Genomic DNA, 114,538 nt, shown 5'->3' on the forward strand with positions numbered 1-114,538 from the left:
GGTGAGTCGTGAGTTGTTGGATCTGGTCACTGAGCAGGCCGACGATGAGATCGTGTTTCCGCCGGAACGCTGGGCGGCGACCTTCCGGTCGCACGCCCAGCTCATCCTTCACGAACTCGGTGAGTACCTCGGTTACTCGCCACCGCCGTTGTTGGAGCGGCTAATCGAAGATGCCCAGAAAATCCACCAACAACGACCGATCTTACAAGAGACGCTCGCTACCGCTACACAACCGAGGTGTGAGTCTTAGCTAAAGACGAATACTTCATGAAAACAGGTGTTGGACTCAGGTTGGAGGGTGCTGATCGTGATGCTGTCTCTTAGAACCGTACAGACTATTACAGTCAGTGGTTAATCACGAGAAAATGCCCTCTAGTCCGTGGAACAGAATCGGCAAGTCGGCCCGACGTGAGCCGTTCGTGCCACTCATTGCGATTGCTGCGCTCCTGCTGATGGCCTTTGGCACCTGGCGACTCCGGCCACATCTGACGTTTCCGGATGAAACCGGTGCTATAGAACTCGCTCTCAGGATGGGATACGAGCAGAACCCGTTCATAGACAACTTTCGGAAGGGTGGGAATCTCCACCTCTACCTTTTAGCGCTCTCTTTTGTCCCGGTGACGCTATACTGGCTCGCAACCGGTCAACTAGGCGACATCATGTCTGGCGCGGCTACCGTCGGGAGTTCACCAAGTTGGGGCGTGTCCCCGGACCTCCTTACGGCCTTTTACGATGTGCTGTTCGCCGGTCGCCTAGTATCCGTCGTGTTCGGTGTCGGAACTGTGGTAGTCCTTTATTATCTCGGCCAGGAGCTACTGGACCGGCGTGCCGGAATCCTCGCATCAACGTTTTTGACGTTCACTGTCGGATACGTTCACACCGCCCATTACGCGACTGAAGATGTCCCGATGACGTTTTTCCTCATGCTCGGGTTCCTGCTAACGGTTCGTGCGTTTCATTCAAGCGACACCAGAACACTGTTGATCGCTGCACTGGTGGCTGGGTTAGCAGCATCGACAAAGGCGACTGCCGGCCTCCTTGTTCTCCCTATCGCTGTTGTGATCATTGAACGCCACTGGGACGAATCTGGGAGCATTGCCGAATTCATCGTGGCAGCGTGGAAATACCCAACGCTAACGGTCCTTGGATATGTTACCACAACCCCCTCAATCTTCTTCCATCCAGTTTCGTGGGCCGACGAAATCTCCCGGTACGTCGTTCGTAGCACGAGCGAATCAGTATCGTATAACTGGTCGGATCCCGGATGGCTCATCCAGCTCGCGCACCTCGCCGAAGGGCAAGGGATTGTGCTGTTCCTGTTCTCAATACTGTCTGTGCTGCTCGTCGTCGCTTTCCTTCTGCGAGGCACTCTCGACGGTGCACTCTGGCTATTGCTCCTCTATGCTGCCCCGTACTTCGCAGTCATTATTCAGGGAAACATGACACAGTTCCCCCGGGTGATGCCACTGTTCCCGATCCTCGCAGTTCTCGCTGGCGTTGCCGGCTCCGAGCTAACCCAATCTACTCGTTCCGTCCGAGTTGTTGGAATTGTCCTTCTCACGCTCGCTGTTGTCTTTTCAGGTGTCCATACCGCTGCCGGTGTCGCTGATATCAGCCAGTCGCGGCAGGAAGCGACCGAATGGACGCACGCGAACTTAGATGGTTCCGATTCTGTTGACGTGTATTCTCAGCGGGTGTACCTCCCAGAGTTCCCGGAAGAGGCGACGGTAAATCGTTACGTCATTCATTCGACGTTCCCTCGCGAAGAGTGGCAGCCAGGGCTTGAACGACTGGACTGTAACGCGCCCGAATACGTCGTACTCTCCAGTTACCACTACTTCCGGTTTTTTAAAGATCCGTCCGTGTACCCGGATGTGACTGAACGCATGTCGGCGCTATTCGCCGAAGAGGACTACGAAATTGTTCGAACCTTCGGTCCACCAGTTGACACCGAGCTCAGCGCGGAGCGGAAATTCAGAGACAGTACCCGACTCTCGTCGTTCCCCGAGGATGGGAACCCGACTATCGTTGTGCTGAAACGGATAGACGATGAACCGACCTGCTGATAACAACTATATGGAAAACCACTCGCCACGCACTGCCTGCTCGGACTACACACCCAGTATGATAGCAAGCGAGTCGCCCGAGGTACCGAGCGAGGGTGACATCTGTGACTGACGAACCACTCCCGAGTGTCTGTGTCGTCACTCATCCCCTTGCTGCCGCTGGCGAAAACGCCACGCGAAGCCTGCTTGATATCCTGTCGGCTGTGACATCGGTCGCGCTCGTGACGGCTGACCTGCCGGCTGATTCTGAGATTCGTGACCGGCACGAACTAATCGAACTCACGCAAAAAGGCACGGGTGACTCCGCCGTCACCGCTGCAGTCCGGTTCCTGCTGAATCAACTCCGGATGTGCCGCGTCATAGCTGCCCGTGACGAAGACGTAGTCCTGTTTTTTGGGGCAACGTCGTACCTGTTACCCATCATTGTGGCTCGGTTGCTCGGCAAGACGGCTCTCGTTGAACCCCGAGGCGACGTACCGCTAACGCTCCGACTGAACTGGGAACAGCAGTTGCCCGACTGGGTGGCCGCCGGGCTCGCTTACACGGTGCGTACGCTGGAACGGGCTGGCTTCGCCGCGGCTCACGGCATCATAACGTATACACCGGAGATGGCTCGTCAACTGGATCTGCATCCGGAATCCCCGAACGTCTATCCGACGGGAGCGCGCTACGTCCGGACGGACGAATTTCGCGTCCAGCGAGCTTACACCGACCGTGGCCGCATCGTGGGATTCCTCGGGCGGCTCGACGAGGAAAAGAACATCCGTGAACTCGCTACTGTCGCCGCCAGACTACCCGACGACGTGACCTTCAGATTCATTGGCGACGGAGACCTCCGGTCATGGCTGTCATCTGAACTCGCGGCAGAAATCGAACGCGGAGCAGTCGAGCTCACCGGCTGGGTGGATCACGACGACGTGCCGGACCAACTAAATGACCTCTCTCTGCTCGTGTTACCGTCACAACCGACTGAAGGACTTCCGACAACGATTCTGGAAGCCTTAGCCTGTGGGACACCAGTACTGGCCTCGCCGGTTTCGGGCGTCCCGGATGTCGTCCGCGAGGGCGAAACCGGCTTCTTGCTCGATTCACGGGAGGCGGCTGTCCTTCACGAGACGATACTCAATATCCTCGAGCGGGATGGATTGGACAGGATCAGCGAGAACGGACGCGACCTGATCGAGTCCCAGTATAGTTTCGAAGCGGCCTGTGAGCGGTACAGATCGATACTCAACCGACTGTAGCTGTGGCATCTATCGACATTTTGCTAACCGGCCCGAACCCTGTAGCTTTACAAAGTCTGATTCTGCTCGTTACTTTGGCATGCGCCGATTCACTAACGCGATTACAGAGACATCAACAAACTCTAATAACGTCTTGTGTATCACCTGATGTATACAGATGCGAATCGGGCAAACATCGTTCATCTCTTTCGTTTCGAAGGGTCTCTCTTCTGCGGCTGGCTTTATTGCCACAATCTTGTTTGCACGGCTACTCGGTGCCGAAATTCTCGGAAAGTACTACCTCTTGCTCTCAATTGTTGCGTGGCTCTCACTTCTCGGTTCAATCGGAATCGGCAGTGCGATTACGAAACGAGTCAGCGAGGGAACGGATACCGGGGAGTACAAGCTTGCAGGAGGGCTTACGATTGCAGTTATCGGTGGGATAATCATTGTCGGTCTGTTGCTCTTTCAGGAAATTATCACCAGCAACTTCGAGGTTGACCGTATCGGGTTCGTGATCATCCTCCTCGCTGTCGGATTGCTCGGGTCGTACGTTGACGCGATGCTCAACGGGGCTCACATGGTCCACGTCGCGGCGGTACTCAAGGTTGCGCGAAGAATTGCCAGAACGGTCCTACAAGTCGGTGGTGTGCTTCTCAGCTTCGGATTGACTGCACTCGTAATGGGATATGCGCTGGGTGGCCTCGTCCTCGTGGTCGCCGGGCTCTACGTTCTCGGTGGTCCGTACCACCTGCCACAAAAAGAGCACTTCGAACGACTCGTTGATTACGCGAAGTACGCCTGGATGGGACGGCTCGAAGGAAAAACATTCCAGCAAGCCGACGTTATCATCCTCGGACTGTTCGTTCCGAGTTCGCTCGTCGGGGTCTACGGTATTACTTGGAACATTGCGAACTTCCTCATCATCTTCAGCACGTCTATCAGTGGCGCGCTGTTCCCAGAATTAAGTAAGCTGTCGGCAGACGACCGGGATCAACAGATCGCGTCTCTCATTGAGGACGCGCTATCCTACACCGGATTAGTAACCATACCCGGCCTTGTCGGGGGGCTACTGCTGTCCGACCGCATTCTTCGGATCTACGGTGATGAGTTCGTACAGGGAGCAGGGGTCCTTGGACTACTTATTCTCTCAGTGCTGTTCTACGGGTATCAAAAGCAGTTCACGAACGCACTTGGGGGGATTGATCAACCGAAGGCTGCGTTCAAAGTAAATGGGGTACTGATCGCCTCGAACATGGCGCTAAACGCGGTCTTGGTCTACTCCATTGGTATGACTGGGGCTGCGCTGGCGTCTGCGACATCCTCGTTACTGAGCCTGATCAGCGGTTACTACATCCTTTGCAGACATATCGATTTCAGCGTTCCCGTCGCCGAGATCTCACGGCAAATTGGTGCAACAGTGGCGATGGGTGCACTCGTCACCGTCCTCAGCGGTGCGCTGGCACAGGCGAACGAACCGCTTCCCAACGAGATCGCTACGACCGCACTTCTCATCCTTGGGGCGGCCACCTATTTCGCAGTGTTAGTGTCCATCTCGTCTCAGTTCCGGACTGTCGTTCTCGATAACGTCCCGCAAGTTGCCTTACTGCGATAACTGGAGGCCGATTACCGGAGGTATCCCAACTCTTCTAGCTGCTGCTCGACATCGTCGTCAAGTGCCTGTTCGCCGGCCTGACCCTTCCGAACGCCCTTGTCTTCGAAGCTATTGTAGACGGTCCCGAGAGACGATTCCTCGTCGTCTTGCGGATAGGACACCTGAGCGTCCTCTATCAGAATCGTTCGCGCGGTGGATCCGTGGTTGGCGTCTTTTCTCACGGCGTCCCCAGCCTGTCGATAGACTGCTCGCCACGGACCGGCGTACCTCGATCTGTCCTGACACGACGCCGGTAGCACTCGTTCCGGCTGTTCGAGACGATACGTCATAGCGATTGCATGGTCGTCTACAGCAAACGAACTGTGCTCGCCGATCACTTCATCCCTGACAACATCGGGGAACCGAGTAAGGCTCGCGATCCGATTTTCGACGACGCTATCAGACTCGCCTGGACGCCTGACGACCAGCGGCACATGCGTCTGTACCTCGCTGATTCCCCAGCTGTGATCTGCAACTTGTACACTGGGGTCGATTCGACTTCGTTCACCGAACCCTTCGCCGTGATCGCTTGTAATAACTAACAGCGTGTCATCTAGGTCGCCTCGCTTATTGAGTGCCGCGATGAGATACTCCATCGCAGCATCGAGTTGCCTGATACACCCGTCGTAGAGGCTCTCGACTGCTCGGAGCTTCCACCAGTCGTCATTTGTCACGATCTCTCGTGACGGCGGGGCTGACAGGGAATCGTGGAGGGCTTGTAGCTCGCTACCACCCCATTGGTCGTATTCCGGCATCGGTTCGTACGGGTAATGAGCGTCCATCAGGTTAAGACACGCCGCCCACGGACCGCTCCGCGACCCTGACCAGTTTAGAAATGAATCGATGTATTCTGTGGCCGATTCGTCTTCGGTATCGGTGCCGCCGTCGTAGTACTGGAAATACAGCCCGTTGATCACCGACCGCAGTGGCGCATCATTGTTGAAACACCGGATGAGGTACTCACGGTTCGTCTGATGACCTTCGATATCCGAGGGCGTGATTCCGGCTTCGAAGTAGCGGTGTCCGGGATCCTGCCGCGGCCCGTCGACAGTCTGGAATGGTTCGGTCAGATTCGAAGACACGCCGACCACCACGTTCGGTGTGAAGATTCCCGTTTCGTAATCATAGTCCTCCGCGAGTTCGTGCCATATCGTGCTTTCGGGGTCCAGTTCTGATTCGTGCTTTGTCACGCCATGCTCGGGGACGTGATAGCCAGTAAAGATGCTCGCGTGGCTTGCGACGCTGTGAATGCTCGGCGCGCGCGCCTGTTCGTACACCTCAGATTCGTCAGCAAACCGTTCGAGAAACGGCGTTGTCCGAGTACCATACCCATAGAGACTCAAATTTCTCGCCCGGACGCTATCGAGAATGACGAGGAGAACGTTCGGCGAATCCATTGTGTTGAGTGACTGGAGTCGCAATAATATGTCTTTCGTGAAGTACAGCCTCCAAGTCACTGAGTGAAATTAATGGCAAAACGCCAGACATAACGGTTAAATCCTCCACTGCTCCATCACCACTCATGCCGCGGGTTCTCGTCGGGCCGACAAAGGCGGATATGTCTAACGACGAATACGGGAAGAGCTACAATCTATTGAATAACCTCCACGACAAGGATTTCATCGTCGATACATACACACAGACGGTTTCCGACCGGCTCGACCCACAAAACGTCACTGTGTATCCGCTCGGTGGCTCCAACCGGATCGCGTACTACGCGAAATTATACTGGACACTCTTGAAGGAGCTACGTAACGGTCCCGTTGACATATATCATCACATGAACCTCAGCTATCGGTGGTTCAATCCTCTACTGGTTTCGGGCCTCCAGAGGGACATCCCGGTCGTCATCGGACCCTGTCAGGCTGGACACGCAATTATGGCCGAAGAGTTCAATCGAATGATCTCCTCTTGGGTCGGGTCCGAACTGCCGCGTCCGCTGACAGACCCGCTACACGGGGCTGTCGATGCAACGCGAGACGTGGTCTTGGACCCACCTCGGATGGACTTATTCAAACGGACACTCAAGGCCGCTGATCGGGTTGTTGTCGTCCATGAAGAGGCTCGAGAAGTGTACGCCGATTTTGTCGACGAGTCGAAACTCCGGACGATACCGCTCGGTGTTGACCCGGACTTTTTCAACTACAGTCAACCCGCGGACTCCAAGGAACTCGTGGCTATTGGTAGCCTTAGGGAACGGAAGGGCTACGACATCCTGTTCGAGGCACTTGACAGAATCAGACAGGAGTATCCGGATGTCCATCTGAACGTCTTCGGCGATGGGCCACTGGAAGACGACCTACACGAGCAGGTCAAGCGCCTCGATCTGGAGCGAAACGTCACGTTCCACGGGTACGTTGACCAGTCTATCGTCCGAGAGCACCTCTCGCGGGCACGTGTCTTCATCCACCCATCGAGATCAGAGAGTTTCTCTCTCGTCCGTTTAGAAGCGATGTCGACCGGCTGTCCGGTGGTCGTCACCGATATCTCCGGGGCGCGCGAGATGGTCCGTGACGGGGAGGAAGGCTTTGTCGTTCCGATAGAATCGCCAGGACCGATCGCCGATGCCGTCACGACCCTGCTTTCTGATTACGAACTCACAAGACAGGTATCCAGACAGGCGCGGGATCGTATCGAGGAGAAATACGATTGGCGGAAAATCGCGGCGGAGTATCTCGAGGTGTACCGTTCGCTGTCTGGTTAAGGCCGTACCGCCGTCTATCGTCTGCACCGAAAGGTCTTAATCCATCGACTGAGACGTTCGGAATAGATATGGTCCTCGTAGTGCTGGGTATCGATGCACTCGACCCGGAGCTAGTAGATTCGACGGCACATCCGAACTTGACGCTTGCCGACCACCACGCCATCGAGACGATCAGGAGTGTCGAAGGTGGCCCCAGCACCCACGAACTCTGGCCAACGATTATTACGGGACTTAGGCCTCCGGAACATGGTATCACGCTTGACGATGGTGTCGCTTGGGAGAACCCTATCCTCCGATTCGGTAGTGCAGCTGCTGACTACCTTCTCCCGTCGGAGCTACAGACGCGTCTCGGCGCCTGGCTACTGAACAATACCGAACAGGACGCGTTCCGGATCCCGGCAACCTACTACGAGGAGAACGATCTGACGACGGTGTTCGACGGACGGGAGGCGGCACCAATCGGCATCCCCAACTATGTGATCGACCCGGGCACAGAGGACCGCGAACACAGCCTCCGGCGGAACCTCGGCGATCTCTTCGAGCGTGATCTCGAAGCGAAAGGCGGTCACTCGTCGACGGATCCGGCGCTTTTTTACGAACAGTGCCTCGAAATGTCGATGGTTCGCCTTGTTCGCGCACGACGGGCGCTCAGAGGAGGACGACACGAACTGGTGTTTGCATACACGAGTGGACTTGACCTCATTGGCCACGTCGCGTACGAGCAGCCCTCACTGCAGAACCGTGCCTACGAGGAAATAGACGAGTTCGTCGGTGAGGTTCGTGACGACCTTGGAGACAACGACGAGCTGTTGCTCGTCAGCGATCACGGCCTGCAGGACGGCGTCCACACCGACAAGGCGATGATTGCGGGGACCGACCCAGCCATGGTCGACGCAATCAAGAGCGTCGTCGATGTCCGGGCGGCTATCGAAGCCGAACTTGATGAGACGGACCACACGTCGACGCCGCAGGTGACGGCGTCAGAAGACGCCGATCGGTCGGGCGCAGAAGTCAAAGAGCACCTCGAAGACCTCGGGTATATGTAACCATGTCGGACGATCCAAACGTCCTGCTCGTCATCCTCGACAGCGTACGGGCACAGAATCTCAGCGGCTATGGTCACGTCAACGAGACGACGCCGTTTTTGGACTCCTTCGCTACAGAGCGGGCGACGCTGTATGAACAGGCTCGAGCTCCTGGTTCGCGAAGCGTCACAAGCCACGCGAGCATTTTCTCCGGCCTACATGTCGAAGAACACGGTATTGTCTCGGCTGGGCGCCGACTGGACCCGTCGGCGTCGGTCTTCACGCAGCTGCGAGAAGACGGATACAGTACCGGCGTGTTTACCGAGAACGATTGGCTGACGACTGTCGATGTCGGACTCCGCGACGGCTTCGACGAGATCGTCGGAGCACGGAACGTCCCGTTTCCAGTGGCAGTCAACCCCCATGAATTCGTCTCGAACGAAGGCCGGGGACAGTATGTGGAGTTCCTCAAACTCGCGCTGGGCAGTGACGCACCGCTTCGGTCACTTGCAAACGGCGTGGCAACGAAAGTCCAGTCAGACTACAAGCAGTTCCTCCCGGATAGTGTCAGAGCATCAACGCCGGCAGATGTCTATGTGGACTCGCTGCTTGACTGGAGCGACCGACAGGACGGGCCGTGGGCAGCGTGTCTCAACCTGATGGATGCCCATATTCCGTACGAACCGATGCCGGAATACGACCGGTGGGGCGGCTCAGAGGCGTCGTCGTTGCAGGCCGCTTTCGAGGACCAGAAGTGGGATTTCAACGGCGGACATCGGCCGTGGTGGCAAAAGAAGGCGGTCGAATCGCTGTACGACGGCGCGATTCGCCAGATGGACGCGGAACTCGAACGGCTGGTTTCGGCACTTGAACGACGCGGTGAGCTCGACGACACCCTTCTCGTCATCACGAGCGATCACGGCGAGGGTTTCGGCGAAGAGAGCGACGTTCGCCCGGGCGTGCGGGTCGCCGAACACGGCGTCGCGATCCATGACTGTCTGCTCCATGTCCCGCTCATCGTGCGCTATCCGGGCCAGACCGAGTCTCGCCAGGTCGACCGCCCCGCGTCGCTGGTCGAATTTCCACGAGTCGTGGACCGGGTGCGGGACGGCAACCAACAGCCGGCCGGATTCTGTCCCGACGGACCGGTCCTCGCTACTGCCGTCGGCCTCGATGAACCGCTGCAAGAGCGCGCCGGTGCGTACGTTGACGACCTGTCGCCGTGGACCGCTACGTCGCGAGCAGTGTTCGAAGACGACGGTGAGGCGGTTGTCAAGTACTGTACCAACCAGGACCGCGCCGCCACAGTCGTCAGTCGCAACGCCCAGACGTCGTACAAAGTTTCCGATGACGGTACCGAGCACGTCGACCGCGCGTTCGAATCGATAGCGGAACTCGACGTCAAGACGGCGGGCGAGGACTTCGACAACCTCGACGACGGGACCTACCAACGTTTGGAAGACCTCGGCTACGTCTAACGCCCCGGCGGGAGGCTTCCATACTCCCAGATCAGGTCGAAGTAGCGCTGCATCCCAGCGACGAACGAGCCGTTGTCCGTGATTGCGGCCTGGCGCATGTGGTTGGGAACGTCTGGCTCCTCGACTAGTAGAATCGCCTCGCCGCTGTCGTAGTCCATGCTGGGGTCGACGAGCGTCCCGCGCCAGGGGAGCTTCTCAGTGCTGAACCGCAGGTCGACAGCAGAGTACTCCGAGGCCAGTCGGTCGACGATGTCGGCCTGAACAGCAGCCTTCTCCGCTGGTAGCTCGTCGGGATGCAAGAAGAGAACGCTGACCTCGACACCGCGGTCGAGTGTCTCCGCCAGTGCGCGCTCGACGCTATCGAGGTAGGCGAAGCTATTGGTGATGACGCGAAGCGTCTCTTCAGCGTCATCATACAGTCGGCGGGTCTCGCGTTCGCTCGGTTCGCCCACGTCGACGACGTGGAACAGTTCGGCCGTCGGCGAGATGTCTTCGCTTGCCCGTTCAAACCGCGGTTCGTACTCTGCGAGGAAGGCCTCGCGGTAGGAGTCGATGTCTGTGGCGAACGATTCGTATGATTGCCTGCGGTTCTCGACGGCCCGGTCGAGGATTTCGCCGGGCGATTTCGGCTGGTACTCCTTGGGACGGCCGGGTATCACCTTGATGAAGCCGCGGTCAGACAGCGACTCCAGCACGCCGTAGACGCGGGCCTTGGGGATGCTGCTCGCTTCCGCGAGATTCGGAGCCGTCGTTCGGCCGAGCGAGAGCAACTGTTCCAGCGCTGTCGCCTCGTATTCGGTCAGCCCGACCAGGTCGAACACGTCCGCGGGGTCGCTCATACACGCCCATGTGTGGCAGGGGATGTAAAACGCGTCGCCCGCCGCCCAAATCTATTAGTGGGTGGCGGCGAGTAGTTACTCGAAGAGTGAGTAACATGACTGCGACATCCCAGACCGAGGAAGACGATCACATGGAAGACATCGAAGACGGCTGTGGCTGTGCGGAGGTCTGGGAACACATGAGCGAGCAGCGCAACGACTGATACGGCTGTTATCAGCGATTTTTGATAGTCACCGCTTTTTCATCGACGACTGCGAGAACCTAACCGAAACCCCGCACGCGGGCAGACCCGCATTTATTTGTCTTCGCGTGGATGACGTTGAGTCAATGGCCGACCGAGACGACGTCTGTATACTGTTGCCGACATTCAACGAGGCAGAGACTATCGAGTCGGTCGTGTCCGGGTTTCGTGAGCAGGGGTTTACCAACGTTCTCGTCATTGACGGCGGCTCGACCGATGGGACACAGGAGGCTGCCGAATCAGCCGGCGCGCGAGTCGTCGAACAGTCCGGCTCGGGGAAGGGACAGGCTGTCAGGGAGGCAGTGACGCGTCACATCGAGCAGCCGTACGTGCTGATGGCCGACGGCGATGCGACCTATCGGCCCGACGAAGCGGACAGGCTACTCGAACCGCTGTTGTCGGGTCAGGCCGCCCACGTCATCGGAAATCGGTTCGCGGATATGCGACCCGGCGCGATGACGAAACTGAACCAGATCGGCAACCGCATCATCAACAGTGCCTTCGAAACGATTCACGGACGGGACCTCACTGATATCCTCTCTGGCTATCGAGCGTTTACGCGTCAGTCCTTCCAGCGGAGTTCGCTGACGGCTTCTGGCTTCGGTATCGAGACGGAGATGGCCGTCGAGTGTGTCAAACACAACATCTCGACGGCCGTGGTGCCGATCACCTACCAGCCCCGGCCCGACGAGTCCGACACGAATCTCCGTCCGTTCCGGGACGGCGCGACGATCATCCTGACGCTGTACCAGATGGCAAAGACCAACAATCCACTGTTTTACTTCGGGAGCGTTGGTCTCGGAAGCACTGTGGTCGGGTTCCTCCTCGGCGCGTACGTGGCCTACGACTGGGTCGTCAACAGTATCTCACACGAGGTGATCGCAGTTGTCGGCTCGTTCGCCATTCTGCTGGGGATTCAGCTCCTCATGTTCGGCGTCCTGTCCGATATGCTCGTGGCGGTAAACCGCGAACAGACACGCCGTCTAGAGGATCTTGCCGTCCAACTCACACACGAGACCCGCGGTCAGCCGGCGGACGTGTTCGACGACCAGCCGGTCGGTGACGCGGAGGGTACCGGAGAGAGTGACACAGAGACAACGCCGCCGGTATCTCCGCACCAGCCCGACGAGTAGTTTAGAACGGGACCAGCGCGCGGAGCTGGGAGAGAATACTGTTTCTGGTCGCTTCCCGTTTGCGTTCGAATATCGGATGGAGGTGGTTGAGTAGCTCCTGCTCGTTGTCGAATTCCGCGGCGTTCGTCTCGTCGAGCGCCTCGGCGACGGTCATCGAGTGGCCCGACGCGTCGAACGGGACTGCGATGTGGCCGGCGGCGTCCCGGACCTCTCTCGTCGTCGCGGGATACTCGATGTCCACGTCCGACAGGCGGGCGTCGAGTGCCGCGATACCGAACTCGATGACATCTGGCTCGTCGCTGTTATCGGCTGGTGGCCGTACTCCCATTGGTAAAGCGATGGGGCCGGGGGATAGAAAAGTCTACGTTGTCCAGTCAGTTCTTGCACCCGGCCAGCCACTCCTCAGCCCAGTCCTCGATTTCGTCGAACACCGGACAGAGGGATTCACCCTTTGGCGTGAGTCGATAGTACGTCGCGACTGGCGCGTCCTCTTCGAGCCGCCGGTCGACAAAGTCCATCTCCTGAAGATCATCGAGGACCCGCGAGAGGGTACGAGAGCTGGCGTCGGTGGCCCGTTTGAGTTCGTTGAATCGCTGTTCACCCTTCTGCAGTTCGTGGAGCACGATCAGTCGCCAGCGCGACCCAATCTGTTCCAGCGACTCGATAACGGCACACGGGCCGCTCTCTTCTTCCTCGTCTGTGACAGTGAATACTTCAGATGACATTGGTGCTACCTGGTATCCCTCTTGTCCGGGAACGTACAAATAGGTTCGGATACGAACCAAGTAACGTAATGAAACCACTAATCGCGGTTCGACAGTCTCGTAGCGAAACGACCCCGACCCCGGAGGTGAGCGCCTGATGGCGTTCGAGTCCGCCGGTGCGGGCGAACTGTTCTTGCTGGGCCGACTCCTGTTCGGTGGGGTGCTTGCCTTCATGGGACTGAACCACTTCCAGAACGCCGGACAGATGACCCCCTACGCGGCGGCGAAAGGGCTCCCGGCACCCGCGGCGTCGGTCTACGGAAGCGGTGGGTTACTCCTCGTCAGCGGCGTCCTCGTTATTATCGGTGCGTACCCCGCCATCGCGGCCGGTGGGCTGGCGACGTTCCTCGTCGGCTCCGCCGTCCTGATGCACAACTTCTGGGCGGTCCCGGACGACCAGGTACAGGACGAGATGACGCAGTTCCTCAAGAACATCGCCCTCGCCGGCGGCGCGCTGTCGCTGCTTGCGGTGGCTGGTACGTCGTGGCCGTACAGCGTCGCCCTGTCCCTGTTCTGAAGGCCCGCGTCTACCACAGTCGGCTGCCTTCGCCCGGCCCGCCTTCATCAGTCACTGTCGGCGACACCTGTCGCCATCCATAAGCCGTCGCGTACCTGAACTGTGTGTGAATGATGCAGTCGCTGCCGACGCCGGCCACGCCCGCGTGGCTCCCGTGGCAGGAAGCGGTCGTCCTCGTCGTGGTGCTTGTCATCCTGCTTGCCGTCCGCCGCCTGTCGACCGCGCGACTTGGCGACGGGATACGGGCACGACTCCTCCTCGGCGTTCCATGGGGGACGCTGCTGACGATGGCCGGCGTCCTGGCGGTGTACCTGTTCCTGCAGGGCGCGTGGTGGCACCCGCGGGACCCGCTTGTCACCCCGTTCCGGACGTGGTCGTACTTCTACCCGTTCGGGATGCTCACGGGGGCGTTTACCCACGGCAGTCAGGGCCACATTACGGGGAACCTCATGGGAACGCTGGTGTACGGGACGGTCGCGGAGTACGTCTGGGGTCACTACCCTCGCAAGCGGGGTGTCCAGACCTTCACGTCGCTTCGGACGAACCCGTTTGCCCGGTTGCTGGCCGTGCCCGTCGCCATGTTCGTCGTGGGTGTGTTCTCCGCTGTGTTCGCTATCGGGCCGATTGTTGGCTTTTCGGGCGTGGTGTTTGCCATTGCCGGGTTCGCGCTCGTGACGCGGCCGACGCTGTTTCTCGGTGCGTTTCTCGGGACCCGCGTGCTTGACCTCCTGTATTCGGCGCTCCGATATCCGGTGTCGACGGCCGCTGGTCAGACCCGGTTCGTGACGCCGTGGTGGTCCAACATCGCCATCCAGGGGCACGCTATCGGCATTCTGGCAGGCGTCGTCGTGGCGCTCGCGCTGCTGCGGAGTCGGGACGAACACCCGGACACGTTGCGGGTGTTCTTTGCGACGCTCGTGTTCGCCGTCGCACAGGGCCTCTGGGCGGTGTACATCCCGCTCGGCGGCGGTCGGTTTCGGCTGTTCCGCTGGGCTGGGACGGCACTGGTGTTTCTCCTCGCGCTCGTCGTCGCCGCGGCGACCGTCGGTTCTGACCGGCGGTTTCGCCCGTCGTTCGACCGCCACCCGGCGTCACTCGCGGTGATAGTGCTCCTCGTCGTCCTCGGTGCACTGAGTCTCGCTGCCGTCCCGACGAACGTCGTCGACCTGCAGGCGGACCAGCTCCCCGAAGACGGCATCGAGGTCAGAGACTACGTGGTGACCTACGATGAGAACGTCCCGAACGCGTACTTCGAGAGTATCTGGGTGCCGACGCAGCAAGCGGGGACAAGCGTCAACGCCAGCGGCGTCATCGTCGCTAGCGCAGAGCGGGAGGTCTGGATCGCCGCCGTCCAGCCGGGTCGGCTCGCAGTCAACGGCGAGGAGCGTGTCACGGTCGGCGGACCGACCTGGCGCGAATCGGTGTACGCGAACCGGACAGACTGGTCGGTACTCGGCAATGCCAGCGTCTACCGGGTTCAGCTCAGGCGCGAGGAGGGTCAGTCACGGACGGCGTATACCTCGGAGCCATCGACGGCGGACGTGATACTCGACGGGCGGAACGTGACGGTTGCGGCGCGCCAGCACGGATTCGATGTGGTCGTAACACGGGGGAACGAAACGGTTGGGCAGGCACCGCTCCCGGCGAACATGACGCGGACGCGGATCGGCGGGCTGACCTTCGAGCGGAACCGCTCGCGGCTGTACGCAGGGACAGATGGGACTCGTGTCAAGATCGCGGAGCGCCGCCAGCAAGCGGCGCGACGCTAGGTCCAGTCGATGCGGTACACTTCCGCGGTAATCGCCTGTCGGTCCGATTCGTGGAACTCGAACTGTCGCGGCAGGTCGAACTCCGTTTCGAAGGCGTGGGTCACTTCGCCGCCGTTGTCCCCGGCGAAGGATTCGACGAACGATTGGCTTCCGTCGTTGTGAATCGAGTACGACACGGCTGCGATGGACGCAGCAGTTTCGAGGAACCGTCGGTCGGCGTGTTCGTTGTCCGACTGCGCGCCGAAGGGCGGGTTCATCACGACGGTGGTGTCCCCGACAGGAGGACACAGCGGAGCGGTGGTGGCATCTGCCCGAACCCACGACACTGGGGTCGTCGACCCGACCTTGCGCTCGTTTTCGCGCGCCGTCGACAGCGGCGCGGGGTCGATGTCCAGCCCGACGACCCGGGCCGGCGAGCGCAGCGCCGCGCCCAGCGCTAGCATCCCGGTGCCACAGCCCAGATCGACGACCGTCCGCCCCTGAATGTCGCCCTGGAGGTCCGCGGTATGGACCAGATGGGCCGCCAGATCCGGCGGCGTCCGGTACTGTTCGAGACTGGCCCGCGGGTTGTCGAAACCGGCGACAACGGCGAGTTGCTGGGCGAGCGCACTCTTTGTCGGCATTATCTGAGATACACGCAGTTCATTCAAAAACGTTTTGAAATGCCCAGTAGTTATTCTACTGGCAGTGAGACGACGAATTCGCTGCCGCCGAGGTCGCTCTCTTCGACCCAGATGTCGCCGCCGTAGCTGTCGACCATCACTGATACGAAATAGAGGCCGAACCCGGTCCCCGTGGACTCGGTTCCATGCTCTCCTCGCTCGAAGATTGCCTCACGCTCTGCGGGGGGTATTCCGGGGCCGTCGTCAGCGATGCGAAGATGGACCATCGAGCCGACGCGTTCCGTCGTCACCTCGATTGTGGTGCCCGGACCGCCGTGCTCGACAGCGTTCGTCAAAATGTTCCCGACGACATCGTCAAGGAGGTCGTCAGCCACGACCACAGTCTCGTCGTGGATGTCTGTTCTGAGCGTGCAGTCCTCGTCCATCGAAACCGCTTTTTTTGTCGCCCCTTCGACAACCGAACCTAGTTCCATCGGCTCTGCCTCGGTTAGCCCCTCATCTGACATCGTACTCAGGACGCTTCGGACCTTCTGTGTGAGGTCGACGATGTCCTGACTCCAGTCCAGAATCGTTTCGGCGTAGGCCGCCTGTGTCCCGGTAAGTGCGTCTGCCAGCGTTTCTGCACGCGCCTCGATGACCGTCATCCCGTTGAGGATGTCATGCCTGAGAATACTGTTAAAAAACTCCATTTGCTCTTCGCGGCGCTTGAGATCCGTGATATCCGTCCCCTCGACGATTATTTTCTGCACGGTGCCGTCGACCATCACCGGCCGGGCCACGACGGCAGTCGAGATACGCTGGCCGTCTGTGCCGACATGCTCGGCCTCGAACCTGACCATCTCACCCTCACTCGCCCGCTCGACAGCGTTCTGACAACGGCACGCGACTCCTTCACTGTGGTTCCACCAGGGCGTTTCCCAGAACGGCTCCCCGAAGACGGCGTCGTCATCGACATCGATGAATCCGAGCGCCGTTTCGTTCGCCCTGATAAGATTTCCGTCAGCGTTGAGAATTCCGATGAACGTCTCCGGTGAATTGAACGTCGCTTCCAACAACCGCTGGCTCTGCTCGCGTGTATCGACAGCGAGTTCACGCTCGATCTCCGCTTCGACCCACTGTGTGAGATGTTCGAACAGCGTCTGCTGCCAGTCCGAGAACTCCGAAATCGACTCGGTGTCGTTGACGAAACACAGCGTTCCGTACTCCGCTCCGTCTGCTCGAAGCGTCGCGCCGACGTAGGCCTCTAGTCCGAACCGCTCGTAGGCAGGGTCAGTCGCCATTGCCTCACTCGCGTTGGTGACGACGTAAATCCCGGATTCGTTGAGGGCGTGTCTACAGTACGTCTCGGAAAGTGGCGTCTCGTCTCCCGCCGTAATCGTCGATTGCAGCCCGCTACTGGCGACTATTTTGTGTTCATCGCCGGAGACGACTGTAACGTGGCCGTTGGGAAACCCCAGATGTTCTCGACCGACCTCCAAGACTGGCTCGACGCGCTCCCGAAACGTGGTTCCGCTGGCCGCCATCGCCGCAGTGAGGTCTTGCATAGCCGCAAGATAGCGATCCTGTTCTTCCGGGTCGCTACCCTCGGCACCGTCCAGCGGATCATTCATAATCGGTGACTCGACCGCCCCGGAATTGAAGATTCGGACCCGTTTCTCAGAAGCTGAAATGCGGCTGACCGGTAACAGTGTGGCAATCGATTACCGTTACGGAGTCGCGTGTGGGAGTTCAATATAAAACGCTGCGCCGCCGAGGTCGCTGTCCTCGACCCAGACATCGCCACCGTAGCTCCGGACCATCGTGTCCACGAAGTAGAGCCCGAAGCCGGTGCCGCCGGACTCGGAGCCCTTTTCGCCGCGCTCGAAGATACGCCGGGCCTCGCTGCTCGGAATGCCGTCCCCGTCGTCGGCGAGACAGACTGTGACAACCCCATCCTCGACCGTCGTCGTCACATCGATGGTCACATCCGCACCACTGTGTTCGACTGCGTTGAGAAAGAGGTTCGCGAACACGTCGTCGAGCAGTTCGTCGGCGACGACGGTGACGGCCTCCGATTCGACGGTGACAGTACAGGCGTCACCGACCGACCGGGCGCGCTCCGCTGCGGCCGTGAGGACGGCCTGTAGCTCCCGGTGTTCGTGGCCTCGCCCGTCCTCGTCGGTGACCGTCTCCAGCACTGACCGGACCTTCTCCGTGAGGTCGATCAGGTCGTCGCTCCACCGGACGATGGTCGACGCGTACTCGCGTTCCTGGCTGTCGAGCGTGTCCTCGAGGAGTTCGCCCCGTGCCCGAATCACGTTCATCCCGTTGAGAATGTCGTGTTGCAGGATACTGTTGAAGAAGTCCATCTGGTCGGTCTGGCGCTGAATTGCACGCTGCTGGCGACTCCTGACGACTGCGTACCGGAGTGCCCTCACGAGTCGGTCACCGTCCAGATCCGCTTTCGGCAGGTAGTCCTGTGCGCCGCGGTTGATAGCCTCGATGGCCATCTCCTGGTCTTGCATCCCCGTGAGCACGATAATCGGCGCGGCATCGACCATCTCGGTCGCCCGGTCGAGCGTCGAAAGCCCCGTCGACTCCGGCAGGCCGAGGTCGAGCAACACCACGTCGTAGGTCGCCCCGGGGCGGTCGGCGACCGGGGCCAGCGACTCGACGTGGGAGATGGTCACGTCGTCGACGAAGTGCCCCACGGCCGGCGAGTTCAGGTGGTGCTCGACGAGGCGGGCGTCCCCCGGATTGTCTTCGACGAGGAGTACATTGAGGTGTATCGGCTCAGTCATCGTCATTTCGGTGGCCGCTTGACGACCGTGAGGAAGAACTCCTCGACACTGCTCACGATGTCGACGAAGCCGTCGAAGTCGACTGGCTTCGTCAGATAGGCGTTTGCGTGGAGGTCGTACGATTCGATGATGTCTTCCTCTGCCTCGGAACTGGTCAACACGACGACCGGAATCCGCCGAAGCGACTCGTCGTCTTTCATCTCTTTAAGGACTTCCTGTCCGCCCTTGCGGGGCATATTGAGGTCGAGCAACAGCAGGTCCGGGCGGCGTGCGTCCGCGTACTCGCCCTCCTGCCGAAGGAACTGCAGCGCCTCGACGCCGTCGTTGACCACGTGGAGGTTGTTCAGCACCTTCCCCTTCTCCAGGGCCTTCTCGGTCAGTTTGACGTCCCCGGGGTTGTCCTCGGCCAGCAGAATCTCGACCGGCCGTCCCTCGCTGGACTCAGTCATCGCCGCGCACCTCCGTCACCGCCGGCAACGTGAACTTGAAGGTCGCCCCGTCCTCGGACGGTTCGACCCAGATGCGCCCGTCGTGGCGCAGGACGATTCGCTGGCAGACGGCCAGCCCGATGCCGGTTCCTTCCGTGTCGTGGGCTCCAGTGCGGTGGAAGATGTCGAACACATCCTCGCGGTCCCCGTCCGGAATCCCCGGCCCGTTGTCCGAGACGGTGAACACGACCTCGTCGTCCTCTCTGTCTGCGCTGACCTCGATACGCGGCTCGATGCCGGCTTCCACGGCGTATTCGATAGCGTTTTCCAGCAGATTCTGAAATACCTGCCCGACCTGATTCGGATCGGCTTCGACGGGTGGCAGTGACTCAACTGTGATGCTGGCGTCTACCTCTTCTATTCGCATCTGTAAGGCGTCCAGCGTCCGGTCGATCACCGCCTCCGGGTCCGTCTCCTCGAACTCGCTTGAGGTCGTCTCGACCCGCGAGTACCGGAGCAGGGCATTGACCATCTCCTGCATTCGGCGAGCCCCGTCGATGGCAAAGGCCATGTACTCGGCGGCCTCGTCATCAAGGTCGTCGCCGTATTCACTGTCCAGCAGGTCGACGTAGCTCGATACCATCCGGAGCGGCTCTTGCAGGTCGTGTGAGGCGATGTAGGCGAACTGCTGGAGCGCCTCGTTCGACCGTTCGAGTTCCGTCTGCTTCGATTTGAGTCGCGTCTCCCGCTCGACCCGGTCAAGCGCTGCGGCCGCCGTGCCCGCGAGAATTTCCAGCAGGAACCGCTCGTCGGTGTCGAACGACGACACTGTGTCGGACCCGATACACAGTAGCCCCTGGTCGTCGAGCGGGAGACACAGGAGCGTCCGCATCGGCATGTCCGGTGCCGAGGGGTTCGACAGCGCCTGGTAGTCCTCGATGACGGTCGGCTCGCCCGCGTGGAAGATGTCGTTCTCGTCGCTCTCGGGCCCCATCTCCGGGAGGTCGGCGGGCCTTTCCACCCCGGCGAAGTCGGTCGCGGCCCCCGTCGCGCCGATGGGGGAGAGCGTGTCGTCGCCGTCGTCGTAGGACCACATCGCGGCGAGTGGCTGGTCGACGATGCGCTGTGCGATGTGGACGACCGTGTCCGCGGCCGCGGTCTCCGTACGGCTGTACAGTAGCTCGTTGGTCGCCTCGCTGAGCGCCTCGACGCGTTCCTCGTGGCGCTTGAGCGCGGTGATGTCGCGGGCGACGCTGACCACCTGCGTTAGTTCTCCGTCGTCGTCGAACACCGGCCGATACCACGTCTCGAAGACGAGGTCATCCACTTTCTGTGTCACGCGGACCTCGTCGCCGTCCAGCGCTTGCTCGACGGCGGCGACGATGTCCGGATACTGGCCATACGCCTCGAACACGGAGACGCCTTCGAGTTCCCCGGGTTCTAACCCGAGTTCGTCTAACCCTCTCCCGGCCGAGTAGGTAAAGACGCCGTCAGGGTCGAGCGTGAACACGACAACCGGGAGGTTCTCGACCAACGTCTGGAGTTGCTTGCTCCGCTCAGTGTGTTTGCGTTCCTGTCGCCGGATTTCGGTCACGTCGTGAATGAACGCCACAACGCGGGTTACGTCGTCGATGACGGCGCGCTCGAGCGACACTTCGACTCGCCGGCTCTTCCCATCCGGACCCTCTGTCGTCCATTCGACCTGTGCCGACCCCGATGTGGCTGCCTCTGCAATCAGGGCGTTTGCGTCCGCCGTCGAGAACCCCGACGGGCTGAACTCGCCGACGTGCATCCCGACGACATCCGCCGGGGGACACCCGAGCAACGCGCCCGCTGCCTCGTTAGCCCTGACAACAGTCCCAGTGTCGGCGTCGTGGATCATAATCGGGTCCGGATTCGCCTCGAAAACATCGCGGAAAAGAGCAGTGTCCTCCGTGGAAGCCATACACAGATTCGGCTGGCGGAATACAAGACTGTATTCCCGCCGTTCTCAGGTGTGAGAACGCTACCAGGTGCCGTGGAAGGTGTCGAACTCCAGCGAGTCGAGCGGCTTCTCGCCGATAGCGATTTCGTATTCGCCGGGGGTGAGCATCGGCTTCTTGAACTGCGGGCCGTCGTCGGTCGTGATACGCGGACAGCCGGTGTTGACGTAGGCGTCCATCCCGAAGTTCGTCAGCCGGTCCGGTGTCACCTCATCCATGGTGATGAGGTAGGCGTTCTCGTTGTTCTCGACGATCTCCTGGGCCTTGTCCCAGCGGCCCTGTCCGATCTTCGTACAGAAGATGACGCCCCAGGACTCGGCGTCCATCGCGCGGTGGACCGCGCCGTATCGCTGCTTCATGAACTTCTCCGTGTCCGCGACGGTAACGACGTTGTTGACCGGGTCCGCGATGACGACGTGTTTCTCGGGGTGTTCCATCGCCAGCCCGAGCGGGTGGAACTTCCCGCCACCGACGTACAGCATCTGGTCGGCGTCCACGTCGGCGCTGGCGTAGTTACAGCCCAGCACCTGCCCCTCGTGGGTCAGCCGCTCGTCGCCGCGGCGCGTGTGGACGGTGTAACCCCGGTCTTCGAGCCACTCGCGCATCTCGTCGAACTTGTTCATGTGCTGGGCCGTCGTCACAAGCCCCACGTCGGGGTCTTCTTCGGGGTCCGCGAGCTGTTCCTCGCGGGCCTGCTTCATGATGGGGAAGACGTCGACGTTGGAGAACAGCGGCACGTAGATAATCTTGTCAGACTCCTTCATCGGCGAGTGACCGAAGTGGACGAACACGTCAGTCCGGCGCATCATGTAGGTGTCCAGGTCACAGGCCCCGTAGCAGGGCTGGCCCGAGAGCAGTACCGTCACATCGTCGGGGAGATTCTCGCGGAGGTCGTCGGCCACGGCCGGACCGCGGCGCTTCAGTCCCTCAGGGAACTGCAGGCCAACCTTCTCTGCGTCGCGCTCCTCGACAGCTTCGATGATTCGGTCGAGCTCGTAATCCCACTCGCGGTCGTGTTTGAGCGACAGTCCGGTGTTCCGGAGGTCGCCGTCAGTCCGCTCTTGACTCATTGAAACCCTGTACCCGTTCGAGCGTGATAACCCCCGTGTTTCGATGAGCGGGCAGTTACTTCATAATCTCGGCGAGTCGGCGCTCGACGCGCTCGACGTTCTCCTCTAAGTCTCGGGCCATCTGGTGTTGGGTTTCGTTTTCGTCAGCCAGCTCGTCGATGGACTCAGACACTTCGGCGGCACGCTGTGCGATTTCGTCTATCATGCTGGCGATTTCCTCCGCGCTCGCGGCCTGGTCGTCCGTCGCCGCCGCAACCTCGCCGATGCCCTGTTCGGTCTCCGACGCGGCGTCGAGAATGGCCTCCTGATTGTCCAGCACCGTCTCAAGGTCAGTGAGCGCCTGCTGGATCGCGTCTGTCGTTTTCTCGACGTTTTCCGCGGTGTCGTCGGCCATTTCACGGACCTCCCCCACGATACGCTCGACCTCGTCGGCGTGCTGTTTGGACTCGTCGGCCAGTTCCTTGATTTCGTCGGCGACGACCGCGAACCCGTCGCTGTCGCTGTTGCTCCGCGCGGCTTCGATGTTGGCGTTTAGTGCCAGCATGTTCGTCTGGTCCGCGATGTCGTTGATGACCTCGACGAACTCGTCGATCTCCTCGATGTGGCCCCGAAGCTCCGCCGAGTCCGACGCGACCTGTTCGGCGGACTCGGTCGCATCCTCGACGCGTTCGATGGTTTCCTCGGCTGTTTCGACGGATTCTTCGGCGAGTTCCCTGGCCTCACCGCTCTGGCTGCTCACTTCCTCGGCGCTGGAGGCGATTTCCTCGACGGTGGCGCTGAACCCGGAGACCTCGGACTGGACCTCGTCGAGGTTGTAAGACTGCTCTCCGGCCATCTCTTTGATCTCGTCGGACTGCTCGGTAACGGCCGCGGCAGAATCGCTGATTTCGCCGACCGCCGTCTCGACGTCTGTCGCCATCTGTGACTGGAGGTTCTGGAGCGCCTCGCGCTGTTCGACGATGTCACTGAAATCGATCAGTAGCTCCAGCGCTCCGATAGCTTCCCCGCCGGGACCCATGAGCGGGACAGCCACCGCCCGCGCGTGGGCCATCGTCCCGTCAGGTCGCTCGGCTGAGCGGAACTCGTCCTCGCGGACCGGCTCCCCTGTCCTGATGACCTCCTGAGCGAGTGTCTCGTCTTGACCTTCTGTGCCAAACACATCGTAGGCGTTCATCCCGACCGCCTCGCTCGCCGGAAGCCCGAGCATGCCTGCGACCGTCTCGTTCCAGTGCGTAATGTCGCCGTCGGCGTCGACCACGAACGCTGCCTCCGGTAAATCCTCGATAAGCGACTCGAACGCCTGGAGCCAGAACTCCCCGCTGTTGTCCATAGACTCTGGTACTAGACCGTTTCCAGGTGCAGTTTCTGCCATTGTAAGACCTATCTCAGAAACTGATATACCGTTTTCGACCGATTATGCGAGTTGATAACTGGGTTGAGCCGGCTTTCCCGCGAGTGAAGCTACAGCCCGACCAGTAGAGCGATGGTCCGGACTTGAACAACCCGGTTTCGGCAGGCCTATACCGTCCGAGCCCATACAGTATGGCGATGAGCATCGAGACCGATACCGCCGCTGATATCGACGGTGACCACGTCGAGGCGCTCGCTACAGAGTTCGGCGAAGCAATCGCCGAGCTACCGGTGTACCAGCGATTCAAGGAGACGAAAGACGCCGTCGAGAACCACGACGAGGCACAGGCGGCTATCAAGGAATTCGAGCAGATCCGCGAGGAGTTCATGCTCGCCCGTCAGACCGGGAACGCTTCGCAGGAAGACCTCCGGAAGGTCCAGCAAAAGCAGGAGGAACTCCACGACATCCCGGTGATGAGCGACTATCTGGAGGCCCAGAACGAACTCGAACTGCGCCTGCAGGAGCTCAACGAAATCGTCTCCGAGGAACTGGCTGTGGACTTCGGGCAGAAAGCTGGCGGTTGCTGCGAGGACTGAACACCGGTATTTTTCGCGGTCCCGTTTTCGTTGACCCTGAGGCGGGCGGTCAGGAGCGGTGAGACCGCCGAAAACTGTGCCGGTCAGCGGTCCACCTGACTGAACGGTTACTCCTCGACTTCAGTTTTCACTACGACCGCCGGCCGTTCGCTCAGCCTGAGCACTTTGTCCGTGATGCTGCCGAGAAGGCTCCGGTACTCCGCCGGCCGCCGCTTCGTCCCGAGTACGAGCAGATCGACGTCCGCCTCGTCGGCAGTTTCGATGATGGTCTCGGCCGGCCGTCCGTGTTTCAGGGCCGTCGTTGCGTCGACGCCGGCCGACTCCGCATCGGCCTGTATTCGGGCCAGCGTCTCCTGCCCCGTTTCCTCGAGTCCGTGTTCCGGCCCCTCCGACTCGTCGACGTATTCGTCGCCACTGTAGGCCGTGTACACGTCTTCGTCGACGACATACAGCACGTGGAGGTCCGCATCGTGTTCCGCTGCGAGGGCAATCGCGTGGGATTCGGCATTGGTCGACGCTGCTGTCCCATCCGATGCGAGGAGGATGTGATCGTACATACAGGTCATATTTCTCTCAGGCGGGAAATAAACTGAGGGCTCCGTTCTCAGACAGCGGGAGACACCACGACCACCGTAGAACTGGGTCCGGATAGCCGGCCGAAGCATCCGTACAGCACCCAGCGACCCACGGCACGGCGTCTTCGAAACACCTTAGCGACCGGGCGTGGCATCTCCCGGCATGACAGTCGAATCTGATTGGGACGACTGGCTCCCGCGTGCGGTGGAGTCGGCGACGCCTGACGGGCTGGCAATCTGGTATCTTGGCTGTAACGGCTTCATCGTGAAATCCAGCGGGGGGACGACCATCTTCATCGACCCGTACCTCGGTACGGGCGACCCGCCGCGAACCGTCCGGATGGTTCCAGTGCCGTTCAACCCTGCGGACATCACCGAGTGTGACGCGATTTTGGGCACCCACGAACACACCGACCACGTTCACGGGCCGTCCCAGGCCCCGATTCTCGCCGGGACGGGCGCGGACTACTATACGACTGACAGCGGTCACGATGTCATCCGGGAGGAGGCATGGCTGGAGAACTACAGTGTTACCGACGACCAACTCCACGAGGTCACGGAGGGCGACACGCTCGATATCGGTGACGTGAGCGTCCACGTCGAACCGGCCAACGATCCCGACGCCGAGCATCCGGTTTCGTACGTGTTCGAACATGACGCCGGGACCTTCTTCCACGGCGGCGACGCCCGTCCCGGCGAGTTCGAAGCCGTCGGCGAGCGCTACGATATCGATGTCGGCGTCCTCGCGTTCGGAACGGTCGGGATGATCGACGACAAGGAGACCGGCGAACCCACCCGAACACAGTGGTACAACGACGAGAACATGATTATCGAAGCCGCGAACGAACTCCAGCTTGACACCCTTGTCCCGACCCACTGGGATATGTGGAAGGGGATGACCACGGAGCCGACCGTCTTGCACAACCACGCCAGCAGTTTCGACTATCCGTCGACGCTTTCAATCGTTGAAATCGGCGACCGGTACAATCTCGACTGAAAGCGGCCTGCCAGCAGTACACGGACAGCCTGCCTGGAGTTCCGGAATCACGCCCTCTTCGTGTTACTGAGAATACGTGTATAGATTATATTAACTAATGTCGTATAGAAAAAAGGCGTAAATGTTGGTCAGGTACGTACCTTTAATACTATTGCTGAGACCATACAGACCATGAGCAATTCGCAAGCCTACGATGAAGTCACTGTCGCCGCAGATGGCGTGACAGTGACCAAGCGGTTCGAGGCGGACGAGTTCCCCGTGCCCGCCATAGCATTTAATCTCACGTCGCGACGGTCTGTTCCGGTAACAGTCCGGCTGGTCGACACCGTTCCGGCGGATGTCGCCGTCGAGGATCTGGGCTTTCACCCCGAGTACGGCAGTGAGTACTGGGACATCAACGAAGACCGGATCGCCTTCGAAAAGGAACTCGAACCGGAAGCCGACTACACGACCGTCTACGGTATTCGTGCGACGGGAACCGACGACGTCGAGAAGTTCCTGACACAACCCGACATCGAGCGTGTGGACCCGCCTCTAGACGAGGACGAGGAAGACCTCGTCGGTGGCGGCGACGAGGCTGTTCGGGACGTCATCGCCGGTGACGCCGACAGCGTTCCCGGCCTCGAAGACGATGACGACGAAGACATCGAGACCCTCGACCTTTCGGACCCGAACAACCCGGATTCAGGCGTCGAAGCCCCCGAAGAGAGCAACGCCGCGCCGGCAGACTCCGAGGTCCAATCCGGCGCTGTTGTCGCGACAATGGCACAGGAAATCCGCGACCAGAACGTCTCCCCGGAAGACGTGAAGCTACTCAAACGTGCGCTTGACGCCGTCTCCGAAGCTGAAGATGACAGTGACACTGGCGGCGTCAACGACGCCCGGATCCAGCGCATCCAGAGCGATGTCGCGGACCTCCGTGCGTACACCGACGCGCTCGAAGAGTTCCTCGAAGAGAACGGGACCGGCGAGGACATGATTGAGGAGTTCGGCGAGCGCCTCGACTCCTTCGAAACGGCTCTGGAGGATTTCCAGGACGAGGTCCAGTCGGCGACGGAGACAGCCACATCTGCCTCCGATCAGGTCGACGAACTCTCCGAGGAAGTCGAGAGTGTCGAAGGGCAGCTCGACGACCTCGAAGACGACATCGAAGCCGTCCGCGAGGAAATCGATGACGGTGACCTCGCTGACCGGATCGACGAAACCGAATCGGAGATCGAGGAACTCAAACAGTGGCGCGAACAGCTGTCGTCGGTTATCGGCGGCGGCGATTAACCGAACTCGTTTTACCGGTCCCCCGTCTGTGCCTGCATAATGACGACGACGAGAGTGGCTGTGCCGCGCAAAGGCCGGCCCCTCGAAGCAGTGCTGGAGCGACTCGCCGGGCGCACAGGGACGACCGACCTGGTCGACGATATCATCTCGACGCTTCGCTACGAGAAGGCGGTCACCAAGGGCAACCAGGACGCGGTCGCCGACGTGTACCATCGCATCAGCGATTACTCCTCGCTCGATGAGCCATACAGGCCGGAATACACGCTGCTCCGTGACGACCGCGACGGGATGCCTCGGCGGATCGTCTTCGACAGCGTCACGATTCCGACAGCGTACGGTGATGTCCAACTGGTCGGCCGCGAGGAGCCGTTCCGGGCGCTCCGGACCCACGAGTTCGCGCTCGGGTTCGACAGCGCCGACCTCGTGCTCGAAGAAGTCGTCCAGCTTCGGGACGACCCGCTGACCGCCATCCACGAGATCAACGACCGTATCGACCCACTCGATACGGACGTACGGGTCGTGACCGGGCTGGGCGATACGGTGTACCACACGCTGCTGGCGACGCCGGAGGTCGTCGACGCACAGGACGGCCCCCTTGACCGGGCTTTCGTCACCAACTACGAGGGCGACCTCTGTATCTCACCGCGGTACGAACGGCTCGTCGAAGCCGTCCTCGGGACGAGCGCACTCGACGGTGTCTCTTTTACCTATCCCACGGAGGGCGGCGAGGAAGAAGAGGATATTGCGGCGACTGGTATCGGTGTCTATCTTACCGTCACGGGGTCGACTGCACGCGATCACGGCCTCGAACTCGGCGAGCGGCTGTTCCCGAGCGAGACCGTGCTTCTGGAAAACGCTCACGAGCGTACCGAGACGACGGAACAGGTCGCCAGTCTGTTCGAGGAGCCGGAAGAAACAGCACTGCAGTCGATGTAGGTTCAGAGACGCCGCCGCTCGATGAGTTTTGCAGCGATGCCGACTGGCACGACGACCCATACTAGGAGCCCCGCCGCGACCATCGGCGTAGTCAGCCCGGCCTGTGCCAGCACGCTGCCGAAGCCGCCGGCAACCACGTCTACCTGTGAGAGCGCGAGCACGCGGAAGCAGTCCACGGGATTGAGCAGTATCGCCGCGGCGATAGCGCCGGATCCGAGGTCGAACCCAGCGACGGCCCCCAGCGCGACCAGATCGTGCAACAGCGCGACCCACAGCCAGATGGCCAGTGCGGCACCGAGCGCGTGCGTTTTCGTCCGTGCGACCGTCGAGACCAGCACCGCCACACCGAGCATCGCACAGGCGGTCAGCACCGCAGCGAGGGCGACGGCCGCGTACTGGCCGACGCTGGTGAGACCGAGATAGCGAACGGTCAACAGTGCGCCGGGAACGAAGCCCAGCAACATCGCGCCGGACAGCACCGCCGCCCGGCCGATGGCAGTGCCGACGACGACGCGGCCTTTCGTTACCGGGAGCGCGAGCATGAGTTCGAGCGACCCGCGCTCGTCCGCCCCGACGATGGCGTCGTAGCCGACCGCCAGCGCGGCCAGGGGGACGAGATAGACGCCGAGTTCCGCGATAGTTGCAATGACCGCATCGAAGCGACCCGGGCCGACTGAACTCGCCCCGAACTGGACGACGGCGGTGGTAAAGAGGCCGAACAGTAGCGCCACGCCGAGCGCCCATCGGCTCCGGACGGCCAGCCGGTACTCCCGTCGCGCGATAGTGAACAGGCTGCTATCGGCAAGTCGGGCGAATACCGATTCGTCGGCCGTGTCGGCGGCCGTCTCCCTCTCGGTTCCGCCATCGTGCAACCGGGTACCCGGTGCGTCGGCCGCGACAACACCGCCGTCTGGGGTCGGATCCGTCGCGGAGTCGTCGCCCCTCATGCCGGCTCACCTCCCGGTTTTTCGGAGGCTGCTTCCGCTGGTGTGCTGTCGGAGCCGGAGTCGCCGGCAGCGTCCGTTCCGACGGCCTCGTGGAATGCGGCTTCGAGGCCCGGTTCGCGGACCTCGAAACGGTCGATGTCGTACGCTTCACCGACGGCCGTCAGGATGTCGTAGGCCTCGGTTGGCGTGGTCCGTGCCGTCACGTCCGCGCCGGAGCGGCTGACGCTTGACACTGCCCCGTGGTCACCGAGGTCTGTCGCCGCTCCGCTTGCAGCCGCGTCGGACGCAAGCGACAGCGACACTGTCACCTCGTCGGCAGCAGCGCGGCGAAGCTGCCCGACCGGCCCCGCAGTCGCTACCTGTCCGTCAGCGATGATGACCGCTTCCGAGCAGAGCCGCTGAATCTCCCCGAGTGCGTGCGAGGAGAAGACGATTGTCACGTCGGTCTCGGCTGCCAGCGACTCCACGACCTCGTGGAACGCCTGGATGCCGTCTGGGTCGAGTCCTGCGGTCGGTTCGTCGAGTATCAACACGGCCGGCTCGCCGACGAGCGCGGTGCCGAGGCCGAGGCGGCGGTTCATCCCGTTGGAGTAGCCGCCGACGCGGCGGTCCGCGGCGTCTGCGAGTCCCACGGTGTGCAGAATGCGCTCGACGTGGTGGCTCCGGTCTTCCCGGGGTACCGAGCGCATCCGGGCGTGGAAGCGGAGTATCTCGCGTCCGGTCAGGCTCGGCGGGAAGCCGGCGTGTTCCGGCAGGTACCGCACCCGTTCGCGAACGGTCGTCCCGTCAGTCGGGTCCGCACCGGCGACGGAAACGCTGCCACGGTCCGGTCGGTTCAGCCCGGCGAGCAGTTTGAACAGCGTCGTCTTCCCGGCGCCGTTCGTGCCGAACACGCCGAGGGTTGTCCCTCGTTCGACCGCGAGGCTCAGTCCGTCGAGCGCCTGCACGTCGCCGTAGGTTTTCGATACGTCGTCGACCTCAATCACGTTCATAGTATTTCCTCCAGTCCTCGTGGGGCGGTTCGGTGAGCGGGCGGGCATCGACCACGCCGGGCGACTGGACGACCGGTACGGACGACTCGGCCAGCCGAACGGCGTCGAAGGCCGGGCTGCTTGCGAACACCCGCGCGGCGGGCTTTTCCGCGGTCACCTGCTGGACGGTTCCGGCCGGCTGATAGCGGGTGTCGCCGACGCCATCGTCGTCGACGTCAGTCGGGTTCGCCCGGGACCAGTAGTTCCCGACGCTCTCGTTCCAGTGGACCTGGTCGCTCATGACCGCAAGCACCGGCCTGTCGTTGCGGATGAAACTGTTCTCGGTCACGGTGCCGTCGGTACTCCCCGCGGCGATGTGGACGCCGATGTCGTTACCGACGACGAGGTTATCGACGATTCGGTTGCTGACGGAGTTGTAGACAAACAGCCCGTTCTCGTTGTTGACGAGGTGGTTGCCGCGGATGTCTGTGTCGTCGATGCTCTTGACGAGGATCCCGTGGCCGGACTGCCCGCTGTTGTTCACCGCGACGTTGTCCTCGATGACGAGATGTTTCGACACCATCAGCGCGTACCCGACGTCGTTGTCGAAGGCGGTGTTGTTCCGCAGGTTCGAGTCGTCCGAGTACATGTAGTGGACCCCGTACCGGAGGTCCCACATCGTGTTCTCGCTGGCGTTGACGTTTTTCGCCCAGTTGAAGTAGAGTCCGTCCCGGACAGTGGTGATGTCGTTGTTCCGGATGACGCTGTCTTCGGTCTTCCATATCTGGATACCGTTGCCGCGTTTGGTCAACTGCGTTATCTCCTCGCGGCCGACGATGGTGTTGTTGCGGATGTCGGCGTCGTCGACGCCGTCGAGCCAGATGCCGAAGGTCATGTCGGTCACGCGGCTGTTGCGGACGGTGACCCCGCTGGCGTTGACGAATATCGCGGCGTCATTCGTCGCGGTGTTGTAGCCGCTGTTGCGGACCCAGAGGTCCGTCACGGTGACGCCCTGCGCTTCGACGGCGAGGACGTCGCCCTCGCCCTCGCCGTGCAGCAGCGTCGACCCGGAACCGCTCCCGGACAGCGTGACGTTCGGCGTGGTGACGACGACTGTCTCGTTGAAACGGCCATCGAGCGTCACGGTGTCACCGGGGTCCGCGGCATCGACTGCCGCCTGCGCGCTGACGTAGGTCTCGCCGTCAACCGTCGCGGTGCCGTCGGCCGACGGGGCGGTGAACGAGTCGATCTCAGGCACGTCGGGGTCGAAGTCGAGGTCGTCGTGGGCGCTGTCGGTTTCACCGGCGCTGGCCATCCCGACAGCGACGACCGACAGCACGAGCAGGGCTGCGGTCCCGATGGCGAACGCACGCTCGGAATCGTGGGACAGTGAGATCATGAGTGTGTGTCCGGGTGGTCTGGTTCAGCCACAGTGGTCGTCGGGCGGTGCGGGGCGTCTCCCTCGTCGTCGGTGTCGCCCTCACGACCCAGTCGGTTCTGAACGGCGTCGGGAAGTCCGGTGAGTCCGTCGCGGAGTCGGGCCGGGAGTTCGCTGAACGTCGCGGCCCGATTGCGGTAGTAGTACGACACCGCGAGCAGTCCGACAGCTGTGGCGGCCATGTACGCGCCGAGGCCGAACCGGGAGACGCTGGTGATATTGGCGACCTGGTACTGCCCCCACAGTGGCGGCGTGAAGCCGTCGACGCCCATCACCGGCGCTCCGGGGTCGAGCGTGTGGCCGGCCTGCCAGAGGCGGTACTGGATATCTGCCAGCATCACGGTGAACACCAACACGGTGCCGCCGAACTGATATTTCAGGCCGCGTTTGAGCTTCTCGGTAGTCGGTGCGACGGCGACGAACACCGACAGCAGCGACACGGCAATGAACGCCACCGGACCCAGCGCCCACTCGGGCACGTCGATGGCGTTCTCCTCAACGGGGAAGTTGGGCTCGACTAACACCGGGTCGGGGAAGTAGAACCCGACGTAGTGGTTCAGTCGCGCCATCTCGGTGAAATCCCCGGCCAGGTGGGGGTAGGCGTACAGAGAGACGCGGAGTGTCGTGCTCGGGTACTGCACCGCATCAACGCTAATGCGCCACATCGGGAACGCGAGCGCCGCGACGAACAGCAGCGCCGCTACCACTGGGAGGCCCCGCCGGATCTCGCGGAAGTCGTCGAGGGTGGGTCGTTGCATGGCTGGTCACCTCCGGAGTGGATCGTGACTTACCCCTCCGCCGGTTCGACGATCATCCGGCTACGCATCTCCAGGTGCAGGGCGCTACAGAAGTACGTGCAGTAGATCCAGTACACGCCGGGGTCGTCGGCCGTGAAGGTGACTTCCCGGGTGTCCTGTGGGGCCACGGCGTAGTTGATGTCGTGTTCGGGGATGGCGACGCCGTGGATGATATCCTGAACGCCCTCGATGTTGGTCGTGGACAGTTTCACTTCGTCGCCTTCTTGGACCGTGAAGTCCGGCAGGCCGAACTCCGAGCGCTTGGTCGTCATCTTGACGTGGACGCTGTTCTCACCCGTGCGCTCGACGCCGGAGTCTTCCTCGGTGATGTAGGTCTGCTCGTAGTCGCTCTTGTCGTAGACTTTCTTGGCGTCTATCTTGTCCTTGTGGGCGAACACACAGTCGTGAGGCTCAGGGTAGGCCGGGTGGTCCGCGACCAGTTCCATCTCCGACTCGCCCTGCCCGATGTGGATAAGCTGGTCGTTGTCGGGCATGATGGGACCGACCGGAAGGAACCGGTCTTTCGAGAGCTTGTTGAGGCTGACGAGCCACTCCCCATCGGGGTCGGTCGTCATCGCCTCAAGCGCCTGAATGTGCCCCGGGTTGTAGTGGACGTCCTGCTTCTCGATGATGGGGTCTTCTGACCCCTCATCGGCCTCGACGGCGGCCTGAATGTCCCACTTGACTGCCTGCGAGTCGATGAACAGCGACGTGTAGGCGTGCCCGTTCCCGTCGAAGGTGGTGTGCAGCGGCCCGAGTCCGACGCGTGGCCGCCCGGCGACGACATCCTCGGGGTCCGAAGAGTCGGCCAGCGCGTCCAGGTCGAGCATCGTCACCGTCGGGGAGAGCTTCCCGGCGATGAACGCGTAGTCGCCGTTCGGCCCGACCTCGACACAGTGGGGGCTTTTCGGCGTCGGGATGTACTTCACGATGGGGCGGTCGCCCTGATTGAGCGAACTGCCCTGCGTGCCATCGACGACAGGGATCCCGTTGACTTCCTCATAGTTGCCGTTCTCGACGGCCTGCTCGATAGCCGGGATGTCGAAGGCCTTGACGTTGTCCCGGTCGTCCTTCGTCATCCCCTGAATGTCGGTGGCTTCCTCGCTGTTGTACGCCGAGGAGATGGCCCATCGACCCTCTTTGCCGGTGTCGACGATGTCGAGGTTCCCGTCGACTTTGACCTGCCACTGGGTCTCCATCGACTCGGGGTCGACGGCGACGAACAGCGACGTGTAGTTGTCCGGGTTCTTCACGTCGGTTCCGTCGTTGGGCAGCGGCGCGCGGAACTCGCCGTTGCCCAGCACGTACTTCGTGTCCGGCGAGAGGACACAGCAGCCGTGGATGGCCTGCATGTTCGGGACATCCGTGATGGCGTCCGTCTCGAAGTACGTGAGATTCACGCGGGCAATGCGACCGTTGGCCTTGTCGTTGACGTACAGGTACTCACCGTCGTAGTCGCCGTCCGTCTCAGAGAGGTTCGGATGGTGGTTGTCGCCCCAGCTGTAGCCACCGCTTTCTTCCAGCATCTCTTGCGTGCCATCGGTGAAGCCATAGCCAGACGCACAGTCGGTGTTAAACACCGGAATACGGGTGAGTTCGCGCATCGACGGGATGCCGATGACCCGCAGTTCGCCGGAGTGGCCGCCGGACCAGAAGCCGTAGTACTCGTCGTGTTCGCCGGGTTCGACCGTGTGGCTCGCGCCGCTGCCAGAGGGCGTCGACTGGCTGCCGGCGCTGCCATCGCCGCCGGTCAGCGCCGAACAGCCGGCGACGGACCCCATCGCACCGGCAGCGACGCCGGCCTTCATGAAGTCCCGGCGGCCGAGCGAGAGGCCGGGCAGTCCCAGCGAGAGGTCGTCTTCTTCAGCCGTTTCGTCCGGGGACTCAACCTCTGCCAGCACTGAGTCGAGCGTTTCTTCGTACTCTTCGAGGACTTCGTTCGGATCGCGGGGAGTCTCGTTTTTGCTCATATCAGACCACCTTGATTGTGCCGACCATCCCGTTCATCTCGTGGGGGATGCAGTAGTACTCGTACGTTCCGGTCGTCTCCAGCGTGACCTCGTAGCTCTCGCCTTTCGGGATGTTCCCTTTCTGCCCGTTGCTGTAGCCGTCTTTCGCGGCCTGCAGGGAGTCGAACCCGCCGGACGCGAAGTACTCCGCGCCATCGGGGATCTTGTCCTCATATGCCGTCACCGTGTGGCCGATGCTACCGACGTTCTCAAACGTGACCGTCGTCCCTGCCTCGACCTTGATCTTCTTTGGCTCGTATGCCAGTCCGTCCGTCATTTCCACGGTGCTTGTCTCGGCCCACTCGGAGCCGCTCCCGCCGTCGCTGGACTCGGTTTCACCGCTGTCCGCTCCGTCACCGCTGCTACCCGAGTTGCCGTCACCGCCACTGTCCGACCCGCCGCCCGATGAACAGCCAGCTAGCGTGACTCCAGCCGCGAGAGCCAGACCGCGTACGAATGTTCTACGTGTTTCCATGGTAGCTCACGGCTGCAACTCGAAGACCTACCTGTATATATAGGGACCCGCACTCTCATTTCGCAGGAAGTGGGGCGAAGATGTTCGTCGGTAAATAGTGAATGGTGCCTCTTCGTGAACATCGCCGCAGAGTACAACGACTGTGCATCGTCTCCGTACTCCCCAGTTTGGGTGGTGGGTGCCGGCGTCGGACGCACCGTGCCTCGGTGACGCCTACAATAGTCTGCGACAGGCACCGCCTTCGTTCAACTGTCCACAGATTCTTGTAGCCGCGCGAGGCTGGTCAACACCGGATACGTCCAGAGCTGGTCTTCGTACATATACGTGCAGAACTCGTGTGTTTCGAACCGATGAACGCTAGAGTGGAGTTGGTCCTGTCGCTCCTGTAAAAGGGCAGCAACGTCGCTCTGGAACGTTTCGCGATACCACTCGGGCACGACCGTACTGTCGAGTGTCTCGATGATCTCCCGCAGGCTGCCGTGGTACTCCTGTATCGATTCCTGTTCGATTTTGACAGCGCGGTCCAGCGACGTCCGTTCGTCGATTGCTTGCTCAGCCGCAGCTACGAGTGACCGTTTGAGCGGCGGGGAAAATCCGACGTTCGTTTCAGGGTGAAACAGTGCTGCGTAGTCCTGTCCGAACTCGATAGCGACGTTCTCGACTAGCGATTCGTCGTACACTGATTCGTAGTGGTCGACAGCTAGCATCGTGTCGGTGTACGCGTCCCGTAGCGTTTCGACGGGGTCGGATGCGGATTGTCGGCTTCGCGGACCGACGGGGGAGGAGGGCTGTTCAACGGGGTCGACGGCGCGGAGGCGCTGCAGGAATTCTTCGAGACCAGCCTGCTCGGCGGCAAGTTCCGTATGCTCCTCGTCAAGCACAGTGAGAGCCGTCTCTACCGGCTCGAGGATGTGGTCTCGCCATGTGTGCAGGAACCACTGTGCGCCGTCCTGCGCAGGCGTCGTTGCCATGCTAGTGTATCGTCTGGTAACAACAATAAGTGTTTTAGTTACCGGACAACACCGCTCTGTTCTGGACGGCTATTTATATAGTCTCGACGCTGTTGCCGGGCCATCATGCGGTTTCGATCTATCGGTCGTTTCAGAACTCAAAGAATAACAGACGACTCGGAGAACAGGCATGATCTATCTACGCTTCCAGAAAGTATCTTTAAGAACTCTCATATACAAACAAAATAACTGATTACAAAAATATAATGCAATACTTTACTATATTGACGCTGCTTTTGTAAGTATTAGCCAGCTATTTTCGTGTAAAATCTATATTTGGCTACAAAACTACCGTATTTGAATATATTATCTTGAGCGCAAATCTCGACATTTTCCGGTCCTGTACCCCAGTCAATTGGTTGCCAGGTGGTTTTGACGTGCTAAGTATTGCTACCTGTCAGCTGGTAGCGACTGAGCGGTCGCTCTGGTCGCTCATCGCTCACATCCGGGTTTTTAAATAATGACGGCAACTCTACTCGGGTAATGACCGACGACGCCGACACACAAAACACGGGCCGACGGATACAGTCCGTGGAGAACGCCTGTGAGATCATCGAAGCTGTTCAGGAGTCACAGAGCGCGACGTTGCAGGAACTGAGCGAGCGAATCAAACTCTCCCAGGGAACGCTTCACACGTATCTTGCGACGCTGACCGACTGCGGCTTTCTCTCGAAGGACGACGACACGTACCAGCTTGGTTTTCGGTTCGTCACGATGGGCGAACACGTCCGCAACGAGACGGAACTCTATACCGCCGGTCAGGAGGAAGTGGACAAGCTGGCGGACAAATCCGGCGAATACGTCCATCTGGTCGTTGAGAACGACGGGCGCGAAGTCGCCATCTACGAGCGCCGAGGGGAGCATGCCGTCGGGATGGACTATCACCTCCAGTTGCGGGAAGCCCCACAGCATCTCCACGACAGCGCTTCTGGGAAGGCCATCCTCTCGTGTCTCCCAGACGAGCGTGTCGAGAAAATAATCGACCGAGAAGGGCTCTCACGGCAGACACAGCACACGATTACGGACCGAGAGACGCTCTGCGACGAGCTAGAGACCATCCGAGAGCGGGGATACGCGACGAACGACGAGGAAGAAATCCGCGGCCTCCGGGCGGTCGGTGCGCCGATACTGGACAACGACGGGACCGTCGTCGGCGCGGTCAGTGTGACTGCACCGACCAGCCGTCTCAAAGGAGCCCGCTTCGACACCGAGATCCCCGAGATGGTGATGGAAGCTGCGAACCTTATCGAAGTCAATCTCGAAATGACTTCGTTCGATCGCGGCGCGTAATCACGGTGGCTGACACCCATCGCCCCGTGCTGGCGACGACCGCTACCCAACAACGGTGTTTGGTCTCCAGGATTTGGATAGCTCAAAACCCTGTTGTGTGATTGTGACTGCGGAACGGAGCGGTTCTCTCGGAGGCCGGGCCACAATAACAGTCGTACCACCGTTAGGAGTAGGCCGAAATGGCGTCTCCGGCCCGACAGCACGCCTACTGACTGTCTCAGGCGGCTCACAAGGGAGCCGCCACCAATCCCGGTGGTATGCTCACGGACGGGAGTCTGGCACTGCTATCCTCTGTCTACTTTTGATTTTTTCAAAACGCTATCGACTCTTTTCTTCGGCACGAAGATTAGATTACACCACACACGCGCCGATATCTTCGCCGTCATGTCCGATTTTATGTCCTCAGTGTAGCTCCTTCTGTTGAATATATCAAGCCCGGTTTTGCGAAATCTTTCGCACAGACAACGAGATATCGGCTCATAACCCCGCAAGCACTTCTTACGAGAGTATTCAATTGTTTTTGCTATCTTCAAACAGCTTGTCCCGAATACACTCCCAAATATTTATTAACAATACCGGTTTTGGTGCCGATACACTGTCTCAATCCAGCTATTGGATGCTGACAGTCAGAACGGAACCGGCGTGCTGAACAACGCGACGTACTCGCCCCATTGGTCCCGAAGCGAGTGGGAGTACGCACCGGAACCAACAGCCAAACCGATAAACACTCATGAGCACACAGACGGAGCCACCAGAGCAAGCGTCAGACAAGGACGAATCGCCAATCGCGACTGCCCGCCGCCAACTGGAGCAGGCGGCCGAACACCTCGACCTTTCCGAGGGGCTGCTTGAGCAGCTCCGCCACCCATCGAAAACCGTCGAGGTGTCTGTCCCGATCCGCCGAGCCGACGGGAGTGTCGAGGTGTTCAACGGGTATCGCGTCCAGCACTTCGAGGTTAGAGGACCGTACAAGGGCGGTATGCGATACCACCCGAGCGTCTCCGCAGAGGAGTGTACGGCGCTGGCGATGTTGATGACGTGGAAGTGTGCGGTGATGGACCTTCCCTTCGGCGGTGCGAAGGGCGGCATCGTCGTCGACCCGTCGACGCTCAATCAACAGGAAACCGAGCAACTGACCCGCCGGTTCGCCGAGGAACTACGCGAAGTCGTCGGGCCGACGAAGGACATCCCCGCACCTGATATGGGGACCGACGAGCAGACCGTCGCCTGGTTCATGGACGCGTATTCGATGCAGGAAGGCGAGACAGTCCCCGGCATCGTGACCGGCAAACCAACAGCGGTCGGCGGCACACACGGCCGTGAGGAGGCACCCGGCCGAAGCGTCGCTATCGTCGCCCGCGAAGCGCTCGAGTATTACGACGGAACCATCGACGGCGCTACCGTCGCTGTACAGGGCTTCGGTGCTGTCGGCGCGAACGCCGCACGCCTGCTCGACTCCTGGGGCGCGTCCGTCGTCGCTGTCAGTGACGTCGACGGCGGAATCTACGACGAATCCGGCCTCGATGTCGAATCAATCTCCGCTGACGGCGACGAACACGGCCAGCTGGGGGACGTTGACGCACCGCGTCAGCTATCCAACGCCGAACTGCTGGAACTCGATGTCGATGTCCTCATTCCCGCAGCGGTCGGGAATGTCCTGACCAAAGAAAACGCTGCGGACGTGCAGGCAGGCATTATCGTCGAAGGGGCGAACGGGCCGACAACGACAGCAGCCGACGCCGTGTTCAAAGAGCGCGATATCCCAGTTATCCCAGACATTCTCGCCAACGCCGGTGGTGTCACTGCGAGCTACTTCGAGTGGCTCCAGCACATCAACCGACGGAGCTGGTCCCGCGAGGAGGTCAACGAAGAACTTGAGGCCGAAATGCTCGATGCCTGGGCGGCGCTCCAGACCGAAGTCGAGGACCGCGATGTGACGTGGCGAACGGCGGCCTATATCGTCGCGCTCTCTCGAATCGGTGACGCTATGAACGCCCGCGGGCTATGGCCGTAGCAACGGATGTCGCTTCAGTCTACTCACTCACGAGACCACAGTCGTCCCACGTCACCTGTCGCGGTGCTCGGTGTCCCGTTCGCGCTCGGTGCTGACCGGCGCGGCGTCGACATGGGTCCGTCGGCGATTCGCTACGGCGGCCTCAGTACCGCACTCGATACGGCTGGTGTCGAATACACTGACGCCGGAGACCTCTCACCGCCGATGTTAGAGTCGCAGCCGGCAGCCACTGCTGACGGTGCGAAGTACCTCGATGCTATCGCGGACATGACCGACACCCTTGCCGACCGGGTGGCGACCGAAATAGCCGACGGGAGCGTGCCGCTGGTGTTAGGCGGTGACCACTCTATCGCAATGGGCACGATGCGCGGTGCGGCCCGGACGGCCGACCTCGGCGTCATCTGGTTCGACGCCCACGGCGATTACAACACCCCGACCACGTCGCCCAGCGGGAACGTTCACGGGATGCCGCTTGCGGCCGCCCACGGGTACGGCGACTTCGCAGAGATGCCGTGGGCCACCGCCCCGAACGTCGCCGAGGAAAACACCGTCATCGTCGGCGCGCGGAGCCTCGATACCGACGAACGAGCGGTCCTCCGCGAGAGCGATATCTCCGTCTTTACTATGGCGGACATCGATAAACGGGGTATCGGCTCAGTCACCGACGAGGCACTCGACATCGCGACCGACGGGGCGGATGCCATCCACGTGAGCCTCGACCTCGACTGGCTTGACCCGGACGATGCACCGGGAGTCGGGACACCGGTTCCGGGCGGGGTCACGTACCGCGAGGCGCATACGGCGATGGAACGGGTCGCCGACCGCGACGCCGCCGAATCGGTGCTGCGCTCGCTCGATGTCGTCGAAGTCAACCCCATCCTCGACCAGCGCAACACGACAGGTGAGCGGGCGGCCGAACTCGCCGCCAGCGCGTTCGGCAAGCGGATTCTGTAGTTCTTTTCGAACCGCAGCAGGTCCCCAGTCGTGTGGCCGCACGCTGGCCTGGAACACAGTGATTTATTACCAATGATTGCCACTGTGATAACATGGACCGCAATACTGCAGAGCCGCGTGTCGATAGTCTGCCCGGCCCACAGAGCAGCGAATGGGTCGAGTACCACCACGAGACCGCCGCGCCGAGTACGTACGTGTACGATTTCGTCTGGGACATCACCGAGGACGCAATCGGTCCGTTCTGTACAGATGCGGACGGCAACGTCCTGCTGGATTTCACATGCCACGTCGCCGCGTCGCCGCTCGGGTACAACAACCCGAAGGTCCTCGACCGGGCCGACGAGTTCGACATGGTCGACCCGCTGAAAATCGCCGGTCAAGACTTCTACGTCAGCACCGGTGGTTCGCCCGACGAAACGTCGCTGCCGGGTCCTGCCCACCTGATGGATCGACTGACCGACATTACCAGCCATTACGACTTCGACACCGTCTTCCTCTCGAACTCCGGTGCTGAGGCAGTCGAGAACGCGATGAAGATCTGTTACGATAACTGCGAGACGCCGAAATACGGCATTACTTTCGACGGCGCGTTCCACGGACGGACCCTCGGGGCGCTTTCACTGAACCGTTCGAAGTCCGTCTACCGACGGAAGTTCCCCGAACTCAGCGGCATTCACGACGTGGAGTACTCAGAGGCCGGTGTCGAGCGCCTCCGTTCGAAACTCGACGCGGATACCGGCCATATCCCGCCCGAAGAAGTCGCGTTCCTCATTCTGGAGCCGATACAGGGCGAAGGCGGCTATCGCGTCCCGAGCCCCGAGTTCCTCTCGGCCGTCGACGACCTCTGCCGGGAACACGACATCCCGATCATCGCTGACGAAATCCAGTCGGGAGCCGGCCGCACTGGCGAGATGTGGGCCGTCGACCACTACGACATCGAACCGGATGTCATCACGAGCGCCAAAGCGCTCCGGGTCGGCGCGACCATCTCCCGGTCGGACATCTTCCCATCCGAAACGTCGCGGCTCTCCTCGACGTGGGGGGCCGGCGACATCCTCGGCTCGATGCGTGGCGCACTGACTCTCGCCGCTATCGAGGACCACAACCTGCTGGACAACGCCGCCGAGAAGGGGACGTACTTCATGGACCGACTCCGCGATATCTCGGCAGACCGTCCGCTGGTCGAAGACGTTCGCGGCCTCGGCCTGATGACCGCGGTGGAGTTCGATACGCCTGATCGCCGCGACGCCGTGATGGAAACCGCGCTCCAGCACGGCCTCCTCACGCTCGGCTGTGGCCAGAAATCCCTCCGACTGCTCCCGCCACTTGATGTCACCGAGCGCGAACTGGAACTCTGTGTCGACATCCTCGATTCGGTCTTTACCGAGGTTGCAGACGCTGTCGCGTCGGCCTAACCCTCGCCACTTCTGCGGTAACCGAAATGTTAAAATATGACTGATTCGACTGTGGCACTATGCCACGAGAGGCACGCGTAGACAGACGGAGGTATCTGCAGGCAATCGGTGGCACTGTCGCGACCCTGTCGGTCGCCGGCTGTCAATCGGGCAGCGGTGACTCACAGACGCTCACTGCGGGCACAGCGCCGGGCTTTCCGCCGTTTGAGATGAAACAGGACGGCGAACTCGTCGGCTTCGACGTCGAGCTACTGGAAGCCGTTATCGCGGCGACGGAGTACGAGCTGAGCGGCTGGGAGGAACTGGAGTTCAAATCACTCATCCCAGCGTTGAACAACGGAAATGTCGACGTCGTCGCGGCTGGCATGACGATAAACGATGACCGCGACGAGGCAATCGACTTCTCTGACCCGTACTACAGCTCGAATCAGGCTATTATCGTCCGGGAGAACGGGTCGTTCTCGCCGTCGTCGCTGGCTGACCTCTCCGGGGCGACGGTCGGGGCACAGAAAGGGACGACTGGTGAATCTGTTATCAAAGACCAGCTCATCGAAGCCGGGACGATTCAGGCGTCTCAGTACAACGCGTACGGCAACTACGTGCTCGCCGTCGAGGACCTGCTGAACGAAAACGTCGATGTCATCATCATCGATGTCCCCGTGGCGAACTCGTTCGTGGCAAATCGCCCCATCAAGTCTGCGTTCGTCCACGAGACTGGCGAGCAGTTCGGCTTCGGGATTCAGTCCGGTAACGACGAACTCGCGGGCGCGCTCAACAGCGGGCTGACCACAGTTGAGGACGACGGGACGTACCGGGACCTGACCGAGAAGTGGTTCGGACAAAAGTGAGGCCATGGCAGCAATCCTACTCCAGACCGCTGACTGGCTGTTCGTCATCGACAACTTGGGCCTGTTGCTCGGCGGGACAGCTGTCACCATCGCACTCACTGTCGCCAGTATTCTCCTGGGATTCACCATCGGGTTCCCGGCCGGGGCGATAGAGGTGTACGGCTCGGAACGGGCCAGTCGGCTGGTCGAGCAGGTCGGGGTTGTCCTTCGCGGCACCCCGCTGCTGGTCATCATTATGGTCCTGTACTTCGGCCTGTCCGTTTCCAGCAGCGCGTTCGTCACGGCGACTATCGCGCTCGGCCTCCGGAGCGCCGCCTACCAGTCCCAGATTTTCCGCGGTGCGCTCCAGAGCGTCGACGATGGGCAACTGGAAGCGGCACGCGCCGTCGCGATGTCCCGATTCGAAGCGATTCGGCACGTCGTCGTCCCGCAGGCGCTCCGTCGGAGTGTGCCGGGATTCCAGAACGAGTTCACTATCGTCCTCAAGGACACGAGCATCGCCATTGTCATCGGCATCGGCGAGCTGCTGACGACGGGCCAGAACCTCTACGAAGGCGGACAGTCGACCGCAGCGCTGGAGATATTCCTCGCCGTCAGCCTCGTCTACTTCGTGCTGACGTTTGCGACGAACCGGTCGCTCGACAGACTCAGTGACTACTACGCAGTACCGGAGGGAACAACATGACACAGCCACTACTTTCAATCGACGACCTGCACAAGTCCTACGGGAGCGAAGAAGTACTGGAAGGCGTTGACCTCGAAATGGACCAGGGCGACGTGACGGTTCTCATCGGTCCGAGCGGCTCAGGGAAGTCAACGCTGCTCCGGTGTGTGAACCGCCTGACCGAGATCAACAGTGGTCAAATCGCTCTTGAGGGGCAGGACGTGACCGGGGCCGACACCGACGTCAACGAACTGCGAAAGCAAGTCGGCATGGTGTTTCAGGATTTCAATCTCTTTGCGCACCTGACGGCGCTCGAAAACGTCACTCTCGGCCCGAGAAAAGTGCTCGGCATGGACGCTGCTGACGCCGAGGCGGCCGGACGGGACCACCTCGAACAGGTCGGATTGCTGGAACAGGCGGACTCGTACCCCGCTGAACTCTCCGGCGGACAGAAACAGCGCGTCGGCATCGCTCGCGCACTCGCGATGGACCCAGACCTGTTGCTGTTTGACGAGCCGACCAGCGCACTTGACCCCGAACTCGTCGGCGAAGTCGTCGAGGTAATGCGTGACCTCGCCGCCGAGGGCATCACGATGCTCGTCGTCAGCCACGAGATGGACTTCGCCCGGTCGGCCGCATCCGACATCGTGTTCCTCGACGACGGTGAAATCGTCGAACACGGGCCGCCGGAGCAACTGTTCCAGAACCCCACAGCGGACCGAACCGAGCAGTTCCTGAGCAGATTGCACGCACACGAGGCGACGCCATGAGCACGGCCGAATCCACGACATCACCGAATCCGGGACTCCGTGACCGCGTCGGCACAGTGTTCACGATTCGACCGCTTACGGTGGGTCTAGCGCTGTTCTGGGTCTGGGTTCTCGCTCGCTGGACCACCGATTTCGTCCTCGCAGGGCTATTCGGGCTCGACCGCGGCACACCGTTTATCCCGGCAGCTCCGTTTCTGACAACAGCGGATACTGTCGGCTCACTCGCCGCGTCACTCGGTGCGGCCGGAGCGCCCCTCGTATGGTTCGCGGACGCGCTCCGGTTTGCCGCTGACGCGACGGCGTACCTGCCGGCGCTGGCACAGGGCATCTGGACGACCGTTCTGCTCACGGTCTTCAGCGTCTGTCTCGGGTTCACGCTGGCGCTTCCGCTTAGCATCGTTCGCGTGTACGGTGGCCGGTGGGCTCGCTGGCTCGCGCTGTCGTACACGGAACTCATCCGCGGGACGCCACTGCTCGCCCAGTTGTTCGTGCTTTACTTCGCGACCTCACTCACGCAGGTTCTCAGGGGCGTCCCGGGGGTCGGTGTCGGCTTTGTCCCGGCGCAGGCGTTCTGGGTGGCCGTGATCAGTTTCACGCTGAACAGCGCTGCCTACCAGTCCGAATACCTGCGTGCGTCGCTGGAATCAGTCGACGGCGGCCAGCTGACTGCTGCACGCGCCATCGGACTCTCAAAGCTCGAAGGAATACGGTACGTCGTCGTTCCCCAGGGCCTTCGGCTCGCGCTGCCCAGTTGGACGAACGAACTCGTGTACCTCATTAAGTACTCCTCACTGGCGAGTTTCATCACTGTGCAGGAACTGTACGGCAAAACCAGTACCATCGCAAACGAAACGTATCAGTATACGGAACTCTTCGTGCTGGTGGCGATACTGTACCTGGCCTTGGTCGTGTCGGCATCAGCAGTGATGGATCGTGTCGAATCGCACACTGCAACTGCCGGTGTCGGACACACGAGACAATGATTACCCTCTTGGGACCTCCGATCAACTATCATAACACATCCTATGAGTCACGCTGATAGCGCCGGAGCACGGCTCACACTCGACCTGTGGCACCCGAACTGCTGGGCTATCGAGGCGACCGACTGCACGGACGGTGGTATTCTGGCGCACACGGTACAACAGACCGTTCAGTCGTCGACAGCATCGGTCAACGGTGTGTTTACAGTGTATGGAGCTACGAAGTCGGCTGTCGAAGACTGCCTCGACGCAGTCCGTGCCTCACCCCACGCCGGAGAGATACAGGAACTCCAGGCACGGATCGGACACAAGCGCGATGCACCCGGCACCGTCGTCAGACAGTTTCTGCTAGAGTACGATCCAGACGAACTAGTCTGTCCGACGCTCCTTGAACACGGGTTCGTCCACAGTGCGCCCGTTCGTATCGAAGACGGTCGCGAGCGCTGGCAAGTGAGTTTCACTGGCGAGCGGCCCGAAATTCAGTCCGCACTCGATGCCGTCGAAGCTGACGCCGACGCTGACGTGTCGGTCGAATCCATCGTCACGCCTGACAGTGACTCTGAACGCTCGGTGAGTGGGCTGCGAACCGACTCGCTAACGCCGGCACAGCGACGAGCCTTCGAAGCGGCCCGCGAAGCAGGCTACTATCAGTGGCCGCGCGGAATCTCGGTCCGCGAACTCGCCGCAGAGATGGACATCTCGAAGACGACGCTCCTCGAGCATCTCCGAACCGCCGAATCGAAACTGCTGGATCCCGAGTAGTCCTATCGGTGGCGCTTTCTCTGGGTGGATCTTCCTGAGACGGCTGAAGTCATGGCATCTGCAGTTTCTGGCGGGTCATCTCGTACGAGCCTGTGATCGTCTGCCTCGTCTGAGCCCAATGGAATCAGCCGTTAAGACAGCGGGCGAGACAGCAATCGCCTAATTTAGTATAGCGGTATGTAATTTATAAGTCCAGCAGCCACCATCTTGGCTACGGCTAAAGTATGGGTTAAACTACAAATAAGTCACAGCAGCGAGTAGATTTCAGCCTCGTACACGTCTCTGACCCGAGTCCCCCATTCGTGGGTGTACGTGTCGATAACATCCTGTGCCACGTCGCCTCTGAGGTACTTGACGACACCGCGGTCGCCAGTCCGGTCCCGGAGATGTGTCGTGAAGAAGTGTCGGAAGTAGTGCGGTGTCACGTTCTCTTCGGCTCCCCCACCGTCCGTGTACCACCCGAACTCACGGGCGTGGGATTCGACGATGTGGTGTACCATGTTCGGCGTGAGTCGCTCTCCCCAGCTGTCGCTTGTGGACACAAACAGCGGCGCTGCAGGGGACTGCGTGTCCGGCCGAATCGCGAGCCAGCGTCGCAGCACTGAAGCCAGCTCTGCATCGACTGGAATCGTTGTCTCGCGCTTGCGCTTGTTGGACGCGGTCCGTTCTTCCCCGTTACTGGCCTCACCACGAGTCGGGTCTGCCGCGACGAACAACGAGTCCGGACGCCCATCAAGCCCTGCTCGGACCGTAATATCTGGTCTGGGGCCGGGGGTGTCGAGGTTGAGGTCCCGGATGTCGAGGTTACACAGTTCGCCGGCCCGCATTCCCGTTTTCAGCAGTGTCACTGTGATAGCTCGCTCAAGTGGATGTGAGATGCTGTCGACGAACGCACGCATCGACTGAAGGTCGATCTCCCGACGGGTCGGGTCGGTGTTGATCGATTCGTCCATCTCCTCCATGACCAGCGTCATCGGGTTCGAATCGAAGACGCCGACCTGAGTCATGTACGCGAAAAACCGGTGCAGATATGATGCATATGTTGCGACAGTGCTTTCTTCGGCATCTCCACGGAGACTGTGGACATATGCCATACAGTCGCGGTGGGAGGCCTCTTGAACAGGAAGAGGCTGGCTGCTATCCGCCAGATAGGACTCGAAGTCTCGCAGGACGCGCTCGTAAGAGGCACGAGTCCGGTCGCTCTTTCCGTGATACCGGATGTCATCGAGGAAATAGCCGATCGGGTCCGATTCGGCGTCCGGTGTGGCTGTATCCGTGCTCATTCGTCTCGAACATACCCCCCATGTCGCCCGCTGTACTGCACTTCGTTGTTGGACTGCAGTTCCTGCAGCGTGTCTTCGAGGCGGTCCTCGATGTCGTCGGTAAGCTCGGCGAGCAGGTCATCCCACTCGTAGTAATCCCCGTCAGCCAAGATGTCCCGGACCCGGTCTTTCAGCCCGTCACCCCCAGGGGTAGCGCCCGGAGAACGGGGTTCCTCGCTATCGTTCTCAGCGGCGTCCGATCCGCCCGTTTCGGACGCTGCTGGCTCGAAACCGCTTCGGCCTGCCTGTACCATCGTCCGGACGAACTCGCTTTGGCTCATATCCAACTCCTCGGCGTGGGCCTGCCACTGTTCCTTCTGGTAGGCCGGAATATACGTCCGAACCGTCGTGCGCTCACTGTCACTGGACACAGTCTCCTCTCGAACGCCGGGAACTTCAATGTAGTCCCATACTCAGAGATAAAAGCCTTTATTTGGGTATATGGTACCCTATTTTGCCCCATTCCAATCAAATATTCAATAATTTAGCGGATATAGGGGTCCACACTCACAACTATAAGGTTCGCTGGAATGTTGGCCCCATTGTTGATTCGTCCAGATTGGGGAGGATATGGCAGGCCCTCGAGTGTCAATAAGAGGCTCGGAATGACCGGACTGCCCTGCCGGTTGATGCCTTGGTCGTCTCACGTACGCATCCGTGGCCCCAGATGAGGCGTGTACCGCCGCTGTTGGCATCTTCCGGTGACCGGTGCGGTCCGCTCCGTAGACATCTCGGTCGGTCAATGAGCCCCAGTATACTGTTCCGGTACAGTAGGCGATACCACGTCTGTGCGCTGTTCTCTGAGACGTTGAAACGCGGTGGCTCCAATCAGTCGTGGTCATGCCATCCAAACACCTTGCCATCAACTTGCTTGTTTTGCTGGCAGCTCAGACTCGTTTCTGACGCTGCGAGGCTGGCGGAATCGCACTGTGGAAGGTCCTGATGCTGTGTCGTCCGGCCTGTACTGCCACACGTAAACACGCTTAACCGCCCACGCTCTGACCTGCCACCAACATGCACTGTATCTACACCGTCTCCGTACAGCCATTCCAGTAAGTACGACATACTGCCCCATGACTGCGTGGTCCCGGGCTCGCTTCCAGTACAGTCGCTAGACACGCCTACGACTGTCTCGATACTCTCCCCGGAAAACTTCGTCTTCAGCGGCTCCAAACGGCTTCATTTCCCGAACTGTTGCTGGGTTTTCGCGTCATGTCATTAACTCTCTGGACCATCTCACGGTTTTCGTACAGATACTGCTTGCCAGCGTGATGGTACAGGCAGCGGGAGTGTATTTGCCACTCTCTTGAGTAGCCGCGTCATCGGGCAGTTGCGTGTCCCCCGGCAGAAGCAGTCATGAGTAAGCGCCGAAAAGGCAACCAGTGTCTCGTACCACAATCCAACGGCTCCACCTCGTGTGGTCGGCTGATTCGGGTTGGCAGCGATTTAGGGTTGAAACATCCTGTGGTTGTCAATCTCACAGTGGTTCCCAATCAGCAGCTCAGGCCCCGGGACTGCTCGTCTCCTCTACCGGTCTACGATATGCTGCGAATGCTACCCTTGCGTACACGCCCGTTGCCCTCGTTGCCACGGAAATCCGGTCGGTCTGGTGTTCTCCGACCGACGTATTCGGTCCTTCTTCGTATTCAAGCATTCGCGCCATGCGTCGCTGTTCTGTGGCACTAACAGGTGGCAGGCTATCGAGAACAACTTCGCACTGCCCTGGGGCGGTCTGTACCACGACCCTGTCCGCTTCTGCACACGGAACCGAGCGTCCGATCGCTGGGACAATACAGACCACGAGGCTATAGAGTACTGAACCGAAACCCTCCTGCATTAGCGTGTCGAGACTGAAACTAGGGCTATGCGTACCCGACGACACGCGTCTGCTCAGGTGGGTGAGTCCGGTGGCTAACGACGCACTCGTTCTCTTGTTCATGATTGCGATCCTTCTGGTAGTCATGATTGTAACCCTTATCGGTGGGTTCTATCTGGTCAAGTATCTCGTCGAGCGGACGTTCAATTCGTAAGCGTGGCCCACCAGAACAGTCTGACCATCTGATGTTTAATTACTACTGATAATCCTCATGCGACACTCTCAGCGATGCACTCGGAACAAGTAAACTCTATATGGCTATACAGAATTTGAGTTGGTCAATCCAGATTCGGATTGGATATCAGAAGCTCAGTAGCCAGGCCATATCGTACTCGCATGTCAGCAGCGATCTGAACTGACCGAATCAGGACGAGTTATCCCTGTGGCGAGGACAGTTTCTTTTCACGAGCTACTCGAATTCAGCGTTGGGCTGCCGTGAGAACGATGGCTGTCAGCAGAAATCAGCGACGTGGTCGCCGGTCCGGACTTCCGCCGGAACATCTGTCAGTCTCTATCTCTTCCGGTCGCTACGCCCAGAATCGTCGTCTCAGCGTCGAAATACGTCGGCGCGTCGGTCTCGATTTCGAATTCAAGAACAGTTTCGAGATCGCCAGCGTCCTCGGCGAGTTGTTCTGCAAGATCTGTATATCCCGCAGCCAACGTCCGGTATTCCTCAATTGTTGCCTGTTTCGTTTGCGCTCGCTCCTGCTTGGCCTCGATTTCGGCGATAGTAGCTTCCGCATCACCGTCCGGACGGTCGGGACTCTCGGTTAATGTCGCACGAGCGGTGGCAGTGTCCTGTTCGATTTCTTCGAGCAGATCGGAGAGCGCCGCGCTCTGTTGCTCTATCTGACCCGCAAGAATCGCAGCTTGGGTTCGACAGTACTCGGCGAGTTCAGCCCGCGAAATATCGCCCATGTCGTCGCTCATTGAACACGGTACGTCGCCAGCGCGAAAACCGGTTTCGGTGAAAGCAGCGACGCGGGTTACTCTTCTTCCTCTTCGCCGAGACTCTGTGACGGACCGCCCGAGAAGACGAACTCGTGTTCGGCTTCGGTTTCGAAGCGGTTCAGGATGTCACCGAGTGGCTTCGCGTAGCGTTTGAGCTGTTCGGCCCGCGAAGACACCTCGTTGAGCTCTGCGGCCTGCTCTTCGGCTGCGCCAGCGACAGTCTGGGTCTCGGCCATCATCTGGTCACTCGTTTCGGCGGCCGACTGCAGCGTCGTCGCAACCGTCCGGAACCGCTCAAGCGAGTCGCCCAGATCGATGTCCGGATTGTCCGCTTCCAGTTCTTCGAGCGTGTCCACGAGGGTGTCGAGGTCCTCCGAGATGGTTGCGAGACGGTCCTTCTGATCGTAGGCGTCGTCGGAGATTTTCTGCGTCGATTCGGCGACCTGCTCGGACGCGTCACGGACAGACTCCGCACTTGACAGAACGACGTCCCCAGATTCCGCAACTTCATCGGCGAAGCTGTTGAGCTGGCCGATCGTCTTTTCGAGTTCGTCGACCATGCCGTTGAACTCGCTGGCGATACGATCCATCGATTCGTTCTCGCCGTCGGTGTCCATCCGCTCGGTCAGGTTTCCAGCGGCCGTCTCCTCCATCACGTCGGAGAACTCCTCGGCCTTCTTCTGGAGATACTTGTTGACTTCGAGGGCTTCGGCTCGGGAAACCTCCGCCTCTTTCTGTGCACGCTCGGCCTCGTTGATCTGCTGTTTGAGCGCGTCGCGCATATCAGCGAACCCGCTGTACAGGCGACCGACGTTGTCGATGCGACTGGTAGCGATATCGACGTCGAGGTTCCCCTGTCGCATCTGGTCCGTTTTTCGGGTCAGTCGGTCAATAGACGTCGCCGTGTTGTACCCGAGTATCGCACCGACGCCTGCGATGAGTAGCACCATCAGTGCCGTCCCGATGAGCCCGTACTGTTGGACGTTCTGGACGAACCCAAATACCGCAGAGTTAGGCGCGTGCACGAGGACGACCCAGTTCGTTCCCTGTATCGGTGCGTAGCCGACGGTGTAGCGTTCGCTGAGGACGTCAGCCGCCGGCATATCGGCGGTGACACCGGATTGCTGTTCTGAAGACCGGAGGTCATTTGCCTCGGTGATCGGCGCGGTCGCGCGGCTGCTCTCGCTGTACGACTGCAGTATATTCTCTCCGAGGCCACGGCTCCCGTCTCTGGGTTCGTCGATCATGACGACCGCCGACCCGTTGACGACTTGCGTGAATCCGCCTTCGGCCCTGTTGTTCCCCTGTAGCGAGTTGGCAATCTCATCGAGTGAGTATTCAATGAGAATATACCGGTTCTGCGAGGCATCGACAGGGCTGACAAAGCCAACGACAGGGCCGGAGTTTGTCTGGTACACGTCAGAGACGACGACATCGCTTGCCGTCTCGAAGTCGGCACCGGTAAGCCAGCCTCTGCTCGTCGATTCGAGCGGTGAGTTGGTCAGTACCTGTGAGTTAGATGTGCTGGCGACGACTTGAGACTGGGCTGCGTTCCGTTCGATCAGATGGATATCGGACGCATCTGCCGACAAGGCGGCTTTCCGATTATTGAGTTCGATATTGATATCGTCGGTATCGCTACTGGCCCAGATATCATCTGAGGAGACGAATTGAGTCGATAGCCGGTTTCGGTCTACCCACTGTGACAGGATGTCCGCTTCCTGTGCGGCTGCGTTCTCGTAGTCACTCAGAACCTGTTTTTCAGTGTAATCTCTGACCTGCTCCGTCGCGGCAAGACCGATGAGCCCAACCGACAGCGCCATGACGAAGAGGACGATGCCGAATTTGAGTGCAAAGTTTCGCCGGATGAAATCCGGGACGACTGTCGCCAGAATCCCACCGCCGGCGTTCGAATCGGTCTCTGAACTGTCTGGTATCTGTGTGTCTCCTGAGCTCATTGTTAGTTCCCTCCAAGCGAGCAGTTCGCCGCTGGGTCGCTATCGCACGCGTACTGTACATCCGCTGGTTCCCCGACCAGCTCGTAGTAGGTCCCATAGGATTGCTGTATCTCCGACTTGCCTCTCACAACCGGCACCTGACGCATCGCCTGATGATCACAGGCCCGGAGCGTCTGTGGTCCGAGGCCAGCATCGTACTCGTGGCCTTCGAGCGCTCCGATGACATCGAGCGGATTGAACGTTCCCGCCCGCTCGACTGCGCTGGCGTATTGCAGCGTTTGCGTATATGCGATATGCGCTGGTCCTGATGGGGAGACTGATTTCGAGGAGCCAGTCGAACTGCTGTACTCCTCACGGAACGTCTCTCGGAATGAGTTAGACAGCGGCGAGTTGATTGCTGGACTCCAGGCGACAGTCCCGATAACGCCCTCTATCGCATCGCCTGCGGTCTGGGCAATATCCTTCGAAGCCATTGGAAGAACGATATTCGACTCCGGGAACTCATCTCGGAACGCCCGGAGTGCGTTTACTGCGTCGAGGCCCCCGAGTCCAAGCACAATCACGTCGAAATCGACCGACTTGATGTCTGCTGCGTACTGGGAGTAATCGCTTGTCCCGACCTGTGCGGTCGTGTCCCAGACAGGTGCCCAGCCGATATTCCCGAGAGCTGCATCCATATCATCCCGGAGCGTCTGTCCCCAGTCACTGTCCTGAAAGATCTTGACGTAATTGGCGTCTTCGCCGAACTCGCTACGGAGTGCTGGGGCCAGCGCCGCTGCCGCCATGCGGTTATTGAACATCTCACGGAAGGAGTACCGGTTACAGTCGGCCCCCGTCAGCGAATTCGCGTTCGCCATCGTCGCCATGTACACGATTTGATTCTTCGCGGCAACCTTCTGATTAGCCAGGCCGGAACTGCTGGACGTGCCGCCAGCAAGCATAATCACTTCCTCGCTATCAACAAGCCGCTGTGCGTTACGCCGAGCGGTATCTGAATTGCCACCCGTGTCTTCGACAGCGAATTCGACATCCTTATTCAGAAGACCGTCACCGTCAAGGGGCGACTCGTATTTCTCGCTCGTTACCCACCCACCACCGTTGTTAATGTGCTTGACCGCGAGTTTGAAGCCTCGGAGTTCCTGTTTGCCGGCCGTTGAGTACGCTCCAGAGGACGCGATGTTGAAACCAAATGTCACCGAATCCCCGGACACCGGATAATTTCCGACTGGAGTTGGGGTCGGCGTCTTATCTCCATCTGTCACACCCTCGCTGCCACCACAACCGGCAAGTCCGGCCAGCCCGGACACACCAATCGAACGGAGTAGGTTCCGCCTAGAGACCGACGGTCCACCTCCATCTCTCCCTGAATCCATACTGCCGTGTCTTAATTAGTATAGCACATAAACTTTTGGAGAAAACTTATACTGCCTATAACCTATGACGAAAAATACGAGCTAACGCGCTCAGCTTCAGTAAGGTGTGACTAACAGATCGGTCTGGCGGCTGGTTCTCCGGGATTTATACCCAGTCAGTGAGCAACGTCGGATATGACGGAGTTAGTTACGTTCGGTGAGACAATGTTGCGGTTGTCGCCACCTGACGACGAGCGACTGGAGACCGCAGACCAGTACACGGTCAGGGCGGCTGGCGCGGAGTCAAACGTCGCAGTCGCTGCGCAACGACTTGGACTAGATGCACTGTGGGCCTCAAAACTCCCCGATTCGCCGGTCGGCCGACGAGTCACAGGCGAACTCAAGCACCATGGCGTGTCGGTCGATATCGCTTGGGACGACGCAGACAGCGCCCGACAGGGGACCTATTATCTAGAACAGGGCAGTCCACCGCGTGGCAACGACGTTATTTACGACCGTCAAAACGCCAGTGTCACAACCGCCACACCGGCGGAGCTTCCAACGGAGACCATCGCAGACGCCGCGGGGTTCCATACCTCGGGTATCACACCGGCGCTCTCGGAGACACTCGAATCGACCACTGCTGACCTCCTCTCGCTCGCACAGGACGCGGGTACGACCACGAGCTTCGACCTGAACTACCGCTCGAAACTCTGGACGCCAGCCGAAGCCCGATCAGTGTTGACCGAGCTCTTCCCGTCTGTCGACGTACTCGTAGTCGCAGAACGTGACGCGAACGTCGTGCTGGACCGGGACGGCGACGCGGAAGCGATTGCGCGGGACCTCACGGCCGAGTACGGGTTCGAAGCGACGGTTATCACCCGCGGCAGCGATGGAGCGCTCGCGCTTGCCGACGGGACCGTAACAGAGCAGCCGACGTTCGAGTCGACTGATGCACATCCGGTCGGGACCGGTGATTCCTTTGTCGGCGGCTTCCTCTCGCAGTATCTCTCTAGCGGTACTGTTGCAGAGGGTCTCGCCTGGGGTGCCGCGACGGCTGCACTCAAACGGACGATTCCGGGCGACATTGCCGTCGTGTCCCCTGACGAAATCCGCTCGATTCTCAGCGGCGACACGGAAGCGATTTCGCGGTAGCTACGCCGTCCAGCAAGCTTCTTATCCCTTCGCGGGGAACGGCAGGGTATGATTAACTATGAACGCTGTAAACTGTGGCTCCCCGGGGACGGAGGTCACAATGCGTAGCGCGAAGATCGTCTGTACCCTCGGTCCCGCGTCGGACTCGGTCGACGACATCGCGTCGCTTGCAAAGGCCGGAATGTCTGTTGCCAGACTGAACGCGAGTCACGGTTCACCGGAACACCGCCGGGAGATGATCGACCGTATCCGTGAGGTAGACGAGGCGGTCGAGGAACCGGTCGCGGCAATGCTCGATATGCCAGGACCGGAAGTCCGAACTGCGGAGATCGACGAACCGATTCAGCTCACGGAAGGGTCCACCATCCGGTACGTCGTCGGTGACGACGCGACACCAGAGGAGGTCGGTCTCTCGCAGTCGATTACGGCAGTCGAGCCGGGTGACCGGGTGCTGCTTGATGACGGACGCATCGAAACGACTGTCGAGCGCGTCGATGGTGACACAGTGTTTGCGACCGTTGAGAACGGCGGCAAACTGTCCGCCCGCAAAGGCGTCAACGTTCCCGGCGTCGAACTCGACCTGCCGACCATCACGGAGAACGACAGACAGGAACTCGACGTGGCCGCCGAGAAGGAGCCCGATTTCGTGGCCGCGTCGTTCGTCCGTGACGGCGAGGATATTTACGAGATCAGCCAGGCGCTCGAAGAGCGCGGCGTCGACATCCCCATCATCGCCAAGATCGAACGAGCCGGGGCCGTTGAGAACCTCGATTCGATAATCGACGAGGCCTATGGCGTGATGGTCGCCCGCGGTGACCTCGGCGTGGAGTGCCCGCTCGAAGACGTGCCGATCATCCAGAAGCGCATTATCCGCCGGTGCCACGAGGCCGGCGTGCCGGTCATCACGGCGACTGAGATGCTGGACTCGATGGTCCACTCCCGGCGGCCGACCCGTGCGGAGGCATCGGACGTGGCAAACGCAGTTCTGGACGGCACCGACGCGGTCATGCTCTCTGGCGAGACGGCGATTGGGGACCACCCGACCCGCGTCGTTGAGACAATGGATCGAATCATCCGCGATGTCGAGGGCAGCGAGGAGTACGCCGAGTCCCGCGAACAGCGCGTGCCAAACGCTGGTGATACTCGAACGGACGCGCTCGCGCGCTCCGGTCGGTTCCTCGCTCGCGACATCGGCGCGTCGGCGATTGTCGCGGCGTCCGAGTCCGGCTACACCGCGCTCAAATCGGCGAAGTATCGACCGTCGATCCCCATCGTCGCCTCGACGCCGAGCGAACGCGTCCGCCGGAAGCTCGCGCTTTCGTGGGGTATCACGCCTGTAACGACCGAGTACACTACCGAGGGCGCTGACGCCGTCATCCAGACGGCAGTTCAGGCGGCCCTCGACACCGAAGCCGCGGACAGCGGTGACACGGTCGTCGTTCTCTCCGGGATGATGACCGAACTGGAGGGGATGAACACGGCGAACATGCTGAAGGTCCACGTTGCGGCCGAAACGGTCGCCAGCGGTCGGTCCATCGTCGATGGGTTAGTGACCGGTCCCGTCCATCGGATTTCGACAGCCCCGCCCCGGGAGTCGCCGGGCGACCTCTCGAACGTCCCCGACGGGGCGATTTTGGCTGTTCCAGAGGGGTTCGACGGTGAATTCGTCGGTGACACCAGCCACATCGGCGGCATCATCGACGGCCACGAGGGCGTCACGAGCTACGCGGCCATCGTCGCCCGTGAGCTTTCGATTCCGATGATATCGAACGCGGACCTGCCTGATACGGTTTCCGACGGGGCGACTGTCACACTGGACTCCGAACGCGGCGTCGTCTACGAAGAGGCCGTTGGACGAGAGGACATCTCGGGCAGAGAGCGAGACTACTAACCGCAGTAGAATCTGTGTAGTTAAGTATCGGTGGGGCAACCCTTCGACCAGCATGGGCGCTTACGCAGGGGTCGACCTCGGAGCGACACATATTCGGGCTGTTATCGGTGACGAGACGGGCTCGATAGTCGCGTCACACAAAACTGAGACACCGCGTGGACCGGCAGGTATCGCGGTCACGGAGGCGGTTCTCGACGCGATTCGGCAGGCCTGTGACGCCGCTGATATCGCCCCGACAGATGTGATTGCCGCCGGTATCGGGTCCTTCGGTCCGATGGATCTGGCTGAAGGCGTCGTGGAAAACCCAGCAAACCTTCCCGACACTATCGACCGGATTCCGCTGACCGGGCCGGTCGAAAACCTCATCGGCAGCGAGCGGGTCTCGTTGCACAACGACGCCAACGCCGGCGTCATCGGCGAACGGTTTTACTCGGACCGAAGCCCTGATGACATGGTGTATCTCACTATCTCTTCCGGGGTCGGCGCTGGGGTCGCTGTCGACGGGAATATCCTTTCGGGCTGGGACGGCAACGCCGGGGAAGTCGGCCATCTGACAATTGACCCGCAAGGGTTCATGACCTGTGGCTGCGGACACGACGGCCACTGGGAGGCGTACTGTTCGGGCGAGAACATCCCACGGTATGCCACACAGCTCCACCGGGAGGACCCAGTCGAGACGGCACTCCCAATCGAGACAGAGGAGTTTTCTGCAGCGGATATCTTCGAGTACGCCGGCGAAGACGAGTTCGCCTCCCACGTCCTCGATCAGATCTGTCACTGGAACGCAATTGGCGTCGCAAATATTGTTCACGCGTACGCGCCACTCGTGGTCTACGTTGGCGGGGCCGTTGCGCTCAATAACCCCGAGCAGGTGCTAGACCCCATCCGGGACCGACTCGATGAGATGGTGATGTCGAACATCCCGGATATCCAGTTGACGCAGTTTGGCGACGATGTCGTGGTTCGCGGCGCACTGGCGTCCGCGCTGACTGGCGGCACAGGCGACCCGTCACAGCGCGTCTGAAAAGCGTCGACAAGACCGCAGACCGTCAGGTTACTGTTGCAGGTCGTACAGCCGCCGGAAAGCCGTCGGTGGGAACCGCGGCTCGACGCGGCTCGGCGGGCGTCCCTGCCCGTTGGTGACTGTCGCCTCGACACGGTCGACGACGCCGGATTCCGCCATTTCATAGAGGAATCGCTTGACGGTCCCGGCTGAGAGGTCGACTGAGTCTACTGACGCAATCGCCTCTGTCGTTGCTGTTACCGAAGAGCGTTCGCCCTCCTCTAAGTCGATGAGTTCTCTGAGGACGGCCTGCCGGTTCGTCGGCAGAGAGAGGACGACGCCCAGCGACACACAGGGATCGGGAACTTCCCCGATGGCCGCGTCGACGTTGGCCTGTGTGATACGGTCCTGCCCTCGCTCCTCGGCCAACTCTGCGGCAATAAACAGCGCGGCAAGGGCATCGTGGGCGTTTCCGTCCGCCCAGTCGGCGATATGCCTCGCCAGACTGTGGTCGAGCCCCTGCTGAGCCAGCCCGTTCGAAGCTCTGGTCATCAACACGTCGACGAGCATCTGCCGTTGATAGCGGTCGATACTGATCGACTTAGCGGTGTACCGTGTCAGTTCAGTCGCCGACGGATCGTCCCGACCGATAGCCAGCCAGCTGACGTTGCTCGGTAAGCCAGCAAACAGCTCAACGAGGTCCGGTGCCTGGATACTCTCCGGCTCGCTGATGTGGTCGACTGCAATGACGATACCCGTGCGTTGCTCTCGAACTAGGTCGTGGAGCCGGGACTTGAGCGTTTCCGTCCCAATTCCGTGTTCCGGCACCGATTCGTCGACGAGTGCGTCCAAGATGGCGTGGTAGAACGCGAACTCGCTTGCGGTCTCTCTGGCGTTCACATAGACGAACGACGGAGAGGTCGGTGGCTGTGCACGGGTCGTCGTGTGGATGATCGCCTGTTGCTCCGTCGGGAGCTGTTCTAAGTTGGCGAAAAGCGCCGTGATAACCGCGGACTTCCCTGAACCACAGGGGCCGTACACGTACGCGTTCGGCGGAAGCTGCCCATCGAACACCGGATCGAGGTGGTCTAGCAGCCGTTCGAGGACCGGACCTCTGTCGGCCGGCTCCTCGATGTGGACGACCGGTGAGATGGACTCGTAATCCTGAATGAGCCGTGGCTCACCGTTCCGGCGTTGTCGGCGCTTGATTCTCGCTTCAATGTCCATCGTTCAAAGAGATATGTGTTATAGCGTTTGGGACGGGAATATAGAGGTACCGCTTTAGAGCATGCCCAGGGCCGGGACCCAGGAGGTGCCGCCAAAGACGCCCACGACAGCGAGGATGAAGACGGTCAACGTCGCGACAACGATTGCCGCTGCGGGCGGGTCAAAGTGCGTGTCCGAGTGTGCGTAGAACACGCGCTGGACGACCTCTCCGATGAGTGCGCCGTAGGCACCGAACACGCCGGCAACGAGGATGGCCACGACGGCGGCCATCGTGCCCAGCTCCGGCGCACCGCCGAAGACGGCCAGCGCGGCCGTGCTTGCGGGCAGGGTCATGTGGTGGGTCACCGGAATCTTCTCAACGCCGAGGTTGAGGAACGTTAGGCTCGCTGCGGAGATGCCGAAGCCGAGGAACGCACTACCGGTCTGGAGCGCGATCCAGCCACCGAGCAGGCCGGCGACGAGGCCGATCATCGCGACGTTCGCCCACCGGTACTGGTGGGGCAGCCACGGCTCGACAGCAAGGCGGTACGATTCCGCAACGCCGCCGTCAGTGGTCGCTTCACTACTGCCACCGTCCGTCGCCATCCGCTTCTCGCCGTTCTCGAACGGCGACATATCGAGAATGTTCCGACTGCCAGCGCCGATCAGCGGGTAGCCAAACGCGATGCGGTGGGCGACAGCCGACAGGACGACACCCAGCGCAATCGGGTCCCACGGGAGCGCGAGCCCGCCAGACACCTGACGGACAACCATCCCGAAGATACCGAACAGCCCACCGACTGCGAGGATGTCCGGTCGCGTTCCGAGCGCGTAGGCGATATCTTTTGCTGGGTGGTAGTCGCCGTCGTCCGGCTCGTACATCCCGTCGCTCTTCGCGGCGTACGCGGCCGCTGCGGCACCACCCGCGAAGGAGATGTGTGGGCCGAAGACGGGACCGAACGCGATAGCACCGGTCACGCCGGTCGCCAGCCCATCAGCTCCGAGTTCTCCGAGTTGGCCGACGATACTGCCCCGGAGAATCGCGACTGCCTGGCCGGCGATGACCATGAAGCCGGTGAAACAGAACGCCGGGAGCGCGCCGACTGCTGCGCCGAAGGCACCGCCGGCGAAGGCGGCGATTATCAGCAGCAGGAGATCCGGAACCCCCATGCCGAAAACTGGAATCTGCAGGGGAAGGGTCTCTATCATGGGTTATTCCTCCTGTGCCCAGTCGCGGGAACGGTCGACGGCGTCGTCCCAGCGAGCGTACATCTTGTCTGCATCCTCGGCGTCCATCTCCGGCGAGAACTCCTCGTCGACCTGCCAGTTGTCCCGGAGTTCGTCGACGGTGTCCCAGTAGCCGACGGCGAGACCGGCCGCATAGGCCGACCCCAGCGCGGTGGTCTCGTCGACCTGCGGTCGAGCGATGTCGGTCTGGATGATGTCGGACTGGAGCTGACAGAGGAAGTTGTTCTTGACGGCACCACCGTCGACTCGTAGCGTCGTCATCTCGACACCGGAGTCTTCCTCCATCGCTTCCGCGAGGTCGCGGGTCTGGTACGCGATGGATTCGAGCGTCGCACGCACGATGTGTTCCTTTCGCGTGCCGCGAGTCATCCCGACGATGGTCCCGCGTGCGCGGCCGTCCCAGTGCGGGGCACCGAGACCCGTGAAGGCCGGCACCATGTAGACCCCGTCGGTTGAGTCAACCGAGCGGGCCAGTTCTGCGGTCTGGGCGGCGTTGTTGATGAGGTCGACGTCTTCGAGCCACTCGATGGCCGCGCCGGCGATGAAGATGGAGCCTTCGAGCGCGTACTGGACGGGCTCGCCGGACATCTGGAAGCCGACAGTCGTCAGCAGGCCGTTGTCCGAAGCGACCGCCTCGGAACCGGTGTTCATCAGGTAGAACGCGCCGGTGCCGTAGGTGTTCTTCGCGTCGCCCTTGTCGAAGCACGTCTGGCCGAACAGTGCGGCCTGCTGGTCACCCAGCGCGCCCGCAACGGGGACTTCCTCTTCGAGGAAGCCGTCCGCGTCGGTGTGCCCGTACAGACTCTCGTCGGAGGACGGACGGACTTCTGGAACCATGGACTTCGGAACGCCGAACTCTTCGAGAAGTTCATCGTCCCACTCCATGTCGTGGATGTTGTACAGCATCGTCCGCGATGCGTTCGAAACATCCGTGATGTGGTTGCCGGTGAGTTTGTAGATGAGCCACGCGTCGATGGTCCCCATCAGGAGTTCGCCGTCCTCGGCGCGGTCGCGGAGGTCGGCACCGCGTGAGCTCTGCATCTTGAGCGGTTCCGCGTTGTCGAGGATCCACTCGGTCTTGGTCGCCGAGAAGTAGGCGTCACATTCGAGGCCGGTCTTGCCCCGAATCCACTCGACCTTGTCCTCCTCCTGGATTTCCTCGACGCGGTCGGTGGTTCGGCGGTCCTGCCAGACCAGCGCGTTGTGGACCGGTTTGCCGGTCTCCTTGTCCCAGACGATCGTCGTCTCACGCTGGTTCGTGATGCCGAGCGCTTCGAGCTGTTCGGCACCGACGCCCGCGTCCGCCAGCCCTTTCGTCACGACTTCCTGCGTGTTCTCCCAGATTTCGACGGGGTCGTGCTCGACCCAGCCGGGCTCCGGATAGATCTGTTCGTGCTTCTCGTAGGCGTTCGCAACGACCTGGCCGCTGTGGTCGAATACCATGAAGCGGGTGCCGGTCGTTCCCTGGTCGATCGCGCCAACGTATGTGTCTGCCATTGTTGTGTTCTCCGTGGTGGAGGTAGCTTATTTATGAAAGCTACCACCTTGCCAGTAAACAACATAGTGAACCATTATAAAGATTACTAATGGTGATGTTTGGCGAGTAAAGAAAGGACGGGACGGCGTTACCGGCCTGAATTGTACCGCTCAAGCTGCTTTGTGACCTGTGTGTCGAGTCGGTCAAGTGCAGACGGGACTGAATCAGGCCCGTCCATACTGTCGACGGCATCTTCGATGATTGTTCGAACCGTATCGAACGGCCCGATCTGTGCGCCCCGCGTTGCGGTGGTATCGCGCGTCTCCATGAGCTGGTCGAACGCCGTTCTGTAGTGGGGGTTCCGCTCGAACCAGTCATCGGCCCGAAGCCGTGGAATCGTCTCTTCGTGGACCGGGAAATAGCCGGTTTCCTGGTGCCACCGTCGCTGCTGGGCCGGTTCGGTAAGCCAGGTGAGGAACTCCCCGACAGCGTCGTGTACGGCTTCGGAAACTGCATCGCCGACCCAGAGGGATGCGCCGCCGACGAGTACACCGGTCCGGTCGTCGAGCACGGGGAGCTGGCTGGTGCCGACATCGAAGTCGGCGCTGCGTTCGATACTGTTCAGCGACGACGTCGAGCCGATGAGCATCGCGGCGTTCTCTTCGGCAAAGTGGGTCCGAGCCGCCCCTCTGGCTTCGATTCCGGGGTCGTGGTACAGTCCGTCCGCTTCGAGGCTCTGCCACCACTCGAATAAGTCGTGGGCGAACTCCCCGTCGAGATAGCTTTCTGTCGGCGACCCGGACCGTCCGTTGTTCTCGTCTACGAGGAGCTGGTCAGCTTCGGCAAACCACTGTTCGACGAACCACGAGTAGTTCGCGAACGTGATACCAGTGTCAACGCCACCGCGGTCGACGAGCGTCTCAGCCGCGCTCCGAACGTCAGCGAGGGTTTCCGGCGGCGAACTGGGATCGAGCCCAGCCTGTCTAAACGCGTCCCGGTTATACGCCATCACCGGGTTCGACGCATTAAACGGCAGCGAGTGGAGCGTCCCGTCGAAACGGTAGTAGTTCGTCACCGGGTCGAGCAGCGCATCGATGTGGCCGCTCGGGAGCAGTTCTTCGACCGGGGTGAAATGACCACTGTCGCGCGCACGCGTGGTGCCAATCTCGAATATCTGTGCGATTGCCGGTGGGTTACCGTTTTCAGCGGCGTTCAGCGTCGCATCGAGGGTCCCGCGATAGCTCCCTTTCGACCGCAGCGTGAGACTGATCCCGTCGGCCTGTGATTCGAACTCGCGGACGAGGTCTTCCAGCAGTAACGCCTTCTCGCCGCCCATCGCGTGCCAGAATTCGACGACAGTTCCGTCCGTGCTCGCCGCCGCCGAACCTGTCGCCAGTTCGAAGGACTCCAGCGATGCCTCCAGCGATTCAGCTCGCTCGGTAAGCGTGGAAACTCGCGTCGAGACCTCCGCAAGTTCCGTTGTCTGGTCCGCTGCGGCGTCGGCGGCGACAGCCGCCTCTTCGGCTGTCCGGGCGCTGATGTCCTCGACATCGTCGACCATCGACACGACTTCTTGCGTGGAATCGGCCTGCGTGTCCGTCGCATCGTCAATTTCCTGGACGCTCGAATCGACCTCCTCGACCATCGAGACGACGGAATCCAGTTCATCAAGCGCGCTGGCGACTGACGAGCGGGTGTCCTCGACACTCTCCCGGGTATCGTACATCTCTGCAACTGTCGCGTCAGCCTGTTCGTGGACCTCCTGGATAGAGGCTGCAATCTCGTCAGTCGCTTCCTTCGTCTCCGTTGCGAGCGATTTGACCTCCTCAGCCACGACGGCGAACCCGTCGCCGGATTCCCCTGCTCGGGCCGCTTCGATGTTGGCGTTCAGTGCCAGCATGTTGGTCTGGTCCGCAACGTCGGTGATGAAGCCCACAATCTCCTCGATGTCAGACAGCAGGTCGTTCAGTTGTTCGACCTTGTCGACGGTCGATTCGGCGTTGTCGGTCAATCGGTCGAGCGTCGTCATCGCAGAGGACGCCGACTCTAGTGCGGATTCACCCCGGGCGCTGGCTTCGCTTGAGGTGTCTGCAACCTCGTTTGCGGCGCTCGCTATCTCCTCGATCGTCGCCGAGAGGTTCCGCATCTCGTCGGAGATCGACTGTATCTCGTCGCGCTGCTCGTCCGAACCGGCCGAAATCTCGCCGACAGCACCGCTCACGTCTCGGCTGGCGGACTTGACCGATCCGAGACGAGTGTCGACCTGTTCCGTTGCGGCGGTCACCTGTTCGCTGAACGATGCCATCCGGTCGACAGTATCAGTCCATTCCCGGAGCAGTTGCTCGTATGCCGCGTACAGCGGCTCAGCTGCCTCTGCTGGTGGCTGTCCGGGTTTTGCAGTCAGGTCGCCGTTAGCGTTCGCTTCGACAACAGACGTGAGACGGTCGACAGTGGTTTCGAGCGCTTGGCGGTCTGCCCGCTCCTGTTCGAGTTCCGCCGCCAGCTGCTCACACTGTGCTTTCAGTTCCGCCCGTGAGGGGTCGGCTCCCGGTTCCTGTTCCGGGGCATTTGCCGACGGCGGTTCGGCCTCCGACTTGTTCTCGTCCCGCTCCTCGGTGACACCGCCGTCGGTCCGTTCTTCGCCCGGAGGGTCGTCGCCTGAATCAAGTGGGTTCCATTTACTCATTGTCGCTCCCGTTGGCCGAACGGCCAACACACTCTCGGAAATAGTCCACTATCAAAATATATAATAGTTACTGTCGAACCGGTATGAGTGATAACTACTGTTTGAGAACGAAAGAATAGCTGATATACTGTATTTGAACTCATATACATTAACTATATCAATATAAGAGCCATATTTGTGAAAATATATCCAAGTAATTCACTCAAAGGACAGTGAGAATTACGTGCCAATAGTCAACAATTAACATCTGGAGTTTCCGGTATTCCTCATGATTACATAGAAAATTTACTACCCGAACACCAGCAACGGTAAAGTGAAGTGTATGCGCTCCAAACCCACGGAAAGATAGATGGGACCGACACCACACATCGCCGTCATCGGTGGCGGCTCGACTGGGGCAGGCATCGCGCGGGACCTCGCGATGCGCGGGCTCGACGTAACCCTCGTAGAACAGGGGAATCTAACCCACGGGACCACCGGTCGAATGCACGGGCTGCTCCATAGCGGCGGGCGATACGCCGTCTCGGACCAGGCCAGCGCGACCGAGTGTATCGAGGAAAACCGGGTGCTGCGTGATATCGCAAGCCACTGTGTCGAAATGACCGGTGGCCTGTTCGTTAAGCGACCTGAGGACTCCGAGGAGTACTTCCAGAAGAAGCTTAGTGGCTGTGAGGAATGCGGTATCCCCGCCGAGGTCGTCTCGGGCGAAGAAGCCCGAGCGATGGAGCCACACCTGGCGAAGGACATCGACAAGGCAATCAGCGTTCCCGACGGGGCTATTGACCCGTTCCGACTGGTGGTCGCGAACGCCGCGAGCGCACAGGAACACGGCGCACGCATCGAGACACACACCAAAGTCACCGACCTCATCGTCGAGAGCGGCGAGGTCGTCGGTATCGAGGTCGAACACGACTCCGGTCCCGGAAAGCGCGTCCACGGCACGGAGGGCGGAACCGAACAGATCCGTGCTGATTACGTCGTAAACGCAACTGGTGCCTGGGCCGGCCGCATCGGCGACATGGCCGGACTGGATATCGAAGTTCGCCCCTCCAAGGGTGTCATGACCATCATGAACATCCGTCAGGTCGATACCGTCATCAACCGCTGTCGACCGAAAGGCGACGCGGACATCGTCGTCCCCCACGAGACGACCGCGATCCTGGGCACGACCGACGAGGAGGTCGAGGACCCCGAGGACTACCCCGAGGAGCAGTGGGAGGTCGACATGATGATCGACACCCTCAAAGAGCTGATTCCGATGCTCGAAGAGGCACGGACCATCCGCTCGTTCTGGGGCGTCCGCCCGCTGTACGAACCGCCGGACGTCGGCAGCGACGACCCGACCGACATCACGCGGGACTTCTTCCTGCTCGACCACGACGAGCGCGACGACCTGCCCGGCATGACCAGCATCGTCGGCGGGAAGTTCACCACCTACCGGATGATGAGCGAACAGATAAGCGACCACGTCTGCGGGAAGTTCGGCATCGACGCCGACTGCCGGACCGCCGACGTGCCCCTGCCCGGCAGCGAGGACTTCTCGGTCCTGCGGGACTACATGGACGAGTTCGGCCTGCGCTCGCCCATCGGCCGCCGGAGCGTCGAGCGGCTCGGCTCCCGTGCCGACGAGGTACTCAAAACGGACGGCCCGAACCCGACCGTCTGCGAATGTGAAGGCGTCACCCGCGCCGAGATTCAGGACGCTATCGAGGGGTCCGGATCGGACCTCAACGCCGTCCGCATCCGCACCCGCGCGTCGATGGGGAACTGTCAGGGCGGCTTCTGCTCCCATCGGATGGCGAGCGAACTCCACTCGGAGTACGACGAGAGCGTCGTCCGCGAGGCCTGGGACGAACTGCTGCAGGAGCGCTGGAAGGGACAGCGACACGCCCTCTGGGGCGAGCAGCTCTCGCAGGCGGCGCTGAACTACGCACTACACGCAACCACACAGAACCGCGACCAGGACCCGGCGGACGGGGACCCGGTCGACTTCTCAGCGTTCGACACCGGCCGCAGTCAGGCGAGCGGCGTCGACAGCGCGGACGTGGCCGCCGATGGAGGGACAGATGGCTATTGAGTCAGAGGTACTCGTCATCGGCGGCGGCCTCGGCGGACTGACCAGCGCGCTGGCGGCCGCCCACGAGGGAGCCGACGTGCGACTGGTCTCTTACAAGCAGAGTACGCTCCGCCAGGCATCTGGCCTGGTTGACGTGCTCGGCTACACGCCAGACGGCGACGGCCCACTGACCAACCCGTACGAGGCGATACCGTCGCTACCGGAGAGCCACCCGTACCGGAAAGTCGGCGTCAAGACGGTCCGGGACGCGCTGTCGCTGTTTGACGACGCGGTCCCGACCTACGAAGGCGAACACACGGAGACGAACGCGCTCCTGCCGACCCACGGCGGGAGTATCAAGCCGACCGCCCGCTACCCGGCCGGAGCCAGCGCTGGCCTCGCCAGCGACACCCGCGACACGCTGCTGGTCGGCATCGAAGAGATGGTCGACTTCGACGCCCCCCACGTCGCTGCCCATCTCGACGCGACGGGCGTGCCATTCGATGTCCGTGGTGAAACAATCCGGTTCCCGGGCGACCTGCGCGCGGACGCGAAGGTCACGCGGTACGCCAAGCTGCTCGATACTAACAGCGAGGTGGCGGTTCGCGGGCGAATGGTCCCCGCTCGCGAGGCGCTGGCACAGCGCGTGAACCCGCTGCTGGAGGACGAAGAGCGGGTCGGCTTCCCGGCGATTCTCGGTGACGACAACCCCGGCGCGATCCGCGACGCAGTAGGCGACCACCTCGGCGTCGACGTGTTCGAAGTCCCAATGGGGCCGCCGTCGCTGCCCGGGCTCCGACTTGAGGACGCGCTATTCTCGGCGCTGGACGAGGCTGGAGCCAGCATCGAGACCGGAAACCCCGTCGTCGACTTTGAGGGCGAGGACCGCATCGAGAAGGTATTCATCGAGAAGAACGGTGCGAAGATTCCCAACAGCGCTGACCAGTACGTCCTCGCGACCGGCGGCTTCGTCGGTAAGGGCGTCGAGTCCGACCGCGACGGGGTGTATGAACCCATTTTCGATTGCCACGTCCCCCACGCCGAGGATCGGTACGACTGGTTCGAGGGCGAACTGTTCGGCGACCACGAGTTCGCCCGCTACGGTGTGGCGACCGACGACGACCTGCGTCCCCTTGACGCGAGTGAGCACAGCGAGTTCGAGAACCTGCGGGCCGCCGGCTCCGTGCTTGGCGGGTACGACTTTGCCGCCGAGAAGTCCGGTAGCGGAGTCTCGATTGCGACAGGCTACGCGGCGGGCCAGCGCGCCGCACAGGAGGCACGATGAGTGACGCTGAAACCCCACCAGAGACAGAGTTTGACCCGGTAGCACCGAATACAGGCGAGGAGTTCGAACCAGTTGATGTCTTCCCCGACAGCGACGACTTCGACCTCCGTCCCGGCGCGGACTCCTGTTATAAATGCTCGACCTGCGATACGAACTGCCCCGTCGCGGAGGTCGACGACGACTTCCCCGGCCCGAAGTTCCAGGGCCCCGAACAGTGGCGGCTCAAGCAGTCCGACGACGACCACGACATCGACGACTCGGTGATGGACTGCTCGAACTGCATGCGCTGTGACAACGCCTGTCCGTCTGGGGTCCCGCTCAGCCAGATGCACAACACCGCTCGCGGAGAGTACGTCAGCGAGCAGATGGACAAGCTCTCGGTCGAGTACATCCGCAACCGCATTCTGGCGAACTACCGCACCTCCGCGTTCTTCGCCAGCAAGGTCCCGCGGTTGGCCAACTTCGCCATGAACTTCGGACCGGCCCGCTGGGTCATGGAGAAGACGCTCGGCGTCACCAGCGAGCGCGACTTCCCCGAGTTCGCTCGGCAGACCTTCCGCGAGTGGTGGGCCGACCGCGGCGGCCAGGTCCAGTCCAGAGAGAACGCACGGGCCGCCCGGAAGCGACGTGGCCTCGCCGAGGACGCCGACAAGAAGGTCGCGTACTTCCACGGCTGTTACTCCAACTACAACACGCCGGAGGTCGGCAAGGCGATGGTCCGCGTCTACGAGGAGTTTGGCTACGAGGTCGTCGCGCCAGAACAGAAGTGCTCGGGGACGCCGATGTTCGCCAACGGGATGCTCGAAGACGCCCGCCGTCACGCCGAGACGAACGTCTCGTCGATGTCGGAACTCGTCGACGAAGGGTACCACGCCATCGCCTCCTGTACCTCGTGTTCGATGGCGCTGCGCCAGGAGTACCCCGAACTGTTCGACATCGACGGCATCGACAAGGTCGCCGAGAACACCTTCGAGGCCGTCGAGTACCTGCGCATCCACGAAGACCTCAAAGGTGAGGTGCAGGCGGCCGACGTGGACGGCGAACTCGCCGAGGAGTTCGCTTACCACGCTCCGTGTCACTCACGGAATCAGGGACTCGACCGCCAAGCCGTCGAACTGTTCCGCGACCTCGACGGCGCCGAAATCGAGGACGTGGGCGACTCCTGTTCTGGCATCTCGGGGACCTACGGCTGGAAAGAGGAAAAGTACGAGAAGTCGATGGAGATCGGCGAGGAGATGTTCGAGCACATGGAACACGCCGAAGGCGAAACCGGCATGACCGAGTGCCCGACCTGTGCGATGCAGATGGAACACGGGAGCGGCTACGAGATCCGGCATCCGCTCGAACTTCTCGAAGCCGCGCTGGTCGAGTAAGTACTTCTCCTACTCCTCGCCGCGGACGAACGTGACCGGGCACGGCGCGTTCAGCATGACTTCCTGTGCGGTGGAGCCGAAGACGGCCTTCCCGGTCGGTGAGCGCTTGCGGCCGCCGACGACGACAAGGTCCGAGCCAGTGGCTTCGGCGAGGTTGACGATCTGCTCGCCGTGGTTGCCCACGGCACCCCGGACCTGCGTCGACAGACCGCCGTCGTTGAACCGGGAGACGAGTTCCCGGACGGTTGTGTGGCGGTCGGCGACTTCGTCGGGGTCGGCTTCGCCGGTCGATTCGAATTCGAGCCTGTCGACGACGCCGTCGTACTGGTCGTCGGTGAATACGTGTGCAACGATGACCGTCGCGCCGGCCGGGCTCGCGATATCAAGTACGGCATCAGCGAGTTCGTCGATTCGGTCGGCGTCGTTCGGTCCAACTGCGAGAAGAACGGTTTCGAGTGCCATACCGGCTACTCCGGGGGCAGACGCCTAAATCCTTCGATGGGTACTACTTTCGTAGTAAGTCGTTCCGACTATGCCGCAGCCGGGACGCTCAGTGGCTTACCCGGTGTTTTTCATCCCGGCCGCGATGCCCTGGACGGTTAGCCGCAGGGTCCGGCGCTCGGTCTCGGTCCGGTGGGACTGCTTGAGCAGGCGGACCTGCAACAGGTTCAGCGGGTCGACGTACGGGTTCCGGCGCTCGAGGTTCTCCTTGAGCCAGTCCCGCGAAAGCAGGCCGTCCTGCCCGGTGATTTCGAGCACCTTTTCGACGGTGTCCTCGTACTCCTCGACGAGACGCGGGTAGATGCGCTCGCGGAGTTCGGGGTCGGCGAGGTCGGCGTACTCCTCGGCTATTCCGAGGTCGGTACGGGCGAGTGCCAGCGACGCGTTGTCGAGTTTCGTCCGGAAGAACGGCCAGTTCTCGTACATCTCCTGTAGCGTTTCCATATCGCCGCCGTTTTCGAGGTAGGCGTCCAGTCCGGTCGAGATGGAGTACCAGCCGGGGATGATACAGCGGGCCTGCGTCCAGGAGAACACCCACGGGATGGCCCGGAGGTCCTCGACGCTGCGGTCCTCGCTTCGGGAAGCCGGCCGCGAGCCCATGTTGAGGTTCTCGATGACGGTAATCGGCGTCGCCTGCTCGAAGAACTCGACGAAGCCGTCGGTCTCAAGCAGGTCCTGGTATTCCTCGCGGGCGGCGTCGGCCGCCGTCTCCATCGCGTCCTCCCACTCGTCGGGGATCTCCTCGACAGGCTCCTCGATAGCGTTTTGCCGCGCCCGAATCTGGGCGTTGAGCATCTGTTCGAGGTTTCGCTCGGCGATGTCGTGGTTGGCGTACTTCTCGGCGATGGCCTCGCCCTGCTCGGTAAACTTGATCTGGCCGGTCACCGTCTCGTTTGGCAGGGCCAGCATGGCGTCGTTCATCGGGCCGCCACCGCGGGAGATGGAGCCGCCGCGGCCGTGGAACAGGCGCATCTCCACGTCATAATCATCGGTAATGTCTGCCAGTCGCTTCTGATTGTTGTACAGCGACCAGTTGGCGGCGAGGAAGCCGTTCTCCTTGTTCGAGTCGGAGTAGCCCAGCATGATCTCCTGAATATTGTCCCGGGCCTCCAGTGCCTGAGAGTAGGCCTCGTTCTCGAACAGCGTGCCCATGATGCGGCGGGCGCCGGAGAGCGCGTACTCCGATTCCAGCAGCGGCACCACGTCGAACCCACAGTAGCCGGGCAGGTCGACGATATCGACTTGATCAGCGAGGAACAGCACTTCCAGGGCGTGGCTGGGCTCCTCACACCACGAAATAGCGTAGGTGTCGATAGCGTCGATACCGAACTCGTTTTGCCAGTCGGCGGTCGCGCGGAACCGGTCGAGGACTCGCGTCGCGTCCTCTGAGAGGCCCTCAGTGTCCTCCATATCGATAACAGTGTTATCCTGCAGGATGGCCTCGGTCAGGAACTCGACGCGCTCGTCCTCGTCCATCGCCGCGTAATCGATGCCTTGCCGGTCGACAGCCTCGGCGATGGCGTCGGTGTGCATCTTCCGGTGGTCGCGCAGGTCGAGGCTAGCGAGTGTGAAGCCGAACGTCTCGACTTTGCGGATCAGCGGGTCGACGTGGGCCTCGGCGATGACCTCGGCGTCGTTCTCCCGGAGGCTGTCAGCGATGACGCGGAGGTCGGTCAGCAGTTCCTCCTCGTTCTCGTAGCCGCCCTGACGAACGTCGCTGACCCGGATGACGGATTCGCGCATCAGCCGGAGCTTCTGGCGGTAGGGTTCGTCTGGATAGCGTTCCTCAGCCTCCGCGGCGATACCGGGGAGCCGAGACTTGTGACGGTCCAGCCGCTCGTTGAACAGCGCGTCGGTCGCGATGTTCGAGGCGTCTTGGCTGAGCACGCCGGAGAGTTCCTTGAGCTTATTGCGATACAGCGGCAGGACGGTCTCGCGCTGACGCTCTAGGGTCTCCTCGGTCACCTCGGTGGTGACAAACGGGTTGCCGTCACGGTCGGAGCCGGCCCACGAGCGGAACTCGTAGAGGGTGTCGATATCGATGTCTTCGTCGTACACGTCTTCGAGCGTGTGTTCGAGTTCGTCGTACACTTCGTCGATGACGTCGAACAGGACGTTCTCGAGATACCACTGGACGTTCAGCGCCTCGTCGGTGACCTCCGGCCGGCGGTCCCGGACCTGCGGGGTCTGCCAGAGGCTCGTCACTTCGGCGTCGAGATTCCGCTCGATACGCTTCTGTTCGCGTTCGGTGAGTCGCCGCTCGTCGAGTCGTTCGATGTCACGGGCCACTGACCGGAGTTTCGCCTTCACCGTCTTCCGGCGGGCCTCGGTCGGATGGGCCGTGAACGTCGGCTGAATGAGTACGTCTTCGAGGACCTGTTCGAACTCCGCCGGGTCCGCGCCGCGTTCGGCCAGGTCCCGGACGGCTTCCTCGACGCTGTCTGCCAGCACGCCTTCCTGACTACCTTCTCGAATTTCGCGGACCCGCTCGCGCTCCTCAGCGAGATTGATAAGTTCGAAATAGGTGGTAAACGCTCGGGCGACAATATCCTGCGTCTCCGGGTTCAGTCGGTTCAGTGCCCGGTGGACCTCGTCCCGCGTCTCGGCGTCCCCGCGTCGGTAGTCGATACACGAGTTCCGGATCGTTTCCACCGTTTCAAACGCCTCGGTCGAGGTCTGTGCCTCCAGCACTTCGCCCAGGAGCGCACCCAGCTCCCGTACGTCCTGGTTTATCTCTCTGGCGTGCAAAGTCATACCACTTCATCCAGAACCGAGCCCTAAAACACTATTGAAACGGTGTATCAGGGATAGACGTTCGTGAAGAACCCGTTTGCAGAAAATAGCTATTATTAATCGTGGGGTTCTTTACCGTATCACACGAATTACACACGAGACAGTGGACTGCCAATGATAGATATCGCTCTGGACATGGAGCAGTACGACTGCCCCTTCATCGACACGACGGCAGACCACGATGTCGCCTTTGCAGCGGTACACTGGGACTTCGACCAGCGTGCGCGGGAGTTGGAGACGCGGATGGTCGTTGAAGCCGAGGACGCGGGGATACTCGATATGGGGCTTGACAGCCTGCAGGCTCACCAGAACATGAACGACTGTGCCCTGTTGCGCCGCGAGGGCAACGCCGCCCACATCAGGACAACCATCGAGGAGACGGCGGCGATGCAGACCATCAGGGACAACGGTGGCTACATCACCGGGCCATTCCACATCGAGGCGGGCAGCGAGACCTGGCACGTCGGCTTCGACCGCGGCCGGGACGCCGACACGACGCTCTCAGAACTCGACCGCGACAACGAGTACGACGTGATCGAGCGCACGTCGACGACGCTCCCGCAGCTACAGGACCTTGTGCAGAACGCCGGCGCGGCGATGACACTTGTGGACGGCTGTCGTGACCTCTCTGACACCGAACGCGAGACGCTGGAAACCGCCGTCTCCGAGGGGTACTTCGAGTCCCCACGGGACGCCACGCTGGGGTCGCTGGCCGAAGACTTCGGCGTGTCCAAACCCGCCGTCTCGAAGAACCTCCGGCGCGGTGAGCGCAAGCTGATCCAGCGCGTCGTCGAAGCGTTGGACGAGATCGAGGACTGAGTCCGACGTGGATGGCGGCCCGGTCGCGTCTCCGCTTGGAGTGGTAACTGGGCGGAGCAGGTAACTGTCACATCCTCCTCAGCTGGCATCTGTGTAGGCTTTGACGCACTTTCAGCGGTGAGCGGCGGCGTCGGTAAGACGCGTACACCCCCACGAGATAGTACCGACAGTATCGGCCAATGTACGAACCGGTCAGTTCAGGCGAAAGACCGTCCGCACTGCGCTAGCGAGAGAGGGGGCCGCTCGCGGTGTATCAGAGACCCGTCAAATATCTGGTTGCTCGACATTCGATTCCCAGAACTGGTCGCGTAAGTACCGTTCGTCCATCGCCCTACGACCAGTCAGGCGTGCGACTCGGCCGATAGAAGCCCAGAGTAACTGCTGAACGATCTGTGGCGCAATGGTAATCCGTGTCCCGGCTTTGACGTACTCGGCCAGCAACAGTCCCTGAACGAAATCGGGTTCGCCGTATTCGTCATCAGCTCCGAGATATCCCTCGTGATCGAGTCCTGCAACCATGTACTGCGTGTCGATTGTCTTCTTCCACGGGACTTCCACCTGGAAGGCAACAAAATCGTCAGTATCGTTTCTAAAGTAGTGTGGGTCTCCCGGGTCGACCGTGAGTTCCTCTCCGGTAGCGAGGCGCTTGGGACAATCATCAACGACAACAGTCAGTTCACCTTCGACCGACTGAAACGTCTCTGTACTGCTCGTATGTACGTGCGCCGGCAGTGTCGTGGCCTCTGGACCAAGCCAGACAAGCATGGCGGGAGTGCGGTTCGCGCCTGATTCCGGGTACCGCAGTATTGTCGACCACATTCCCATGCCCGGACTTGATGCGAGTGCATGGGGGGACTCCGAAAACAGTTCCATAGCACGCCCTTCCGGGTCAATTTCGAGCGCCGGCCCCGTGGTCGGCGCTCCGGCGTCGTCAAGTGGTCGGCCTGTAATCTGAGAGGGCATAGCCTTATTTTTAATTTATCACACATATGGCTGGTGAAAAGAGTCGCTGTTCTGCTCCCTTCGCACGCGAGCGGACGCAGGTATTCTCGGTTACAATATTACAATATTTCACACGAGAACGCCGCTGCAGTACCCAGATCTGTAGCATTGTTCGGAGGACTGCGTGCCATCACCGTTGATCTCCACCGCGTTAATATGTTAACTCAGCACACTATGTGGCCGGCGAGTCTACGATTATCTGTTATGCAGAATACGGCTACACGGAGGCGCGTTCTCGGCGCGCTCGGTGCCGGTGTTGTCGGACTCAGCGGCTGTGTCAGTGACGACTCATCCATGACTGAACAGGACGATTCGGACGGCGGGACGACGGACAGCGGCACGAACGGCGAATCGGGCGGCAGTGGCTCGGCACAGACAGTTACCATCGGGGTCCTTCAGCCCCGGGCTGGGGACCTGAAATACTACGGCGACCAGGCGCTGTGGGGGTTCCTCTCCGGACTGGCGTACAAGGGCGGGACGGAGCCGCCGACAGACGCCGGGAGCGGCGAGATAACGGTCACCGCCGGGGACACGGAGTACCGGCTGCTGGTACGGGACACGGAGTTCTCGGCGGACACGGCCCAGACAGCGGCGACGAACCTCGTCGAGAACGAGAGTGTGGACCTGCTCGCGGGCTGTACGTCCTCGGCGGCGGCCAGCCGGGTCGTCACGACGGTCGTCAATCAGGCCCAGGTCCCCATCATGCTCGGCCCGGCGGCGTCGGCCGACATCACATCGAATTCGGATACCTGTAGCGACCTCGTCTACCGGGCCAGCGAGAACACCGCGATGGACGCCCGCTCGGGCGGGAAGTACGTCGCCAGAGAGACGGACGTGTCGAGCGTCTACCTGTTCGGCGCGGACTACAGCTTCGGCCGCGCAGTCGTCAACAACTACCGGGACGTGCTCGAAGCCGAGGGCGTCGACATCGTCGGTGAGCGCTTCGTCGAACAGGGCTACGCCGAGTGGGACGGCCTGCTAGACAACGCCGAGGAAGCCGGGGCCGAGGGTGTCGTCGGCGGGTTCACCGTCGCCACCCTCCCGGCGATGTTCAACGCCTTCCTCTCGGGTGAGTATTCCTATCGGGTGTTTGGCGGCTTCGCCACCCGAATCACCAACAGCGTCGTCGGCGGGACGATGCAAAGCGTACTCGGCGAACCGCTGACCGAGGAGAAGATACGGAATTCACGGCTGGGACCGTTCACGACCCGCTACCACTGGAACCAGTATGACAATCCGATCAACGACGCGTTCGTCGAGCGGTACACCACTGCTTACGGCGTTGTTCCGGACCTGTTCTCGGCGGGGACGTTCACGGGCGCGTCGGCGATTCACCAGGCCATCCAGGAGAGCGGATCGACCGAGGGTGCGGACATCGCCGATGCCCTGAAGGGGATGACCGTCACCGACACGCCGAAAGGCGAGAACGGCTACAGTTTCCAGTCGTACAACAACCAGGCGCGGTCGGCGATGACCGTCGCCAACCCGATTCCGACGACCGACGAGTGGGCCGACAACTGGGGCGCGGCCATCATGCCCGGCGAACCGCTGGCCCGCATCAGCGCCGACGAGACGACCATCCCGAAGGACAGCGACCAGATGGGCTGTTCACTGTAGGTATGCTCAGAACACAGGGACTGACAAGAGAGTTCGGGGGACTCACTGCCGTCGACAGCGTCGACTTCGAACTCGACACCGAACTCTGCTCGCTCATCGGCCCGAACGGGGCCGGCAAGACGACGTTCTTCAATCTGCTGACCGGGACCCTCTCGCCCACCGAGGGGACGGTCGAACTCCGACGTGACGGACAGTGGGAGGATATCACCGACGCGTCGCCCCACGAGACGGCCAGCAAGGGTCTCCACCGCTCCTATCAGGTGACGAACGTCTTCCCCAACAGCACGGTCTTGGAGAACGTCCGGGTCGCTGAACAGGCCCACAGTGACGCCGCCACGACGTTCTGGCGAAACGTCGACCACTACGACGAGTTCACCGAGCGTGCCCACGAGCTGCTTGACCGGGTCGGGCTCGCCCATCGGGCCGAGGACCTCGCAAGCACGCTGAGCCACGGCGCAAAGCGCAAGCTCGAAGTCGCCATCGCGCTGGCCGGCGACCCCGCCGTACTCCTGCTCGACGAGCCAAACGCCGGCGTCTCTTCGGAGAGTGTCGACGAAATCCGGGACCTCATCGAAGCGGTGGCGGAGGACTACCCGGTCCTGCTGGTCGAGCACAACATGGACATCGTGATGGGCGTCTCCGACCGCGTTGTCGTCCTGCACCAGGGGGCGGTCATCGCAGACGGGCCACCAGCAGAGGTGCGGGCTAACCCCGACGTACAGTCGGCGTACCTCGGCGGCTACGAGCCGGGCAGTCTGGACGACGGCACGACGACCGGGTCCGATACGGACGCGGGGGAGGGGACGGCGTGAGCCTGCTCGAACTGAACGGCGTCCACACCTACTACGGCGACAGCCACATCCTCGAAGGCGTCGACCTCTCCGTCGAGGCGGGGGAAGTGGTCGCGCTCGCCGGCCGCAACGGCGTGGGCAAGACCACCACACTCCGGACGATTCTGCAACTGACCCCGCCCCGCGAGGGGTCGATTACCTTCCGCGACGAGTCGCTGGTCGGCCTGGAGACACACGAAGTCGCCGAGCGCGGACTGGGATGGATTCCGGAGGACCGTCGGATGTTCAGCCAGCTCACGGTCGAGGAAAACCTCCGGGCGGCGATTCCTGACCCCGACGACGTGGGTGACGGCCTCCGGCTGGCCTTCGAGTCGTTCCCTATCCTCGAAGAGCGGCGGGGTCAGGACGCCGGCACCCTGTCGGGCGGGCAACAGCAGATGCTCGCCATCGCCCGCGGGCTGGTCGGCGACAACGACCTCCTGCTGGTCGACGAGCCGAGCGAGGGGCTGGCCCCCCAAATCGTCGCCGACGTGGCCGAGGCGCTGTCGAACGCGAGCGAGGACGTGACGATGCTGCTGGTCGAACAGAACCTCCCCTTAGCGCTTGACCTGGCCGACCGGTTCTACATCCTCGACAAAGGCCGTGTCGTCGATGACGGCGAGACGGCAGCGGTGACGGCCGACGACGAACGGTTCAGGAGGTATCTGTCGGCATGATCGTCGAAGCCCTCGCGGAGTTTCTGACGCTCGGCGAACTCGGCGGCGTCATCGTCAATGGCCTCGCCAAGTCGGCGCTGTACGTCATGATAGCAAGCGGCCTCACACTCATCTTCGGCCTCATGGGCGTGCTGAACTTCGCGCACGGGTCGCTGACGATGGTCGGCGCATATCTCGGCGGCCTCCTGATGGTCGTCACGGTCACCGGCGGGACAGCGCCGCTGACCCGCCTCGGTCTGTTCTTCGTCGCCATCGTCGTCGTGTTCGCGCTGTTGACGGTGCTTGGCGGGGCCATCGAGACGACTATCATCCGGCCGCTGTACGACCGGCCGCCGATATACCAGATCCTGCTGACGTTCGGCTTGACACTCGTCATTGAGGAGCTCGTCCGTATCGTGCTGGGTGTCTATGACCTCCAGCCGCTGTCGGACTGGCAGGCCGCCCTAGCGACCAAGCCGCAGTTCCTCCGGGAACCGGTCGCCCTCGGTCCCGTCAGCGCCGGCTGGATGTCGCTGTTCCAGATACTCCTCGGAATGATCACGGTGGTCGGCATCTGGGCGTTCCTTACGAAGACCCGGTACGGCCTGTACATCCGGGCCGGGAGCGAAGACGCGGAGATGGCGTCGGCGCTCGGCATCGACGTGCGCCAGGTGTTCACCGTCGTCTTTGCGCTCGGTATCGGGCTGGCCGGCGTGGCCGGCACGCTCCTGATGTGGGACCCGACGTGGGGCGCGAGCGTCCCGCTCGCGGCCGAGACGCTGTTGCCGGCGTTCATCGTCGTCATCGTCGGCGGCCTCGGGACGTTCCGGGGCACCGTCGCCGCCGCCCTCGTGGTGGGGATGGCCGACGCGGTGACGACCTGGTGGTTCCAGAACGCCATCCAGTTCACCGGCCTGCCGGAACTCGTGCTGTTTCTGGTCCTCGTGGTGACGCTTATCGTCCGCCCGCAGGGCCTGTTCGGCGTCGAGGAGGTGGGGGGCCATTAGCACCGAAACCGAGGCCGACGCCGAGGCGTCGTCCGAGCCACCGGCGACGACTGTGGAAACGGAATGGCCCCGCGACTACGTGCGAGACCACACTGCTCACATCCTCGTCATTGCCCTGCTGGCGCTGTACCCGCCGGTGTATCACACGCTGTTGAACTCACCGGTCAGCGCCGAGACGCAGATGCTCCTGCCGACGGTGGAGACGATGGTCGGCGTGTTGTACTTCGGTCTCTTTGCCATTTCGTTTGACTTCATCAGCGGCTACACCGGCTACCTGTCGTTCGGCCACGCGGTGTTCTACGGCACCGGCGCGTACGCGGTCATCCTCATCGCCAACGGGAAGATGCCGCTGCTTGGTCCCGGGACGCCGTTCATGCTGTCGTTGCTGGTCGGCGGTCTCATCGCCATTGTGCTGGCGATACTTGTCGGCCTCGTTTCGTTCCGGCTCTCGGGCGTCTACTTCGCGATGATCACGCTCGGCTTCGCGCAGGTGTTCTACGTGTTTGTCCGCGGCTGGGACTATGTGGCGACCAACCCCCGGGATGGCCCCGCGGTCGGGCCAAGCCACGCCGAGGGGTTCCAGATCGGGATTCCCGGCATCGACCAGCTCTCGCTGTCTATCGGCGTCCTCACCGGTGACGAGATCGCCCTCCTTGGGTCGACGCTGTCCGGGACAGAAGTGTCCTACTACATGATCGGCCTCGTCGTCCTGGCCTGCTACTTCGCGATGCAGCGTATCATCCACTCTCCCTTCGGCCGCGTGATGATCGCCATCCGAGAAAACGAGGAGCGCGCTATCGCCATCGGCTACAACACGTATCTGTACAAGCTCGGAGCCTTCGCCATCAGCGGGTTCTTCGCCGCTGTCGCTGGCGGCTTGTTCGCCGGCTTCAAGCGCTCGGCCAGCCCGGAGAACTCATTTTACTTCCTGGTGACCGGCGACGCGCTGCTGGCGAGTATCATCGGCGGCTTTGGCACGCTCGCCGGGTCGCTGTATGGCCACCTGTTCGACGAAACGGTGAGAGAGTTCCTCTCGAAGGCCGGGCAGGGCGGCGGCCTGTTGCCCTATCTCCGCGCGCTGCTGGGCCAGGAGACGCTGGATGCCACGCTGCTCGGCGAGACGACCATCGGCGGTCTCATCGACCTGCTGTTGAACGGCCACGCGAGCCTCTACGTCGGCCTCGTGTTCGTGCTGTTCGTCCTCTACGTCCCCGACGGCCTGCTCGGGACGCTCCGGACGCGTCTCGGCGGGACGTTCGCCGAGGCGTTGCCTGCAAAGCTCTGGGGTGATTCGGAATGACGAAACCCGTAAAAACGACCACTGAGCCGCCAGACCGTACGACGACTTGGGCGTGGGCCGGCCCCGCACCGCCTAGCTATCTCACAGAGACGTATCGCCAGCGGGACGACACGCCCCGCAACCGACCGAAGACGGAGCCAGTAGATCAATGAGTACGGAACCGGACCACTTGAAGGATATCCAACCAGAACGAGTCAGTATGCAATACGCGACCAACGACGGCGTCGATATCGCCTACGAACGCGAGGGGCCGCCCGACGCCGAAACCGTCGTCTTCGTCGAGGGTATCGGCTACGGCCGCTGGATGTGGCTGTGGCAACAGGAGGCGCTCGTCGAGGCGTACGAGACCATCGTGTGGGACAACCGCGGCACCGGGGACTCCGACGAACCCGAGGGGCCGTACACGATGAGTCAGATGGCGGGAGACCTAGAGGCCGTCCTCGACGACGCCGGCGTCGAGCAGGCCCACATCGTCGGGGCCAGTATGGGCGGGATGATCGCCCAGCAGTACGCGCTGGAGTACGACCGCGCCGAGTCACTGACGCTCATGTGTACCTCGCCGGGCGGTCCCGACGCCGAGCCGGTCCCCAAGGAGACACAGCGGCGGATGTTCGATGTGCCTGAGGACCTCGACAAACGGGAACTCCGGCGGTACAAGATGCAGCCCGCGCTCTCGGAGTCGTTCATGGATACCCACGAGGACCTCATCGAACGCATCATCGACTGGCGCATCGACAGCGACGCCAGCGACCGGGCGCTGGAATGGCAAGGTGCGGCGGTCCAGGCGTTTGACGCGTCGGACCGCCTCAGCGAGATCACAGTTCCGGCCCTCGTCATCCACGGGACCGCCGACGAAGTGGTTCCTTACGAGAACGGGGAACTGCTGGCCCGCGGGCTACCACACGCCGACTTCGTCACCGTCCACGGCGGCCCGCATCTGCTGTTCATCGAGGAGTACGAGCGCGTCAACACACAGATCCGGGAGTTCATCGACGATGTCTGAGAGCGCTCCACAGGAGTGGGTCGGTGCCTGGAGCGAGCGTCGGGCCGCACTCACGCCGGACCGCGAGGGACTGGTCGACGCGACGACCGGCGAGCGGTTCACCTACGCCGAACTGGACCGGCGAGCGAACCGGGCCGCTCGCTTTCTCCGGCGGTACGGCGTCGGCGACGACGATACCGTCGCCGTCGTCTCGCGGAACCGCTCCGCCGTCGTCGACCTGTTCTTCGCCACCGGCAAGACCGGGAGCCGGCTGGCACCGCTGTCCCACCGGCTCGCGCCCCCCGAACTCGCCGAACTCCTTGACCGCGTTGACCCGGCAATCATCGTTTTCGAGGCTCCTTTCGCCGAGACTGTCTCGACGGCGCTGGAGAAAGCAAACACGGCGGCCCCCAAACTCATCCATCTCGAAACCGCCACCGACGGCGCGTCCTCAGCCGCCACGCTCGACAGTACGCCCTACGCTTCGGCCCTCCCCGAGGACGACACGCCCGTCGAGACGGCGACGCCGGCCCCCGGCGACACGCACCTCCTCCTGCACACCGGCGGGTCGACTGGGACGCCAAAGGAGACGGAGATCACCCACCGCGGCATCGTCTGGAACTCCCTGAACACGATCACGGCCTGGGGACTGCGTGAGGACGACGTGACGCCGATGGTGTTCCCGATGTTCCACACCGGCGGCTGGAACGTCCTCACCGTCCCGCTGTGGCACATCGGTGGGACAGTCGTCATTGCCCGCGAGTTCGACCCCGGCGACGTACTGGAGATCATCGACGCGGAGGGCGGGACGGTGCTGGTCGCCGTCCCCGCTGTGCTACGAATGATGACAGACCACGACGGCTGGGAAGCGACGGACCTCTCGACGCTCCGCTTCGCCAAGTCCGGCGGCGGCCCCTGCCGCAGGAGCGTGATGGAGACGTGGTGGGACCGCGGTGTCGACCTCTCGCAGGGGTACGGCCTCACTGAATGCGGCCCGAACAACTTCGCGATGCCCGAGGGCTGGCCCCGCGAGAAGGCCGATTCCGTCGGCAAGCCGGCGATGCACGTCGACGCCAGGGTGGTCGCGCCTGACGATGCGGGCGATGGCGACAATCATACCAACCAACGAGAGCCAGTCGACCCCGGCACCGTCGGCGAACTCCAGTTGCGCTCGCCCCACGCCGCGACGGGCTACCTCGACAACCCCGATGCCACCGCCGAGACGTTCGGCGACGGCTGGGTGTCGACCGGCGACCTCGCCCGTGTCGACGCGGACGGCTACTACTACATCGAAGGTCGCACCAAGCATATGTTCGTCAGCGGCGGCGAGAACGTCTATCCCGCAGAAGTCGAGGACGCTATCGCCGACCATCCATCAGTCGGTGAAGTCGTCGTGATTCCGGTCTCCGACGACAGGTGGGGACAGGTCGGGAAGGCCGTTATCGAACCTGCGGCCGATAGCAGGACGGGCGGGGCCGACGACCGGCCGCTGACGCTCGATGGCCTCCGGGCGTTCCTTGACGACCGACTAGCCCGATACAAACACCCCCGCGAGATTGCGTTCATCGAGGCAATGCCGACCAGCGGTCCGGACAAGATCGACCGAGGTGCAATCTCGGATCGATTCGGGACATAATCCAGCAATGCAGGTGTATCTTCAAGAGGGGGGATGCAGTTCTATTTACACAAGATGCCTGACACATATGCGACCGCAGATTCGATGCACGTATTGCAGGTAGACGACACGCCGCTACTCGACGAGCCTGTCGATTTTCCGGAGAGTCGACGTCCGGACTCGCTTACGCTGACTACGACCGACCGGGCAGACAGTGCGCTCGAACGTCTCGAAGGCACTGCTATCGATGGCATCGTCGTCGCGGACGACCTCCCAGACCGGTCCGGCTGTGCGTTCGCTGACGCGGTCCGCGAGCGGGACAGCAGTGTCCCGGTGCTGTTGCTGACCGAGTCTGAACCCGTCGCCAGCGACGTACTCTCGAACGGCGTCACCGACGTTTTCAGCAGAGACACAGCTGCTGTGCGTCGTGACCTCCTCGCCAATCGGATTCGGCTGCTGGCTGAACATCACCAGTCGACGGAACTCGCCAGCCGGACCAGACAGCAACTCACAGAGCTGGCAGAACAGTCGTCGGAACTGCTATGGGTGTTTTCCGGGGACTGGACCGAGATACAGTTCGTCAATTCGGCATACGAAACCATCTACGGCCGCTCCGTCGAGTCCTTGCAGGCCAATCCCGCGGAGTTCATGACGGCGGTTCATCCCGCAGATCAGGACAGTGTTATGCAGGCGATGCAGCGCGTCTCAGCCGGCGAATCCGCCGACCTCGAATTCCGCATCACCCGGCCGGATGGCGAACAGCGCTGGGTACGGGCCACGGCCCAACCCATTGTCGAGGATGGCACGGTCGCCAGAATCGTCGGCGCGTCGCGTGACATCACCGAGCGGAAGCGACGCGAGTCCGAACGCGCCGCGGAACTGGATAGCCCCGATGCACCGGTCGATGCAGTGCCGGATCTGTTCTATGCACTCGACGAGAACGGTGATCTCGTCCGCTGGAATGACGCACTGGCGGCGGCCACTGGAGACGGGGACGCTGACCTCACGTCGATGGCGCTGGCAGAGCTCTTCGCCCCATCCGATCGTGAGGTCGTTCGACAATGTATCGAGACGGCTCTTGCCACCGGTGAGACATCGTTCGAAGCAGACCTGCTGACTGCCGACGGAACAGCAGTCCCGTACGAATTCACCGGTGGCCGAATAACAGCTGCTGACGGCTCGGCGGTCGGCGTGGCCGGTATCGGACGGACTACCGCTCCCCGCGAAAGCAGGCAACAGGCTCTTGAACGGCAAAACGAGCGCCTCGACGAGTTTGCCAGCGTCGTCAGCCACGACCTCCGGAACCCGCTTGACGTTGCCCGGGGCCAGCTAGAGCTCGCACAGGTGGCACACGACAGCGAGCACCTCGACGCGGTCGAGCGAGCCCACGACCGCATCGGACAGCTCATCGAGGACCTCCTGACACTGGCCCGGAACGGCGAGGCCGCACTCGACAGCGAGCCGGTGCCGCTCCAGACAGTCGTCGAGCAGTGCTGGCAAACCGTCGAGACCGACGACGCAACGCTGGAGCTACGGACCTCGGCTGTGGTCCGCGCGGACCCCGGCCGGCTCCGGCAACTGTTCGAGAACCTGCTCCGTAACAGCGTGGAACATGGACAGACGCCACCTGCCCAGAGACAGGGTGACGCCGCCGGGCAGTGTGCGACGGCCTCGGTATCACAGTCGGAGGGAGCAGCCGCCAGCCTGACGATAACTATCGGCGAACTGGACGGCGGGTTCTACGTCGCGGACGACGGCGTCGGAATTCCGGCCGACGAGCGCGACACTGTGTTCGAGGGCGGCTACTCACTGGCTTCGGGTCCCGGGTTCGGCCTCCAAATCGTCGAGGAAATCGTCAAGACCCACGGTTGGTCGATAACAGCTGCAGAAAGCGACGCCGGCGGCGCTCGCTTCGAGATCACCGGCGTCGAGTTCGAGACGGCGTAACTGTGCCGCCGTACGTCCTGTCTGGTGACACCGCGTCACCCGGTGCCGCCCCAGTCAACACCAACGATGGAGCCGAACCTTACGCCTCGTCGAAGACGGTATCGCCAGCAACGACATGCTCCTCGACAGCGTCGAGGTCGAGTGTGAGTCCGAGCCCCGGCTCTTCCGGAATCTCGATATAGCCGTCCTCGATGACGGTCTCCTCGACCAGATCCTCCCACCAGCCGAGTTCGTAGGAGTGGTACTCGACAGCCAGCGAGTTCGGGACCGCGGCCCCGACGTGGGCGCTCGCCATCGTCGCAATCGGCGAGGAGACGTTGTGCATCGCCACCGGGATGTAGTACTGGTTCGCCACGTCGGCGACCTTCCGCGTCTCGCGCATGCCACCGACCTTCGGCATGTCCGGCGCGATCATGTCGACAGCCTGGTTCTCGATCAGCCGCCGCTCCTCAGTGACGCGATAGCGGTTCTCGCCGACGGTGATCGGCGTGGTCGTGGACTTGGTGACTTCCTCCTGCACTTCGAGGTTCTCCGGCGGAACGGGGTCTTCCAGCCACCAGACATCGTACTCCTCGATAGCCTCTGCGAGACGTTTCCCGGAGCTACCCGAGAACGTCCAGTGACAGTCGAAGGCCACGTCAGCCTCGTCTTTGACCTCTTCGGTGACTTTCTCGACGATCTCGGCTTTGTGCCGGATTTCACCCGGGCGAAGGTGTCGGTTCGCGCGGTCTTTCTCCAAGCCGCTTGGCACGTCGAGGTCGAACTTGAGGGCGTCGTAGCCCAGTTCGTCGACGACGCGGCGCGCCTCGTCGGCGCAGGCCTCGGGGTCGGCCTCCTCTTCGGTGTGACAGTCGCAATACACGCGCATCTCGTCGCGGTATTTGCCACCCAGGAGCTGGTAGGCCGGCACTTCGAGAATCTTGCCCGCGAGGTCATGTAGTGCGACCTCGATACCCGCGATGGCTGTCACAGTGACACCCTCGACGCTCCCCTCGCCGCTCATCTTCTGGATGAGATGCTCGTAGAGGCGGTCGATGTCCAGCGGGTTCTCGCCGACGACAAACGGCTTCATCCGCTCGATGAGTTCCGGGACGCCGGCGCCCCAGTAGGCCTCGCCCGTGCCGACGATGCCTGCGTCAGTGTAGATTCGAACGAGCGTCCACGGGAAGTTCCCGTCGACCATCGTCGTCTGAACGTCGGTGATCTCCACGTCGCGGCCACCACCGCGCTTGGCGGTGACACCCATTGTCTCCGCAGAGAGCTCCCGCATCGTGTACTCTGCGTTCGGGTCGTGCAGGTCAGCGTAGTCTACGTCGTTTGCCTTTCCCATACCCCCGCTTGCTAGTGGCGTCACAAAAGTGTAGAGGAAATCGGTCTCGGTCCGACATAATCGACTGTGTCCGATACCTGTGGGGAGCCCACGGCGTCCGGCGGGCCGCTACATTCCGCCGGTGTCCTGTGCGACAATCAGGTCAAAGGGTGTGTCGGCCGGTTCGTCGTCCGGCGTGAGATAGCCCGCCGCAAAGGCGGTGTACCCCGTTTCGCCAGCCAGGTTAAGATCGTACTCCGCGACCACGTCCCCATCGTTATCAGGTGTCGCTCCGCGGACCTGTATCGTATACTCACCCGCTGGCACCTCGACGCTGTCGAATTCCCGGAAGTCGGCAGCATCGAACAGCACGTCCCCGTTCGACGCGAGGGTCACGTCGACTTGTGGGGCATCGGGCGAGAGGTGGACCAGTCGGAGGCGGGCTGTCCCGTCGCCGGGCGCGGTAGTGTTGTCGGCGAGCACGAGCGGCTGGAAGGGGTCACCGGTATCGCCGCCGATTTCGCCGGCCGCAGCGACGGTGTACGCCTGCCCGCCCTCGACGGTCACGTCACCCTCAAACACCGACGTGTCCGGGTCGCCAGCAGCAGTGATCTCGACCGTTCGCGCGCCAGCGGGGACCTCAAGATAGTCGCTGACAGCGCCGAAGGGCACGTCTTCGAGTACTGCCGACCCGTCGACGTACACATCTACGTTCGGGGCGTTCGGCGACATGTGTGCCACCCGGACGCTCGCTGGCTCGGACTCGGTTTCAGTCTGCGTAGCGCTGTCACCAGTGTCCTGTGTCACGAGCAGATCGAAGGGCGTGTCCGCCGGGTCGTCGTCCGGCGTGAGATAGCCCGCCGCGAAGGCTGTGTACACTTCGCCACCGGACAGGCTCACGTCGAACTCCGCGGCGACGTCGCCGTCGTTGCTCTCCGTGTCACCACGTACCTGTAGCGTGTAGTCGCCCGAAGGCACTTCGACGTAGCCGGAGCCGCCGTACTCGACACCGTCGTACAGCGCGTCCCCGTTCGACGCGAGGGTCACGTCGACGGCCGGCGCGTCCGGCGAGGCGTGGACCAGACGGACACGTGCGGTGTCACCGCCGGGGTCGCTGTTGTCGTCTTCCAGCACGAGCGGTTCGAACGCCTGGTCAGCGTTGTCGCCGATTTCACCGACTGCGGCGATAGTGTACTCCGTGTCCGCATCCACCGGAACCGGCCCCGAAAACACCGACGTATCCGGATCGCCAGCGGCGGTTATCTCGACTGCCCGCTCTCCCGCGGGCACGTCGAGGTACTGACTCACCGCACCGAAGGGAACGTCTTCGAGAACTACATCGCCCTCGACGTAGACATCCACATTCGGGGCGTTCGGCGACATGTGCGCCACTCGGACCGCCGCGGTCCCCGGATCGGTTTCCGCTTCGGTCTGAGTCTCTGTTTCGGCCTCCATTGGCGTGTCCATGCCGCCTTCCGTCTCGGTGTCGGGCCCTTCGGCACCGCCGTCACCGTCGCCGCTACAGCCAGCGATGCCGACTGTCACACCGGTTCCGATACCGAGCAAAATCCGTCGTCGGGTCGTGTCTGATGACATCCATCATCTGCTGGGATTGTCAGCTAAATAGTACATTTCGTGACTCGGGCGTGACTCTCTCTCAATTCTCTCTCAAATCCGGCTAGAGAGTTCTAACCTACCGTTTAATCGAGTTCCCCGAAACTGTTTTATCGAACATTCCCGGACGTTTGCAACATGGACAACAGGTTTCTCGCGCTGGGTGCGGCGGCGATTCTCAGACCCGGGCTAAACCGAGGTGTTTTGCACCCTCAATACCTCCCACTCGGTCGTGGGACGCAATCTCCGGGCGTGTTCGGTCGGTCGTTCCCCATGTCGGTGGATTCTTGCCACCCCGTCCGGAAATGGAACCAGAATGGAGACGGTCCTCTGGCAAACGCTTGCAGGTACCCGCGGAGGACCCAACCGTGCCCGCGTACTTCGCGCGCTAGCCGACCAGCCGCGAAACGCCAACCAGCTCGCTGATGACCTTGACCTCGCATACAACACAGTCCGGTACCATCTCGATATCCTCGAAGACAACGGAGTCATCACCAGCAGCGATGCCGACTACGGCGTTATCTATCTCCCCAGCGAGCGCGCGAGAACCCACTGGGACACGGTCGAACAAATCCTCACACAGGTGGACGATTGACATGAGCACGACACCACATCGCCGACAGTTGGAGACTGGCCAACGACAGGAGCCCAGAGCATGAGTCTCGTACTGAACGGGGCTCGTATCGCCGCCGCAGTCAACATCCTGTTGCTGGGCATCCTCATCAGCATCTGGGTGCAGACGTACCGGGAAATCCATGCCCCGCTGACGCTTGGCTCAATCGTGTTCGCGTCGTTCCTACTGGCGGAAAACGCCGTTGCCCTGTACTTCTATTTCACCGCTCCGGCGATGCCCGCGGTTGCCGTTCAGGTGATGATGGTGCTCCAGATGCTCGAAACGATTGGTATCGGCGTGCTGACGTACTTCACATGGAAGTGACGCGTGGCAGCTTTCATCGATTGCCTGTTTGAACGACTCTATGGCCTGTTTCGCTTCGTGAAAAGTGGGACCGCCGAGTGCCGCGGTTCGTCTCTAGAATCGTTCATCCGTGGGTTGCCGTGGTTGTGACTCATGGGTACTCTGTGAACTGCGGTTAGTCGATGTAGCTACGGCGCGATTCCATCCGCTTCAGCAGGTCCGGCTGGTCGTAGTGCGTGCGAATGACCTCCGGGGTCGCGTTCACACGCTCGGCCAGCACCTCCGGGGGCCAACCTTCGTCACGGTGATGCGTGATCGAGCCAGTCCGAATCCGGTGTGGAGATCGGGCCGACGGGCAACGCGATTCGTAGCCGTGTTCCAGCGCCTCGCAGGTGTCCGTATCGCGGTCGTGTGGACACGTCTCGAAACGGCACGGCTGGGTGATGATATTGAACCGCGAACGAATCGCACCCTTCGACATCCGACCGGTCCCGCGCTTGCTGGAGAACAGCGGCTTGCGCCCGTGTTCGTCCTCGACCTCGACGCGCGTCACCTCGATGTAGTCTTCGAGCAGCTGCCCGATCTCTTCCGACAGGCCGACCGGTCGCTCACCATCCTCCTGATTCTTCAGCGGCGTATCCGTCTCAGGCCGGTGGCAGAAGTAGACGAACGGAACGTCGAACTGTCCGAGTTCCTCGTCGGAGAGTCCGTCCCGGTGGGCCAGTCGGTCGAGATCGTCGTCGGTCAGGTAGCAGTCGTCCAGGTCGAGCGCACGAAGCGCACCGAGTCGAGCACCAGTATGCCACGCCAGCGCGAACAGCATGTGGTCGCGGCTGGCGTAGTCGAACTGTTCCAGTTTGTGCAGAATCCTCTCGGCACGGTTCGCCGTCAGTTTCTCCTCGTTCGCTCGTTCTGCCTTCGAGAGGGTCGGCACGTCGACTTTCGCGGGCAGTACCGGCGGGACTGCTTCTACGTCGACGCAGAAGTCCAGAAACAGTTTGATCGTCCCGAGTTGCGTGTTCAGGGCGTTCTTCGTTAGCCCGTCAGCACGCCGGTCGGAGTCGTACCGGAACACGTCGCGCCCGGTCAGGTCGTTCAGGTTGTCGATGCCCTCTTCGTCGAGCCAGTCGACGAACTGCCGAACGCGGTAGTAGTAGCTCTGGACCGTCTCGTCGGCTTTCTCGGCTTTCTGCCGGTCTATCCACATCTCCAGTGCTTGCCGGGGGGCAAGCGGTTGGAGATCGTCACTCATCGGTGTCCCTCTCGGACGGGGCATCCGGTTCTGTTTCGAGGGCGGACGAGCGAATCCGATTTCAAATTTGACGGGGCAGTCATCCACTCCAGACTGCTGATTGCACGTATAAACCGGACCGTCTCGGTTGGGTGAAAGTGGAACCGTGGGGCTAGGCCCACTGATTACTGCGTTTATCCGGCTTTCTGAATCCACTCTTGAGAAACTAACACGACTGCCGGACAACCTCCGGCGGGGTCGAGCGAGGGGTTTAATCCTCGCGGTTGTGTCTGCTAACATGCTTCCGTGGGTAGGTCACGGAAGCCACAGCGGGCCGGTGTTCCAGCACCGGGTCCGCGTTTTCCGAACTGTTCCAGCAGTCCGGGTGACCTCCGTAGCGAATAATCATACTGACCTCTATTAATAGTTTCCAAAGATGTAAGAAGGGGTATACGTACAACGGTTCTGGTGGGATTTTATAAGCAAAACACTCGATTGAATGTGGTAATGGCTGGACGGAAACCAGACGTAACTGACGAGGAGATCGTCAGGGTCCTACGCGATACGTCCGAACACGTTTTATCGACTATCGAGGTCTCGGAGCAGCTGCCGATCAAAGACAAGGCCACGATACGGCGACTCAAAGAACTCCACGAAGAGGGCCGCATCAACGGCAAGCAAGCCGGTCGTAGCTGGGTCTGGTGGGTCAACGACGAATAGTACGCTCTCCCATCGGGGACTCGGTCGCCGTCAGCACGTCGGGGACTCGTTTGACGGTCGCTCCTGATATTTTAACAAAATAGTCCTTAGTTTACAAAATCAAGCAATTCTTGAGCAATTTCGATACAGAATTTCGCGTCATTTACAGCACGAGATGCATCATCAGTATTAAATACCATTTCTGGACGCACATCGAGTTGCGGTGCCCCATATTTAGCTAATTCATAGAATTCTGCCCAGAATTGTGTTATGAATATGACTCTTGGTATATCATCTTTACGTGGGAAATCTTCAGGAATCTCGGAATAGAACCCCTGGGTACGTCCATCGTCAAAAGAAAGACCATGTGAAAAGGGATGATCCTTTTCAGCTAACTTGAACATCGCTTTAACAGCTAATTCTATGCAGAGCTGACAGTCAATGATTACATTCTGTATGTGAGTGCCAATCAACTCCTCATCAATATCTCGAATCCATTCAATATCCTCTTTAGGTGTATCTTCACCTGCTAATGCCTCTATGATTTCTTCGTCATCTAGCCCGCTCGATGCTTGAACCATAACTTCCGAAACGTTTTCTTCATCTTCACCGAATTCGTACTGTGCCTTGAACTTAAGTCCAGATCTTGCTACACGTTCGTAAATTGACTCTAATCGTCTATTAGCTTCCGTAATCTGCTCTTCAGCGTACTGACGTTCATTTTCTGTAGGATTCATACTTTTATGATATAATAGATTACATATTAAAGTATCTTTAGATCCAGCAGAGGCTCTGATAAGGACATCTTTTAACCAATACGTAATTCAACACACTAAGACCAAACATCGACGATTGGTGGGTCTTTCTCTCGATCAACTACGGGCATATCATCACAGTCGTCAGTGTAGTCCTCTACGGTTTCGAGGTCGTCGTGGCCATTGCCCAGCTCTTCCCTGGGAAGATCCCAGTACGCATACGCGCCGATGTAATCCACGATACACCTGAACGTAGCCTCTTCAGGCAACGTTGAACGCACCTGCGGCTGTTCCACGTCGGAACTCGCCCGCTCTACGGCGGCGTCGAGATCGTCGAGGTCGTCCCACTGCCGACGCGCGAGGTCGTCGCGTATCTCGCTCTCGCTCGCGGCTTGCACTGAGTCGAGCGAACACCAGCGCACAGCTTCACGAACGTCCGGGTCCTGCAGGTGGTCGTTCGGGTCGATTCCTTCCGTAATCGACTGAGAGCAAGACCAGAACCGGCGGTTCGTCGCCCAGTACAGTGCGAGCTTCCAAGTGGCCGCTTTGTCTGCGTACGTCTCTCGGTCGTCGTCGCCCTGCTCGAAGGATTCCGTCGCGTCGAGCAGCGAGCCGAACGTCGCACTCAGGTACTTTCCGAGATACGCGCCAGCGGTTGACTCCATTTCATGGCCGTCGTCGCCGAACTCGATCAACTCGTGCGAACGGGTCCGTTCTCGAACCCACTCTTCGCCGTGATCGTGGTCGCCGAACCTGTACCAGTCGACGAAGCCCTCGTCGCTCTGGAACTCTGGTTCCAGCTCGTCGAGGTCGTCGCGGTACGTCAGCGGGTACACGTCGACGATCTCGCCTTGGCCGTAGTCGGCCCATTTCTCGGCTACTTCCGGCTTGTCGCACAGCCACGGCAATCCGTCTTGCTGGCGGGTCGGAACGTCGAAAAACAGCACATGCAGGTGCGGGTATCCTTTCTCGGTGAACTCCAGCGCCTTGATGTAGTCCGGTCGGTCACGCGGTCGCCCAGTCACGTCGTCGTCGAGGTCGTGCCTCCAACCGGGAACACTCGGGTTGCGGGTATCGGCTTTCGTCGACGGGTCCGAGTCGAAATACGACAACAGCCGGTTGAAATTCTCGTTTATCGAATCTATCCCGTCGAGCAGCGAATCTTGGCGCTTCGGGTCGGTCGTCAACGTCACCAGCACAGCGTTCTCAGCGTTCTCGTAACCGTATTCCAGCGCGTCATTGAACCGGGCAAACTGCTTGGAGACGCGGCCTTGGTCGTTGAATCGGGTCTTGTAGTCCTTCGTCATCCGCTGTGTGGATTCGCCGCCGCGCCGGTCGACGAAGTGGACATCGAACAGCAGTTTGTAATCCTTGATGCGGTTCAGGTAGGATGTAAAACCGTCTTTCAGTAGCTCCCGCAGGTCATCACCCACAGAATCGACACGAGAGAGGTAATTACGCAGGAACTCACGATCATACGTCAGGCCCTCTGTCTGGGTTGTTTGAGTAATGCCTTCTGTAATCAAGTCAAGAAGCCGCAGTGTCGGGGTCACGAAAAGAACGCCTGACGACCGAGATTTCCGCACGTACGGGTCGTCATCGGCTACAAGGTCGTCGACGAAGCGGTATGCAAACTGGTAGTCCGGATCCGAACCGTCGACGCGCTCGCACGTCTCAGGTGACACTCCCTTCACTGCGTACGAAACGACGTGCGACAGCGGCGTACCCTCCGGATGCGCCGCAACGAACTTCGCAATGCGTACGCGGTCTTCGTCGCGTTCGGTCAGTGTTCCGTCGAGCAACTGGCCGTGGCCGAGGAGATCACGCTCTTCCAGAAGGTCCGCTAAGACGGGAGTGTTACATCTATCAGCGAGGTCGAGGCCGCCCAGGTGTCCCGGCGGCTCCACGCGGCTCGTCATGCGTGGGACCCCGCGCAGGCAGGAACAGCATTGGTCGGACAGATGAACGCGGTAACGATTCCCCTCACCCGCCGGGTTCGGGGGAAACGCTCAGGCTTCCGGGTCGACCCGTGAAGGGTCGCTTCCGGCTGGTCGAGCAGGTGCGGGCCGCGATTGGCGCTCGCGGCCCGGTCCGGGCTGCTCGCTCCGCTGCGCTGCCGGGCGTGCCAGCTCTCCCGCGCCCTCGCTTTCGGTGGGCTGTGGGGGCTGGCAGAGACGCGCGGCTGAGAGGTCGAGTCAACCCCCGCAAGGGGGGTTTCCTCTCCCGGAACGCGAACCTGTGGGGTCGAGCCGCCGACACACTGGGTTGGTCGGACGGTGGGTCGGCTACCTACGGCGGGTACTCCCCTGTCCTCTCCTCGGCACATCGTCGGACAGAGGAGTTACCGATCAAGCGCCGGATCGTCGACGCTGTGTCGGTCGAGTGTCGGAACTGCGTAGCAGTGGCGACACTCTCTCGCCCGGGCGTAGTCCGAGTCGATCTTGTTGATGCAGTTGTCTTGGCAGATGCAGCACCGATAGGCCGTGTACTGCGACCAGTCGGTACTCTCGCCATCCGCGACGTGTGGGAGGTCCGGCCTGTGTTCCTCTGGCAGGTTCTCAGGAGTTGAGCCACGTCTTGCTGGACTTGGACCAGAGTTCGGTATCTCGCTCTCGTCGCTTTCCTCAGCGGGATCTACGTGGCGCTCAGCGTCACTCATCGGAACCACCTCGCGCGAGTTCGTCGTCGACCTCTTGGACTGCACGGCGCACCTCTGCATCAGTCGCGCCATCCTCGACGAGTCGGCTTGCAGGGACGAACGCACAGGGTGGATACGGCCACTGCTGACGACGCCGAATTTCGATCAGAAGCCGTAGCTTCTTGACAGAATTCTTATGTTTCTCGGCGGTATTTAAAGAACGACTAAATTTCAGCCGGATACGGGAAGGAAGTTGACCGCTCGCACACCTAAGCGTACAGGTGTCGGCATCTGGTAAAAGCTTGAGTGGGACCGCCGAGCACAATGCCGCGCTGTCGGGCGATTTCCATGTCTTTCTACCCGTTATACTCACTTTACCTATCATAATTTTAACTACTATCTGAATTGTCGAGCTTATCCAGATGTTCGCGCCGTGAAGCACCGCGAATAAGCTGTTCTGGCTGGTCGTAGACGCCCTCAATCAACTCCTCGCTCGTGTTTGCCTTCTGGGCAAGATCTGGAGTCGGCCAGCCCTGATCACGATGATGCGTGATCGCACCAGTGCGAATCTTATGTGGGCTCCGCGAGCTCGGACACTTCGACCCCTGACCATGCTCGCGAGCCTCACACTCCTCCGGGTCTCGGTCATGAGGGCACCGACCGCCAAACTCACACGGCTGGGTCAGGACATACACCCAATTCCGCATCGCGGACTTCGACAGTCTGCCCGACCCCTTCTTCGAACTGAACAACGGCTCACGGCCGTACTCATCCACAATATCCGAACGGTTGACACGGAGATACCCGCGGACAACATCAGCCACCCAATCGGCGATATTGATGACACGCTCACCACCAGTCTTGTTCTTCAGCGGCGTTTCAGACTCCGAGCGATGCCGGGGATACAAAAAAGGTAGCGACGCCTCGTCGAGGATGCTCTCGACAACATGAGGAGCGAAGCCCTCGCCTTCGAGTTCTGCACGCAGGCGTTGCCTGTCCCCATCATCGAGATAAACATCACACAGATCCAGTGACCGGAGCGTGCCGATTCGGGCGGTCGTCCGCCACAGCAAGAGCATCAGAACATGCTCCCGCGAGGCGTATCTGAACTGATCCAGTTCGTCTAAAATCCCCTGAGCGCGGTCGGTGATGAGTTTCGCCGTGTTTACCCGGTCTTCCTTGGAGAGGTCTGGTACCTCCCACGCCCGAAACACATCTTCCGACACCGCGTTCAGATCCCGGCAGTACTCAAACCACAGCCGGAGCGTCCCGAACTGGTTATTCAGTGTGTTCCGCTGCAGGTCCGAATTCCAACGACAGGCTTCGAACTCCTTTATATCGCGCGTCGTTAGATCACTCAGGTCATCGATACCAGCCTCATCGCAGTACTCCAAGAACGGCTGAACGCGATAACGATACGACTGGGCCGTTGAATCGGCCATCTCCTGCTGCTGCATCCAAAGGTCAAACGCCTCGCGGGGCTCGACCGATTCGAGATCGTCTGAAGCGCCGACCATATCGCGAAGTTCGTCCAGCAGCTCGTCGGCGTCGGGTTCGTCGCTCACGCACCGACACCTTCCGCTACTCGACGGTCGAAACAACCAACTACGTGCTCTGTGAGGGCCTTCATGGGTCTTGTATGGTGACAGCGAGCGCGGCCAGGGTACCAATCTGAACACGCGCTCGCTGTCGAGAGACCCCTCGGGAATCGAACCCGAGTTCCACCAGTGAGTCTGAACCGCCGAGTCGCTACTGTCCGCTGTCAGGCCTTCTCCGGATCGTACCGCACCGAATCCGAGCCATCGCCACCACGATGCGACCGCGCCTCTCGGACCTCCGCGCCGTCGCGGACCCGATCCTCGCAGAACGGGCAGACGCGGGGCTGGTCGACGCCGTCGGGCGTGAACACCCGCGCGTACTGCTCGGTCACTGTCTCTCCGCATCCTTGGCACGTCGGCATCTCAGTCGTCACTCCCGTAGCGACGCCGCAAACGGTCGAGTTCATCCATCAGTTCTGCTGTTTCCGAGAGCGAGAGCCCGGACACCTCCGCCAACAGCCGCTCGGCTGGGTCGCGCTTCGTCCGGCCGTCCTTCAGCTGGTCCACGGCATCGAACAGCGCCTCGATATCTCGCTTCGCCACGCCCGAGTTGCGTCGGTAAATGAGATCCCGTGCGTCGTCGTCCGAAAGTCCAGTCTGTCGGAGCCGTTCGAGGTCTGCAGTCAGCTTAGAGACTGTCTCGGCAGCCTCGGCCAGCGACTCCAGCCGAGCGACGAACTTGTCGGCGTCCAGCATCGTCAGATTCTCCAAGACGATCTCGTCGGGGCGGTCATCGGTATCCTCGACGAAGAGCCGATCAAGTGGCGTTTGATCTTGCCCGCCGTCAGTGACCAGCTCCTCGCTGTCGTCGCGCTGGTCATCCGCCGGATCGTAGACGGTTACCACCCGGTCCATATCCGGCGCTCGGAACAGTTGATTCGTCCCGTCGTCCGCGTAGTAGTGGCTGAACTCGGCATCGCAGTCGGGACAGAGCGCAAGCTCTCGGTTCTGGTACTCCAAGTCACCGCCACAGTCGGGGCAGGTGACAAACGAGCCGTCAGCATAGTGCTCGGTCTCGGCGGCCGTCGGCGTGCCACCGTCGGTGACAATCTTCGCGAAGCGGTCCGAACAGCATCGAAGCGCCGGCCCACGGTTTCGATACCGCGCGCCACAGACACAGTAGTGCCAGCGGTTGTCGTCGCGGCTGCGAAGCCGGGCGACCACCGCCCGCCAGGACTCACCGTCGCCCTTCGGGACGCCGATGTCTTCGATGTCGTACGGTCCAATGCTCTCGGTACGCTCGTCGCTGTCGGAGGTGTCACTCATGCTTGCTCCAGAACGCGGTCAGTCGGCAGCGCGGCCGCGCTGTGGCCGCAGGGGTCGATGGTCGTCCGGTCGTCCGCGGCCAGCCCATCGACGGGGGTGCCACAGAACGGACAGGTAATATTTACTTTCCAGTTGGTAGCCTGTTCATAACCGCCTGAATCGTGCGGGAGGCTTTTGTCGCCCCCGTGTGATGTGTTTATCACGGTTGGTTGGCCAACCGACGCGACGCCCGTGCTGGTGACACGGCGTCGCACTCCGTTTTCCAGAGTGCTACAACCCTGATGGAGCGTCGCGTCGACTGTAATGTCCAAATGATTTCCCATATCCATTAGTCTTTGGGGTAATGATTGTACAGTATGTCTAGATTTATGGACAATTTGGACAATTCCGAAGAGGGTTTTAGATGGCTCTTCGGGGATAGTCCTATGTCCCGGCACCGAGCGAATTGGATGACAGGAAGCGATGATGCCATCCTGGAATTTTTGAAAGACACCGGTGCCGGTCACAATTACCAAGGTATCGTGAACAATTTCGAGGATAGAGGAGTCAAAATATCGTATAAAACTATCACTCGGAGATTGCCAAAGCTCAAAGAGGCAGATCTCGTTCGAATTCTTCCTGGGAAGGGGAAGTATTACGCCATCACCGAGCGCGGCGAAGCATATCTCGAAGGGGAAGCCGACCTTCGCGACGAACCGGACCCAAGCTAATAAGTAGACTTTATCAAACAGGCCACTCGACCGCCGCATGGGAGTTCGGTCGGTATTGTCACCCCCAAACCCCACCGCGACCGAACCCCTCTCTGTCAATCCCCATCCATTTTGCGCTGGCTGAACGCTTATATCGCTGATACAGCAAATACGATTATAATGGCCAGTTCGAAGCGTGACGGAGACACTCACGAGGCCCTGCCGGACTTCATGCAGTAACCACGGTGAATCGCCCGCGCTGTGCGGATAACCCCACCGGCGATACTGTTTTCTGTGGTGTGAACGAACGTTTACACACATGGGGACGAAGCACGTCCGCCTCGACGAGGACGTATACGAGGCGATTCGCGCACGGAAGCACGAGGACGAGACCTTCTCGGAGGCCGTCGAGCGGCTCATCGGTGGGCCGTCGCTGCTGGACCTCGCCGGCATTCTCTCCGACGACGAGGCCGACGCGTTCCGTGAGGCGGTCGACGACGTGGATGCCGCCGACGAAGAGGACCTCGACGACCTCGTCGACCGCTTCGAGGGCGCATGATCCTCGACACGTCGTTTCTGATCGACCTGATGAACGGCCAGTCCGATGCCGTCACGCAGGCCGGGCAACTCGACGCGATGCCCGTCGTCGAGCGCATCCCGGCACAGGTCGTCTACGAGCTGTACGTCGGCGTCGGCTACACCGAGACACCCGACGCGGAGGTCGAGAAGATTCAGTCGATTCTCGATACGCGCCCCATCGAAGAGACGACGCCGGAGATCGCACGGCTCGCCGGCCGCATCAACGGCAGTCTGAAACGCGAGGGCGAACAGGTCTCGACCGGCGATATGCTGATCGGCGCGACCGCGCGCCACTTCGGCGAGCCCGTCGTGACCGGGAATCCGGCCGACTTCGAGCCAATTCCCGATATCGACATCGAACGCTACTGAGACGCGTTCTCGGAGGACCTGTCTATCATCACGCACTCCAGCGAGAGAGGCATCGGCCGCTCCGCGTAGTGTCTTCGTTCGCCTCACAGAAATCCCTCCAGCGAGAGCGTCGTGGTGCCGCGGAGATACCGACGATAGTCGGACCGGTCCCACCCCAGCGGACGAAGCACACTCTCACCGGCCCGAAGCGCCAGCGTCCGATAGAACTCCGTATCGTATTCGCCCAGTGACTCGTGGGCTAACTGAACTCGCTCTTTCGACCGGCGGCTGTCGTCGACAACGAGATACTCGACATCCTGGCCCGGATGCCGCGGGAGTCCCTGGTCCCGCGCTCGCTGGAGAGCGGCGACCGTTTGTGTTCGCTGGTCATAGGCCTCGACTGTCTTGGAGACGCGCTTTCGAATCAGCAGGTTTCGCGGGTCAACGTTCCCCGATTCGAGCGTCTGGATGTCGCGATACAGCCGCTCACAGATCGCCTCCGGCGACTGCTCACGGTCGAGTGTCCAGATGAGGTCGCGCTGGAGTGCTTCGACGAACGGCGGCGTACTCCGCTGGACCGCCTCGATCCCTTTCGTGACCAGTTCGTCCGCACCGGCCACGCGACCGAAGTACTTCGTGAGCGCCCCCGCCTCGGAATCACTGAGTGGGACGAAACAGATCCAGTCGTATCGGTCCTCCAGTTCCAGCGGGATGGATTCGCGCTCGGAAATACGGTCACACAGCTCCGGAATCGGTGTCTGGCTCTCCCCCGCGACGGGTTGCACCCAGAGACTGTCGACGATGCCGTGAACGACCCGCCAGCCGCCCGCTTCGAGTGTCTCTTTCGCATCCAGTAGAATCTCACGGGCGTAGGCGTTGATGGCCTCGTGACACTCGATGCGGCCGAATTTGGCGTTCCGATACCCCTGATACCCGAAGCAACTGACCAGAATCCACTTCAGTGCATCCGACCGCGCCTTGAGAGTCTGTCGCCGGTCAGAATCGCTCGTCGACGCTATCTCTGCCTTGATGTCGGCGCGGTCGTCGATAATCGGGCGGAGAACATCCGGGATGAACCCATCTCGGTCACAAATACTGTACCCGATACCGGGCACATCCTCGGTGTCGTGGCAGTCACAGCAGACCGTCTCCGGGCTGATGTTGTACTCGCACATGATGTTCGGATACAGCGACCCGAAGTCGATCTGGACGACGTCCTCGTGTATCCCAACGTCCGGTGCGAAGGTGAACCCGCCACGGTCGGCCTCGTGAAGCGTCGCGACCGTCTTGAACTGCTCCGGCTCCCACTTGTTCCACGGAATCAACACGTCGCGTTCGAGCGCTTTGCGGACCTGAATCGCCGTCAGTATCGTCCCAATCGACCCCCAGGCGGTCTCCTGAAGTGGCCGCCAGGACCGTGCTACGAGGTCGAGCAGGCCCGGGATGCCCGACTCGTCCAACAGAAACGAGTTCGACTCGTCGACAACGGCCCGTCCCGGCACGCGGAAGCGAGCTGGGGAGTGACCGATCTGCCCGTAGCTCTCGTATGTACTGGCTCCGGCAAGCTTCTCGTAGCCATCCGCACGACCCAATCGGAAGTCGTCGATGTCCTGTTCGCTGGCCTGCTCGTGACAGAAGGGAATGATGCGGGCCGTCGAACAGCACAACACGTCGGGGTCTACGGTCCGAACCCGCTCGTCGAGCGCCCTGAGAACCCCAGCCGGGCTGTCGCCGAGTCGCTCCCCGTCGACGGTCAGTGCGGTCACGTCTCTGTCGCGGAGCGTGGGCTCCGGAATGCCGAGGTTCAGCACGCGAAGGTCCCGCTCCGGAACCGGCGAAGTCCCCGTCTCGACGCAGTACCGGAACTGCGGTGCGAGGTCGACGTTGAACAGCCGGAACGCGCCGGGATGAAACTCCTCGATTTCGTACAACCGCCGGATTTCGTCTGCCAGCGTTCGAACCTCTGTCACCCGCTCAAGACCGACACGGAGGACGGTCGACGTCGTGTCTGAACCCAGCGAAGTGAACCACTCGTCGTATCGCGTGCTGGTGACCTTCGGGTCCGATTGAAGCCGGTCCCGCAGCCCGTCCAGACCTTCGCCGGAGACCATCAGCGCGGGCTCGTAGTCCGTGTTACGCCGACGCTCGACGCCATCGCTGGTGACGTGCCACTCCCGAACACCCTCCTCTCGAAACTCGCAGGTAAGCAGCGGCATGGGTCAATCCCGGACCTCCTCGCGGAGCGTCTGGAGTTCCCGCTGCTGGGCGACCAGCACCGACAGGAGTACAGCGAACTCGGGGTCGGTGCTGTTGAGATAGCCGGCGGCATCGGCGTGCTGATTCGCCTGCTCAAATATCTCATCAAAGGCCGGTTTGGAATCCCGGCGGAGCGCCCGCCGAAACGGCTGGCAGCGGTCCTCGAACCGGCCGAGGAAGTCCCGATAGGTCGGATTGGTTCGCCCCATCAGGCCCCTCCCATCGTAGCCGGCGTAATCGGACCGATTCCCGCGGCGTCGGCCTGCTCCTCCGCGACCCCAAGCAGGTCAACCCAGTACGGGATGGTCGTTTGCCAGTACCCATCCGACCAGTAGACGGTCGTCTCGTAGTCCTCCCCGACGAAGCGGTAGCCCATCGGCGTCCGCTCACACTCGTAAGAGGTTTCGACTCGCTCCGCCACCATCTCGGTGAGACCATCTCCAGCCGCATCAGTCACGAGAACCGAGATCTCGTATCCCGCTGCCACCTCGGCGAGCGCGTCAAGGACAGCGTTGAGCATCGGCTCAGCCTCGTGAGCCGGCACGTCGTCGTCACGGTACAACGACGCCAAGTTCGGCAGGATAATACAGCCAGTCCGCGCGGAGGCCTGCTTGATCACGCGCCGGACTATCTGGAAGTGTTGGTACGCAGTAAAGCCCCTCGCAAGGCGAATTCGACGCAGGAGACGACGATGTGGGGCCAGTTCGTGGAGCGTGTACGAGGAACTGGTGTTCCGGGCGTCCACCCAGTACGCAATGCCGTCGGTTTCCTGAACCGTGTCGAGTGCCAGCTGGTGGAGCGCGGCTGATCGGGGTTCAGGTGTTTCCAACAGCGTTAGCCCCGGTTCCAGGTCGGGTAGGCTCTCATCCGTGGCCCCCCGGCGACGGCGCTTCATGACACCACCTCTGCAGGGTCGAAATTCAAGAGCAGCCGCTCAGAAGTCTGATTCGCGGACCCACTTGTGCCACTGTTGATGTAGTTCTTGCTGTCACGAGAGACCACCCACAACCTATCGACCTGCTCCGGTAGGTCCTGGTACGAGCACAATCCAAATCCGGACAGCTGGGTGAGTGTGTCGACGAGTTCCTCGTGCTCAATCTCGCTGGTCGGATAGTAATCCTCAGTTCCGACGTATGGCGGATCGAAGTAAAACACCGTCTCCTCATCGTCATACTTCTCGACAAGCTCTTGCCAATGGAGGTTCTCGATGACGACCTCGTCGAACCGCTCGGCGAACTCCCGTAGCCGGTCGATCTTGTTCGAGAAACTCAGTGCCCGACTGGACACCTTGCTTGTGGCGAAGCCGTTGAATGAATCATATCCGCCGCCCCACTGCGAATACCGGAGGTAAAAGAACTGTCCGGCTCGCTTCACGCTATCCTTGGGACGGTAGCCACGATAGTACTTTTTCGCCCACTCGGAATGGACACCACGCGAGTACGGCACGGACGAGAGCCATTCAACTAAGTCGCCGGGTTGCTCGCGCAGCACCTGAAAGAAGTGCACGAGGTCTTCATCGAGGTCGTTGTACACTTCGACCTTGCTCGTTTCCGGGTCCTTGTTCGCGAGCACGCCAGCCGCGCCGCCGAACGCTTCAACGAAACAGCGATGCTCCGGTACGTAGTCGAGAATCCACGACGAAAGGCGGCTCTTCCCACCAGGGAACGGAAAGACCGCGTCCGGCACGGTCAGGCCACCCCCTCGATCTCCTCAATGCCCAGCCCCAGCAGCGACTCGATCAGCCACTCGGGCAGGTTAGGTTCGGCGAGCAGGTCGTCGGCCACCACGCTGGTCGAGAGAAGTGTCGCAACGGCCTCGCTGTCGACGCCGAACTCCCACGACTCCTCGCGCTCGACTTCGATGCGGCTGCTGTACTCGGGGTCGGTGTGGAAAATATAGACTTTCGTGTCTATACCGTCGATTGTCTCGCTCTCAATCCGATCTGGCGTCTGAGTACGCGACATACTCGTGGCGACGATGTGGTATGTAAAAGAGCTGGGGCGGGCGTCAACGGAAATAGTTTTCAGCAAAATTTAGGAGATAGAAATAATGGAAACCAACCTAAAACGTTCAAAAACAGCAAATCATCGGAAGTTGAACGGAAGTCATCGGAAACGCCGCCGTCTGGCGATTCGAAAATCATCGGAAGTCAGACCAGCGACCGATAGGACTTCCCGCGACCGTTCCCCTTGTCTTCAATGAGTTCGTATTGTTTCAGACTCCGTAGATAGCCTCGTCGCGTCGGTCCTGCCTTGGGCGAATTGCTCCGCTCTTCGTAGCGAGCGTGCAACGTTCCGGCGTCGATCTCGCCAGCCTCGTCGATAATTCGGAACAGCAGTCGCTGGTGCGTCCCAAGCGTGCGAATCTTCCGCTGTTTGACCTCACGCTGTGCGTCCTCAACGATTGCGTCGACGACCTCTGTCGTCAGCTCGCGCATTTCGTTGTCCTCAACGTGAACTGCGGCCCGCCGGAGCAATGCGATTCCATCGCGAGCGTCGCCAGCCGCCAGATCGGCGATGTACTCCACGGCATCATCAGCTACGCGCGACGGGACCAGCCCATGTGCGACACGAGCATCGAGGATGTCAACGAGTTCGGCGTGAGTATATTTGTCCAGTCGGACGGTCGCGGCGCTGTGCATCCGCGACGTAGCGGCCTGCCCCAGCGATGTCATCCACTGGTCCTCCTTGATCGTGATGCAGATGAGCGAGACGTTCGGGACCTCGTAGAGGGCAAGCAGGGTTTCCTCGTCAAGCACGGCGACCTCGTCGAGGACAGCGATGAACTGTTCGTCGCGGTCGCGAAGTCGGTCGATTACGACTGAGCGCGACGTTCCCTCTCGCCGAAGGTCCGCACCGATCCCGACTTCGCGGGCGAACTCGTGCAAGACTGCGCTCGCGCTGTTGTCGCGCATGCAGTTGACGTAGCCCCACCGTAGGTCCAACATCTCGCGTTCGAGCTGCCCGAGAACGAACTTCGCGATGGTGGTCTTGCCGACGCCGCTGGGCCCGAACAGACAGATATCCTCAGTTCGGTCCAATGCTGACGGAGCGAGAATCGACGAGAGGTGGTTGATCTGCCCATCGCGATGGTGGAGATCTCTGGGGACGTACTCGGGTCGGAGCGCTCTGGCGTCCGTGATCATGGGTTGGTAGATGGATACCGGGATTCGATTAAAAGGGCGAGCCATCCGGAGTGAAAGTGAAGCTATGCAGATTTGACCATGATTTACCGAAGTTTCAGTCGATCACATCGGATTAGAGCAAGCGTTTGCTTGGAGAGGATGTGCAGCCTGTCGGCGCCCCGCCTGGGGGGCGCCGCCTCTTGCAGTGGTCGTTCACGGAGTTCTGCGAAATGACGCTCCGCGCAGCTTGGACAGCACTTGGTGTCGTAGGTCTGTTCCAGCGAATCAACCACTTGACGACCGGTTCTTCCGATAGCTGCACCCTATTAGGGTGCAGTGGTGAGTGGCAACACCGTCGTGTCGGCGGCGTCGCCGCCGACAGCGACCCCATCGGCAAAAACACACTGGCTCTATTGCTCAGATGCCCGCTCCAGTATCGGTTACGCAGATTTAGCGGCTACTGAACGCTGTCGGGACTTTGCCAATGTGATCGACTGAGACTGATTATTTGAACTTAGTCCCGTTTCGCGGAATGACTACGGTTGATCCAGTAACAAAAGTGACTCACTATTAATCCGTCTTCCAGTCTCGGTCTGGATACATTCAAGGAATTAATCAGCAAAATCTAAAGTTGCTTGCTGAGCGAAGCCCCCAATCTCAGAAGACTTTTGATTAAACTCCTCTAATGTCAGAGCACTTGCCCGAATTCGATAAATTCGTTCTTTATTTTCTTCGGTTAGCCCTTCGTTGTACACTGCCTGTTTAAGATAATAACCCAACGTCTCTCCGAGATATGGGGGGACAGCGTTCCCTATCTGCTGTCGCTTGGCTTGAAGACCCCCCTCAAACACATATTCGTCGGGGAATGTCTGTAGTCGGGCTCCTTCGCGTGGAGTTAGCCCACGGTGTTGGAAAGGATGGATACAGCGAGCGCTCGACGGCTTCGACATATTTGAGGTAATAGCAACAGCCGGTTCATCCGATTTTAGTCGCGAGTACGAATTATGGTAACCAGAGGAAGGTTGCATCTCATCAGGGATAGCATCTCTATTCCCTCCATCAGGTATATGTGATATCATTTCCACCATGTCCTCGGTGTGCTGAGCTGCAATATGTGAGCCCACTTTCCCTGAATCTCCACGCAAATCTCTTTGAATCACTGTTTGCGGTTCGCACGCGTAGGACATCTTCTGTTCGCCCGGTCCGAGTTCTGGTAAATCTCCGATGCCATCCATAACGCCGGGTTCACGGATAGGATTGACCTCAAATCCATCAAATGGATTCTCATGACGGTCTTTTTTCGATGCAAGGACGATGAGTCGTCGGCGGTGCTGCGGTACACCAAATTCGGAAGCGGTCACGATTCGGTGGGTCACATCATAACCCATTTGATCAAATGACTCACGGACTGCATCAAGGAACTTTCCATCAGCCGTGTTTTGAATGCCACGAACATTCTCGAACAGCGCCGCTTCCGGGTCGAGTTCATCTACCCAATTTATAAAATGTGTAAATAAGTGGTTTCGATCGTCAGAGCCGTCTGGACTCACCACTTCAGAGAATCCTTGACATGGTGGCCCTCCAGCAACTAAATCTACGCTCTCTCTGTCAACGATATTGGAAATATTCGCTTTATTTATATCTCTTATATCACCGGTTACGTCTTCAGGTTCCCACCCTTCCCGATTGAGCGCAAAAGTCTCTCGAGCATCTTCATTGACCTCAACCGCATGGACAAGGTCAAAACCCGCTTTTTCCAATCCAACGGACAATCCGCCGGCACCTGCAAACAAATCGACATACTCCAAGTTGCGGGAGGTCATTCAGTATCACACTTCATCATAGACTGTATTTAAGCGTTCGGACGGATGGCTCATTGGTAATCGGTTGGTAATTGCTTGGTAGATTCTGCCTTATTACTCAACATCAAAACCGCCTAGGGAACGGTGATATCACGTTGACTGCGAACGGTGATGATAAGAATGAACTCGATCTTGCAGCGTTCATTGCAGGCTCAGATTATCGAAAACTGGTGATTTCAGGACTTCTTGAAGACGCGAAACAGCCCAGTGACCTTGCTGATGAAGGAGACGCTGCCCGCTCACACGTAAGCCGAGCTCTTTCGGAACTACGTGAACGGAATCTTGTCCGTGAACATGGTGGGGGTACCCGTGCAAAGTTATATAGTTTGACAGATCTTGGACGCCGCGTCGCTGAACACATTTCCTTTGACAAATGAGCAACTTCGACTTTCAAGAAGACGTAGAAGAACTGATTTATGAACATTTCCGATCAGAGTACGATCACGACACCTCAGCAATCCCCAACGAGGAAAAAGAAGAGATCGAGTATATTGTCAACACCGTTGGCGACGACCTCCTCAGCAACGTCGGTGAATTAGGGGTGGCTTTGGACTTCATCCTTGTAGCGGAAGACCTCTCACAGGTCGATAGTTGGGTGTCTGGATTCGATCCCGATCTCACACGAGACGAGATTTTGGATCATTACCAGACAAAAGACACGAATACTCTTACTATTCGGTTTGATGATGACTGGTATAGTATCCGTTCTATCCAGAACGACCTTCGAGATCTTTTCCGATACGAACTTAGACGAACGAACTTTCCCAGCTCTCCTGGACATCATACCGGTAACTGGGATGACTACGATGATTTACTAGAGCGAGCCTTTAGACTGTCAAGACCTGGTCGGTTTGAGGCAGTTGGTCAACTGTTTGAACTCGGTCTTGAGCGGCTCAATGAAAAGCGGATGGAGGCAAGGGACCCTCCATTTCCTCGGCCATTCTCGGAGATAGTTGAAAACTATCAACGGTCATACGAGAATGAGAATGGGGGATTAGCTTTCCAAGCGATGATTTATGGATATATGAAAGCCGAATATGGACATCTCTCTTTCCGGGCTAGTAAGGTCCGGACTGGTTCATCGCGACAAAATCGGTACGGGGATATCGATGGGTTCCTCGGACCCGATTTGATGGTTTCTGCTGAAGTGAAGGACTTGTACATTGACGAACAAAATGTCCGAAGTGAGCTTGGAACCACAATTCAATTATCCAATGACAGTACAGCTATTCCACTGGCAGTCTGCAAATCGGTGTCGGAAAACGCCCGTGAAATTTTAAAAAGCGAGGGGGTAGAAGTACTAACCAATCAAAATCTCTTGGATGAACTACGTCAATGGGATTATCATAAGCAGGATCGAGCAGTACAAGGAGCTCTTCACTACTTAGCAAACATCGAGGAGGACCCGAGTGCTGTCGAACGTCTTCTACAATTCTTGGATGACGTGGATAGCAATAACATAGCTCTGGATCATCTCATTGAAGACTGAATACCGCCTGCACTAGCTAAGCTGGTACGGCTAACCAACCGAATAGCGTGCTGAAAACGTAACCCGTTCCTTTCGCTGAGATTCGTGTATCACTTGATTCATGTGGAAATCGTAATCGTAAATTCAGACACTTTTTGAATAGCTTGTTCTTTCAGATGGTATTGAAGCACACCAGCTACGCTGGTAACGACTTATTACACAGATCACATCTGAACTATGTTATAGGTTCAGCGGGGGCTATAGGTCAGATATGGCGTATAATCCCCAACAGCCCCAGTCCAACCCCAGTTTGCGAACTTATTTTATCACCCATCGACAATGATGGATGGCGGCAGTGAGTACTCAACAGGAATAGTTGCCGCTGGTAAGTATGAGTAGGCGCACCAGTGACATCGTCGACCCCATCGTCGTGATGGGGGCCGGCACAGTCCTAACCTTAGGGAGCCATCCGCTGGGGCCTGGACTAATCCTCCTGGCGCTCGGGATGTTCCTCAACCGGGGTTAGAATCACCGACGGCTCTCCGTCGGCTTCTACTCATGCGTATTATTAAGGTAAGTATGAGCAGGCACACCTTTGTCACCGACGGTCAGGTCGGCTGTGGTAGGTGCACCAGTGACCTAAGCATATTCTACCTCTCGATAGTAGGTTGCATGGTCACTGTTATTCCCCCAAGCGTACTATGGGGGCATATTGAGATAAACTCTACAAATCAATGAATCTACCGGAGTTGCGACTTCTTGTACAAGTCGTAACAGACACTAGAATTTTCACTCCGAACACGGGGTGTCCCCGCGCAGATCACGCCGTCCGCAACCACTATCCTAACGGAAACTAAAGTAATCGTAATGCGAATCGAAGCCACCGACGGGAACGAACACAAGGTCTGGCTCACCGACAGCGAGATCGAGGACCTCCGGCGAGCGACGAACAGCCAGCGCGACGACCTTATCATCCAGCTGGGCGCGTTCGTCGGCCTGCGCGCCTTCGAAATACCACAGGTCCGCCCCGTCGACGTGAAAGCGACCGACAGCGGACAGTACCGCCTCCGCGTTCGCGCCGGGAAGGACACATCGGGCAACGGCGGGAAGCCCCGCGACGCCTATCTCCCCGACAGCGTCGAGCGCGACCTCCAGCGCTACCAGAACGAGCACAGCATCGCCCCGAATGACCCCTTTATCGATTTGAAACAGCCCGGCGTCCGTGCGGTCGTCCGCCGCACCGCTGCCCGAGCTGCCGACGCTACTGGCGACGCCGACTTCGAGAAGGTGAGCACGCACGATCTCCGCCGCCGGTTCGCCCAGCGCCTCCTGGTCGACGAGCAGATGAACCCCCGCGTGGTGATGGCCGTCGGCGGCTGGGACTCTTTCGCCGCTATCGAGCCGTACCTGAACGCCCCGAGCGAGGACGTGATCGACGATGCTTTCGAGAACATCGGTCTGTGAACCCTGATGTGGTAACACAGCCGTATCTGTTGAAAGAATTCTGGATATGCATATCGCACCTCAGTAAGAATCAAACCAGTAGTCAGAGTAGAATTAAAACCTATACAGCGAGGCACACATTTTTTATTAAATGTGTTTCCAAAGTATTGATTCCGGGCGGATCCGACTCGCGACATTCGTTTTCTTAATCATCGGATGGCTCGCTCTCGTTGGGTTTTTTTGGGACAGTGGAAACAGGGAACTTGGCGCGGCGGCTATCGGTGCAGGTCCTCTTGCTCTCTACTCGTTCTATGACGAAGTAGTCAATCAGCCGGTGCTCACAGTGTCGGGACCTATCACATACGAAAAGTCGGTAGTGCGTGGCTACGTAGACGGCCCCACACTCACTGAGCACTTGAATACACAGCAGCCTGTCCTTCTAAATGAACCAATTGAGACAGTGTATCCTATTATAAACGTGAATGTGGAAGTCAAGAACAAAGGGCTGAGCACGGCAGAATCTGCAACGACAAGGGTCCTGACAGAGTTGGTAGAACCCTTTTTTGCACGTTGGGGAGACGAAGCGAACGAGCAGTCGATTAGCATTCACCCTGGAATGTCTCGGACACTTACTCTTATGCGAATTACACCACGTCACCTGGATTTTCAACAATTCCTCGGACAAGATGAGGTTGAAGGCCACGAATACATGGTCACACGAATTTTCGATGTTTTAGAACCGGGGTACTCTGGTGACGGCGTGTTGATCGATGGAATACCGTACTATATCCAGCATCCAATTCATCAAAATAAGGAGCGAAGGAAAGCCGGCGATAATCAAGGAACATTCTTTGGCAAACAAATGCCACCCAACGAGACGTACAAGATAGAGATTGAATTCGGCGCGGCGGAATGGGGGAGAAGAGTTGATAATGTGGGTACCGTTTCACTGCCTGATGCGGTAACCGATGGGGAATGGGAATCGTCGTTCAGAAGGTACAACAGATACGACGAGCTTGTTACTCACTTGGAAGAGCATGGCTGGTAAACGACATCACCAACAGGCTCTCTCAAAATCACAAGGAGTAGATACTCTCTGACTAGGATAGCTGATGGCCGACATGCGCCCTGTATTCACCACAAAGAGTGAAACCTATCGTCGCGTGAGACTTTCAAAGAGCCCTCACTCACCCTGCCGCTTCCCGAGCACGTCCTCGTCGAGAATCCGCTCGGCAGCGAGCCGCTGTATCGCCTCGCACTCGGACAGTTCGGGAACGTCGCCGTCACACACCCGAACGACGTAGGCTCGCTCGTCGAGCCGGTCGACAGTAAGGTGGGCCTCGTCGGGCTCGCCGGACTCATCGAGCAACCCGTCGCGTTCGAGGAACCCCTTCGGCAGCGTCACCAGACCGGACCCGCTTCGGTTCTGTAATTTCTGCATGAGCGGAATGGTAAGTTCGTAGCTATTAAACGTAGCTTCTCTGGCGGTTCCGTGTACATTCTGTCACCACAGTTTGTGACTCAACGGCGGGTATATGGCCTGATAGCTACATCGCCGGCCAACCCGCGGCCCAGCCGCGGGGGAGTACCCCTACCCATGACGAACAACAAGGCTGGCGGTCCGAATCCGCCGGACAGCGCGGCCAAGACCGCGCATCGACCATATCGAATCGACTGGCATACCTTCGACGAACGCCGCCGCGAGCGAGCCCGACATGAAGCCGCCGGTGCGAGCCGCGATCTCCCCGCTAGGGAACTGGTCGGAGGTGGCGCGTGAGCACCCTCGAAGTCGACAACGCTCACCGGTCGGACCTCTCCGTGGTCGGCTGGCTCGGTGTCGGCCTCTCTGTTTCCGGCGTCGCCCACGCCGGCTGGACGCTCATGACGTGGGCCACCGTCGGTGGCGACGTCGCTGAGGGGCTACTCGTCGGCACGGCCGCAGTTCTCATCGGGGGCATCATCGCCTACGGCGACGCGACGCCGGAGATGGACGCCATGTGCGACCACTGCGGTGAGCGCATCGTCGCTCACTCGAGTCGCGACGGCCATGACGAATCCATCGAAGCGTTCTGCACCTCGGATCCGCGGCGTGGCCGCCTCGGGCCAATCTCCGCTGTGCTCCAGCGCCGAAAAGAGACCTTTCACTACTGTTCTGGGGAGTGCGCTGCAGTCGATGCTGACCGGCGTCGGATGCAACTCCCGTCACAGATTGACACCGAGACACCTGCTGCCCGACTCGCGGCGACCGACGGCGGCACCGAACAGGCAGACAACCAGGGCGTTCCCCAGCCCGCAAGCGGGGATTCAGACCTATGATAGGACCATTCTCGACTGACTCGAATCGTTCTCGACCACTCGCACTGCTGCTGGCTGGCCTCATCTGTGCCAGCATTGCCATCGCTGGCGTCGGCGGGGCGGCCGCAGCGACGACCGAGACCGCCACGCCGACCGAAACCTCGACATCGAGCACGCTGGCGGACAAGACCGTCGCTGTCGACAACCAGACCCAGCAGGTCTACCTCGAAGTGACGAACACGAGCGGCCAGAGCATCGACTACACGGTGTATGGTGTCTCGGACGGCATCACAACGAAGGTTGACTCTGGGCAGGTATCGGCAGCCGCGAACCAGACCTCAGAACAAACTTTCGCCGTTGACTCGTCGGAGTACGACAGCTACCGCATCGTCGTTGAGGAGGATGACACTGACAGTGACTCCGAATCGGCGGAGTCCATCGAGATAGGGAAGATCGTCCAGCAGTCGTCGGGCGGCGGTGGCATCTTCGGCGGTGGCGGCGACGGGCTGCTGACGCCGATGAACATCCTGATAGCCGCCTTGCTGGCCGCAGCGGCGTTCCTGCTGGGGCTGTTCGATCCGATCAAGCGCAGGATTGCGGGGTGAGACGGGATGTCATCTGACCCGAGCTTGGACCTCGGCGACGGCAGCGGGCAGGAGTCCTTGAGTGGTGTGACAAACTTCCTGCAGGATGGCGGAGACGCTGGGAAGGTGCTGTCTGCGTCGATTATCGGCCTGATAGTGTCACCAGTCGTTGCAGTCATCGACGTGGTGAACGCGGTGGCGAACTTCTTTGCCCAGCCGTTCGACAACGCGGGCGATGCGATTGGGTCATTGCTGACTGGGCTCTTCGAGGCTCCCGGAAATCTGCTGACTGCGGGGGCAGATATCTCGGAGACAGCGCTCAGATCGGCTCTCGGTGAGACGCTGGCAGGGACTCTCGCGTTCCCGATCACCGTTGGCATCGTCATGCTTGCGCTGTATCTGGTCGTGCGCTATCTCCGCGAGGACGAGACTGGCGACGTGCTGCCGGGCCTGCCCATCGACGTGCCAACGGACATCTTCGGCGTCGAAGAGGAGGACACGATAGACGAATGACGGCTCGCCAGCCCCACAACTCGGAGGTCACTGTCGATGGCTGATGACTCGGGGCTGACGAGTTTGATTAATAATGCCGACTCCAACTCGAAGTTCGACGATTACAGAATCGTCGATTCGGCGAACCCGGTCAACTGGACCCGCGTCGGCGCGTCGATTCTGCTGTCGACGGTCGCGACGGTGTATATCGGCCTTCGGAAGTACATCGACGAGCTGATCGGCATCCCGGAGCGGCTCATTGAGGGTGCAACGTCGTTCGTCGGCGAAGTGTCGACCGGCGAGACCCCGACGGGATCGGGCGTGCTGGGTGAGCTGTTCGTCCCGATTCTGCAGTGGTATCAACAGGATGTCTGGGCCAGCAGCGTCGACCAGTTCGGCATCTGGGGTTACCTCGTTGCGCTGGGGTTCACTCTGTTGACGCTGTTCGTCGTCGTGCGTGGCCTTCGAGAGGGGGCCCAACGGCTCTCGGGGGGCGAGTGACAGTGTCACAGTCACCCAACGGCGGCGGTGGCGGCCCTGTCCTCCCGCCGTCGCTGAAAGCATTCGCAGCCTCTCCGACCGGGTTCATCCTCGGTCTTATCTTGACGCCGTTGCTGAACGGCGTTGAGGAAGTGGTGGAGAACGTTCTCTGGGCCATCAACTACGTGTTTTTCGGCCATTCACGGTCGTCAACACTCGGGGACCTCGGGCTCGTGGATGTCCCAGCCGTCATCGCGACGACACTCATTGACGCTGGGTCCGCAATTGGTGAGCCAGTACTCAGCGTCATCGGTTCTGGTGTCCAGTTGCTAATCGACTTTTTCAGCTGGACGGGACCGGCGGGAATGCTTGGCGCGGCAATTGTCTTTGCTCTCGTTGTGGTCGCTTACTCGACGTACCTGCGGACGGCCATCGAGATTGCGCTGGACTTCATCCCCGGCGGAGGTGCCTTCATCAACTAATGTCACTCAAAGAGTTCCTCACCCACCCAGCAAGTGCGGCAACGGCAACGGCGACGACACTGTTCGGTGCGTTCCAGCTCGACGTGATTGCGGTGTTGCTGCAGTGGGGCTGGGCAAACCTCGGGCAGTTGTTCTACGGAGCGACGTTGCTGGTCAGCTCCGCACCAGTCTTGCCGATCACGCAAGCGACGGCATCAAAGTTCGTCGCCGGGCTGGCGGCGCTGTTGTTACTCAAACTGCTGCTGAAAGCTCGCGAACAGATTGACAAACGAACGGACGGCTAAACTCATGATTCGGAACGAACGCAGTAAACGGACGTATCGAACAGGAACGGTGGACAGCGTGGAGGTGGGCCGATGCCAGAAGTGACGACGGCAACGGCGACCGGCTGGGCTATCATCGGGATGATGTTCTACGTGATCGGCGAGTACACGTCGGTGCTGACAAAGACAGCCTACCCGATCAAGTGGTTCAAAGGCCGCCCGGCCCGGCTGACGACGGGACTGGTGGGCGGGTTCTTTGGCGGCGTGTATGCCGGCGGATTCCTCTGGAGTGCGGCGTCGTCGTTCATCGGAGCGGGCGCACTGGCCGGCGGTGGCACGGTATTCCTCGGACTGACGGCTAAAGAGACGCTGGTCGTGTTCCTGGCGGCGCTGGTCGTAGGACTGGCGCTGTACACAGGCGCGGCTGCAGAGGAGGCGGTGGATGCAGATTAACATCTCCGGCTGGGGGGCGGTCATGCTGGCCGTGGTCGGGCTCGTCGCCATCGCGATGCTCGTGGCCCCGGAGGCAACGACGGACTACGTCAACGGCGTGGCAAGCGCGCTCTCGGGGGGCTAACTGTGGGCGGACACGCACTCTCGGGAGGTGATAGGGCCGCCGTCGCCGCGGTTAGTGTTGCGGTCGTCCTCGTCGCTGTCACCGTGGCGGGCGCGTTCGCGATGCCCGCATCGGCAGCGGTGGCTGACGGACACTATCAGGCGAGCAACGAGACGACCGAGGGCGGGAACTGGACCGCGCCGGGGCCGTTCGGCATCGACGAGTTGCGAACCGGCGGCAAACAGATATCGAGTGGCGGGTCCCAAGGTCCGCCCGAATCAACGCGGATGCTTCCGACCGGCGGAGTCGTCTTGAAGTATCTCCCGTTGAACCCGGCCCAGTCGTCGTACCAGCCGCTGGGTCGGAATCAAGCACTCAAAACCGATTACCTGCTGGCATACACTTCCGCATTCGGCGAGAGCGTCGGTGACTACGAGTTCGTCGTGGTGTTCTGGCAGGAACGGAGTACGGAGGTCAACGGGACACAGCAGACATACGCGGCGAATCAGACAGTCCAGCGGATTGGCTTCGAGGCAGATAACGGCTACTCAGCGTCGAAACTGCAACTGCAGTCCCATTTCGACAAGCAGTGGCAGGCGACGGCGTGGCTGGAAAAAGACGGCGAGCGTGTCGAGGGGGCACGCTGGCGGTTCGCGCATCAGACGAACCCGTTGACGGCGTCTCCCGCGTACCCGACGAACTCGAAGGGGGACCTCTGGCGGTGGGGAACGCTGAACCTGATTATCCCGGCGATTTGCGGCATCATGTTCTCCGGGGCGTCGGCCAAGCACGTTCTCTCGCGAACGATTGTGGGGACGCTGAAAGGGGTGAGCTACTGGGCTGGCGTAGTGGTGGTGCTAATCGGCATCGCAGCGATACTTGGTACGTGGCAGACATCGATCATCCTCGCGAACGCGCCCATCGCGGTGGGCATCTTGATCGGGCTGCTGGCACTGCCGGTGATGCTCTCGATTCGAGACAGCGACCTCTCGAAAGCCGGGTTTTTCCAGCGCAAACTCCGGCAGGGTGCAATCTCGCCCAGTGGTGAGGAAACGGTCGGGACCCGTCGGGTTCCGAACAAAATCAAGTCCGTGTATCGCCACGGTGAGCAACTCTATGCCCCAGTGTCCGGCCTGCGGCCGATGCTGGCTCGGTACTGGGCAGACCCGGCGAGGATTCCGACCGAGGACTGGAAGAGCTACGACAGCGGCGAGGGCGACCTCGACCAGCTCTTCGAGATCGACCCAGAGTCCGAGAAGGTTGTTCGGCACAAGCCAGCGCGACTGAAGTTCGCGCCGTCACTGACGAAAGAGGTTGCCGACGAGGACCTCACGGACCCGCCAGAGGCCGATGGCATCGCAGCGCTACCGGCGGCCATCTCGGCAACAGTGTCGAACTGGGTGACGCGTCGGAACTGGCGGTTCATCGGCATTGCACTGGGCGGCGGGGCAGCGGTCTATCTGTCAACGGTTGCCACGCTGGGCTCGTCGATTATCGGGCTCGGGCTGGCGACGTTGCCGGCGTTGATCGAAGGCCACGAAGCCCGGGACGGCACCCTCGAAGTGGACTGGGGACCGAGCCACTGGAACGATGTTCAGGCACAGGTCCAGACCGAGCGCCACGAGTACGAAGAGCGCCAGACGTTCGACCAAGTTCTGGAAGCGGTCACCGAGCTTGAATGGTCTGAACACGAGAAGGGCCAGCAGATTGTCGACCGCGTCCGGACGGAGATTCAGAAGGCGCTGGACGACGAACACGGCGGGAACAGCCCGTCGACGAACCTCTCGCCGTCGTCGCCACAGCAGGGGGTTGACGCAGATGACTGACCCGATGGCCGCGGACGGGCATCACGCGCTCAAATGGCTCGCGAGTGATGTCCGGTCGGCTGACCGGTCGTTTGCTGCCGGGCTCGACTCGCTTCGCGCCCAGCAGCGCCACCTGCAGGAGAGTCTTCGCGATGGCTTCCAGACTCGCACGGAAGTGCTGGAGTGGTGTCACGCCGTCGACGTGGTCTCGGGTGGCCAGACGCCCGAGACGTGGCATGAGGATCTCGTGAAAGACCGCTGGAAAGTGGCTTGCCTCATGGCAGATTCGGACGACAGGGCGGCGATTTGCGACCAAGCTCCTCGCGATGATGAGACCGCGGATGCGTTCCGGCGGAAGGTCATTCGGAAGGTGCTGCTGCCAGCCTTCCAGTCAGCCACTGAACTGCTACGTGAGCGGGTCGCTGAGTTCTCGGATGAAGAGGGCGTCAAAGACGCCGAACGGATTCAGTACGTCGCTGGGCGGCCGCGGTTGCACCAGCGCGCCGT

108 protein-coding genes and 3 pseudogenes (1 of these 111 cut by a window edge) are annotated in these 114,538 nt (G+C 60.7%); 62 read left to right on the forward strand and 49 right to left on the reverse strand.

Features of this window, described 5'->3' with window-relative positions; translation table 11 throughout:
• The 4 genes and pseudogenes from AMS69_RS09650 to AMS69_RS09665 form a co-directional block, all read left to right on the forward strand.
• Positions 1 to 250: pseudogene (locus tag AMS69_RS09650) on the forward strand (IS4 family transposase); the annotation flags it as partial.
• 202 nt (positions 251 to 452) lie between these two features.
• Complete coding sequence (locus AMS69_RS09655; RefSeq protein ID WP_238378375.1) at positions 453 to 2,066, forward strand: ArnT family glycosyltransferase; 1,614 nt, start codon at positions 453 to 455, stop codon at positions 2,064 to 2,066.
• 104 nt (positions 2,067 to 2,170) lie between these two features.
• Positions 2,171 to 3,310 (forward strand): glycosyltransferase family 4 protein, encoded by a 1,140-nt coding sequence (locus AMS69_RS09660; RefSeq protein ID WP_053967883.1) that lies wholly within the window; start codon positions 2,171 to 2,173, stop codon positions 3,308 to 3,310.
• Between the two features lie 157 nt (positions 3,311 to 3,467).
• Positions 3,468 to 4,904 carry an oligosaccharide flippase family protein gene (locus tag AMS69_RS09665; RefSeq protein WP_053967884.1) on the forward strand — a complete coding sequence of 479 codons (1,437 nt, stop codon included), beginning with the start codon at positions 3,468 to 3,470 and terminating at the stop codon, positions 4,902 to 4,904.
• A gap of 11 nt (positions 4,905 to 4,915) precedes the next feature.
• Here AMS69_RS09665 and AMS69_RS09670 read toward each other — a convergent pair whose 3' ends face one another.
• Positions 4,916 to 6,340: a sulfatase-like hydrolase/transferase gene (locus AMS69_RS09670; RefSeq protein ID WP_053967885.1), complete on the reverse strand. Its 1,425-nt coding sequence runs from the start codon at positions 6,338 to 6,340 to the stop codon at positions 4,916 to 4,918.
• A gap of 125 nt (positions 6,341 to 6,465) precedes the next feature.
• Between AMS69_RS09670 and AMS69_RS09675 the strand changes: the two genes are divergently transcribed.
• From AMS69_RS09675 to AMS69_RS09685, 3 genes are all read left to right on the forward strand, one after another.
• Positions 6,466 to 7,647, forward strand: coding sequence for a glycosyltransferase (locus tag AMS69_RS09675; protein ID WP_053967886.1), 1,182 nt, complete (start codon positions 6,466 to 6,468; stop codon positions 7,645 to 7,647).
• Positions 7,648 to 7,715: 68 nt separating this feature from the next.
• Positions 7,716 to 8,693, forward strand: coding sequence for an alkaline phosphatase family protein (locus AMS69_RS09680; protein ID WP_053967887.1), 978 nt, complete (start codon positions 7,716 to 7,718; stop codon positions 8,691 to 8,693).
• 2 nt (positions 8,694 to 8,695) lie between these two features.
• Positions 8,696 to 10,150: a sulfatase gene (locus AMS69_RS09685; protein WP_053967888.1), complete on the forward strand. Its 1,455-nt coding sequence runs from the start codon at positions 8,696 to 8,698 to the stop codon at positions 10,148 to 10,150.
• Here the strand turns inward: AMS69_RS09685 and AMS69_RS09690 are convergent.
• Positions 10,147 to 10,989: a TrmB family transcriptional regulator gene (locus AMS69_RS09690; RefSeq protein ID WP_053967889.1), complete on the reverse strand. Its 843-nt coding sequence runs from the start codon at positions 10,987 to 10,989 to the stop codon at positions 10,147 to 10,149. The genes AMS69_RS09685 and AMS69_RS09690 overlap by 4 nt on opposite strands.
• A gap of 328 nt (positions 10,990 to 11,317) precedes the next feature.
• On the opposite strand from AMS69_RS09690, the gene aglJ reads away from it, so the two are divergent.
• Positions 11,318 to 12,364: an S-layer glycoprotein N-glycosyltransferase AglJ gene (gene aglJ / locus AMS69_RS09695; protein ID WP_053967890.1), complete on the forward strand. Its 1,047-nt coding sequence runs from the start codon at positions 11,318 to 11,320 to the stop codon at positions 12,362 to 12,364.
• Between the two features lies 1 nt (position 12,365).
• Here aglJ and AMS69_RS09700 read toward each other — a convergent pair whose 3' ends face one another.
• Both AMS69_RS09700 and AMS69_RS09705 read right to left on the reverse strand, forming a co-directional pair.
• Positions 12,366 to 12,692, reverse strand: coding sequence for a hypothetical protein (locus AMS69_RS09700; RefSeq protein ID WP_053967891.1), 327 nt, complete (start codon positions 12,690 to 12,692; stop codon positions 12,366 to 12,368).
• Between the two features lie 46 nt (positions 12,693 to 12,738).
• The gene (locus AMS69_RS09705; RefSeq protein ID WP_053967892.1) at positions 12,739 to 13,089 is read right to left on the reverse strand and encodes a winged helix-turn-helix transcriptional regulator; all 351 of its coding nucleotides are present in this window, start codon (positions 13,087 to 13,089) and stop codon (positions 12,739 to 12,741) included.
• 136 nt (positions 13,090 to 13,225) lie between these two features.
• On the opposite strand from AMS69_RS09705, the gene AMS69_RS09710 reads away from it, so the two are divergent.
• A complete protein-coding gene (locus AMS69_RS09710; protein WP_053967893.1) occupies positions 13,226 to 13,645 on the forward strand; it encodes a DoxX family protein in 420 nt (139 codons plus the stop codon).
• A gap of 110 nt (positions 13,646 to 13,755) precedes the next feature.
• Positions 13,756 to 15,414, forward strand: coding sequence for a rhomboid family intramembrane serine protease (locus tag AMS69_RS09715; RefSeq protein WP_053967894.1), 1,659 nt, complete (start codon positions 13,756 to 13,758; stop codon positions 15,412 to 15,414).
• Here AMS69_RS09715 and AMS69_RS09720 read toward each other — a convergent pair.
• The 7 genes from AMS69_RS09720 to AMS69_RS09750 form a co-directional block, all read right to left on the reverse strand.
• A complete protein-coding gene (locus tag AMS69_RS09720) occupies positions 15,411 to 16,037 on the reverse strand; it encodes an METTL5 family protein (protein WP_053967895.1) in 627 nt (208 codons plus the stop codon). The genes AMS69_RS09715 and AMS69_RS09720 overlap by 4 nt on opposite strands.
• A 50-nt stretch (positions 16,038 to 16,087) precedes the next feature.
• Complete coding sequence (locus tag AMS69_RS09725) at positions 16,088 to 17,647, reverse strand: sensor histidine kinase (RefSeq protein ID WP_053967896.1); 1,560 nt, start codon at positions 17,645 to 17,647, stop codon at positions 16,088 to 16,090.
• A 96-nt stretch (positions 17,648 to 17,743) separates the two neighbouring features.
• Complete coding sequence (locus AMS69_RS09730; protein WP_053968342.1) at positions 17,744 to 18,817, reverse strand: hybrid sensor histidine kinase/response regulator; 1,074 nt, start codon at positions 18,815 to 18,817, stop codon at positions 17,744 to 17,746.
• A 2-nt stretch (positions 18,818 to 18,819) separates the two neighbouring features.
• Positions 18,820 to 19,266, reverse strand: coding sequence for a response regulator (locus AMS69_RS09735; RefSeq protein ID WP_053967897.1), 447 nt, complete (start codon positions 19,264 to 19,266; stop codon positions 18,820 to 18,822).
• Positions 19,259 to 21,190 carry a PAS domain-containing sensor histidine kinase gene (locus tag AMS69_RS09740; RefSeq protein ID WP_053967898.1) on the reverse strand — a complete coding sequence of 644 codons (1,932 nt, stop codon included), beginning with the start codon at positions 21,188 to 21,190 and terminating at the stop codon, positions 19,259 to 19,261. The genes AMS69_RS09735 and AMS69_RS09740 overlap by 8 nt, the downstream gene beginning before the upstream one ends.
• A gap of 60 nt (positions 21,191 to 21,250) precedes the next feature.
• On the reverse strand, positions 21,251 to 22,297 hold the full coding sequence (dph2, locus tag AMS69_RS09745) for a diphthamide biosynthesis enzyme Dph2 (protein WP_053967899.1): 1,047 nt from the start codon (positions 22,295 to 22,297) through the stop codon (positions 21,251 to 21,253).
• Between the two features lie 55 nt (positions 22,298 to 22,352).
• Complete coding sequence (locus AMS69_RS09750) at positions 22,353 to 23,627, reverse strand: methyl-accepting chemotaxis protein (protein ID WP_053967900.1); 1,275 nt, start codon at positions 23,625 to 23,627, stop codon at positions 22,353 to 22,355.
• Positions 23,628 to 23,845: 218 nt separating this feature from the next.
• Between AMS69_RS09750 and AMS69_RS09755 the strand changes: the two genes are divergently transcribed.
• Positions 23,846 to 24,244, forward strand: a complete 399-nt coding sequence (locus AMS69_RS09755) for a YlbF family regulator (RefSeq protein ID WP_008309674.1) — start codon at positions 23,846 to 23,848, stop codon at positions 24,242 to 24,244.
• A 107-nt stretch (positions 24,245 to 24,351) separates the two neighbouring features.
• Here the strand turns inward: AMS69_RS09755 and AMS69_RS09760 are convergent, their stop codons facing one another.
• Positions 24,352 to 24,801 carry a universal stress protein gene (locus AMS69_RS09760; protein ID WP_053967901.1) on the reverse strand — a complete coding sequence of 150 codons (450 nt, stop codon included), beginning with the start codon at positions 24,799 to 24,801 and terminating at the stop codon, positions 24,352 to 24,354.
• Positions 24,802 to 24,982: 181 nt separating this feature from the next.
• Here AMS69_RS09760 and AMS69_RS09765 point away from each other — a divergent pair, with 181 nt between their 5' ends.
• The 3 genes from AMS69_RS09765 (at position 24,983) to AMS69_RS09775 (ending at position 28,027) form a co-directional block, all read left to right on the forward strand.
• Positions 24,983 to 25,816, forward strand: a complete 834-nt coding sequence (locus tag AMS69_RS09765) for an MBL fold metallo-hydrolase (protein ID WP_053967902.1) — start codon at positions 24,983 to 24,985, stop codon at positions 25,814 to 25,816.
• Positions 25,817 to 25,987: 171 nt separating this feature from the next.
• A complete protein-coding gene (locus AMS69_RS09770; RefSeq protein ID WP_053967903.1) occupies positions 25,988 to 27,091 on the forward strand; it encodes a hypothetical protein in 1,104 nt (367 codons plus the stop codon).
• 39 nt (positions 27,092 to 27,130) lie between these two features.
• Positions 27,131 to 28,027 carry a hypothetical protein gene (locus AMS69_RS09775; RefSeq protein WP_053967904.1) on the forward strand — a complete coding sequence of 299 codons (897 nt, stop codon included), beginning with the start codon at positions 27,131 to 27,133 and terminating at the stop codon, positions 28,025 to 28,027.
• Positions 28,028 to 28,029: 2 nt separating this feature from the next.
• On the opposite strand, the gene AMS69_RS09780 is transcribed toward AMS69_RS09775, so the two are convergent.
• The 7 genes from AMS69_RS09780 to AMS69_RS09810 form a co-directional block, all read right to left on the reverse strand.
• Complete coding sequence (locus tag AMS69_RS09780) at positions 28,030 to 28,974, reverse strand: ABC transporter permease (protein ID WP_053967905.1); 945 nt, start codon at positions 28,972 to 28,974, stop codon at positions 28,030 to 28,032.
• Positions 28,971 to 29,966, reverse strand: coding sequence for an ABC transporter ATP-binding protein (locus tag AMS69_RS09785; RefSeq protein ID WP_053967906.1), 996 nt, complete (start codon positions 29,964 to 29,966; stop codon positions 28,971 to 28,973). The genes AMS69_RS09780 and AMS69_RS09785 overlap by 4 nt, the downstream gene beginning before the upstream one ends.
• Positions 29,953 to 31,344 (reverse strand): right-handed parallel beta-helix repeat-containing protein, encoded by a 1,392-nt coding sequence (locus tag AMS69_RS09790; protein WP_053967907.1) that lies wholly within the window; start codon positions 31,342 to 31,344, stop codon positions 29,953 to 29,955. The genes AMS69_RS09785 and AMS69_RS09790 overlap by 14 nt, the downstream gene beginning before the upstream one ends.
• Positions 31,341 to 32,141 carry a hypothetical protein gene (locus AMS69_RS09795; RefSeq protein ID WP_053967908.1) on the reverse strand — a complete coding sequence of 267 codons (801 nt, stop codon included), beginning with the start codon at positions 32,139 to 32,141 and terminating at the stop codon, positions 31,341 to 31,343. Before AMS69_RS09795 ends, AMS69_RS09790 begins: the two co-directional genes overlap by 4 nt.
• 29 nt (positions 32,142 to 32,170) lie before the next feature.
• Positions 32,171 to 34,150 carry a TAT-dependent nitrous-oxide reductase gene (gene nosZ, locus AMS69_RS09800; protein ID WP_053967909.1) on the reverse strand — a complete coding sequence of 660 codons (1,980 nt, stop codon included), beginning with the start codon at positions 34,148 to 34,150 and terminating at the stop codon, positions 32,171 to 32,173.
• Position 34,151: 1 nt separating this feature from the next.
• Complete coding sequence (locus AMS69_RS09805) at positions 34,152 to 34,664, reverse strand: plastocyanin/azurin family copper-binding protein (RefSeq protein ID WP_053967910.1); 513 nt, start codon at positions 34,662 to 34,664, stop codon at positions 34,152 to 34,154.
• A gap of 245 nt (positions 34,665 to 34,909) precedes the next feature.
• Complete coding sequence (locus AMS69_RS09810) at positions 34,910 to 35,635, reverse strand: DUF7260 family protein (protein WP_053967911.1); 726 nt, start codon at positions 35,633 to 35,635, stop codon at positions 34,910 to 34,912.
• A gap of 522 nt (positions 35,636 to 36,157) precedes the next feature.
• Between AMS69_RS09810 and AMS69_RS09815 the strand changes: the two genes are divergently transcribed.
• The 9 genes from AMS69_RS09815 (at position 36,158) to AMS69_RS09855 (ending at position 45,371) form a co-directional block, all read left to right on the forward strand.
• Positions 36,158 to 36,964 carry an IclR family transcriptional regulator gene (locus AMS69_RS09815; protein ID WP_053967912.1) on the forward strand — a complete coding sequence of 269 codons (807 nt, stop codon included), beginning with the start codon at positions 36,158 to 36,160 and terminating at the stop codon, positions 36,962 to 36,964.
• A gap of 730 nt (positions 36,965 to 37,694) precedes the next feature.
• Complete coding sequence (gdhB, locus tag AMS69_RS09820; RefSeq protein ID WP_053967913.1) at positions 37,695 to 38,978, forward strand: glutamate dehydrogenase GdhB; 1,284 nt, start codon at positions 37,695 to 37,697, stop codon at positions 38,976 to 38,978.
• A 63-nt stretch (positions 38,979 to 39,041) separates the two neighbouring features.
• Entirely contained in the window at positions 39,042 to 39,932 is an 891-nt protein-coding gene (gene rocF, locus AMS69_RS09825; protein ID WP_080508821.1) for an arginase, read from the forward strand.
• A 92-nt stretch (positions 39,933 to 40,024) separates the two neighbouring features.
• A complete protein-coding gene (locus tag AMS69_RS09830) occupies positions 40,025 to 41,347 on the forward strand; it encodes a class-III pyridoxal-phosphate-dependent aminotransferase (protein ID WP_053967915.1) in 1,323 nt (440 codons plus the stop codon).
• Between the two features lie 59 nt (positions 41,348 to 41,406).
• Positions 41,407 to 42,195 (forward strand): basic amino acid ABC transporter substrate-binding protein, encoded by a 789-nt coding sequence (locus AMS69_RS09835; protein WP_053967916.1) that lies wholly within the window; start codon positions 41,407 to 41,409, stop codon positions 42,193 to 42,195.
• Positions 42,196 to 42,199: 4 nt separating this feature from the next.
• Complete coding sequence (locus tag AMS69_RS09840; protein WP_053967917.1) at positions 42,200 to 42,880, forward strand: amino acid ABC transporter permease; 681 nt, start codon at positions 42,200 to 42,202, stop codon at positions 42,878 to 42,880.
• Positions 42,877 to 43,629, forward strand: a complete 753-nt coding sequence (locus AMS69_RS09845; RefSeq protein ID WP_053967918.1) for an amino acid ABC transporter ATP-binding protein — start codon at positions 42,877 to 42,879, stop codon at positions 43,627 to 43,629. The genes AMS69_RS09840 and AMS69_RS09845 overlap by 4 nt, the downstream gene beginning before the upstream one ends.
• On the forward strand, positions 43,626 to 44,612 hold the full coding sequence (locus tag AMS69_RS09850) for an amino acid ABC transporter permease (protein ID WP_053967919.1): 987 nt from the start codon (positions 43,626 to 43,628) through the stop codon (positions 44,610 to 44,612). Before AMS69_RS09845 ends, AMS69_RS09850 begins: the two co-directional genes overlap by 4 nt.
• 42 nt (positions 44,613 to 44,654) lie before the next feature.
• On the forward strand, positions 44,655 to 45,371 hold the full coding sequence (locus AMS69_RS09855; protein ID WP_053967920.1) for a helix-turn-helix domain-containing protein: 717 nt from the start codon (positions 44,655 to 44,657) through the stop codon (positions 45,369 to 45,371).
• Positions 45,372 to 45,616: 245 nt separating this feature from the next.
• Here the strand turns inward: AMS69_RS09855 and AMS69_RS09860 are convergent, their stop codons facing one another.
• Entirely contained in the window at positions 45,617 to 46,654 is a 1,038-nt protein-coding gene (locus AMS69_RS09860; RefSeq protein ID WP_053967921.1) for a tyrosine-type recombinase/integrase, read from the reverse strand.
• Complete coding sequence (locus tag AMS69_RS09865) at positions 46,651 to 47,064, reverse strand: DUF5805 domain-containing protein (protein ID WP_053967922.1); 414 nt, start codon at positions 47,062 to 47,064, stop codon at positions 46,651 to 46,653. The genes AMS69_RS09860 and AMS69_RS09865 overlap by 4 nt, the downstream gene beginning before the upstream one ends.
• A 1,536-nt stretch (positions 47,065 to 48,600) precedes the next feature.
• Here AMS69_RS09865 and AMS69_RS21085 point away from each other — a divergent pair.
• Positions 48,601 to 48,723, forward strand: coding sequence for a hypothetical protein (locus AMS69_RS21085; protein ID WP_274378005.1), 123 nt, complete (start codon positions 48,601 to 48,603; stop codon positions 48,721 to 48,723).
• 350 nt (positions 48,724 to 49,073) lie between these two features.
• Here the strand turns inward: AMS69_RS21085 and AMS69_RS09875 are convergent, their stop codons facing one another.
• Genes AMS69_RS09875 through AMS69_RS09885 form a run of 3 tightly spaced genes read right to left on the reverse strand, consistent with a single transcriptional unit; the run spans position 49,074 to position 52,689 of the window.
• Complete coding sequence (locus AMS69_RS09875) at positions 49,074 to 49,499, reverse strand: hypothetical protein (RefSeq protein ID WP_053967924.1); 426 nt, start codon at positions 49,497 to 49,499, stop codon at positions 49,074 to 49,076.
• Between the two features lie 56 nt (positions 49,500 to 49,555).
• A complete protein-coding gene (locus AMS69_RS09880) occupies positions 49,556 to 51,478 on the reverse strand; it encodes a HAMP domain-containing protein (RefSeq protein ID WP_053967925.1) in 1,923 nt (640 codons plus the stop codon).
• A 2-nt stretch (positions 51,479 to 51,480) separates the two neighbouring features.
• Positions 51,481 to 52,689 carry an ABC transporter substrate-binding protein gene (locus tag AMS69_RS09885; RefSeq protein WP_053967926.1) on the reverse strand — a complete coding sequence of 403 codons (1,209 nt, stop codon included), beginning with the start codon at positions 52,687 to 52,689 and terminating at the stop codon, positions 51,481 to 51,483.
• 336 nt (positions 52,690 to 53,025) lie between these two features.
• On the opposite strand from AMS69_RS09885, the gene kdgK1 reads away from it, so the two are divergent.
• The 3 genes from kdgK1 to AMS69_RS09900 all read left to right on the forward strand — a co-directional run bounded on the left by kdgK1 (position 53,026) and on the right by AMS69_RS09900 (position 56,900).
• Positions 53,026 to 53,985: a bifunctional 2-dehydro-3-deoxygluconokinase/2-dehydro-3-deoxygalactonokinase gene (gene kdgK1 / locus AMS69_RS09890; protein ID WP_053967927.1), complete on the forward strand. Its 960-nt coding sequence runs from the start codon at positions 53,026 to 53,028 to the stop codon at positions 53,983 to 53,985.
• A gap of 100 nt (positions 53,986 to 54,085) precedes the next feature.
• A complete protein-coding gene (pyk, locus tag AMS69_RS09895) occupies positions 54,086 to 55,876 on the forward strand; it encodes a pyruvate kinase (RefSeq protein WP_053968343.1) in 1,791 nt (596 codons plus the stop codon).
• Between the two features lie 52 nt (positions 55,877 to 55,928).
• A complete protein-coding gene (locus AMS69_RS09900; protein WP_053967928.1) occupies positions 55,929 to 56,900 on the forward strand; it encodes an ROK family protein in 972 nt (323 codons plus the stop codon).
• 30 nt (positions 56,901 to 56,930) lie between these two features.
• Here the strand turns inward: AMS69_RS09900 and AMS69_RS09905 are convergent, their stop codons facing one another.
• From AMS69_RS09905 to AMS69_RS09920, 4 genes are all read right to left on the reverse strand, one after another.
• Positions 56,931 to 58,106 (reverse strand): Cdc6/Cdc18 family protein, encoded by a 1,176-nt coding sequence (locus tag AMS69_RS09905; protein ID WP_053967929.1) that lies wholly within the window; start codon positions 58,104 to 58,106, stop codon positions 56,931 to 56,933.
• Between the two features lie 54 nt (positions 58,107 to 58,160).
• Positions 58,161 to 59,294 carry a hypothetical protein gene (locus AMS69_RS09910; protein WP_053967930.1) on the reverse strand — a complete coding sequence of 378 codons (1,134 nt, stop codon included), beginning with the start codon at positions 59,292 to 59,294 and terminating at the stop codon, positions 58,161 to 58,163.
• A gap of 3 nt (positions 59,295 to 59,297) precedes the next feature.
• Complete coding sequence (gene glpK, locus AMS69_RS09915) at positions 59,298 to 60,830, reverse strand: glycerol kinase GlpK (RefSeq protein ID WP_053967931.1); 1,533 nt, start codon at positions 60,828 to 60,830, stop codon at positions 59,298 to 59,300.
• 128 nt (positions 60,831 to 60,958) lie between these two features.
• Positions 60,959 to 63,496 carry a methyl-accepting chemotaxis protein gene (locus AMS69_RS09920; protein WP_053967932.1) on the reverse strand — a complete coding sequence of 846 codons (2,538 nt, stop codon included), beginning with the start codon at positions 63,494 to 63,496 and terminating at the stop codon, positions 60,959 to 60,961.
• Between the two features lie 349 nt (positions 63,497 to 63,845).
• Here AMS69_RS09920 and glpA point away from each other — a divergent pair, with 349 nt between their 5' ends.
• From glpA to AMS69_RS09935, 3 genes are read left to right on the forward strand one after another with little or no spacing between them, the layout of a single operon-like run.
• The gene (glpA, locus tag AMS69_RS09925; protein ID WP_053967933.1) at positions 63,846 to 65,573 is read left to right on the forward strand and encodes an anaerobic glycerol-3-phosphate dehydrogenase subunit GlpA; all 1,728 of its coding nucleotides are present in this window, start codon (positions 63,846 to 63,848) and stop codon (positions 65,571 to 65,573) included.
• Positions 65,563 to 66,837, forward strand: coding sequence for a glycerol-3-phosphate dehydrogenase subunit GlpB (gene glpB / locus AMS69_RS09930; protein WP_053967934.1), 1,275 nt, complete (start codon positions 65,563 to 65,565; stop codon positions 66,835 to 66,837). The genes glpA and glpB overlap by 11 nt, the downstream gene beginning before the upstream one ends.
• Entirely contained in the window at positions 66,834 to 68,210 is a 1,377-nt protein-coding gene (locus tag AMS69_RS09935; protein ID WP_053967935.1) for an anaerobic glycerol-3-phosphate dehydrogenase subunit C, read from the forward strand. Before glpB ends, AMS69_RS09935 begins: the two co-directional genes overlap by 4 nt.
• Before the next feature lie 9 nt (positions 68,211 to 68,219).
• Here AMS69_RS09935 and AMS69_RS09940 read toward each other — a convergent pair whose 3' ends face one another.
• Together AMS69_RS09940 and ppc are read right to left on the reverse strand one after the other, a co-directional pair.
• A complete protein-coding gene (locus AMS69_RS09940) occupies positions 68,220 to 68,672 on the reverse strand; it encodes a universal stress protein (protein ID WP_053967936.1) in 453 nt (150 codons plus the stop codon).
• A 96-nt stretch (positions 68,673 to 68,768) separates the two neighbouring features.
• The gene (gene ppc / locus AMS69_RS09945; protein WP_053967937.1) at positions 68,769 to 71,465 is read right to left on the reverse strand and encodes a phosphoenolpyruvate carboxylase; all 2,697 of its coding nucleotides are present in this window, start codon (positions 71,463 to 71,465) and stop codon (positions 68,769 to 68,771) included.
• A 153-nt stretch (positions 71,466 to 71,618) separates the two neighbouring features.
• On the opposite strand from ppc, the gene AMS69_RS09950 reads away from it, so the two are divergent.
• Positions 71,619 to 72,323, forward strand: a complete 705-nt coding sequence (locus AMS69_RS09950) for a helix-turn-helix domain-containing protein (RefSeq protein ID WP_053967938.1) — start codon at positions 71,619 to 71,621, stop codon at positions 72,321 to 72,323.
• A 264-nt stretch (positions 72,324 to 72,587) separates the two neighbouring features.
• Here AMS69_RS09950 and AMS69_RS09955 read toward each other — a convergent pair whose 3' ends face one another.
• Positions 72,588 to 73,286: a cupin domain-containing protein gene (locus AMS69_RS09955; protein WP_053967939.1), complete on the reverse strand. Its 699-nt coding sequence runs from the start codon at positions 73,284 to 73,286 to the stop codon at positions 72,588 to 72,590.
• Positions 73,287 to 73,529: 243 nt separating this feature from the next.
• Here AMS69_RS09955 and AMS69_RS09960 point away from each other — a divergent pair, with 243 nt between their 5' ends.
• The 8 genes from AMS69_RS09960 to AMS69_RS09995 all read left to right on the forward strand — a co-directional run bounded on the left by AMS69_RS09960 (position 73,530) and on the right by AMS69_RS09995 (position 83,279).
• Positions 73,530 to 74,942: an ABC transporter substrate-binding protein gene (locus AMS69_RS09960; protein WP_053967940.1), complete on the forward strand. Its 1,413-nt coding sequence runs from the start codon at positions 73,530 to 73,532 to the stop codon at positions 74,940 to 74,942.
• Between the two features lie 2 nt (positions 74,943 to 74,944).
• Positions 74,945 to 75,754 (forward strand): ABC transporter ATP-binding protein, encoded by an 810-nt coding sequence (locus tag AMS69_RS09965; protein ID WP_053967941.1) that lies wholly within the window; start codon positions 74,945 to 74,947, stop codon positions 75,752 to 75,754.
• Positions 75,751 to 76,449 carry an ABC transporter ATP-binding protein gene (locus AMS69_RS09970; RefSeq protein WP_053967942.1) on the forward strand — a complete coding sequence of 233 codons (699 nt, stop codon included), beginning with the start codon at positions 75,751 to 75,753 and terminating at the stop codon, positions 76,447 to 76,449. The genes AMS69_RS09965 and AMS69_RS09970 overlap by 4 nt, the downstream gene beginning before the upstream one ends.
• Positions 76,446 to 77,435: a branched-chain amino acid ABC transporter permease gene (locus AMS69_RS09975; RefSeq protein ID WP_053967943.1), complete on the forward strand. Its 990-nt coding sequence runs from the start codon at positions 76,446 to 76,448 to the stop codon at positions 77,433 to 77,435. Before AMS69_RS09970 ends, AMS69_RS09975 begins: the two co-directional genes overlap by 4 nt.
• Positions 77,436 to 77,571: 136 nt before the next feature.
• Complete coding sequence (locus AMS69_RS09980) at positions 77,572 to 78,735, forward strand: branched-chain amino acid ABC transporter permease (RefSeq protein WP_080508831.1); 1,164 nt, start codon at positions 77,572 to 77,574, stop codon at positions 78,733 to 78,735.
• Positions 78,736 to 78,883: 148 nt separating this feature from the next.
• On the forward strand, positions 78,884 to 79,738 hold the full coding sequence (locus AMS69_RS09985) for an alpha/beta fold hydrolase (protein WP_080508822.1): 855 nt from the start codon (positions 78,884 to 78,886) through the stop codon (positions 79,736 to 79,738).
• Positions 79,731 to 81,353 (forward strand): AMP-binding protein, encoded by a 1,623-nt coding sequence (locus AMS69_RS09990; RefSeq protein WP_053967945.1) that lies wholly within the window; start codon positions 79,731 to 79,733, stop codon positions 81,351 to 81,353. Before AMS69_RS09985 ends, AMS69_RS09990 begins: the two co-directional genes overlap by 8 nt.
• A 54-nt stretch (positions 81,354 to 81,407) precedes the next feature.
• A complete protein-coding gene (locus AMS69_RS09995; protein ID WP_053968345.1) occupies positions 81,408 to 83,279 on the forward strand; it encodes a PAS domain S-box protein in 1,872 nt (623 codons plus the stop codon).
• Positions 83,280 to 83,358: 79 nt separating this feature from the next.
• Here the strand turns inward: AMS69_RS09995 and AMS69_RS10000 are convergent, their stop codons facing one another.
• Together AMS69_RS10000 and AMS69_RS10005 are read right to left on the reverse strand one after the other, a co-directional pair.
• On the reverse strand, positions 83,359 to 84,609 hold the full coding sequence (locus AMS69_RS10000) for a mandelate racemase/muconate lactonizing enzyme family protein (RefSeq protein WP_053967946.1): 1,251 nt from the start codon (positions 84,607 to 84,609) through the stop codon (positions 83,359 to 83,361).
• Positions 84,610 to 84,717: 108 nt separating this feature from the next.
• Complete coding sequence (locus AMS69_RS10005) at positions 84,718 to 86,184, reverse strand: DUF4397 domain-containing protein (RefSeq protein WP_053967947.1); 1,467 nt, start codon at positions 86,182 to 86,184, stop codon at positions 84,718 to 84,720.
• Positions 86,185 to 86,518: 334 nt separating this feature from the next.
• On the opposite strand from AMS69_RS10005, the gene AMS69_RS10010 reads away from it, so the two are divergent.
• Complete coding sequence (locus tag AMS69_RS10010; RefSeq protein ID WP_053967948.1) at positions 86,519 to 86,797, forward strand: ArsR/SmtB family transcription factor; 279 nt, start codon at positions 86,519 to 86,521, stop codon at positions 86,795 to 86,797.
• Positions 86,798 to 86,857: 60 nt separating this feature from the next.
• The gene (locus AMS69_RS10015; RefSeq protein ID WP_053967949.1) at positions 86,858 to 87,139 is read left to right on the forward strand and encodes a hypothetical protein; all 282 of its coding nucleotides are present in this window, start codon (positions 86,858 to 86,860) and stop codon (positions 87,137 to 87,139) included.
• Positions 87,140 to 87,293: 154 nt separating this feature from the next.
• On the opposite strand, the gene AMS69_RS10020 is transcribed toward AMS69_RS10015, so the two are convergent.
• Positions 87,294 to 88,370: a tyrosine-type recombinase/integrase gene (locus AMS69_RS10020; protein ID WP_053967950.1), complete on the reverse strand. Its 1,077-nt coding sequence runs from the start codon at positions 88,368 to 88,370 to the stop codon at positions 87,294 to 87,296.
• 486 nt (positions 88,371 to 88,856) lie between these two features.
• Here AMS69_RS10020 and AMS69_RS10025 point away from each other — a divergent pair, with 486 nt between their 5' ends.
• Entirely contained in the window at positions 88,857 to 89,069 is a 213-nt protein-coding gene (locus AMS69_RS10025) for a hypothetical protein (protein ID WP_053967951.1), read from the forward strand.
• 86 nt (positions 89,070 to 89,155) lie between these two features.
• Here the strand turns inward: AMS69_RS10025 and AMS69_RS10030 are convergent, their stop codons facing one another.
• The 7 genes and pseudogenes from AMS69_RS10030 to AMS69_RS10060 all read right to left on the reverse strand — a co-directional run bounded on the left by AMS69_RS10030 (position 89,156) and on the right by AMS69_RS10060 (position 95,628).
• On the reverse strand, positions 89,156 to 89,785 hold the full coding sequence (locus AMS69_RS10030) for a HEPN domain-containing protein (RefSeq protein WP_053967952.1): 630 nt from the start codon (positions 89,783 to 89,785) through the stop codon (positions 89,156 to 89,158).
• A gap of 95 nt (positions 89,786 to 89,880) precedes the next feature.
• Positions 89,881 to 91,722, reverse strand: a complete 1,842-nt coding sequence (locus AMS69_RS10035) for a hypothetical protein (protein ID WP_053967953.1) — start codon at positions 91,720 to 91,722, stop codon at positions 89,881 to 89,883.
• Positions 91,723 to 92,144: 422 nt separating this feature from the next.
• On the reverse strand, positions 92,145 to 92,462 hold the full coding sequence (locus AMS69_RS10040; RefSeq protein WP_155119950.1) for a hypothetical protein: 318 nt from the start codon (positions 92,460 to 92,462) through the stop codon (positions 92,145 to 92,147).
• 368 nt (positions 92,463 to 92,830) lie between these two features.
• Positions 92,831 to 94,006 carry a tyrosine-type recombinase/integrase gene (locus tag AMS69_RS10045; protein WP_238378378.1) on the reverse strand — a complete coding sequence of 392 codons (1,176 nt, stop codon included), beginning with the start codon at positions 94,004 to 94,006 and terminating at the stop codon, positions 92,831 to 92,833.
• 245 nt (positions 94,007 to 94,251) lie between these two features.
• Positions 94,252 to 94,401, reverse strand: a pseudogene (locus AMS69_RS10050) (DUF7563 family protein); the annotation flags it as partial.
• A 1-nt stretch (position 94,402) separates the two neighbouring features.
• Entirely contained in the window at positions 94,403 to 95,305 is a 903-nt protein-coding gene (locus AMS69_RS10055) for a hypothetical protein (RefSeq protein WP_053967956.1), read from the reverse strand.
• Entirely contained in the window at positions 95,302 to 95,628 is a 327-nt protein-coding gene (locus AMS69_RS10060; RefSeq protein ID WP_155119951.1) for a hypothetical protein, read from the reverse strand. The genes AMS69_RS10055 and AMS69_RS10060 overlap by 4 nt, the downstream gene beginning before the upstream one ends.
• A gap of 126 nt (positions 95,629 to 95,754) precedes the next feature.
• Here AMS69_RS10060 and AMS69_RS10065 point away from each other — a divergent pair, with 126 nt between their 5' ends.
• The 3 genes from AMS69_RS10065 (at position 95,755) to AMS69_RS10075 (ending at position 96,942) form a co-directional block, all read left to right on the forward strand.
• Entirely contained in the window at positions 95,755 to 96,015 is a 261-nt protein-coding gene (locus tag AMS69_RS10065) for a phage repressor protein (RefSeq protein WP_053968347.1), read from the forward strand.
• Between the two features lie 298 nt (positions 96,016 to 96,313).
• Positions 96,314 to 96,553 (forward strand): antitoxin VapB family protein, encoded by a 240-nt coding sequence (locus AMS69_RS10070; protein ID WP_053967958.1) that lies wholly within the window; start codon positions 96,314 to 96,316, stop codon positions 96,551 to 96,553.
• On the forward strand, positions 96,550 to 96,942 hold the full coding sequence (locus AMS69_RS10075) for a type II toxin-antitoxin system VapC family toxin (protein WP_053967959.1): 393 nt from the start codon (positions 96,550 to 96,552) through the stop codon (positions 96,940 to 96,942). Before AMS69_RS10070 ends, AMS69_RS10075 begins: the two co-directional genes overlap by 4 nt.
• An 83-nt stretch (positions 96,943 to 97,025) precedes the next feature.
• Here AMS69_RS10075 and AMS69_RS10080 read toward each other — a convergent pair whose 3' ends face one another.
• The 6 genes from AMS69_RS10080 to AMS69_RS10105 all read right to left on the reverse strand — a co-directional run bounded on the left by AMS69_RS10080 (position 97,026) and on the right by AMS69_RS10105 (position 102,322).
• Positions 97,026 to 99,137, reverse strand: coding sequence for a type B DNA-directed DNA polymerase (locus AMS69_RS10080; RefSeq protein WP_053967960.1), 2,112 nt, complete (start codon positions 99,135 to 99,137; stop codon positions 97,026 to 97,028).
• Between the two features lie 3 nt (positions 99,138 to 99,140).
• On the reverse strand, positions 99,141 to 99,386 hold the full coding sequence (locus tag AMS69_RS10085) for a hypothetical protein (protein ID WP_053967961.1): 246 nt from the start codon (positions 99,384 to 99,386) through the stop codon (positions 99,141 to 99,143).
• Positions 99,386 to 100,072, reverse strand: a complete 687-nt coding sequence (locus AMS69_RS10090; RefSeq protein ID WP_053967962.1) for a hypothetical protein — start codon at positions 100,070 to 100,072, stop codon at positions 99,386 to 99,388. The genes AMS69_RS10085 and AMS69_RS10090 overlap by 1 nt, the downstream gene beginning before the upstream one ends.
• Positions 100,069 to 100,863, reverse strand: coding sequence for a DNA adenine methylase (locus tag AMS69_RS10095; protein ID WP_053967963.1), 795 nt, complete (start codon positions 100,861 to 100,863; stop codon positions 100,069 to 100,071). The genes AMS69_RS10090 and AMS69_RS10095 overlap by 4 nt, the downstream gene beginning before the upstream one ends.
• Before the next feature lie 2 nt (positions 100,864 to 100,865).
• Positions 100,866 to 101,141 carry a hypothetical protein gene (locus tag AMS69_RS10100; RefSeq protein ID WP_053967964.1) on the reverse strand — a complete coding sequence of 92 codons (276 nt, stop codon included), beginning with the start codon at positions 101,139 to 101,141 and terminating at the stop codon, positions 100,866 to 100,868.
• A gap of 185 nt (positions 101,142 to 101,326) precedes the next feature.
• Positions 101,327 to 102,322: a Cdc6/Cdc18 family protein gene (locus AMS69_RS10105; protein ID WP_053967965.1), complete on the reverse strand. Its 996-nt coding sequence runs from the start codon at positions 102,320 to 102,322 to the stop codon at positions 101,327 to 101,329.
• Between the two features lie 149 nt (positions 102,323 to 102,471).
• Here AMS69_RS10105 and AMS69_RS20155 point away from each other — a divergent pair.
• Positions 102,472 to 102,617, forward strand: a pseudogene (locus AMS69_RS20155) (ISH3 family transposase); the annotation flags it as partial.
• A 295-nt stretch (positions 102,618 to 102,912) separates the two neighbouring features.
• Here AMS69_RS20155 and AMS69_RS19680 read toward each other — a convergent pair.
• Positions 102,913 to 104,124 (reverse strand): DNA cytosine methyltransferase, encoded by a 1,212-nt coding sequence (locus AMS69_RS19680; protein ID WP_077067781.1) that lies wholly within the window; start codon positions 104,122 to 104,124, stop codon positions 102,913 to 102,915.
• A gap of 134 nt (positions 104,125 to 104,258) precedes the next feature.
• Here AMS69_RS19680 and AMS69_RS21275 point away from each other — a divergent pair, with 134 nt between their 5' ends.
• From AMS69_RS21275 to AMS69_RS10120, 5 genes are all read left to right on the forward strand, one after another.
• A complete protein-coding gene (locus AMS69_RS21275; protein WP_077067797.1) occupies positions 104,259 to 104,540 on the forward strand; it encodes a winged helix DNA-binding protein in 282 nt (93 codons plus the stop codon).
• On the forward strand, positions 104,537 to 105,652 hold the full coding sequence (locus tag AMS69_RS10110; protein WP_077067782.1) for a hypothetical protein: 1,116 nt from the start codon (positions 104,537 to 104,539) through the stop codon (positions 105,650 to 105,652). The genes AMS69_RS21275 and AMS69_RS10110 overlap by 4 nt, the downstream gene beginning before the upstream one ends.
• Before the next feature lie 370 nt (positions 105,653 to 106,022).
• A complete protein-coding gene (locus tag AMS69_RS21090; protein ID WP_274378006.1) occupies positions 106,023 to 106,157 on the forward strand; it encodes a hypothetical protein in 135 nt (44 codons plus the stop codon).
• Between the two features lie 341 nt (positions 106,158 to 106,498).
• Positions 106,499 to 107,095, forward strand: coding sequence for a site-specific integrase (locus tag AMS69_RS10115; protein ID WP_053967966.1), 597 nt, complete (start codon positions 106,499 to 106,501; stop codon positions 107,093 to 107,095).
• A gap of 130 nt (positions 107,096 to 107,225) precedes the next feature.
• A complete protein-coding gene (locus AMS69_RS10120) occupies positions 107,226 to 108,122 on the forward strand; it encodes a hypothetical protein (RefSeq protein WP_053967967.1) in 897 nt (298 codons plus the stop codon).
• 135 nt (positions 108,123 to 108,257) lie between these two features.
• Here the strand turns inward: AMS69_RS10120 and AMS69_RS10125 are convergent, their stop codons facing one another.
• Positions 108,258 to 108,515 (reverse strand): hypothetical protein, encoded by a 258-nt coding sequence (locus tag AMS69_RS10125; RefSeq protein ID WP_053967968.1) that lies wholly within the window; start codon positions 108,513 to 108,515, stop codon positions 108,258 to 108,260.
• A gap of 156 nt (positions 108,516 to 108,671) precedes the next feature.
• On the opposite strand from AMS69_RS10125, the gene AMS69_RS19690 reads away from it, so the two are divergent.
• The 11 genes from AMS69_RS19690 to AMS69_RS10170 all read left to right on the forward strand — a co-directional run.
• On the forward strand, positions 108,672 to 108,851 hold the full coding sequence (locus AMS69_RS19690) for a hypothetical protein (protein WP_077067783.1): 180 nt from the start codon (positions 108,672 to 108,674) through the stop codon (positions 108,849 to 108,851).
• On the forward strand, positions 108,848 to 109,390 hold the full coding sequence (locus tag AMS69_RS20865) for a hypothetical protein (protein ID WP_053967969.1): 543 nt from the start codon (positions 108,848 to 108,850) through the stop codon (positions 109,388 to 109,390). Before AMS69_RS19690 ends, AMS69_RS20865 begins: the two co-directional genes overlap by 4 nt.
• Entirely contained in the window at positions 109,387 to 109,974 is a 588-nt protein-coding gene (locus tag AMS69_RS10135; protein WP_080508823.1) for a hypothetical protein, read from the forward strand. The genes AMS69_RS20865 and AMS69_RS10135 overlap by 4 nt, the downstream gene beginning before the upstream one ends.
• Positions 109,975 to 109,980: 6 nt before the next feature.
• On the forward strand, positions 109,981 to 110,466 hold the full coding sequence (locus tag AMS69_RS10140; protein ID WP_053967970.1) for a hypothetical protein: 486 nt from the start codon (positions 109,981 to 109,983) through the stop codon (positions 110,464 to 110,466).
• 36 nt (positions 110,467 to 110,502) lie between these two features.
• Positions 110,503 to 110,946: a hypothetical protein gene (locus tag AMS69_RS10145; RefSeq protein ID WP_053967971.1), complete on the forward strand. Its 444-nt coding sequence runs from the start codon at positions 110,503 to 110,505 to the stop codon at positions 110,944 to 110,946.
• Between the two features lie 2 nt (positions 110,947 to 110,948).
• A complete protein-coding gene (locus AMS69_RS10150) occupies positions 110,949 to 111,407 on the forward strand; it encodes a hypothetical protein (protein ID WP_053967972.1) in 459 nt (152 codons plus the stop codon).
• Positions 111,407 to 111,691, forward strand: coding sequence for a hypothetical protein (locus tag AMS69_RS10155; RefSeq protein WP_053967973.1), 285 nt, complete (start codon positions 111,407 to 111,409; stop codon positions 111,689 to 111,691). The genes AMS69_RS10150 and AMS69_RS10155 overlap by 1 nt, the downstream gene beginning before the upstream one ends.
• A 72-nt stretch (positions 111,692 to 111,763) precedes the next feature.
• Complete coding sequence (locus AMS69_RS20165; protein WP_053967974.1) at positions 111,764 to 112,123, forward strand: hypothetical protein; 360 nt, start codon at positions 111,764 to 111,766, stop codon at positions 112,121 to 112,123.
• Complete coding sequence (locus AMS69_RS21095; protein ID WP_274378007.1) at positions 112,113 to 112,247, forward strand: hypothetical protein; 135 nt, start codon at positions 112,113 to 112,115, stop codon at positions 112,245 to 112,247. The genes AMS69_RS20165 and AMS69_RS21095 overlap by 11 nt, the downstream gene beginning before the upstream one ends.
• A gap of 2 nt (positions 112,248 to 112,249) precedes the next feature.
• On the forward strand, positions 112,250 to 114,052 hold the full coding sequence (locus tag AMS69_RS10165) for a hypothetical protein (RefSeq protein ID WP_238378379.1): 1,803 nt from the start codon (positions 112,250 to 112,252) through the stop codon (positions 114,050 to 114,052).
• Positions 114,045 to 114,538, forward strand: the 5' portion of a protein-coding gene (locus AMS69_RS10170) for a hypothetical protein (protein ID WP_053967975.1). It continues 307 nt past the right edge of the window; 494 of the gene's 801 nt are visible here — the first part of the coding sequence; its start codon is at positions 114,045 to 114,047; the stop codon falls past the right edge of the window. The genes AMS69_RS10165 and AMS69_RS10170 overlap by 8 nt, the downstream gene beginning before the upstream one ends.

Source organism: Haloarcula rubripromontorii (assembly GCF_001280425.1).
Taxonomy (GTDB): Archaea; Halobacteriota; Halobacteria; order Halobacteriales; family Haloarculaceae; genus Haloarcula; species Haloarcula rubripromontorii.

Coding starts and splice junctions, on each gene's coding strand:
- AMS69_RS09655 (WP_238378375.1), top strand. CDS start 453: ATGGCCTTTGGCACCTGGCGACTCCGGCCACATCTGACGTTTCCGGAT.
- AMS69_RS09665 (WP_053967884.1), top strand. CDS start 3,468: ATGCGAATCGGGCAAACATCGTTCATCTCTTTCGTTTCGAAGGGTCTC.
- AMS69_RS09670 (WP_053967885.1), bottom strand. CDS start 6,340: ATGGATTCGCCGAACGTTCTCCTCGTCATTCTCGATAGCGTCCGGGCG.
- AMS69_RS09675 (WP_053967886.1), top strand. CDS start 6,466: ATGCCGCGGGTTCTCGTCGGGCCGACAAAGGCGGATATGTCTAACGAC.
- AMS69_RS09680 (WP_053967887.1), top strand. CDS start 7,716: ATGGTCCTCGTAGTGCTGGGTATCGATGCACTCGACCCGGAGCTAGTA.
- AMS69_RS09685 (WP_053967888.1), top strand. CDS start 8,696: ATGTCGGACGATCCAAACGTCCTGCTCGTCATCCTCGACAGCGTACGG.
- AMS69_RS09690 (WP_053967889.1), bottom strand. CDS start 10,989: ATGAGCGACCCCGCGGACGTGTTCGACCTGGTCGGGCTGACCGAATAC.
- aglJ (WP_053967890.1), top strand. CDS start 11,318: ATGGCCGACCGAGACGACGTCTGTATACTGTTGCCGACATTCAACGAG.
- AMS69_RS09700 (WP_053967891.1), bottom strand. CDS start 12,692: ATGGGAGTACGGCCACCAGCCGATAACAGCGACGAGCCAGATGTCATC.
- AMS69_RS09705 (WP_053967892.1), bottom strand. CDS start 13,089: ATGTCATCTGAAGTATTCACTGTCACAGACGAGGAAGAAGAGAGCGGC.
- AMS69_RS09710 (WP_053967893.1), top strand. CDS start 13,226: ATGGCGTTCGAGTCCGCCGGTGCGGGCGAACTGTTCTTGCTGGGCCGA.
- AMS69_RS09715 (WP_053967894.1), top strand. CDS start 13,756: ATGATGCAGTCGCTGCCGACGCCGGCCACGCCCGCGTGGCTCCCGTGG.
- AMS69_RS09720 (WP_053967895.1), bottom strand. CDS start 16,037: ATGCCGACAAAGAGTGCGCTCGCCCAGCAACTCGCCGTTGTCGCCGGT.
- AMS69_RS09725 (WP_053967896.1), bottom strand. CDS start 17,647: ATGAATGATCCGCTGGACGGTGCCGAGGGTAGCGACCCGGAAGAACAG.
- AMS69_RS09730 (WP_053968342.1), bottom strand. CDS start 18,817: ATGACTGAGCCGATACACCTCAATGTACTCCTCGTCGAAGACAATCCG.
- AMS69_RS09735 (WP_053967897.1), bottom strand. CDS start 19,266: ATGACTGAGTCCAGCGAGGGACGGCCGGTCGAGATTCTGCTGGCCGAG.
- AMS69_RS09740 (WP_053967898.1), bottom strand. CDS start 21,190: ATGGCTTCCACGGAGGACACTGCTCTTTTCCGCGATGTTTTCGAGGCG.
- dph2 (WP_053967899.1), bottom strand. CDS start 22,297: ATGAGTCAAGAGCGGACTGACGGCGACCTCCGGAACACCGGACTGTCG.
- AMS69_RS09750 (WP_053967900.1), bottom strand. CDS start 23,627: ATGGACAACAGCGGGGAGTTCTGGCTCCAGGCGTTCGAGTCGCTTATC.
- AMS69_RS09755 (WP_008309674.1), top strand. CDS start 23,846: ATGAGCATCGAGACCGATACCGCCGCTGATATCGACGGTGACCACGTC.
- AMS69_RS09760 (WP_053967901.1), bottom strand. CDS start 24,801: ATGTACGATCACATCCTCCTCGCATCGGATGGGACAGCAGCGTCGACC.
- AMS69_RS09765 (WP_053967902.1), top strand. CDS start 24,983: ATGACAGTCGAATCTGATTGGGACGACTGGCTCCCGCGTGCGGTGGAG.
- AMS69_RS09770 (WP_053967903.1), top strand. CDS start 25,988: ATGAGCAATTCGCAAGCCTACGATGAAGTCACTGTCGCCGCAGATGGC.
- AMS69_RS09775 (WP_053967904.1), top strand. CDS start 27,131: ATGACGACGACGAGAGTGGCTGTGCCGCGCAAAGGCCGGCCCCTCGAA.
- AMS69_RS09780 (WP_053967905.1), bottom strand. CDS start 28,974: ATGAGGGGCGACGACTCCGCGACGGATCCGACCCCAGACGGCGGTGTT.
- AMS69_RS09785 (WP_053967906.1), bottom strand. CDS start 29,966: ATGAACGTGATTGAGGTCGACGACGTATCGAAAACCTACGGCGACGTG.
- AMS69_RS09790 (WP_053967907.1), bottom strand. CDS start 31,344: ATGATCTCACTGTCCCACGATTCCGAGCGTGCGTTCGCCATCGGGACC.
- AMS69_RS09795 (WP_053967908.1), bottom strand. CDS start 32,141: ATGCAACGACCCACCCTCGACGACTTCCGCGAGATCCGGCGGGGCCTC.
- nosZ (WP_053967909.1), bottom strand. CDS start 34,150: ATGAGCAAAAACGAGACTCCCCGCGATCCGAACGAAGTCCTCGAAGAG.
- AMS69_RS09805 (WP_053967910.1), bottom strand. CDS start 34,664: ATGGAAACACGTAGAACATTCGTACGCGGTCTGGCTCTCGCGGCTGGA.
- AMS69_RS09810 (WP_053967911.1), bottom strand. CDS start 35,635: ATGGCAACGACGCCTGCGCAGGACGGCGCACAGTGGTTCCTGCACACA.
- AMS69_RS09815 (WP_053967912.1), top strand. CDS start 36,158: ATGACCGACGACGCCGACACACAAAACACGGGCCGACGGATACAGTCC.
- gdhB (WP_053967913.1), top strand. CDS start 37,695: ATGAGCACACAGACGGAGCCACCAGAGCAAGCGTCAGACAAGGACGAA.
- AMS69_RS09830 (WP_053967915.1), top strand. CDS start 40,025: ATGGACCGCAATACTGCAGAGCCGCGTGTCGATAGTCTGCCCGGCCCA.
- AMS69_RS09835 (WP_053967916.1), top strand. CDS start 41,407: ATGCCACGAGAGGCACGCGTAGACAGACGGAGGTATCTGCAGGCAATC.
- AMS69_RS09840 (WP_053967917.1), top strand. CDS start 42,200: ATGGCAGCAATCCTACTCCAGACCGCTGACTGGCTGTTCGTCATCGAC.
- AMS69_RS09845 (WP_053967918.1), top strand. CDS start 42,877: ATGACACAGCCACTACTTTCAATCGACGACCTGCACAAGTCCTACGGG.
- AMS69_RS09850 (WP_053967919.1), top strand. CDS start 43,626: ATGAGCACGGCCGAATCCACGACATCACCGAATCCGGGACTCCGTGAC.
- AMS69_RS09855 (WP_053967920.1), top strand. CDS start 44,655: ATGAGTCACGCTGATAGCGCCGGAGCACGGCTCACACTCGACCTGTGG.
- AMS69_RS09860 (WP_053967921.1), bottom strand. CDS start 46,654: ATGAGCACGGATACAGCCACACCGGACGCCGAATCGGACCCGATCGGC.
- AMS69_RS09875 (WP_053967924.1), bottom strand. CDS start 49,499: ATGAGCGACGACATGGGCGATATTTCGCGGGCTGAACTCGCCGAGTAC.
- AMS69_RS09880 (WP_053967925.1), bottom strand. CDS start 51,478: ATGAGCTCAGGAGACACACAGATACCAGACAGTTCAGAGACCGATTCG.
- kdgK1 (WP_053967927.1), top strand. CDS start 53,026: ATGACGGAGTTAGTTACGTTCGGTGAGACAATGTTGCGGTTGTCGCCA.
- pyk (WP_053968343.1), top strand. CDS start 54,086: ATGCGTAGCGCGAAGATCGTCTGTACCCTCGGTCCCGCGTCGGACTCG.
- AMS69_RS09900 (WP_053967928.1), top strand. CDS start 55,929: ATGGGCGCTTACGCAGGGGTCGACCTCGGAGCGACACATATTCGGGCT.
- AMS69_RS09905 (WP_053967929.1), bottom strand. CDS start 58,106: ATGGACATTGAAGCGAGAATCAAGCGCCGACAACGCCGGAACGGTGAG.
- AMS69_RS09910 (WP_053967930.1), bottom strand. CDS start 59,294: ATGATAGAGACCCTTCCCCTGCAGATTCCAGTTTTCGGCATGGGGGTT.
- glpK (WP_053967931.1), bottom strand. CDS start 60,830: ATGGCAGACACATACGTTGGCGCGATCGACCAGGGAACGACCGGCACC.
- AMS69_RS09920 (WP_053967932.1), bottom strand. CDS start 63,496: ATGAGTAAATGGAACCCACTTGATTCAGGCGACGACCCTCCGGGCGAA.
- glpA (WP_053967933.1), top strand. CDS start 63,846: ATGGGACCGACACCACACATCGCCGTCATCGGTGGCGGCTCGACTGGG.
- glpB (WP_053967934.1), top strand. CDS start 65,563: ATGGCTATTGAGTCAGAGGTACTCGTCATCGGCGGCGGCCTCGGCGGA.
- AMS69_RS09935 (WP_053967935.1), top strand. CDS start 66,834: ATGAGTGACGCTGAAACCCCACCAGAGACAGAGTTTGACCCGGTAGCA.
- AMS69_RS09940 (WP_053967936.1), bottom strand. CDS start 68,672: ATGGCACTCGAAACCGTTCTTCTCGCAGTTGGACCGAACGACGCCGAC.
- ppc (WP_053967937.1), bottom strand. CDS start 71,465: ATGACTTTGCACGCCAGAGAGATAAACCAGGACGTACGGGAGCTGGGT.
- AMS69_RS09950 (WP_053967938.1), top strand. CDS start 71,619: ATGATAGATATCGCTCTGGACATGGAGCAGTACGACTGCCCCTTCATC.
- AMS69_RS09955 (WP_053967939.1), bottom strand. CDS start 73,286: ATGCCCTCTCAGATTACAGGCCGACCACTTGACGACGCCGGAGCGCCG.
- AMS69_RS09960 (WP_053967940.1), top strand. CDS start 73,530: ATGCAGAATACGGCTACACGGAGGCGCGTTCTCGGCGCGCTCGGTGCC.
- AMS69_RS09965 (WP_053967941.1), top strand. CDS start 74,945: ATGCTCAGAACACAGGGACTGACAAGAGAGTTCGGGGGACTCACTGCC.
- AMS69_RS09975 (WP_053967943.1), top strand. CDS start 76,446: ATGATCGTCGAAGCCCTCGCGGAGTTTCTGACGCTCGGCGAACTCGGC.
- AMS69_RS09985 (WP_080508822.1), top strand. CDS start 78,884: ATGAGTACGGAACCGGACCACTTGAAGGATATCCAACCAGAACGAGTC.
- AMS69_RS09990 (WP_053967945.1), top strand. CDS start 79,731: ATGTCTGAGAGCGCTCCACAGGAGTGGGTCGGTGCCTGGAGCGAGCGT.
- AMS69_RS09995 (WP_053968345.1), top strand. CDS start 81,408: ATGCCTGACACATATGCGACCGCAGATTCGATGCACGTATTGCAGGTA.
- AMS69_RS10000 (WP_053967946.1), bottom strand. CDS start 84,609: ATGGGAAAGGCAAACGACGTAGACTACGCTGACCTGCACGACCCGAAC.
- AMS69_RS10005 (WP_053967947.1), bottom strand. CDS start 86,184: ATGTCATCAGACACGACCCGACGACGGATTTTGCTCGGTATCGGAACC.
- AMS69_RS10010 (WP_053967948.1), top strand. CDS start 86,519: ATGGAGACGGTCCTCTGGCAAACGCTTGCAGGTACCCGCGGAGGACCC.
- AMS69_RS10015 (WP_053967949.1), top strand. CDS start 86,858: ATGAGTCTCGTACTGAACGGGGCTCGTATCGCCGCCGCAGTCAACATC.
- AMS69_RS10020 (WP_053967950.1), bottom strand. CDS start 88,370: ATGAGTGACGATCTCCAACCGCTTGCCCCCCGGCAAGCACTGGAGATG.
- AMS69_RS10025 (WP_053967951.1), top strand. CDS start 88,857: ATGGCTGGACGGAAACCAGACGTAACTGACGAGGAGATCGTCAGGGTC.
- AMS69_RS10030 (WP_053967952.1), bottom strand. CDS start 89,785: ATGAATCCTACAGAAAATGAACGTCAGTACGCTGAAGAGCAGATTACG.
- AMS69_RS10035 (WP_053967953.1), bottom strand. CDS start 91,722: ATGACGAGCCGCGTGGAGCCGCCGGGACACCTGGGCGGCCTCGACCTC.
- AMS69_RS10040 (WP_155119950.1), bottom strand. CDS start 92,462: ATGAGTGACGCTGAGCGCCACGTAGATCCCGCTGAGGAAAGCGACGAG.
- AMS69_RS10055 (WP_053967956.1), bottom strand. CDS start 95,305: ATGAGTGACACCTCCGACAGCGACGAGCGTACCGAGAGCATTGGACCG.
- AMS69_RS10060 (WP_155119951.1), bottom strand. CDS start 95,628: ATGGGAAATCATTTGGACATTACAGTCGACGCGACGCTCCATCAGGGT.
- AMS69_RS10065 (WP_053968347.1), top strand. CDS start 95,755: ATGACAGGAAGCGATGATGCCATCCTGGAATTTTTGAAAGACACCGGT.
- AMS69_RS10070 (WP_053967958.1), top strand. CDS start 96,314: ATGGGGACGAAGCACGTCCGCCTCGACGAGGACGTATACGAGGCGATT.
- AMS69_RS10075 (WP_053967959.1), top strand. CDS start 96,550: ATGATCCTCGACACGTCGTTTCTGATCGACCTGATGAACGGCCAGTCC.
- AMS69_RS10080 (WP_053967960.1), bottom strand. CDS start 99,137: ATGCCGCTGCTTACCTGCGAGTTTCGAGAGGAGGGTGTTCGGGAGTGG.
- AMS69_RS10085 (WP_053967961.1), bottom strand. CDS start 99,386: ATGGGGCGAACCAATCCGACCTATCGGGACTTCCTCGGCCGGTTCGAG.
- AMS69_RS10090 (WP_053967962.1), bottom strand. CDS start 100,072: ATGAAGCGCCGTCGCCGGGGGGCCACGGATGAGAGCCTACCCGACCTG.
- AMS69_RS10100 (WP_053967964.1), bottom strand. CDS start 101,141: ATGTCGCGTACTCAGACGCCAGATCGGATTGAGAGCGAGACAATCGAC.
- AMS69_RS10105 (WP_053967965.1), bottom strand. CDS start 102,322: ATGATCACGGACGCCAGAGCGCTCCGACCCGAGTACGTCCCCAGAGAT.
- AMS69_RS19680 (WP_077067781.1), bottom strand. CDS start 104,124: ATGACCTCCCGCAACTTGGAGTATGTCGATTTGTTTGCAGGTGCCGGC.
- AMS69_RS10110 (WP_077067782.1), top strand. CDS start 104,537: ATGAGCAACTTCGACTTTCAAGAAGACGTAGAAGAACTGATTTATGAA.
- AMS69_RS21090 (WP_274378006.1), top strand. CDS start 106,023: ATGAGTAGGCGCACCAGTGACATCGTCGACCCCATCGTCGTGATGGGG.
- AMS69_RS10115 (WP_053967966.1), top strand. CDS start 106,499: ATGCGAATCGAAGCCACCGACGGGAACGAACACAAGGTCTGGCTCACC.
- AMS69_RS10120 (WP_053967967.1), top strand. CDS start 107,226: ATGTGTTTCCAAAGTATTGATTCCGGGCGGATCCGACTCGCGACATTC.
- AMS69_RS10125 (WP_053967968.1), bottom strand. CDS start 108,515: ATGCAGAAATTACAGAACCGAAGCGGGTCCGGTCTGGTGACGCTGCCG.
- AMS69_RS19690 (WP_077067783.1), top strand. CDS start 108,672: ATGACGAACAACAAGGCTGGCGGTCCGAATCCGCCGGACAGCGCGGCC.
- AMS69_RS10135 (WP_080508823.1), top strand. CDS start 109,387: ATGATAGGACCATTCTCGACTGACTCGAATCGTTCTCGACCACTCGCA.
- AMS69_RS10140 (WP_053967970.1), top strand. CDS start 109,981: ATGTCATCTGACCCGAGCTTGGACCTCGGCGACGGCAGCGGGCAGGAG.
- AMS69_RS10145 (WP_053967971.1), top strand. CDS start 110,503: ATGGCTGATGACTCGGGGCTGACGAGTTTGATTAATAATGCCGACTCC.
- AMS69_RS10155 (WP_053967973.1), top strand. CDS start 111,407: ATGTCACTCAAAGAGTTCCTCACCCACCCAGCAAGTGCGGCAACGGCA.
- AMS69_RS20165 (WP_053967974.1), top strand. CDS start 111,764: ATGCCAGAAGTGACGACGGCAACGGCGACCGGCTGGGCTATCATCGGG.
- AMS69_RS21095 (WP_274378007.1), top strand. CDS start 112,113: ATGCAGATTAACATCTCCGGCTGGGGGGCGGTCATGCTGGCCGTGGTC.